Annotated in this window: 103 protein-coding genes (1 of these 103 running past the window's edge); 40 read left to right on the top strand and 63 right to left on the bottom strand. The window is 64.3% G+C overall.

Annotated elements, in window-relative coordinates:
* The 3 genes from AC1RRT_RS12045 to AC1RRT_RS12035 form a co-directional block, all read left to right on the top strand.
* Positions 1-4,956 (top strand): HAMP domain-containing protein (locus AC1RRT_RS12045; RefSeq protein ID WP_493014042.1); only part of this gene is annotated, 4,956 nt, incomplete at its 5' end.
* A gap of 8 nt (positions 4,957-4,964) precedes the next feature.
* Complete coding sequence (locus tag AC1RRT_RS12040; protein WP_493014041.1) at positions 4,965-7,067, top strand: response regulator; 2,103 nt, start codon at positions 4,965-4,967, stop codon at positions 7,065-7,067.
* 129 nt (positions 7,068-7,196) lie between these two features.
* On the top strand, positions 7,197-7,967 hold the full coding sequence (locus AC1RRT_RS12035) for a phosphatase PAP2 family protein (protein WP_493014040.1): 771 nt from the start codon (positions 7,197-7,199) through the stop codon (positions 7,965-7,967).
* Here the strand turns inward: AC1RRT_RS12035 and ggt are convergent, their stop codons facing one another.
* Positions 7,968-9,758: a gamma-glutamyltransferase gene (ggt, locus tag AC1RRT_RS12030; protein ID WP_493014039.1), complete on the bottom strand. Its 1,791-nt coding sequence runs from the start codon at positions 9,756-9,758 to the stop codon at positions 7,968-7,970.
* Between the two features lie 129 nt (positions 9,759-9,887).
* Entirely contained in the window at positions 9,888-10,364 is a 477-nt protein-coding gene (locus AC1RRT_RS12025; protein WP_493014038.1) for a hemerythrin domain-containing protein, read from the bottom strand.
* 235 nt (positions 10,365-10,599) lie between these two features.
* Here AC1RRT_RS12025 and ku point away from each other — a divergent pair, with 235 nt between their 5' ends.
* Complete coding sequence (ku, locus tag AC1RRT_RS12020; protein ID WP_493014037.1) at positions 10,600-11,475, top strand: non-homologous end joining protein Ku; 876 nt, start codon at positions 10,600-10,602, stop codon at positions 11,473-11,475.
* Here the strand turns inward: ku and ligD are convergent.
* From ligD to AC1RRT_RS12005, 3 genes are read right to left on the bottom strand one after another with little or no spacing between them, the layout of a single operon-like run.
* Complete coding sequence (gene ligD, locus AC1RRT_RS12015) at positions 11,450-13,978, bottom strand: DNA ligase D (RefSeq protein ID WP_493014036.1); 2,529 nt, start codon at positions 13,976-13,978, stop codon at positions 11,450-11,452. The genes ku and ligD overlap by 26 nt on opposite strands.
* Before the next feature lie 48 nt (positions 13,979-14,026).
* Positions 14,027-15,247, bottom strand: a complete 1,221-nt coding sequence (locus AC1RRT_RS12010; protein ID WP_493014035.1) for a CaiB/BaiF CoA transferase family protein — start codon at positions 15,245-15,247, stop codon at positions 14,027-14,029.
* Between the two features lie 23 nt (positions 15,248-15,270).
* Positions 15,271-16,461 carry an acyl-CoA dehydrogenase gene (locus tag AC1RRT_RS12005; protein WP_493014034.1) on the bottom strand — a complete coding sequence of 397 codons (1,191 nt, stop codon included), beginning with the start codon at positions 16,459-16,461 and terminating at the stop codon, positions 15,271-15,273.
* Positions 16,462-16,590: 129 nt separating this feature from the next.
* Between AC1RRT_RS12005 and gcvA (AC1RRT_RS12000) the strand changes: the two genes are divergently transcribed.
* Positions 16,591-17,508 carry a transcriptional regulator GcvA gene (gcvA, locus tag AC1RRT_RS12000; RefSeq protein ID WP_493014033.1) on the top strand — a complete coding sequence of 306 codons (918 nt, stop codon included), beginning with the start codon at positions 16,591-16,593 and terminating at the stop codon, positions 17,506-17,508.
* Here gcvA (AC1RRT_RS12000) and AC1RRT_RS11995 read toward each other — a convergent pair.
* On the bottom strand, positions 17,495-18,508 hold the full coding sequence (locus AC1RRT_RS11995; protein ID WP_493014032.1) for an adenosine deaminase: 1,014 nt from the start codon (positions 18,506-18,508) through the stop codon (positions 17,495-17,497). The two genes, gcvA (AC1RRT_RS12000) and AC1RRT_RS11995, sit on opposite strands and share 14 nt — an antisense overlap.
* Positions 18,509-18,596: 88 nt before the next feature.
* Here AC1RRT_RS11995 and AC1RRT_RS11990 point away from each other — a divergent pair, with 88 nt between their 5' ends.
* The gene (locus AC1RRT_RS11990) at positions 18,597-19,166 is read left to right on the top strand and encodes an HdeD family acid-resistance protein (RefSeq protein WP_493014031.1); all 570 of its coding nucleotides are present in this window, start codon (positions 18,597-18,599) and stop codon (positions 19,164-19,166) included.
* Here the strand turns inward: AC1RRT_RS11990 and AC1RRT_RS11985 are convergent, their stop codons facing one another.
* The 3 genes from AC1RRT_RS11985 to AC1RRT_RS11975 are packed head-to-tail and all read right to left on the bottom strand — an operon-like array spanning position 19,167 to position 21,805.
* Positions 19,167-20,672: a sensor histidine kinase gene (locus AC1RRT_RS11985; RefSeq protein WP_493014030.1), complete on the bottom strand. Its 1,506-nt coding sequence runs from the start codon at positions 20,670-20,672 to the stop codon at positions 19,167-19,169. It abuts the gene before it with no gap.
* Positions 20,665-21,396, bottom strand: a complete 732-nt coding sequence (locus AC1RRT_RS11980) for a response regulator transcription factor (protein WP_493014029.1) — start codon at positions 21,394-21,396, stop codon at positions 20,665-20,667. Before AC1RRT_RS11980 ends, AC1RRT_RS11985 begins: the two co-directional genes overlap by 8 nt.
* Positions 21,380-21,805, bottom strand: coding sequence for a hypothetical protein (locus tag AC1RRT_RS11975; protein ID WP_493014028.1), 426 nt, complete (start codon positions 21,803-21,805; stop codon positions 21,380-21,382). The genes AC1RRT_RS11980 and AC1RRT_RS11975 overlap by 17 nt, the downstream gene beginning before the upstream one ends.
* 395 nt (positions 21,806-22,200) lie before the next feature.
* Here AC1RRT_RS11975 and AC1RRT_RS11970 point away from each other — a divergent pair, with 395 nt between their 5' ends.
* The 3 genes from AC1RRT_RS11970 (at position 22,201) to AC1RRT_RS11960 (ending at position 23,371) form a co-directional block, all read left to right on the top strand.
* Positions 22,201-22,437, top strand: a complete 237-nt coding sequence (locus AC1RRT_RS11970; RefSeq protein WP_493014027.1) for a YMGG-like glycine zipper-containing protein — start codon at positions 22,201-22,203, stop codon at positions 22,435-22,437.
* Positions 22,438-22,480: 43 nt separating this feature from the next.
* Positions 22,481-23,080 (top strand): RT0821/Lpp0805 family surface protein, encoded by a 600-nt coding sequence (locus AC1RRT_RS11965; protein WP_493014026.1) that lies wholly within the window; start codon positions 22,481-22,483, stop codon positions 23,078-23,080.
* Positions 23,081-23,185: 105 nt separating this feature from the next.
* Complete coding sequence (locus AC1RRT_RS11960; protein WP_493014025.1) at positions 23,186-23,371, top strand: hypothetical protein; 186 nt, start codon at positions 23,186-23,188, stop codon at positions 23,369-23,371.
* Positions 23,372-23,420: 49 nt separating this feature from the next.
* On the opposite strand, the gene AC1RRT_RS11955 is transcribed toward AC1RRT_RS11960, so the two are convergent.
* Positions 23,421-24,050, bottom strand: coding sequence for a LysE family translocator (locus AC1RRT_RS11955; RefSeq protein WP_493014024.1), 630 nt, complete (start codon positions 24,048-24,050; stop codon positions 23,421-23,423).
* 18 nt (positions 24,051-24,068) lie between these two features.
* Positions 24,069-24,611, bottom strand: a complete 543-nt coding sequence (phnN, locus tag AC1RRT_RS11950; protein WP_493014023.1) for a phosphonate metabolism protein/1,5-bisphosphokinase (PRPP-forming) PhnN — start codon at positions 24,609-24,611, stop codon at positions 24,069-24,071.
* A gap of 174 nt (positions 24,612-24,785) precedes the next feature.
* Here phnN and AC1RRT_RS11945 point away from each other — a divergent pair, with 174 nt between their 5' ends.
* Together AC1RRT_RS11945 and AC1RRT_RS11940 are read left to right on the top strand one after the other, a co-directional pair.
* Positions 24,786-25,394, top strand: a complete 609-nt coding sequence (locus AC1RRT_RS11945; protein WP_493014022.1) for a PAS domain-containing protein — start codon at positions 24,786-24,788, stop codon at positions 25,392-25,394.
* A 104-nt stretch (positions 25,395-25,498) separates the two neighbouring features.
* Complete coding sequence (locus AC1RRT_RS11940) at positions 25,499-26,686, top strand: urate hydroxylase PuuD (protein ID WP_493014021.1); 1,188 nt, start codon at positions 25,499-25,501, stop codon at positions 26,684-26,686.
* 89 nt (positions 26,687-26,775) lie between these two features.
* Here the strand turns inward: AC1RRT_RS11940 and AC1RRT_RS11935 are convergent, their stop codons facing one another.
* From AC1RRT_RS11935 to AC1RRT_RS11915, 5 genes are read right to left on the bottom strand one after another with little or no spacing between them, the layout of a single operon-like run.
* Positions 26,776-27,582 carry an alpha/beta hydrolase gene (locus tag AC1RRT_RS11935; protein ID WP_493014020.1) on the bottom strand — a complete coding sequence of 269 codons (807 nt, stop codon included), beginning with the start codon at positions 27,580-27,582 and terminating at the stop codon, positions 26,776-26,778.
* A gap of 14 nt (positions 27,583-27,596) precedes the next feature.
* Positions 27,597-28,070 carry a nucleoside deaminase gene (locus AC1RRT_RS11930; protein WP_493014019.1) on the bottom strand — a complete coding sequence of 158 codons (474 nt, stop codon included), beginning with the start codon at positions 28,068-28,070 and terminating at the stop codon, positions 27,597-27,599.
* A 17-nt stretch (positions 28,071-28,087) separates the two neighbouring features.
* Entirely contained in the window at positions 28,088-28,441 is a 354-nt protein-coding gene (gene uraH, locus AC1RRT_RS11925) for a hydroxyisourate hydrolase (RefSeq protein ID WP_493014018.1), read from the bottom strand.
* 13 nt (positions 28,442-28,454) lie between these two features.
* Positions 28,455-28,973, bottom strand: coding sequence for a 2-oxo-4-hydroxy-4-carboxy-5-ureidoimidazoline decarboxylase (uraD, locus tag AC1RRT_RS11920; protein WP_493014017.1), 519 nt, complete (start codon positions 28,971-28,973; stop codon positions 28,455-28,457).
* Positions 28,974-28,980: 7 nt separating this feature from the next.
* Entirely contained in the window at positions 28,981-30,246 is a 1,266-nt protein-coding gene (locus AC1RRT_RS11915; RefSeq protein WP_493015170.1) for a glycerate kinase type-2 family protein, read from the bottom strand.
* 159 nt (positions 30,247-30,405) lie between these two features.
* Here AC1RRT_RS11915 and AC1RRT_RS11910 point away from each other — a divergent pair, with 159 nt between their 5' ends.
* Both AC1RRT_RS11910 and puuE read left to right on the top strand, forming a co-directional pair.
* Complete coding sequence (locus AC1RRT_RS11910; RefSeq protein WP_493014016.1) at positions 30,406-31,638, top strand: allantoate amidohydrolase; 1,233 nt, start codon at positions 30,406-30,408, stop codon at positions 31,636-31,638.
* A 19-nt stretch (positions 31,639-31,657) separates the two neighbouring features.
* A complete protein-coding gene (gene puuE, locus AC1RRT_RS11905; RefSeq protein ID WP_493014015.1) occupies positions 31,658-32,635 on the top strand; it encodes an allantoinase PuuE in 978 nt (325 codons plus the stop codon).
* On the opposite strand, the gene AC1RRT_RS11900 is transcribed toward puuE, so the two are convergent.
* Positions 32,632-33,309 (bottom strand): TetR/AcrR family transcriptional regulator, encoded by a 678-nt coding sequence (locus AC1RRT_RS11900; protein ID WP_493014014.1) that lies wholly within the window; start codon positions 33,307-33,309, stop codon positions 32,632-32,634. The genes puuE and AC1RRT_RS11900 overlap by 4 nt on opposite strands.
* Positions 33,310-33,439: 130 nt before the next feature.
* On the opposite strand from AC1RRT_RS11900, the gene AC1RRT_RS11895 reads away from it, so the two are divergent.
* On the top strand, positions 33,440-34,174 hold the full coding sequence (locus AC1RRT_RS11895) for an SDR family oxidoreductase (RefSeq protein WP_493014013.1): 735 nt from the start codon (positions 33,440-33,442) through the stop codon (positions 34,172-34,174).
* Between the two features lie 12 nt (positions 34,175-34,186).
* On the opposite strand, the gene AC1RRT_RS11890 is transcribed toward AC1RRT_RS11895, so the two are convergent.
* Entirely contained in the window at positions 34,187-35,014 is an 828-nt protein-coding gene (locus AC1RRT_RS11890; RefSeq protein ID WP_493014012.1) for a GntR family transcriptional regulator, read from the bottom strand.
* A gap of 143 nt (positions 35,015-35,157) precedes the next feature.
* On the opposite strand from AC1RRT_RS11890, the gene AC1RRT_RS11885 reads away from it, so the two are divergent.
* A complete protein-coding gene (locus AC1RRT_RS11885) occupies positions 35,158-36,162 on the top strand; it encodes an NAD-dependent epimerase/dehydratase family protein (protein ID WP_493014011.1) in 1,005 nt (334 codons plus the stop codon).
* Between the two features lie 155 nt (positions 36,163-36,317).
* Complete coding sequence (locus AC1RRT_RS11880) at positions 36,318-37,298, top strand: NAD-dependent epimerase/dehydratase family protein (RefSeq protein WP_493014010.1); 981 nt, start codon at positions 36,318-36,320, stop codon at positions 37,296-37,298.
* A 3-nt stretch (positions 37,299-37,301) separates the two neighbouring features.
* Here the strand turns inward: AC1RRT_RS11880 and AC1RRT_RS11875 are convergent, their stop codons facing one another.
* From AC1RRT_RS11875 to AC1RRT_RS11860, 4 genes are all read right to left on the bottom strand, one after another.
* Positions 37,302-37,619, bottom strand: coding sequence for a hypothetical protein (locus AC1RRT_RS11875; protein WP_493014009.1), 318 nt, complete (start codon positions 37,617-37,619; stop codon positions 37,302-37,304).
* Positions 37,620-37,664: 45 nt separating this feature from the next.
* Positions 37,665-38,864, bottom strand: a complete 1,200-nt coding sequence (locus tag AC1RRT_RS11870; RefSeq protein WP_493014008.1) for a benzoate/H(+) symporter BenE family transporter — start codon at positions 38,862-38,864, stop codon at positions 37,665-37,667.
* A gap of 312 nt (positions 38,865-39,176) precedes the next feature.
* Positions 39,177-39,833: a LysE family translocator gene (locus tag AC1RRT_RS11865; protein WP_493014007.1), complete on the bottom strand. Its 657-nt coding sequence runs from the start codon at positions 39,831-39,833 to the stop codon at positions 39,177-39,179.
* Between the two features lie 263 nt (positions 39,834-40,096).
* On the bottom strand, positions 40,097-40,486 hold the full coding sequence (locus AC1RRT_RS11860; protein ID WP_493014006.1) for a hypothetical protein: 390 nt from the start codon (positions 40,484-40,486) through the stop codon (positions 40,097-40,099).
* Between the two features lie 373 nt (positions 40,487-40,859).
* On the opposite strand from AC1RRT_RS11860, the gene AC1RRT_RS11855 reads away from it, so the two are divergent.
* Complete coding sequence (locus tag AC1RRT_RS11855) at positions 40,860-41,135, top strand: hypothetical protein (RefSeq protein ID WP_493014005.1); 276 nt, start codon at positions 40,860-40,862, stop codon at positions 41,133-41,135.
* A 502-nt stretch (positions 41,136-41,637) separates the two neighbouring features.
* On the opposite strand, the gene AC1RRT_RS11850 is transcribed toward AC1RRT_RS11855, so the two are convergent.
* The 5 genes from AC1RRT_RS11850 to AC1RRT_RS11830 all read right to left on the bottom strand — a co-directional run bounded on the left by AC1RRT_RS11850 (position 41,638) and on the right by AC1RRT_RS11830 (position 45,442).
* Positions 41,638-42,348 (bottom strand): hypothetical protein, encoded by a 711-nt coding sequence (locus AC1RRT_RS11850; protein ID WP_493014004.1) that lies wholly within the window; start codon positions 42,346-42,348, stop codon positions 41,638-41,640.
* 248 nt (positions 42,349-42,596) lie between these two features.
* Positions 42,597-42,965 carry a hypothetical protein gene (locus tag AC1RRT_RS11845; RefSeq protein ID WP_493014003.1) on the bottom strand — a complete coding sequence of 123 codons (369 nt, stop codon included), beginning with the start codon at positions 42,963-42,965 and terminating at the stop codon, positions 42,597-42,599.
* A 196-nt stretch (positions 42,966-43,161) separates the two neighbouring features.
* Positions 43,162-43,881, bottom strand: coding sequence for a transposase (locus AC1RRT_RS11840; RefSeq protein WP_493014002.1), 720 nt, complete (start codon positions 43,879-43,881; stop codon positions 43,162-43,164).
* A 160-nt stretch (positions 43,882-44,041) separates the two neighbouring features.
* Positions 44,042-44,527 carry a GNAT family N-acetyltransferase gene (locus AC1RRT_RS11835; protein WP_493014001.1) on the bottom strand — a complete coding sequence of 162 codons (486 nt, stop codon included), beginning with the start codon at positions 44,525-44,527 and terminating at the stop codon, positions 44,042-44,044.
* Positions 44,528-44,611: 84 nt separating this feature from the next.
* The gene (locus AC1RRT_RS11830) at positions 44,612-45,442 is read right to left on the bottom strand and encodes an alpha/beta fold hydrolase (protein WP_493014000.1); all 831 of its coding nucleotides are present in this window, start codon (positions 45,440-45,442) and stop codon (positions 44,612-44,614) included.
* 552 nt (positions 45,443-45,994) lie between these two features.
* On the opposite strand from AC1RRT_RS11830, the gene purB reads away from it, so the two are divergent.
* On the top strand, positions 45,995-47,362 hold the full coding sequence (purB, locus tag AC1RRT_RS11825; protein WP_493013999.1) for an adenylosuccinate lyase: 1,368 nt from the start codon (positions 45,995-45,997) through the stop codon (positions 47,360-47,362).
* A 62-nt stretch (positions 47,363-47,424) separates the two neighbouring features.
* On the top strand, positions 47,425-48,306 hold the full coding sequence (locus tag AC1RRT_RS11820; protein ID WP_493013998.1) for a haloalkane dehalogenase: 882 nt from the start codon (positions 47,425-47,427) through the stop codon (positions 48,304-48,306).
* Positions 48,307-48,309: 3 nt separating this feature from the next.
* Here AC1RRT_RS11820 and AC1RRT_RS11815 read toward each other — a convergent pair whose 3' ends face one another.
* Entirely contained in the window at positions 48,310-48,762 is a 453-nt protein-coding gene (locus tag AC1RRT_RS11815) for a VOC family protein (protein WP_493013997.1), read from the bottom strand.
* An 87-nt stretch (positions 48,763-48,849) separates the two neighbouring features.
* Between AC1RRT_RS11815 and gcvA (AC1RRT_RS11810) the strand changes: the two genes are divergently transcribed.
* Positions 48,850-49,761, top strand: a complete 912-nt coding sequence (gene gcvA / locus AC1RRT_RS11810; RefSeq protein WP_493013996.1) for a transcriptional regulator GcvA — start codon at positions 48,850-48,852, stop codon at positions 49,759-49,761.
* Positions 49,762-49,814: 53 nt separating this feature from the next.
* On the opposite strand, the gene argB is transcribed toward gcvA (AC1RRT_RS11810), so the two are convergent.
* Genes argB through rpmH form a run of 6 tightly spaced genes read right to left on the bottom strand, consistent with a single transcriptional unit; the run spans position 49,815 to position 54,035 of the window.
* On the bottom strand, positions 49,815-50,732 hold the full coding sequence (gene argB / locus AC1RRT_RS11805) for an acetylglutamate kinase (protein ID WP_493013995.1): 918 nt from the start codon (positions 50,730-50,732) through the stop codon (positions 49,815-49,817).
* Positions 50,733-50,775: 43 nt separating this feature from the next.
* Positions 50,776-51,429: a ribosome biogenesis GTP-binding protein YihA/YsxC gene (gene yihA / locus AC1RRT_RS11800; protein ID WP_493013994.1), complete on the bottom strand. Its 654-nt coding sequence runs from the start codon at positions 51,427-51,429 to the stop codon at positions 50,776-50,778.
* A 5-nt stretch (positions 51,430-51,434) separates the two neighbouring features.
* The gene (yidC, locus tag AC1RRT_RS11795; protein ID WP_493013993.1) at positions 51,435-53,240 is read right to left on the bottom strand and encodes a membrane protein insertase YidC; all 1,806 of its coding nucleotides are present in this window, start codon (positions 53,238-53,240) and stop codon (positions 51,435-51,437) included.
* Positions 53,240-53,506 carry a membrane protein insertion efficiency factor YidD gene (yidD, locus tag AC1RRT_RS11790; RefSeq protein WP_493013992.1) on the bottom strand — a complete coding sequence of 89 codons (267 nt, stop codon included), beginning with the start codon at positions 53,504-53,506 and terminating at the stop codon, positions 53,240-53,242. The genes yidC and yidD overlap by 1 nt, the downstream gene beginning before the upstream one ends.
* Positions 53,503-53,889 carry a ribonuclease P protein component gene (rnpA, locus tag AC1RRT_RS11785; RefSeq protein ID WP_493013991.1) on the bottom strand — a complete coding sequence of 129 codons (387 nt, stop codon included), beginning with the start codon at positions 53,887-53,889 and terminating at the stop codon, positions 53,503-53,505. Before rnpA ends, yidD begins: the two co-directional genes overlap by 4 nt.
* An 11-nt stretch (positions 53,890-53,900) precedes the next feature.
* Positions 53,901-54,035: a 50S ribosomal protein L34 gene (gene rpmH / locus AC1RRT_RS11780; protein ID WP_492972160.1), complete on the bottom strand. Its 135-nt coding sequence runs from the start codon at positions 54,033-54,035 to the stop codon at positions 53,901-53,903.
* Between the two features lie 306 nt (positions 54,036-54,341).
* On the opposite strand from rpmH, the gene rpmB reads away from it, so the two are divergent.
* Positions 54,342-54,635 (top strand): 50S ribosomal protein L28, encoded by a 294-nt coding sequence (gene rpmB, locus AC1RRT_RS11775; protein ID WP_493013990.1) that lies wholly within the window; start codon positions 54,342-54,344, stop codon positions 54,633-54,635.
* 67 nt (positions 54,636-54,702) lie between these two features.
* Here rpmB and AC1RRT_RS11770 read toward each other — a convergent pair whose 3' ends face one another.
* The gene (locus tag AC1RRT_RS11770; RefSeq protein ID WP_493013989.1) at positions 54,703-55,644 is read right to left on the bottom strand and encodes an esterase-like activity of phytase family protein; all 942 of its coding nucleotides are present in this window, start codon (positions 55,642-55,644) and stop codon (positions 54,703-54,705) included.
* A 115-nt stretch (positions 55,645-55,759) separates the two neighbouring features.
* On the opposite strand from AC1RRT_RS11770, the gene AC1RRT_RS11765 reads away from it, so the two are divergent.
* A complete protein-coding gene (locus tag AC1RRT_RS11765; RefSeq protein ID WP_493013988.1) occupies positions 55,760-60,685 on the top strand; it encodes a PAS-domain containing protein in 4,926 nt (1,641 codons plus the stop codon).
* A gap of 30 nt (positions 60,686-60,715) precedes the next feature.
* Here AC1RRT_RS11765 and cobT read toward each other — a convergent pair whose 3' ends face one another.
* From cobT to AC1RRT_RS11750, 3 genes are all read right to left on the bottom strand, one after another.
* Complete coding sequence (cobT, locus tag AC1RRT_RS11760; RefSeq protein ID WP_493013987.1) at positions 60,716-62,599, bottom strand: cobaltochelatase subunit CobT; 1,884 nt, start codon at positions 62,597-62,599, stop codon at positions 60,716-60,718.
* A 54-nt stretch (positions 62,600-62,653) separates the two neighbouring features.
* Positions 62,654-63,655, bottom strand: coding sequence for a cobaltochelatase subunit CobS (gene cobS / locus AC1RRT_RS11755; protein WP_493013986.1), 1,002 nt, complete (start codon positions 63,653-63,655; stop codon positions 62,654-62,656).
* A gap of 86 nt (positions 63,656-63,741) precedes the next feature.
* Positions 63,742-64,356, bottom strand: coding sequence for a J domain-containing protein (locus AC1RRT_RS11750; RefSeq protein WP_493013985.1), 615 nt, complete (start codon positions 64,354-64,356; stop codon positions 63,742-63,744).
* Positions 64,357-64,462: 106 nt separating this feature from the next.
* Between AC1RRT_RS11750 and AC1RRT_RS11745 the strand changes: the two genes are divergently transcribed.
* Together AC1RRT_RS11745 and AC1RRT_RS11740 are read left to right on the top strand one after the other, a co-directional pair.
* Entirely contained in the window at positions 64,463-64,744 is a 282-nt protein-coding gene (locus tag AC1RRT_RS11745) for a BolA family protein (protein WP_493013984.1), read from the top strand.
* A 164-nt stretch (positions 64,745-64,908) separates the two neighbouring features.
* Complete coding sequence (locus tag AC1RRT_RS11740) at positions 64,909-65,220, top strand: ribbon-helix-helix domain-containing protein (RefSeq protein ID WP_493013983.1); 312 nt, start codon at positions 64,909-64,911, stop codon at positions 65,218-65,220.
* On the opposite strand, the gene AC1RRT_RS11735 is transcribed toward AC1RRT_RS11740, so the two are convergent.
* From AC1RRT_RS11735 to AC1RRT_RS11725, 3 genes are read right to left on the bottom strand one after another with little or no spacing between them, the layout of a single operon-like run.
* Entirely contained in the window at positions 65,174-66,064 is an 891-nt protein-coding gene (locus AC1RRT_RS11735; RefSeq protein WP_493013982.1) for an AEC family transporter, read from the bottom strand. The genes AC1RRT_RS11740 and AC1RRT_RS11735 overlap by 47 nt on opposite strands.
* Positions 66,065-66,068: 4 nt before the next feature.
* Positions 66,069-67,202 carry a 3-dehydroquinate synthase gene (gene aroB, locus AC1RRT_RS11730; RefSeq protein WP_493013981.1) on the bottom strand — a complete coding sequence of 378 codons (1,134 nt, stop codon included), beginning with the start codon at positions 67,200-67,202 and terminating at the stop codon, positions 66,069-66,071.
* 9 nt (positions 67,203-67,211) lie between these two features.
* Entirely contained in the window at positions 67,212-67,850 is a 639-nt protein-coding gene (locus AC1RRT_RS11725) for a shikimate kinase (RefSeq protein ID WP_493013980.1), read from the bottom strand.
* 167 nt (positions 67,851-68,017) lie between these two features.
* Here AC1RRT_RS11725 and AC1RRT_RS11720 point away from each other — a divergent pair, with 167 nt between their 5' ends.
* From AC1RRT_RS11720 to AC1RRT_RS11705, 4 genes are all read left to right on the top strand, one after another.
* Positions 68,018-68,149 (top strand): hypothetical protein, encoded by a 132-nt coding sequence (locus AC1RRT_RS11720; protein ID WP_493013979.1) that lies wholly within the window; start codon positions 68,018-68,020, stop codon positions 68,147-68,149.
* Positions 68,150-68,154: 5 nt separating this feature from the next.
* On the top strand, positions 68,155-70,074 hold the full coding sequence (locus tag AC1RRT_RS11715) for a hypothetical protein (RefSeq protein ID WP_493013978.1): 1,920 nt from the start codon (positions 68,155-68,157) through the stop codon (positions 70,072-70,074).
* Between the two features lie 6 nt (positions 70,075-70,080).
* The gene (locus AC1RRT_RS11710; RefSeq protein ID WP_493013977.1) at positions 70,081-70,992 is read left to right on the top strand and encodes a site-specific tyrosine recombinase XerD; all 912 of its coding nucleotides are present in this window, start codon (positions 70,081-70,083) and stop codon (positions 70,990-70,992) included.
* Between the two features lie 381 nt (positions 70,993-71,373).
* Positions 71,374-72,351, top strand: coding sequence for an HpcH/HpaI aldolase/citrate lyase family protein (locus AC1RRT_RS11705; protein ID WP_493013976.1), 978 nt, complete (start codon positions 71,374-71,376; stop codon positions 72,349-72,351).
* 150 nt (positions 72,352-72,501) lie between these two features.
* On the opposite strand, the gene AC1RRT_RS11700 is transcribed toward AC1RRT_RS11705, so the two are convergent.
* From AC1RRT_RS11700 to AC1RRT_RS11690, 3 genes are read right to left on the bottom strand one after another with little or no spacing between them, the layout of a single operon-like run.
* A complete protein-coding gene (locus AC1RRT_RS11700; protein ID WP_493013975.1) occupies positions 72,502-74,469 on the bottom strand; it encodes a polysaccharide biosynthesis protein in 1,968 nt (655 codons plus the stop codon).
* Between the two features lie 4 nt (positions 74,470-74,473).
* The gene (locus AC1RRT_RS11695) at positions 74,474-75,490 is read right to left on the bottom strand and encodes an MraY family glycosyltransferase (RefSeq protein WP_493013974.1); all 1,017 of its coding nucleotides are present in this window, start codon (positions 75,488-75,490) and stop codon (positions 74,474-74,476) included.
* Positions 75,487-76,680 (bottom strand): glycosyltransferase family 4 protein, encoded by a 1,194-nt coding sequence (locus tag AC1RRT_RS11690; protein WP_493013973.1) that lies wholly within the window; start codon positions 76,678-76,680, stop codon positions 75,487-75,489. Before AC1RRT_RS11690 ends, AC1RRT_RS11695 begins: the two co-directional genes overlap by 4 nt.
* 140 nt (positions 76,681-76,820) lie before the next feature.
* Here AC1RRT_RS11690 and AC1RRT_RS11685 point away from each other — a divergent pair, with 140 nt between their 5' ends.
* The 4 genes from AC1RRT_RS11685 to AC1RRT_RS11670 all read left to right on the top strand — a co-directional run bounded on the left by AC1RRT_RS11685 (position 76,821) and on the right by AC1RRT_RS11670 (position 80,573).
* A complete protein-coding gene (locus AC1RRT_RS11685) occupies positions 76,821-78,113 on the top strand; it encodes a nucleotide sugar dehydrogenase (RefSeq protein ID WP_493013972.1) in 1,293 nt (430 codons plus the stop codon).
* 77 nt (positions 78,114-78,190) lie between these two features.
* On the top strand, positions 78,191-79,354 hold the full coding sequence (locus AC1RRT_RS11680; protein WP_493013971.1) for a CobW family GTP-binding protein: 1,164 nt from the start codon (positions 78,191-78,193) through the stop codon (positions 79,352-79,354).
* The gene (locus tag AC1RRT_RS11675; RefSeq protein WP_493013970.1) at positions 79,351-79,755 is read left to right on the top strand and encodes a hypothetical protein; all 405 of its coding nucleotides are present in this window, start codon (positions 79,351-79,353) and stop codon (positions 79,753-79,755) included. The genes AC1RRT_RS11680 and AC1RRT_RS11675 overlap by 4 nt, the downstream gene beginning before the upstream one ends.
* The gene (locus AC1RRT_RS11670; RefSeq protein WP_493013969.1) at positions 79,752-80,573 is read left to right on the top strand and encodes a BUD32 family EKC/KEOPS complex subunit; all 822 of its coding nucleotides are present in this window, start codon (positions 79,752-79,754) and stop codon (positions 80,571-80,573) included. The genes AC1RRT_RS11675 and AC1RRT_RS11670 overlap by 4 nt, the downstream gene beginning before the upstream one ends.
* Positions 80,574-80,579: 6 nt before the next feature.
* On the opposite strand, the gene AC1RRT_RS11665 is transcribed toward AC1RRT_RS11670, so the two are convergent.
* Positions 80,580-81,617 (bottom strand): asparaginase, encoded by a 1,038-nt coding sequence (locus tag AC1RRT_RS11665; RefSeq protein WP_493013968.1) that lies wholly within the window; start codon positions 81,615-81,617, stop codon positions 80,580-80,582.
* 57 nt (positions 81,618-81,674) lie between these two features.
* On the opposite strand from AC1RRT_RS11665, the gene AC1RRT_RS11660 reads away from it, so the two are divergent.
* Positions 81,675-82,190: an RNA methyltransferase gene (locus AC1RRT_RS11660; protein WP_493013967.1), complete on the top strand. Its 516-nt coding sequence runs from the start codon at positions 81,675-81,677 to the stop codon at positions 82,188-82,190.
* A 292-nt stretch (positions 82,191-82,482) separates the two neighbouring features.
* Positions 82,483-83,916 carry a hypothetical protein gene (locus AC1RRT_RS11655; protein WP_493013966.1) on the top strand — a complete coding sequence of 478 codons (1,434 nt, stop codon included), beginning with the start codon at positions 82,483-82,485 and terminating at the stop codon, positions 83,914-83,916.
* 408 nt (positions 83,917-84,324) lie between these two features.
* Here the strand turns inward: AC1RRT_RS11655 and AC1RRT_RS11650 are convergent, their stop codons facing one another.
* From AC1RRT_RS11650 to AC1RRT_RS11620, 7 genes are all read right to left on the bottom strand, one after another.
* Positions 84,325-85,254 (bottom strand): hypothetical protein, encoded by a 930-nt coding sequence (locus AC1RRT_RS11650; RefSeq protein WP_493013965.1) that lies wholly within the window; start codon positions 85,252-85,254, stop codon positions 84,325-84,327.
* A 124-nt stretch (positions 85,255-85,378) separates the two neighbouring features.
* Positions 85,379-87,106, bottom strand: coding sequence for a 30S ribosomal protein S1 (rpsA, locus tag AC1RRT_RS11645; protein ID WP_493013964.1), 1,728 nt, complete (start codon positions 87,104-87,106; stop codon positions 85,379-85,381).
* A gap of 124 nt (positions 87,107-87,230) precedes the next feature.
* Positions 87,231-87,884, bottom strand: a complete 654-nt coding sequence (gene cmk, locus AC1RRT_RS11640; protein ID WP_493013963.1) for a (d)CMP kinase — start codon at positions 87,882-87,884, stop codon at positions 87,231-87,233.
* 91 nt (positions 87,885-87,975) lie between these two features.
* Positions 87,976-88,617 (bottom strand): alternative oxidase, encoded by a 642-nt coding sequence (locus AC1RRT_RS11635; protein WP_493013962.1) that lies wholly within the window; start codon positions 88,615-88,617, stop codon positions 87,976-87,978.
* 78 nt (positions 88,618-88,695) lie between these two features.
* Positions 88,696-89,667, bottom strand: a complete 972-nt coding sequence (locus AC1RRT_RS11630; protein ID WP_493013961.1) for a tripartite tricarboxylate transporter substrate binding protein — start codon at positions 89,665-89,667, stop codon at positions 88,696-88,698.
* A 41-nt stretch (positions 89,668-89,708) separates the two neighbouring features.
* A complete protein-coding gene (locus AC1RRT_RS11625) occupies positions 89,709-90,857 on the bottom strand; it encodes a CaiB/BaiF CoA transferase family protein (RefSeq protein ID WP_493013960.1) in 1,149 nt (382 codons plus the stop codon).
* Positions 90,854-91,786: a hydroxymethylglutaryl-CoA lyase gene (locus tag AC1RRT_RS11620; protein ID WP_493013959.1), complete on the bottom strand. Its 933-nt coding sequence runs from the start codon at positions 91,784-91,786 to the stop codon at positions 90,854-90,856. Before AC1RRT_RS11620 ends, AC1RRT_RS11625 begins: the two co-directional genes overlap by 4 nt.
* A gap of 140 nt (positions 91,787-91,926) precedes the next feature.
* Here AC1RRT_RS11620 and AC1RRT_RS11615 point away from each other — a divergent pair, with 140 nt between their 5' ends.
* Complete coding sequence (locus AC1RRT_RS11615) at positions 91,927-92,832, top strand: LysR family transcriptional regulator (RefSeq protein WP_493013958.1); 906 nt, start codon at positions 91,927-91,929, stop codon at positions 92,830-92,832.
* A 69-nt stretch (positions 92,833-92,901) separates the two neighbouring features.
* Positions 92,902-93,819, top strand: a complete 918-nt coding sequence (locus AC1RRT_RS11610) for an EamA family transporter (protein WP_493013957.1) — start codon at positions 92,902-92,904, stop codon at positions 93,817-93,819.
* 127 nt (positions 93,820-93,946) lie between these two features.
* Here AC1RRT_RS11610 and AC1RRT_RS11605 read toward each other — a convergent pair whose 3' ends face one another.
* The 4 genes from AC1RRT_RS11605 to AC1RRT_RS11590 all read right to left on the bottom strand — a co-directional run bounded on the left by AC1RRT_RS11605 (position 93,947) and on the right by AC1RRT_RS11590 (position 96,950).
* Positions 93,947-94,348 (bottom strand): SRPBCC family protein, encoded by a 402-nt coding sequence (locus tag AC1RRT_RS11605; protein ID WP_493013956.1) that lies wholly within the window; start codon positions 94,346-94,348, stop codon positions 93,947-93,949.
* A 14-nt stretch (positions 94,349-94,362) separates the two neighbouring features.
* A complete protein-coding gene (locus tag AC1RRT_RS11600) occupies positions 94,363-94,713 on the bottom strand; it encodes a VOC family protein (protein WP_493013955.1) in 351 nt (116 codons plus the stop codon).
* Positions 94,714-94,741: 28 nt separating this feature from the next.
* Positions 94,742-95,590: a helix-turn-helix domain-containing protein gene (locus tag AC1RRT_RS11595; protein ID WP_493013954.1), complete on the bottom strand. Its 849-nt coding sequence runs from the start codon at positions 95,588-95,590 to the stop codon at positions 94,742-94,744.
* A 70-nt stretch (positions 95,591-95,660) separates the two neighbouring features.
* The gene (locus AC1RRT_RS11590) at positions 95,661-96,950 is read right to left on the bottom strand and encodes an NCS2 family permease (protein WP_493013953.1); all 1,290 of its coding nucleotides are present in this window, start codon (positions 96,948-96,950) and stop codon (positions 95,661-95,663) included.
* 336 nt (positions 96,951-97,286) lie between these two features.
* Here AC1RRT_RS11590 and AC1RRT_RS11585 point away from each other — a divergent pair, with 336 nt between their 5' ends.
* Positions 97,287-99,380, top strand: a complete 2,094-nt coding sequence (locus AC1RRT_RS11585) for an elongation factor G (protein WP_493013952.1) — start codon at positions 97,287-97,289, stop codon at positions 99,378-99,380.
* Positions 99,381-99,384: 4 nt separating this feature from the next.
* Here the strand turns inward: AC1RRT_RS11585 and AC1RRT_RS11580 are convergent, their stop codons facing one another.
* Together AC1RRT_RS11580 and AC1RRT_RS11575 are read right to left on the bottom strand one after the other, a co-directional pair.
* Positions 99,385-99,918: a PAS domain-containing protein gene (locus AC1RRT_RS11580; RefSeq protein WP_493013951.1), complete on the bottom strand. Its 534-nt coding sequence runs from the start codon at positions 99,916-99,918 to the stop codon at positions 99,385-99,387.
* A 2-nt stretch (positions 99,919-99,920) separates the two neighbouring features.
* Positions 99,921-100,529, bottom strand: a complete 609-nt coding sequence (locus tag AC1RRT_RS11575) for a glutathione S-transferase (RefSeq protein ID WP_493013950.1) — start codon at positions 100,527-100,529, stop codon at positions 99,921-99,923.
* 581 nt (positions 100,530-101,110) lie between these two features.
* Here AC1RRT_RS11575 and AC1RRT_RS11570 point away from each other — a divergent pair.
* From AC1RRT_RS11570 to hpxZ, 3 genes are read left to right on the top strand one after another with little or no spacing between them, the layout of a single operon-like run.
* Positions 101,111-101,299, top strand: coding sequence for a DUF4089 domain-containing protein (locus AC1RRT_RS11570; RefSeq protein WP_493013949.1), 189 nt, complete (start codon positions 101,111-101,113; stop codon positions 101,297-101,299).
* Between the two features lie 4 nt (positions 101,300-101,303).
* A complete protein-coding gene (locus AC1RRT_RS11565) occupies positions 101,304-102,695 on the top strand; it encodes an AtzE family amidohydrolase (protein WP_493013948.1) in 1,392 nt (463 codons plus the stop codon).
* An 8-nt stretch (positions 102,696-102,703) separates the two neighbouring features.
* Positions 102,704-103,087, top strand: a complete 384-nt coding sequence (gene hpxZ / locus AC1RRT_RS11560) for an oxalurate catabolism protein HpxZ (protein ID WP_493013947.1) — start codon at positions 102,704-102,706, stop codon at positions 103,085-103,087.
* Here hpxZ and AC1RRT_RS11555 read toward each other — a convergent pair.
* From AC1RRT_RS11555 to AC1RRT_RS11535, 5 genes are all read right to left on the bottom strand, one after another.
* The gene (locus tag AC1RRT_RS11555; protein WP_493013946.1) at positions 103,084-103,968 is read right to left on the bottom strand and encodes a transglutaminase family protein; all 885 of its coding nucleotides are present in this window, start codon (positions 103,966-103,968) and stop codon (positions 103,084-103,086) included. The two genes, hpxZ and AC1RRT_RS11555, sit on opposite strands and share 4 nt — an antisense overlap.
* Positions 103,968-106,553, bottom strand: coding sequence for a circularly permuted type 2 ATP-grasp protein (locus AC1RRT_RS11550; protein ID WP_493013945.1), 2,586 nt, complete (start codon positions 106,551-106,553; stop codon positions 103,968-103,970). Before AC1RRT_RS11550 ends, AC1RRT_RS11555 begins: the two co-directional genes overlap by 1 nt.
* 42 nt (positions 106,554-106,595) lie before the next feature.
* A complete protein-coding gene (locus AC1RRT_RS11545; protein ID WP_493013944.1) occupies positions 106,596-109,982 on the bottom strand; it encodes a transglutaminase family protein in 3,387 nt (1,128 codons plus the stop codon).
* Between the two features lie 161 nt (positions 109,983-110,143).
* Positions 110,144-111,733, bottom strand: a complete 1,590-nt coding sequence (locus AC1RRT_RS11540; RefSeq protein WP_493013943.1) for a gamma-glutamyltransferase family protein — start codon at positions 111,731-111,733, stop codon at positions 110,144-110,146.
* A gap of 55 nt (positions 111,734-111,788) precedes the next feature.
* Positions 111,789-112,184, bottom strand: partial view of an amidohydrolase family protein gene (locus tag AC1RRT_RS11535; protein WP_493013942.1) — the end only. The gene runs 831 nt beyond the window's last position; only the last 396 of its 1,227 coding nucleotides appear in the window; its start codon lies beyond the right edge, outside the window — the gene reads right to left on this strand; the stop codon is at positions 111,789-111,791.

The raw sequence follows: 112,184 nt of genomic DNA, 5'->3' as shown, positions 1-112,184 counted from the left end.
CTCACCGACAACGTCAACGCCATGGCCACCAACCTGACCGGCCAGGTGCGTAACATCGCCGAAGTGACCACCGCCGTGGCGAAGGGCGACCTGTCCAAGAAAATCACCGTGGACGTGAAGGGCGAAATCCTGCAGCTCAAGAACACCATCAACACCATGGTGGATCAGCTCGGCTCGTTCGCATCCGAAGTGACCCGCGTGGCCCGCGAAGTCGGCACCGAGGGCAAGCTCGGTGGTCAGGCTCGCGTGGAAGGCGTTGCCGGCACCTGGAAGGACCTCACCGACAACGTCAACGCCATGGCCACCAACCTGACAGGCCAGGTGCGTAACATCGCCGAAGTGACCACAGCGGTCGCCACCGGCAATCTCTCCAAGAAGATCACCGTGGACGTGAAGGGCGAGATTCTGGAGCTCAAGAACACCATCAACACCATGGTGGACCAGCTCAACTCCTTCGCATCCGAAGTGACCCGCGTGGCGCGCGAAGTCGGCACCGAGGGCAAGCTCGGCGGTCAGGCCCGCGTGGAAGGTGTGGGCGGCACCTGGAAGGACCTCACCGACAACGTCAACGCCATGGCCACCAACCTGACCGGCCAGGTGCGTAACATCGCCGAAGTGACCACCGCCGTGGCGCAGGGCAATCTGTCGAAAAAGATCACCGTGGACGTGAAAGGCGAGATTCTGCAGCTGAAAGATACCATCAACACCATGGTGGACCAGCTCAACTCCTTCGCATCCGAAGTGACCCGTGTGGCGCGCGAAGTCGGCACCGAGGGCAAGCTCGGCGGCCAGGCCAAGGTGGAAGGCGTCGCCGGCACCTGGAAGGATCTCACCGACAACGTCAACGCCATGGCCACCAACCTGACAGGCCAGGTGCGTAACATCGCCGAAGTGACCACCGCCGTGGCGAAGGGCGACCTGTCGAAAAAGATCACCGTGGACGTGAAGGGCGAAATCCTGCAGCTGAAAGACACCATCAACACCATGGTGGATCAGCTCAACTCCTTCGCCTCCGAAGTGACCCGCGTGGCCCGCGAAGTCGGCACCGAGGGCAAGCTGGGCGGCCAGGCCAAGGTGAAGGGCGTCGGCGGCACCTGGAAGGACCTCACCGACAACGTCAACTTGATGGCCGCCAATCTGACCGGCCAGGTGCGCAACATCGCGGATGTGACCACCGCCGTGGCGAACGGCGATCTATCCAAGAAAATCACCGTGGACGTGAAGGGCGAGATTCTGGAACTGAAGAACACCATCAACACCATGGTGGACCAGCTCAACTCCTTCGCCTCCGAAGTGACCCGCGTGGCCCGCGAAGTCGGCACCGAAGGCAATCTTGGCGGCCAGGCGCGCGTGGAAGGCGTCGCCGGCACCTGGAAGGACCTCACCGACAACGTCAACTTGATGGCTGCGAACTTGACTGGTCAGGTTCGCAACATCGCCGAGGTGACCACCGCGGTCGCCACCGGCGACTTGTCCAAGAAGATCACCGTGGACGTGAAGGGTGAGATTCTGCAACTGAAGAACACCATCAACACCATGGTGGATCAGCTCAACTCCTTCGCCTCGGAAGTGACCCGTGTGGCCCGCGAAGTCGGCACCGAGGGCAAGCTCGGCGGCCAGGCGCGCGTGGAAGGCGTCGACGGCACCTGGAAGGACCTCACCGACAACGTCAACATGATGGCCGCCAACCTGACCGGTCAGGTGCGCGGTATCGCCGAGGTCGTGACGGCGGTGGCGCAGGGCAACCTGACCCGCAAGCTGGAGGTGGAAACCAAGGGCGAAATTGCCGCGCTGGCCAATACCATCAACTTCATGATCGAAACGCTGGCCACCTTCGCCGATCAGGTGACCAACGTGGCCCGCGAAGTGGGCATCGACGGCAAACTCGGCGGCCAGGCCAAGGTGCCCGGCGCCGCCGGCCTGTGGCGCGACTTGACCGACAACGTCAATCAGCTCGCCGCCAACCTGACCACCCAGGTGCGCGCCATCGCCGAAGTCGCCACCGCCGTGACCAAGGGTGACCTGACGCGGTCGATCACCGTGGAAGCGCTCGGCGAAGTCGCGGTCCTGAAGGACAACATCAACGAGATGATTCGTAACCTTAAGGATACGACGCTCAAGAATACCGAGCAGGACTGGCTGAAGACCAATCTCGCCCGCTTCTCGCGCATGCTGCAGGGCGAGCGCGATCTGAACACTGTCACCAACCTGATCCTGTCGGAACTAGCGCCACTGGTGAATGCGCAATACGCCGTCTTCTACGTCACCAACCGCCAGGAGGACACTGTTGTTCTCGACCTGGTGGCGTCCTACGCTGCCGAAAAGGAAGGCGTGCTGGAATCACGCGTCCGCCTGCGCGAAGGCCTGATCGGCCAGTGCGCCGCCGACAAGCGTCGCGTGCTGCTGACCAACACACCCGACCAGTATCTGCGCATCGGTTCGGCTTTAGGGGAGGCCCAGCCGGCCAATATCCTGGTCCTGCCGGTTCTATTCGAAGGCGACGTCAATGCCGTCATCGAACTGGCCAGCTTCAGCGGCTTCAGCGACACCCACCAGCTCTTCCTCGACCAGCTGATGGAAAGTATCGGTATCGTGCTGAACACGATCGCCGCCACCATGCGCACCGAAGGCCTGCTGCAGCAGTCGCAGCTGCTGACCCGCGAACTGCAGAGCCAGCAGGAAGAGTTGAAGACCACCAACGACCGCCTGGAACTGCAGGCCAAGTCGCTGCGCGAGTCGGAGGAGCTGCTGAAAAGCCAGCAGGACGAACTGCGGCGCACCAACGAGGAACTGCAGGAAAAGGCCATCCTTCTGTCCAATGAAAAGAAGCAGGTCGAAGCCAAGAATATCGAAATCGAAATGGCCCGCAGCGCGGTGGAAGAAAAGGCCGAGCAGCTGGCCCTGACGTCGAAATACAAGTCGGAATTCCTGGCCAACATGTCGCACGAACTGCGCACTCCGCTGAACAGTCTGTTGATCCTCAGCAAGCTGCTTTCCGACAATCCGGACGGCAACCTGACGGACAAGCAGACGGAATTCTGCCGCACCATCCATGCCGCCGGATCCGACCTGCTGTCGCTGATCAACGACATTCTCGATCTCTCGAAGATCGAGTCCGGCACCGTCACACTCGATGTCGGCGATATTCCGCTGGAAAACCTGCGCATGCACATGGAGCGTACCTTCACCCAGGTTGCCAACGACCGGAAGCTGAAGTTCGACATCAAGTTCGACAACCTGCCCAACACCGTCCGTACCGACGAAAAGCGCCTGCAGCAGATCGTGATGAACCTGCTGTCCAACGCCTTCAAGTTCACCCATGACGGTGGCGTCACCCTGGAAGCGCAGGTCGCGCAGCATAGCTGGGGCCAGTATCACAAGCTTGGTGGCGTCAGCACCAATGCGCTGGCGATCTCGGTCATCGATACCGGCATCGGCATTCCCGAAGAGAAGCAGCGCCTGATCTTCGAGGCATTCCAGCAGGCCGACGGTACCACCAGCCGCAAATACGGTGGCACCGGCCTAGGCCTGTCGATCAGCCGCGAAATCGCCCGGCTGCTGAACGGCGAAATCCAGGTCTCAAGCATTCCGGGCAAAGGCAGCACCTTCACGCTGTTCCTGCCGCTGGAGATCGAGCCTGCCGTCGAGCAGCCAGTGATCAGCCGCTCGCCCGCTCGCTATATCAACAGCGGCGCCGAAGCCGGCATCGCCCTGCTCTCGCCCATCGAGATCAGCGACGACCGCGACCAGATCCAGCCCGGCGATCCCGTCGTGCTGGTGGTCGAGGACGATCTCGGCTTCGCCTCCATCCTGCTCGACCTGGTGCGCGAAAAAGGTGCCAAAGGCATCGTCGCCACGACCGGCAAGGGCGTACTGGCGATGGCCAAGCGCTATCAGCCCAGCGCCATCACGCTGGATGTCGGCCTGCCCGATATCGATGGCCTCGCCCTGCTCGACCTGCTCAAGCGCGAACCGTCGACCCGGCATATCCCGGTGCATGTCATCTCCGGTGACGAACTGCAGGACAGCGGCTTCTCTCTCGGCGCCTATGGCTTCACCGGCAAGCCCGCCAACCGCGACGCACTCATGGATGCGCTCGATAAGATCAGTCAGTATTCGCGCAAGAGTTCGCGCACGCTGCTGCTGTTCGATCAGGACGCGGCCCGTGCCGAAGCCACCGCCAAGATGGTGCGCACCGGCGATGTAGACGTGACGCTCGCCACCTCCAGGGCGGCCTTCGCCGCCTACCTGGAAAACCTGAACGCCGACTGCATCGTCATCGATGTCGGCTCCTATGACGACGAAACCATCGCGTTGCTGCAGCAGGAGCGCGAACGTTCGGCCAAACCGCGCATGCCGATCATCCTCTACTCCGACCAGCCGATCGATGCGGTCACGCGCCGTATCCCGGCCGCGCCGGGCCTGTCGCTGCTGGAAGCCAAGAGCAAGGCGGAACTGATTGAGGACACATCGCTGTTCCTGCATCAGGCGTTGAGCGGCATGAATACCGACCAGAAGCAGTTGCTCAGCCAGGTGCGACAGAAAGACCCGTCGCTGCGCGGCAAGAAGGTTCTGATCGTCGACGACGACATCCGCAACATCTTCTCGCTCACCAGTGTGCTCGAGCAGCATGACATCCGCGTCGTCTACGCCGAAAGTGGCCGCGACGGCGTACAAAAACTGCTGGAAGACCCCGATATCGATGTGGCGCTGATCGACATCATGATGCCCGACATGGACGGCTACAAGACCATGGAGGTCATCCGGCAGCATGATCAGCTGCGCAACCTGCCCCTGATCGCTGTAACGGCCAAGGCCATGAAGGGCGACCGGCAGAAGTGCATCCAGGCCGGTGCGTCCGATTACATTTCCAAGCCTGTCGATGTCGACCATCTGGTGTCGCTGGTCCGCGTCTGGTTGCGCCGCAGCCAGATCCACGCCCTGGCCGGCGAATGAGCCAGACCATGAGCGACCCGCTGGAATTTCACATCGAACCGGAAGCGGTGCCGCCGCCTCCGGCTGCGCCGCCGCTGCCATATCCCGTGACAGAGGCCGCGCTGGCCGAGGCGACCGACAAATCCCGGATTCTCATTGTCGATGACGATGAGCGCAACCTGCTGTCGCTGCAGATGATCCTGGAAGACCTGAACGAGGAGCTGATCGTTGCCCGGTCCGGCGAGGAGGCCCTGCGCTACCTGCTGCATAACGACTGCGCGCTAATCCTGATGGATGTGCTGATGCCAGGTATGGACGGCTATGAGACGGCCGGCCTGATCCGCAGCCGCGAACGGTCACGCCACATCCCAGTCATCTTCCTGACCGCCGCCAGCAAGGATGAGGTTCACGAATTCAAGGGCTATACCGCTGGCGCGGTGGACTATGTGTTCAAGCCGATCGAACCCTTTATCCTGCGCTCCAAGGTCTCGGTTTTCGTCGATCTCGACAAGAAGACCCGGGAAATCAAACGCAGCGCCGAGCAGGAACGTCGCCTGCTGCAAGAGAACCTGCGCGCCAATGCCGAGCGCATGATCGCGGAAAAGGCGCTGCAGAAAGCCGAGGAACGCCAGGCGCTGATCCTGCGCTCGCTGCCCATTGCCCTGTATTCGATGGACGCCAACCAGCCGCTGCGGTCACCCCTGCGGATCGGCGAATCAGTCAGCGACATCACCGGATTCCCGGCCGCGCGTTTCCTGGATCCAGGCTTCTGGCATAGCCGTATTCACCCTGACGATTTGGCGCAGGTGCAGGCCGAATTTGACCGCTTGCCGGATATCGACGCCGGCGTCATCGAATACCGCTGGCTCTGCGCCGACGGATCGCATCGCTACATTCTGAGCTATGCCGCCTATGTGCCGGAAAGCCAGGATGCGCCAGCCGAGATCGTCGGCAGCTGGCTGGACGTCACCGAGCGCCGGATCATGGAGCAGCAGTTGATCCATGGTCAGAAGATGGACTCGCTCGGCCGCCTTACTGGCGGCATCGCACATGACTTCAACAATATGCTGACGGTGGTGATCTCCAGCCTCGATCGACTCAAACGCTCGGTCGCCCCGGATGCACCCGGCCTCAGGAACATCAATCTTGCCCTCAACGGCGCATTGCGCTGCGCCGACCTGACCAAGCGACTACTGTCCTTTGCCCGCCACCAGATCCTGAACCCACGCTCGATCAGCCTGAACGAGATGATCAGCAATGCCGAGGCGATCCTGCGCCGGTTGATCGGCGAATCGATCTTCCTCGAGGTCATCACCGAGCGGTCGCTGTGGCATGTAAATGCCGATTCCACCCAGATGGAATCGGCGCTGATCAACCTGGTCGTCAACTCCCGAGACGCCATGCGCGACGGCGGGCGACTGACCATCGAGACCCGTAATGTCAGGCTCAGCCAGAATGCCGGCGTCAACATCCCGGACGGCGACTATGTCTCGCTCAGTGTCACCGATACCGGCGTCGGCATCCCGCCTGCCCATATCGACAAAGTGTTCGAGCCCTTCTTCACCGCGAAGGAGGATGGCAAGGGCACCGGCCTGGGCCTCAGCATCATCTACAGCTTCGTACGGCAGTCCGGCGGCTATATCCGGCTGAGCAGCGAAGTGGGCGAAGGAACCCGTATTGAAATCCTGCTGCCCCGCCTGGCGCAGCCCGCCGTGTCGCTCAATCCGGAGGAAACCGAACAGGATCTGCCCAAGGCCCGTCCGGGCGAGACCATCCTGGTGGTCGAGGATGACAGCGAGGTGCGCGCTATCGTTGTCGCCTTCCTGCAGGAGCTTGGCTACGACATCCTGGAAGCCGCCAATGGTGAAGAGGCGATCAGGGTGCTGGGCAAGGCCCGCGATATCACCCTCGCCTTCTCCGATATTGCGATGCCCGGCAGCCTGAACGGCTATCAGCTCGCCGCCAGAATCGCCGACCTGCGTCCGGCACTGCCCGTGCTGCTCACGTCGGCGAATTCCAATGGCGTCAGTGCCGGCACCGAACGCGCCGGCGAATGGAAATTCCTGCAGAAGCCCTACCGGAATGCGGAACTGGCCAGCGCCATCCGCACAGCCATCAGCGGCGAGCGCTGACCTAAGGCTAAGTCTCGCTTCACAGTCACAGTCACCGTCTGGTCACCGGCCGGACCACCTTGGTCACAGTCCCGTCCCGATGAAGGTTTTATGACACATGCGTGTCCAACAAGGGTGGAAACGCATCCCATGAACACTCTCGCCACAGCGCTGGTTCCCGCCCTGAATCCTGTCATCCAGCTCGATCATGACATCGCCATCTGGATCAACCAGTTTGCCGGGGTGGACGGTAGCCTCGACCGTTTCGTCTACAATGTCGCCGATTCCGCCATCTTCAAGGGCGGCCTGTTCATGGCCTTCTTCTGGTGGCAGTGGTTCCGCCGCGACGGCGACGCGGTCGAACGGCGCCAGACCATCATCACCGCGCTGGCCGGCGGCATCATCGCCATTGCCATTGCCCGCGCATTGCAGTTGATCCTGCCTTTCCGTCACCGCCCCATCCACAATGCCGAACTTGAACTGGTCCTGCCGATTGGCATGGATGCCAAGACTCTCGATGGCTGGAGTTCCTTCCCCAGCGATCATGCGGTGCTGTTCTTCGCCCTGGCTTTCGCCATCTGGCGGCTGCAACGCAGCGCCGGCCTCATGGCCCTGCTATGGACCGCCAGTGTGATCTGCCTGCCGCGCATGTATCTGGGTTATCACTACGCGACCGACATCCTGGTCGGTGCGATGGTCGGCATCGCGGTCATGCTGGCGACATTCCAGATCCTGCGGCCACGCATCCTCGGTGCACCGCTGCTGCGCTGGGAATCGGCCCATGCCACATCATTCTACTGCGTGGCTTTCCTCGCCAGCCTGGAACTGGCGGTGCTGTTCCAGGATCTGCGCCAGCTGGTCAGCGACAGCCTGCATATGATGCAGTATCTGACGGCCAGCGGCGGAGGGCCTTCGACCTAGTCAGCGCCCGACCGCCACGCCCTCGCGGCGCGGATCGGCCCCACCGATCAGGCGGCCGGCGCGGATTTCGATGCCGTGCAGGCCGCTATTGAGATCGCGCACTGATACCTGATGGCCGCGCTGACGCATGCCGTCGGCCAGGGCAGCGGCGGCCGTACCCTTTTCCAGTTCCAGCCCGGCATTGCGATCGAGATAATGCGGCAGGCTGATCGCCTGCTGGATGTCCAGGTTCCAGTCCAGCACCCCGACCAGCGTCTGTGCCACATAGCCCAGGATGCGGCTGCCGCCGGGGGACCCCACCACCAGGCGCAGCCCGCCATCCGCATCGAAGACCACTGTGGGCGCCATCGAGCTGCGCGGGCGTTTTCCAGGCTCGATGCGGTTGGCCACCGGTCGGCCGCTTTCCTCGGCTTCACTGGAAAAGTCGGTCAGTTCGTTGTTGAGTATGAAACCATGCGCCATCTGGCGCGAGCCGAACTCGTTTTCGATGGTGATGGTCATGGCCACCGCGTTGCGCTGCGCATCCACCACCGAGACATGCGAGGTTGATGGCAGCTCAATGGCGCTGTCGCGACCAAACAGTGCGCCCGGCGCCATACCATGCCGGCTCGGCGGCTCACCCGGCTTCACCGGCTGGTCGCTGCCCTTCGCCGGATCGACCAGCCTGGCGCGGCCGGCCAGATAATTCTTATCGATCATGCCCGACAGCGGCATCTGCACGAAGGCCGGATCGCCGACATAATAATCACGGTCGGCATAGCCCAGGCGCTCGGCCTGTGCGACCAGATGCACAGCCTCGGGTGACAGCGGCGCATGCCGGGACAGGTCGAAATGCGCCAGGACGCCCAGCGACTGCAGCATGTTCACGGCCGATGACGGCGGCGGCACGGTGCAGACCTTATAGACGCGGTAGGTCATGCAGACCGGATCGCGCTCGATGGCTTTGTATCCGGCCAGATCTTCGAGCGTTATCGCACCAGGATTGGTCGGCGCATTGCGGATCGCCGTCACAATGCCGGCCGCGATTTCGCCGCTATAGAAAGCGTGCGCACCCTCCGTGGCGATCCGGCGCAGCACGGCCGCGAAGGCCGGATTGGCGATCAGCGTGCCGACGGGTTTAGGCGCACCGCCCGGCGTGTAATACAGCGCCTGCGCCTGCGGCGTGTCACGGAAGGCCTTGTCGGCATCCAGCAATGCGTAAAGCCGCGACGACATCGGGAAGCCGGCATCCGCCAGATCGATCGCCGGCTGGAACAGATCAGCCCAGGGCAGTTTGCCGTATTCGGCATGCGCCAGTTCGAACATGCGCAGCAGGCCTGGCACGCCCACGGAAGCGCCGCCAATCACCGCACTCATGAACGACTTCTTCCTGCCGTCTGCCTCCTGGAACAGCCGGCGGTCGACGCCAGCCGGCGCGGTCTCGCGGCCATCAAAGACCCGCAGACCCTTCCGGGCATTGTCCCAGACCAGCATGAAGCCGCCACCGCCGATGCCCGATGATTGCGGCTCGACGAGATTCAGCACCAGCGCCGTGGCGATGGCGGCATCCACGGCCGAGCCACCGGCCGCCATGATCGTCGCGCCGGTTTCTGCCGCGAAGGGGTTAGCCGCGGCCGCCATATACTGGCTGGCCAGGACGGCAACCTTGTCGCTGTGGCCGGTGGCCGCTTCCGGGGCTATGGCATCGAAGGGCCGCTGCTGTGCGAGTGCCGGCGACGACCCCGCCAGCAGGGCCAGGACCGGCAGCATTGCCGCAAGAATCCGGATAGATCGCGTGTCGCGCATTCGCATGCCTCGCCCCCCCGGCGCCTGCTGATCGATACAGGCTACCTGTGGCGGCCAGCTTCCGAAAGCCAGCCCACGATTGTCAAAACCGATTTGGTGCGGCTCCCATGCCGCGAGGGAATGGCCGGGGATGGTTCAGGCGCGGCGCTTGGCTGGTACGGCGGTTCCGCCCAACTCTACCTTGGCGGCACGGTAAGCCTCGGCCATCTCGCGCCGCCGCCCCTCGTCGAAATGCTGCGTCAGCATGGCGAACAGCCGGGCATTCTCGTCCCCGATGTGGCTCTGAAGCTGTTCCTTCAGGATCACGGCATGGGCGGTCCAGGACGGGCTGGTGGTCGCGCTGGAGCGGGTCAGCTTTTCAAAGATATAGTCCAGCAGGTTATGCTCGACATAGCCTTCCAGGGCAAAGCGCTCGGTCACCGGGTCGCGCAGGGCCTTAAGCGCCTCGTAGACGGCGGCCTCCTCGGCGCGCGCATGCAGCTGCACCGTCTCTTTCAGCGCGTGGAAAATCTCGCGCCGCTTCTGGCCGTTCTCCTCCTGCCGGCACAGCGCATCGGCCAGCCCCAGGGCTTCCTGATGTTCGGCGCGGAGAAGAGCGATGATATCGGTCATGACAGTCCTTGCTGAACCTGCGAAAGGCCGCAGGGAAAGGCCGGATTCGGCGCAGGCCGGCTGCTTCGGCATCCCCTGCATATGTCGCCCCTGCAATTCTGCGGCTACCGATTCAAACCCAGACGAACCGTATCCGTTCCCTGGAAGACGAAATAATCCGCCAGGAACCCTCGAACAGGCCCCCCGTTCGACTCCGTCGTCACATGTGATCCGCATTTTTGCTTGGAGAACCGTCATGCAGCGCCCCAGCTGGGAAGGTCACCTGAAACTATCCCTGGTTTCCTGCCCGATTGCCCTGTTCAGCGCCACCACGCGCGGCAATGATATCTCCTTCCACCTGATCCATAAGAAGACCCACCGCCGCATCCGCATGGTGCCGCATGACCCCAAGCTGGGCGCGGTCAAGCGGACCGACCTGGTCAAGGGCTACGAGGTGGGCAAGAACCGCCATGTGATCCTGAGCGATGCTGATATCGAGGCGGCACGTATTGAATCGACCAAGAATATCGAGATCGAGAGTTTCGTCGGCATGGACGAGATCGATCGCGTGTACTGGGACCAACCCTATTATGTCGCCCCCAACGGCAAGAATGCCATGGAAGCCTACACCATCATCCGCGCGGCCATGGAGAGCACTCAGCGCATCGCCATCGGTCGGATCGTGATGCACACTCGCGAACGCGTAGTGGCGGTGGAGCCGCGCGGCAAGGGCCTGCTGCTGACCACCCTGCGCAGCCATGATGAAATCCGCGAGGAGGAGTCCTTCTTCCGCGGCATCCCGGCACGCAAGCCCGACAGGAAGATGCTGGCCATTGCCGAGCAGATCATCGGCCAGCAGGCCGAGGATTTCGATCCGTCCGAGTTCACCGACCGCTATGAGGATGCGCTGCGCAAGATCATCAAGCGCAAGCAGAAAGGCCAGAAGATCACGGCGCCGCCGCCGGAAGAGGCCAAGGAAGAAGACAGCGACCTGCTGGGCGCCCTGCGGCGTAGCCTGAAGGGTGGCGGTGGCGGGAAGGCGCCAGCCAAATCCGCAGCCCGGCGCAAGACCGCCGCGCGCAAAACCACTGCCCGGAAAAAGCCGGCTATGCGCCGGCGTGCCGCAGCATAGCTGGCGTCAGCACGGTGCGACTGGCCTCGAAGTCGTCCCAGTCGCCGATATGCTTCAGCGCCGCCGACAGTTTTTTCATGCTGTAGACCGGCAGGCGCTTCTGCCGGGCCAGGAAATCCCAGGTGACGGGCACGGCTAGCGGCGCACTTGGCCTTGCGCGGGGCGACCAGCATGACACCGCTGTGGCGGTGCGGTCATTGCGCAGGTAGTCGACGAAAATCTTGCCCTTGCGCTTGGCCTTGCGCGCCTCGGCGATGAAATGCTCCGGATCGGCCTGCTCGAAAGCCAGGGCCACGGCGTGGGTGAAGGCCTTGACCTCCTTCCAGCCCGCCTTGGGTTTCAGCGGCACCACCACATGTACACCCTTGCCACCGGTCAGCTTGGGGAAGCTGGCCAGGCCGAGCTGCGCCAGATGATCGCGCATGGCCAGCGCCGCCTTCTTCACGAAGCCGAACGGCACGGCGGCATCCGGGTCAAGGTCGAAGATCATCTGGTCGGGACGCTCGATATCCTTCACCGTCGATCCCCAGGGATGCAGCTCCAGCACGCCGAACTGCGCCATCGCGCGTAAGCCCTCGACATCCTCCACGGTGAGATAGGGCTGCTTTTCACCCTTTATTTTTACCTTGCCGATCAGCGCGGACGTGCCACGGTTATGATGCCGCTGGAAGAACTGCTCACCCCCGATACCGTCAGGCGCCCGGATGATCGACAGCGGTCGGCGCCCGGCAAAGCGCAGCAGCGGCTCGGCCATGCGCACGTAATACGCCGCGAGATCGGACTTGCTGATCTTTTCCTTGGGCCAAAGCAGCTTGTGAGGATTGCTCAACATCACCTTGCTGCCGGCTTGCGGAATCTTCGCTTTTGCCACGGCCCTGCCCTCGCCTTTCACGGATTTCGCCAGCTTATCCTCGCGCAGCCCTTTGTACGACGCATGCCGCAGCAGCCCGTCACCTGTCCAGCCGCCATACTCCACCTCCGCGACCAGCCTGGATTGCACCCAGTGCACGTCAGAGATCTTCTCCGGCTGCGTGCCGATAAAAGGCGTCGCTTTAGCCGATAATGGCCTCAATGCCGCGTTCAGAGCCTTTGACAGCCTGGCATTGAAGCCGGTGCCGACCCGGCCGCGGTATTTCAGATCCTTGCCATCGTAGATGCCGACCAACAGCGCACCCATGCTCTTACCAGCCGTACCAAGGCTGTAGCCCCCGATGACAAATTCCTGCCGGCCCTTGCACTTGGTCTTCACCCACAGATCGCTGCGACCCGAACGGTAAGGCGCATCAAGCTGCTTGGAGATGATCCCTTCCAGCGCCATGCGGCAGGCTGACTGGCGCAACGCCTCGCCCGATGAGATGAAATGCGGCACATAGCGGATCAGGGCCTGTTTTTGCTCGGATGGCAGATAATCCCGCAACACCCGCTTGCGCTCTTCATAGCGCTCCGTCCGCAGGTCACGACCTTCGCCCCAGAGCAGGTCGAAGGTGAAATAGACCAGTCCCTTGGTATCGCCCTCCTGCAGGGCGGCCTGCAGTCGCGGAAAATCCGGGCGATCCTCCTCGTCTAACGCGCAGACCTCACCATCGAGGATGCCATTTGGCAGATCGGCGGCAGCGGCGACGATCTCGGGGAATTTCTCAGTCCAGTCCAGGCCGCTGCGCGACCAAGCCGTTACCGCACCGCCCTGGATACGCAACTGGATGCGATACCCGTCGAACTTGATCTCATGAGCCCAACCCTCATCGTCGGGGGGATTGTCCCAGAGCTTGGTCAGTTGCGGCTCGATGAAACCCGGCGGCTCGTCCTCCTGGGATTTTCTGCGGGCGGACGCCTTCTTCCTTGCAGCTTTTTTCTTTGCGGTTTTCTTCTTCGCGGCGGCCTTCACTTTGGGTTTTACCGCCTTGCCACCACACCATTCGGCCGAGCGGCCTGCGGCGATTTCGACCAGCGACCGCCCGGTGCTGACCGATTCATCGAGCGCTGCGATATTGGCGGCGCGGCCGGTTTTGACGAAGCGGTCCTTTTCCTTGATCAGCAGCCAGTTCTTGCCATCGCCGCCGCGGGGTCCGCGCATCTGCACCAGCGCCCAGCGACCGCGCAGACGCTCGCCTTCCAGTTCGAAGGCGATCTTGCCCTTGCGAAAAGCTTCGGCCGCATCATCGGTCTCGACGGGATGCCAGTGGCCGCGATCCCACAACTGCACTGTGCCGCCACCATATTCGCCCTCGGGAATCGTACCCTCGAAGCCGCCGTATTCGATCGGATGATCTTCCACCTGCACGGCCAGCCGTTTATCGGCCGGATCGAGGCTCGGGCCTTTCGGTACGGCCCAGGATTTCAGCACGCCCTCATGTTCGAGACGGAAATCGAAATGCAGCCGGCTGGCATCATGTTTCTGGATCACGAAGCGGTGCTGGTCGCGCTTATGTGCCTTGCCGCGTGGCTCTGCGGTCTTGGTGAAATCGCGCTTGCGGTTGTAGGTGGACAGGGTGCGTTTCGGCATGCCGGGTAAACCGCCGGCCGGCACCGAAGTTCCGGGCCGCGAACCGGCCTAGATCACACCCTTCTTGCGCAGATCGGCCAACTTTGCCGCATCCAGACCAAGCTGCTCGGCCAACACTTCATCGGTATGCTCGCCCAGCAGCGGCGGGCCGCGGTCGTACGACACCGGAGACTCCGACAGCCGCAGCGGGCTCGCCACGCTGGGCAGCGTGCCCTGCTGGGCATGCGGGACCGTCTTCTGCAGGCCGCGCGCCTGCACATGCGGATCGGCAAAGACACGGTCGACGGTATTGATCGGGCCGCAGGGCACCTGACGTTTTTCCAGCGCGGCGATCAGATCGTCCATCGTGCGCTTGCGGGTTTCCGCCTCGATGGCGGCGACGATCTCGGCGCGGTATTTCAGCCGGTCGATATTCTTGGCGAAGCGCGGATCGGCCTTCCATTCCGGATGGCCAAGCTCGTCGGCCAGCTTGGCGAACTGACCGTCATTGCCGACCGCGATGATCACGAAGCCATCGGAGGCCGGGAAGCTCTGGTAGGGCACGATGGCGGCATGGCCATTGCCCATGCGGATCGGCGCTTCGCCGCCGACCAGGTAATAGGTCGCCTGATTGGCCAGCGCCGCCACCTGCACATCCAGCAGCGCCATGTCGATATACTGGCCTTTGCCGCTGCGATGACGCTGGTTCAGCGCACCAAGGATGGCGATGGTGGAGTACAGCCCGGTCATCACATCGGCCAGCGCCACGCCGGCCTTCTGCGGACCGCCGCCGGGCAGATCGTCCTTCTCGCCGGTCACGCTCATCAACCCGCCCATGCCCTGGATGATGAAGTCATACCCGGCACGCGGGGCGTAAGGCCCGGTCTGGCCGAAGCCGGTGATCGAGCAGTAGACCAGACGCGGATTGATCTTCGACAGGCTGTCGTAATCCAGGCCGTATTTCTTCAGGCCGCCAAGCTTGTAATTCTCGACCACCACATCCGCTTTCGCAGCAAGATCACGCAGGATCTGCTGGCCTTCCGGCGTGGCCATGTCGACGGTGATCGAGCGCTTGCCGCGGTTGGCCGCCAGGTAATAGGCGGAGTCAGCGCGCGCGCCGGTCTCCGGGTCCTTCAGATAGATCGGCCCCCAGCTCCGCGTGTCGTCGCCCTCACCCGGCTTTTCCACCTTGATCACGGTGGCGCCGAGGTCGGCCAGGTTCTGGGTGCACCAGGGCCCGGCCAGAACCCGGCTGAGGTCGAGCACGACGATGTCGTCGAGCGCGCGCATGACGCTACTCCGTGATCTGCAGCTTAGTAGAAGGCCTGAATGCCGGTCATGGCGCGGCCAAGGATCAGCGCATGGACGTCATGCGTGCCCTCATAGGTATTCACCGTCTCCAGATTCACCAGATGGCGCATCACATGATAGTCCTCATGGATGCCGTTGCCGCCGTGCATGTCGCGGGCCATGCGGGCGATGTCCAGCGCCTTGCCGCAGTTGTTGCGCTTGATCAGCGAGATCATCTCCGGCGTTTCCTTGCCGGCATCGCGCAGACGGCCGACGCGGAGCGCAGCGTTGAGGCCCAACGCGATCTCGGTCTGCATGTTCGCCAGCTTGAGCTGGATGATCTGGTTGGCGGCGAGCGGGCGGTTGAACTGCTTGCGGTCCAGCACATACTGGCGCGCCTGGTGCCAGCAGGCTTCCGCCGCACCCATGGCGCCCCAGGCGATGCCGTAGCGCGCGCTGTTCAGGCAGCCGAACGGACCTTTGAGGCCTTCGACGTTGGGCAGCAGGTTCTCGTCGGGGACAAAGACGTTGTCCATGACGATCTCGCCGGTGATCGAGGCGCGGAGCGACAGCTTGCCGTTGATCTTGGGCGCCGACAGACCCTTCATGCCCTTTTCAAGGATGAAGCCGCGGATGATACCATCCTCGGTCTTGGCCCAGACGACAAAGACGGTGGCCAGCGGCGAGTTGGAAATCCACATCTTGGCGCCGGTGACTTCATAGCCACCCGGCACCTTCTTGGCACGGGTCTTCATGCCGCCCGGATCGGAGCCGTGGTCAGGCTCGGTCAGGCCGAAACAGCCAATCCATTCGCCGCTCGCCAGCTTGGGCAGGTATTTCTGACGCTGCGCTTCCGAGCCATAGGCATAGATCGGATACATCACCAGGCTCGACTGCACGCTCATCATCGAGCGGTAGCCGGAATCGACAGCCTCCACTTCGCGGGCGACCAGGCCATAGGCGACATAGGAGGCGCCGGCGCAGTCGTAGCCTTCGATCATCGAACCGAGCAGGCCGAGCTCGCCCATCTCACGGAAAATCGCCGGATCGGTCTTTTCCTCGCGGAAGGCTTCCTTCACGCGCGGCAGCAGCTTGTTCTGGCAGTAGTCCCGCGCACTGTCACGGATCAGGCGCTCGTCCTCGGTCAGCTCGGCGTCCAGGTTGAAGGGGTCTTCCCACTTGAAGGCGGTCTTGGCGGCTTTCTGGACATTCATGGCTGTTTCCTCGGACGATCTGATTGGGGGCAAGATATACCCCTCGGCTGGGGCCGCAAACTGCCCGAGCCGCTCTTGGCACGCAAACGACTTCTCGCTATTACTTGATAACCGGAGGTTATCAAGTTTATGGCTCTGCCCCGCCGCTATCTGCCGCCGCTTTCGGCCCTCACCGCCTTCGAGGCGGCCGCCCGGCATGAAAGCTTCACCGCCGCCGCCAACGAGCTGAACGTCAGCCAGGCCGCCATCAGCCGCCGCGTGCAGCTGCTGGAGGAGATCCTCGGCCTGACGCTGTTCGAGCGCATCCGGCAACGGGTGATGCTGACGCCCGCCGGGGCCGCCTATGCCCGCGAGCTGCAGGACGCGCTGGGCCGCATCGGCACGGCGACAGTCAACACCATGGGCGCGCGCAGCGGCCATGCCGCGCTCACCATCGCCACGCTACCCACCTTCGGCACGCGCTGGCTGATCCCGCGCCTGCCGGACTTTGCCGAGAAACATCCGCAGATCACGGTGAACCTGCCCACAAGGATCGAGAATTTCGATTTCAACGCCGAACCGCTGGATGCCGCGATTTCGTTTGGCGATCCGGTCTCGCCCGGCGCCGCCGTCGACCGCCTGATCGAGGAGGAGCTGGTGCCGGTGGCATCCAAGAAGCTGCTGGCGAAGCATCGGGTGAAGAAGCCCGAGGATCTGTTCCGCCTGCCGCTGCTGCAGCAGTCGACACGCCTCAGCGCCTGGCCGGACTGGTTCGCGGCATTAGGCATCAGTTGCCCACCGGTGCCGCTGGGGCCGCGCTACGGCCAGTTCGCCATGGTGCTGCAGGCGGCCGTCATCGGCATGGGCGCCGCCATCGTGCCACGCTTCCTGGTCGAACCGGAATTGAAAGACGGCAGTCTGGTGATGCCGTTCCCGCAGTCGCTGGGCAGCAAGCAGGCTTACTGCCTGTTCTATCCGGAAGCGCGCCGCAACGACCCCGTTCTGCGCGCTTTCCGCGACTGGCTGCTGGACACCATAGAAAAAGAGCGGGCTGTCAAGAAGCGCTGACGTAATCGTCCAGCGCCTTCAGGTGCCGTGCCTTCGCAGCATCATCGATGAAAGCGGCGCGGAAGCCATTGCCCGCCAGGGTGGCGATCTCGATGCGGCTTAAGCCCAGCGCCTGCTGCACGGCCAGGTAATTCTCGGTGACATAGCCGCCGAAATAGGCCGGGTCGTCGGAATTCACCGTCGCCACCAACCCGGCCTGCAGCATGCGGCGCAGCGGATGCTCCTTCATGTCGTTGACCACGCAGAGCCGCAGGTTTGACAGCGGGCAGACGGTCAGCGGCATCTTCTCGGCCGCCAGCCGCGCCACCAGCGCCGCATCCTCCAACGCGCGATTGCCATGGTCGATGCGATGCACCCGCAGCAGATCGAGCGCTTCCCATACATAGGCGGGCGGGCCTTCCTCGCCGGCATGGGCCACGGCCTTCAGGCCCTGCTTACGCGCCTGGGCGAAAACGCGCTGGAATTTCGAGGGCGGATGGCCTTTCTCAGATGAATCGAGGCCGACGCCGATGAAGCGGTCGCGCCAGGGCTGTGCCTCCGCCAGCGTCTTCAGCGCACTCTCTTCATCCAGATGCCGTAGGAAGCACAGGATCATGCTGATGGTCATGCCGAATTGTTTCTCGGCATCGGCCTTGGCCCGCCACAGCCCGTCGATCACGGTCTGGAACGGCACGCCGCGATCAGTATGGCCCTGTGGGTCGAAGAAGATTTCCGCGTGCCGCACGGCCTGCGCCGCCGCCTTGCGGAAATAGGCCAGGGCGAGGTCGTAGAAATCCTGCTCGGTCAGCAACACCCCCATACCCTGGTAATAGAGATCGAGGAAATCCTGCAGGTTGCCGAACCTGTATGCCTCGCGCAGCGCCTCGACGGATTGATAGCGGAAAACGATGCCGTTGCGCTGCGCCAGCGCATACATCAGCTCGGGCTCGAAGGTGCCTTCGATATGCACATGCAGCTCGGCCTTGGGCAGACCGGCGATGAAGGGGCTGGGATCGGTCATGGGATCAAGAGTAGCGCGGCGCCACTGCCGCGACAATTGCGGTATTCGGCGCTATACTGGCGCCATGCAACAAGGGGATGACAAGATTATGGTCGAACGCATGCCGCCGGGCGCTGCCGCCCCGATGCCGCGCCGCCTGTGGTGGATGATCGTGCTGCGCGGCCTGGCAGCCGTCGCCTTCGGCCTGGTCGCGATCTTCTGGCCCGGCGTCAGCCTGGCCCTGCTGGTCACGCTGTTCGGCGCCTATGCGCTGATCGATGGAACCCTGACGCTGGCGCTCGCCCTGCGACTGCCGCGCCATGTGCCGCGTCGCGGCCTGCTGGTCTTCACCGGCGCCACCGGGCTGATTGTCGGCCTGATCAGCGTGCTGTGGCCGCAAATGACCGTGGCGCTGCTGATCTATGTCTTTGCCGCCTGGCTGGTTCTGTTCGGCCTGATCGCCATCGCCCATAGCCTGAGCATGAAAGGGCAATACAGCGACTGGCCGGTGAGCAAGGGCGGTATCGCGCTGTTGACGATCGGCCTGCTGCTGGCGCTGTTCCCCGGCGTGGTGGCCGTAGCCGCCACCTGGGTGATCGGCATCCTCGCACTGCTGCTGGGTGCGGGCCTGCTGGCCCTCGCCTGGCGCCGCCAGCGGCGCGACAGCATGGTGCTGTAGTCAGACGAGGGGAAGCCCCAGCGTCACGATGAAGCCGCCACCGCGCCGGTTGGCGGCCTCGATACTGCCGCCCACGGCTTCCATGTTGCGTTTGGCGACCCACAGGCCCAGGCCGAAATTCGCCGGCGCACCGGGGCCACGGTCACTGCGGCTGCCATCGCGGAACGAGACATGGCGGTCGAAGATCTTGGTTATCAGCGCCGGGTCGACGCCCGGCCCGCTGTCGGCCACCACAATCAGCACACGACGCGTGCCACGATGCAGCGTGATCGTCACCGCGCTGCCGGCTGGCGCATAGCTCAGCGCATTCTCCATCACCTGCGCCAGCGCCGCCGCAATCAGGCGGCCGCCCAACGGCGCGGTCGCTTCGGCTTCCACCGACGTCTTGATCACGACGTTCCTGGTCGCCGCATCGGCGGCATGGGCATCGGCCACATCCTCCACCAGCGCGCCGAGATCGACACGCTCGCGCGGCGGATCAAGACGGTCAGCCACCACGTCATCAAGATGCCGGGCAGCACGCACCAGCGTATCAAGCCGGTCGAGCGCGCCGTCGATGGCCATCAGTGCGGTATGGGAGCGTTTGTCGTCGCCAGCCACCCGACTGCGCAGCGGCACCAGGGCCTGCCGGATCGTGCCCAGCGGTGTCTTGAAGGCATGCGCGCTTTCCTCCGCCGCCGCGCGCAATTCACCGGCGGTGGCGCGCAAGGAATCCTCCATGCGGTCGAAAGCGGTGGCGACCGGCTCCAACTCCGGAATCTGGTTGCGGGCGGCAAAACGCCCCTCGACACGTCGCTCGGCCACCGCGCGCGCCGTGGCGGCGAAACGGCGCAGGCCGTGACCGATATCGAAAGCGATGATCAGGACGATGGCAGCAAAGATCAGATAGATGGCGGCGGCGATCTGCACCTCCGGTGCCTGCCAGTATGGCTTGCCCAGGCGTCGTTCGGCCGTGTCGGTAAGATCGCTGGAAACCACCAGCACCCAGCAGCCGCGTACCGTGCGCACCGGTGTGATCGAGGTGATCAGTTCGGCCGCGCCGCTGGCATGATCGATCCGCAGCGCCACCGGCAGATCGCCGGCGCAGGATTCACCCAGCTGGTCCAATACGCCGGCATCGGCGAGCCGCGCCTTTTCGGCTTCCAGATCGGCCGGCTGCACGGGCGGTGCGGAAGCCACATAGAGGAAACCTGAATCGGCGGCACGCTCCTGCGGCCGGAATAGCAGGCGCAGGCTGACGCCTTCGGTCTGGAAGCGCGACAGCTCTTCGCCCAGCTTGAACAACGGAATCATGTCGGCGCGCTGCAGCCGCTCCTCCAGCACGCGACCGACGGTCAGTCCTTTCACGCGGATGCTTTCCAGCAGCAGGCGCTGGCGATCGATATCAGCCTGGCGAAAGGTGAGATACAGCACGATCGGCAGCGCGATGAACAGCGCGAGAACCACCAACGCCCGTACCGTCAGCGAACGCCAGAGTCGATGCAGGGTCCAGGCTGTATCAGCCATGACGCCAGCGATATCCAAAACCCGGATAGGTTTCGATCGCCTCGAATTCCGGATCGAGGTCGCGGAATTTCTGGCGGATGCGCTTCACCATGGCGCGGACATTGGCGCGATAGCCCTCCGGCCCCTGGCCGGCCTCGAAACCGATGCCGCGCACGGCATCGTATATTTCGCGATAGCCGACATCGCGCCCGACGCGCTGGGCCAGCAGCTGCACCACCTTGAATTCGCCATGGGTGAGATCGACCTGTGCGCCGTTCCACACTGCGCGCGCACTGGCGACATCCAGAACCAGGCCGCCGCCATCGCTCACTTCATTGGCGGACTCGCCAGTGGCCGGCGCCTTGGAAGTCAATGCAATGCGCAGGCGCTGCAGGATGATGGCGAAGCTCTTGCTCTTGTCGACGAAATCGACGGCGCCCAGCTTCAGCCCCTTCTCTTCGAAAATCGGCTGATTGAGACCCGTCAGAAAAATGACCGGCATGGTGTGGCCGGCGGCACGCAACTGCTCCAGTGTGGTCGGGCCATCCTGATGCGGCATCTGCCAGTCCAGCAGCAGCGCGGCAGGACGATTGCCCTGTCCAAACCACTCAACGACCTTCATGCCATTCTCGAAGGTGATGGCGCGATATCCGGCCTCACGCAGATTGGCCGAGATGGTGTCTCGGAACAGGCCGTCGTCGTCGACGACAGCAATCAGGGAGGCGGGATCAGCGGCGGTTGGCATCTCTGGAAATCCTGGTGAGGCAGCGATCGGCGACTGCATTGGGTGCAGGCATGCCGTTCACTTCATATTGCAAGGTATAAAAATCATTTCGGGCGGTATCGAAGTACAGATATGCAGATAAACGACAATCCCCTATGCCGAATTCCATGATCCGGGCCGGCGGCGCTTCGCGCTCGGCCACCGGCAGGCCGTACGTCTGCAGCAGACCCATGCGATTGAGGCCGATCACGCGCGGCACAGGCAGCTCCGGCTCGGGCGCCGGCGGCGGTGCCGGCGTGGCAACGGCAGGGACCGCGGGCTTGCGCACAGGCACAGGCGCAGTGACTCGCGCCGGCACCGGTTCCGGTGCAGGCGTCGGCACTGCGACTGGCGTGGGCTGCGGAGACGGAGAAGAGAGCTTCTGCAGCATCTCGCAGGCGCCCAGCGCCATCATAGCCGGCAGCAGGATCAGAATAGGCAGGCGATGAGTGAGTCGAGACATGTTCGGAACGATACGCAGGACCTGCGACAGGGAAAAGCAGGATTCGTCGGTATTTCGATGTTTATAGTTGATCGATCAAAGAACTACAAAGTCGTTCTAAGTAAATACTCTAGTAATTCATGTGACAAAGGTGTGATGCAAAGAGGATATACTTGTGATCCCCGCAATAAAACAGAGACGTCGCCAAATACTCATTGCTGAATACATGCGAATCCCCAATTCTCGTCGGCGACACGCAGGGACTAACGGCTTTCCAGGCTCCCCTTAACCGCCAATCCGGCGGCGACTGGATCACCGGCCCTGCAGCGAGAGGAGGATCCACGATGAACAAGTCGCAGATCATCGCCCTTGCCTTGACTGGTTTGGTTGCCGTTGGCTGCAGCAACATGAACAACACGCAGCAGCGCGCGGTATCCGGCGGCGCCATGGGCGCGGCAGCCGGTGGTGCTATCGGCCTGCTCACCGGCCACACCGTAGCGGGCGCCCTGATCGGTGCCGCTGCCGGTACCGCCGGCGGCCTGATCGTTGACTCGAATGAAAAGAGCAGCGGTCGCCAGTAAGTCAGTGCGTTTTGAGTTTTAGGGTTTAGCGGAGCGGCGCGTCATGCCTGCCTCAACCCCGTGGTGGAGTACCCCCTCCACTGCCGCGCCGCGGCCTGGTCGCCGACCCACCCTCGGCCTGGCCGCTGCCATCGTCGTCTCGATGTTATTCGGGACGGCGATGGCAGATCCGCCCCCCAAACTCTCCCGCGCCAATGCGGGTGGCTATGCCACTTATGTGGCGCCCTACGGAATCAATCGCGGTACATGCGACCGCGGACAGTTACAGCGCGATATGGCCCACGACCGGATAAGTGCCCCGGTGAATGCCAAAGGCCACGCCAAGAACAAAAGCAGCGATCCCGATCGAAGCCTGCTGGTCACCGCCTCCATGGGCACCGCCATGGACGGCACCGACCAGGCCTGCGTCGGACGGATCCTGGAATACGCACCCGACCGCATGGTGATTCGCTGGTACGGGGCGCCCCGACCGAACTATGGCGGACCGGCCTATGCCGTCACGCCGCTCAGGACTTTCGAACGCGATGGCCAGTACTGCCGGGAGTATCAGGCTGTAGGGACCATCGATGGACAGACCGAACAGAGTTACGGGATGGCCTGCCGGACACCGGATGGCCTCTGGCACACGACAACGGCTCCTTAACCTTCGCGGTTTAAGAAGCCCGCAGGATTTGGCGCCGCCGTCCGTATAGGACTGTATCGCCGTGATTGAAGACCACTGATTTTCTAAACGCCCATGGAGGCGAATATGCTGACCAATACATTGCTGCTGTACATGACCCAGGAAGCGCTCACCAAGGCGCGCCGCCGTCTGCAGGCACGCAAGGATGACCCGTCGGATCATCGCGGCGAAACCGCCGAGATGGACGCGCCGCCGCACTGGCAGAGCATGAGCCGCCCGGCAAACAAGCGGCGCGCCATGCTGCGCCACTGACGTTTTCACGCTGCGTGAAACGAAAAGCCCGCCATCCGGCGGGCTTTTTTTATTGCGCGGTCTCGTAGATCAGCCGCAGGCCCAGCAGGCCCATGACGCCGCCGGCCAGACGGTCGACCCAGTGCTTGGCCTGCAGATAGGTGGCGCGCGGCCGCTCGGCCGAGAAGGCGATCGCCACGATGGCATACCAGCCGAACTCGATCAGGAAGATGCCGACCGGCAAGACCAGCGCCAGCCAGAACGGCGGCGCGGCCGGCATCAGAGCCGCGAAAATGCCGGCATAGACGACGGCGGTTTTCGGATTGCTGAGCTGGGTCATCAGGCCGAACAGGAAGGCGCGCCGCAGGCCCGCCGCAGACGGCGTCGCCGTCACCGATACGCTCAGCGGCTGGCGGGCACCGCGCCACAGCATCACGGCGAGATAGAGCAGATACAGCCCGCCCAGAATCTTCAGGCCGGCATAGAGCCAAGCCACCTGGGCCAGCAGCGCGATCAGGCCCAGCAGCGCCAGCGCCGCGAAGATCGATCCCGCCAGCCCCATGCCGAGCGCCGCCGCCAGGCCGGTGCCGCGCGTGCCGGCAATGGCAGTGCGCGCCACCATGATGAAGCTCGGGCCAGGACTCATGGCGCCGATGGCAATGGTGGCAAGGATGCCCAGCAGTGGCAGAACGGTATCCATGATGCTCCTCTTTCGTCTTTAGCCGCGCAGCAGCGCGAGGAATCGCGTCACGCTATCGACCAGCGCACCATCATTATGCAACATCGCCACGTCGGCACCATGCAGATCGAAGGCCGCGGCGCGTTGCAGCCGCTCCTCGATTTCAGCCGGCGTCTCGCGCCCGCGCCCTTCCAGCCGCCGGCGCAGCACATCGGCCGATGCCGTCACGCCGATCACCAGCAGGCCGGGGTATTTGCGGCGTGCCTCGTCGATGATGCCGCGCGACACATTGATCACCACCTGACGCCCTGCCGCCATCTCCTGCTCAATCTCGACAGGAATGCCGTACTGCAGGCCATGGGCCGCCCAGTGCAGGGCGAAGGCACCGCGTGCCTGCATGGCGTCGAACTCTGCCGGGCTGACGGCAATATAGTCTTCACCGCCCAGGCCCGGCGCCCGCGTCACCACGCGGCGGGGGAATACGACATCGCTTTCACTCCGCAGGGCATGGCGCGCGCCATCCAGCACGCTGTCCTTGCCCACGCCGCTGGGGCCCACCACCAGAACAAGACGATTTTTCATGGAGCGGTTTTAGCGCAACCAGCCTGCCGCGCACCAGATGGGCCGCGCAGAGGTGGAGCAAAAACAGGCATCCGCCACCGGTCGCGGCCGCCGCATGGCCGGGGTGACAACCGTCACAATCCTTGTCTTGCGGCTGCGACGGGAAAACGGCAGTCTGGGTGCGGGGTTACGGGCATGCCGAACAGAATCGACACGACAGAAATAGACGCGATGCGCGACGAACTGGTGGTCGGCGGCACTGCGCGCCTGTCCGCGCCTTTCATCGCGCATGGCCTGCGCGCGCCGCTGGTGCGCTGGGCCCCCGATCCCGCCGATCTGCCGACGGCGCAGCTGCCCTTCGTGCTGCGGCATTGGCAAAGCCTGCGCGACGACAAGGGCCATGTGTCGCATGACAAGATCGAGCCTTTCGCGCTCAAGCCGGCGCTTGGCTACATCCTGATCCTGGACGTGCTGGATGATGGCACCGATTACCGCTACCGGCTGTATGGCAGCGAGATCGCCCGCGTCGCCGGCTTCGACATGACCGGCAAGCGCACCTCCGAAATGGTGACCGGGCCGCTGGCCAGCACTTTCTACATGGCGGTCTATCGTGCCCTGCTGCTGCGGCCCGAGCCGATGCACACATGGCACGAGATGCCGATGCAGATCACCATCAACAACTGGGACCGCATCGTGCTGCCGCTGACCGATGCCGATGGCCGCGTCAGCCGCATCATGACCTGCAACATGCCGGGCCCGCCGATCATCCTGAGCAAGGATGACGAACGGCGGCAGCGCGTCTGAGTCATCGCTGCAAAATTGTACACAACCCGGTTGACGATTCCGCCGTCGCCCGCTAGGGCTGTCATGCTGTCGCCGCAGGACCGGCGACCGGGGGATGACGACTGATGTTCGATCTGGCAATGGAATGGCTCAATCTGGTGCTGCGCTGGATGCACCTGATTTTCGGCATCGCCTGGATCGGCTCGTCTTTCTTCTTTGTCTGGCTCGACAACTCGCTGCGCAAGTCGCCCGACCAGGCACCGGGCGTGCTGGGGCAAGCCTGGCTGATCCATGGTGGCGGCTTCTATTTCACCGAGAAGTATTCCGTCGCGCCGCCGCAGCTGCCGGCCGAACTGCACTGGTTCAAGTATGAAGCCTATTTCACCTGGATCAGCGGCTTCTTCCTCATGGGCGCGCTCTATTACGTCAGCGCCGACCTCTATCTGATCGACGAGCGCGTGCTGCCGCTGAGCAAATCGGCCGCCATCGGCTTCAGCCTGGTGTCGCTGCTGCTCGGCTGGATCGTCTACGATCTGCTCTGCCGCTCGCCGCTGGGCAAGAACGACGCCCTGCTCGCCATCGTCGGCTTCGCCCTGCTGGTGCTGGCCGCCTATGGCTACACCATGCTGTTCTCGGCCCGCGCCGCCTATCTGCATGTCGGTGCGCTGATCGGCACCATCATGGCCGCCAACGTGGCCATGAACATCATTCCCAACCAGCGGATCGCGGTGGCGCAGATGATCGCCGGGCAGGCCCCCGACCCGTCTTTCGGCAAGATGGCCAAACAGCGCTCGCTGCATAACAACTACCTGACCCTGCCGGTGCTGTTCGCCATGATCAGCAACCATTATCCGGTCACCTACGGCCATCCTTACGGCTGGATCATCCTGGCCTTCGTGATGATCATCGGCGGCCTGGTGCGGCACTTCTTCAACCTGAAGAACCAGGGCCGCGGCACGCGCTACGAATTCCTGGTCGTCGCCTTCCTGCTCACCGTCGGGCTGGTCTTTTTCACCCACTGGGATCCGCGCCGCGCCGAACTGGCGGAAGGCGTGACGGCGGAGGATGTACAGAAGGTGGTGGCCGCCCGCTGCACGGTCTGCCATGCGGCCAAGCCGACCTTCAACGGCATCACCGAGGCGCCCAAGGGCGTGATGCTGGAAACACCGGCGCATATCCGCCGCTTTGCGGCGCTGATCAGCCAGCAGGCGGTGCGCACCGAGGCGATGCCGCCGGGCAACGCCACCGAGATCACACCGGAAGAGCGCCAGATCCTCGGCGCCTGGATCGCCGCCGGTGCGCCGCTGAATTAGCGGCGCACCTCTTCAGCATGAAAGCTCGGGCGCCGCTGAATTAGCGGCGCACCTCTTCAGCATGAAAGCTCGGGCGGCGCCGAATTGAGCTAATTCAGCCCCTTCAGCCAAGCCGTGACGGCCGCGACCACGTCTTTGTCGAGGCCATAGAAGCCGTGATAACCGCCGGCCTCGCATTCCTCGCCCTTCTTGTCGGCCCGGCCGCCGCTGAACATCCGGATATCGACGCGCGGCGCGGCTGTCAGCAGCGCCTTGAAGGCCGGCACGCTGCGCGCCGGCGTATAACCGCAGGCATCGGATTCATGCGCCACCAGCAGCACCGGCATGGTGATATCGCCAAGCGGCCGCACGTTGCGCTGCACCGAGGGCTGGCTGCCGTCCTGCTGCATGATCATGCCGCTGCTGATCACGATGGCGTCGGGTCTTTGCTCCCCCTTCAGGCGCACGGCGGCATTGGCGGTGCTGAGCGCGCCGCGGCTGGTGCCGTGGATATAGACCTTCGGCGCCTGCCGGCGCAGATACTCGACCAGCGCGCCGAGATCGGCGGCCTGCTCGGGACCCCAGCGATAGGCATTTTTCACGCCGGCGCTGTCGGTGGTTTTCAGGTCTTCGGCCACATCGGGCGTGGCCACCAGGAAGCCGGCCTTGGCATAGTCGCCGCGCGTGCGCACCACATGATTGCCGCCCATGCTGCCGATCCGGCCCGACGCCTCGATATCCAGCCGCCCGGCACCGCCGGCGATCAGGATCACGGCAGCGCTCGGCGGCGTGTCGGGCGCGGTCAGCAGCACATGCATCACGCTGCCGCGCGCCGGGATGTCGATCACGGATTCAGCGGCGACGACCGGCCCGCCCAGCAGGACCGTGGCCAGCAATACCCCGAGGACGCGCCGCATCGCTGCTCTCCTGATCAGTATGGAATCTTGTCGGGCTTCATATCCCAGGCGCGGAAGACCTCCAACGCCTCGTCGCGCAGGATCTGTTCACAAACCAGTGTGCGGCGCTCCCGCGGCAGGCCGAGCTGGCGATACAGGAAGGCATCGTCGAAATTGATCGCCGCCGCATCGGCCTGTTCGTTGGCGTAAAAGACCTTCTCGATCCGCGCCCAATAGGTGGCCGAGAGGCACATCGGGCAGGGTTCGCAACTGGTGTAGAGCACACCGCCCTTGAGATCGAAGCGGCCGAGCGTCTTGCAGGCGGCACGGATCGCCTGCATCTCGGCATGGGCGGTGGGATCGTTGGTGGAGGTGACACAGTTCCAGCCCTCGCCGACGACCCGGCCGTCCAACACCACCACCGCGCCGAAAGGTCCGCCATCATTGGCCTCCATATGCTGGCGGCTCAGCGCGATGGCGCGACGCATGAAGGCAGGATGATCGGTCATGGCGGACCTCTTCTCGATTACGAGCCCCGATAGGTCGAATAGCTCCAGGGCGAAACCAGCAGCGGCACATGGTAATGACCATCGGCCTCGGCCAGGCCGAAGCGGATCGGCACGGTGTCGAGGAAGGCCGGATCAGGCAGCCTGGCACCAGTCTTGCTGAAATAATCGCCGACATGAAAAACCAGCTCGTACTGACCCGGCTTGAATTCGTCGCCAGCCAGCAGCGGCGCATCGGTGCGGCCATCGGCATTGGTGGCGGTGCGCTTCATCAGGAAGCGCTGCGCCCCCGACAGCGCATAGAGCTCGATGGCGACGCCGGCGGCCGGGCGGCCGTTCATGGTATCCAGCACATGGGTGCTCAGGCGGCCCATTGTTTGCGTCTCCTCAAAGGCCCAGCGCTTCGAGCCGGATGCGCGCGATCTTGCCCACCTCGCTCAACGCCGTGTTGAATTCCATCATCTGCGGATTCTTCACCCGCTGCTCGAAAGCGGCAAAGATCTGCGCCTTGGTGCGCAGCTTCACCGCAATGATAAAGGGAAAGCCGTGGGCTGCGCGATAGGCGGCGTTCAGCGCCACGATACGGGCTTTTTCCTCGGCGCTCAGCCGCGTCAGGCCGACGCTGTCCTGTTCCGAGGTCGAATGGCTGGTCAGCGTGCCGGCATCGGCCTCCTTGCCGGCCAGTTCCGGGTGGGCGCGCAGCAGCGCCAACTTCTCCTCCGCGCTGGCCGCCCACATCGCCGCCACCATGGCGCCATGCAGGCTGTCGAGGCTGGCGAAGGGCCGCGGGTCAAAGCTGCGCTCCGGCACCCAGGGCGAATGCTCGAAGATGCCGCTTAAACTGGCGACGAATTCGGCCGCATTCATGCGGTTCAGGTCGGACAGGCTCAGCGCTGCAGCGGTCATGCGACACTCACACTATCATAATGGCGCGGAAGTCGTTGACGTTGGTGAGCGTCGGGCCGGTGACGATCAGTCCGCCGGCGGCCTGGAAAAAGCTGTAGCCGTCATTATCGGCCATGCAGGCCTTGGCCTCGATGCCCTTCATGGCGGCGCGCAGGATGCTGTCGGGCTTGAGCAGCGCGCCGGCATTGTCCTCGCTGCCGTCGATGCCATCGGTATCGGCGGCCAGGCCGTAGATGCCGTCTGCGCCATCCAATGCCACGGCAAGCGCCAGCAGGAATTCCGCATTCCGGCCGCCACGGCCCTTGCCGCGTACGGTGACAGTCGTCTCACCGCCCGACAGCAGTACGCAGGGCGTTTTCGCCGGCTGGCCATGACGGCGCACCTGACGCGCCATGCCGGCCATCACCATCGCCACCTCGCGCGCCTCGCCCTCGATGGCGTCGCCCAGGATCAGCGGCGTGATGCCGGCCTTGCGCGCAACCTCGGCAGCGGCCTCCAGCGCCATCTGCGGCGTGGCGATCATCACGGTCTTCGTATTGGCAAAGGCGGTGTCGCCCGGCTTGGGCGATTCATTCAGCCCCGCCTCCAGATGCTTTTTCACATTGGGCGGCGGCTGGATGCCGTATTTCTCCAGCACGGCGATCGCATCGGCAACGGTCGTCGGATCGGGCACGGTCGGGCCGGAGGCGATCACGGCGGGATCGTCGCCCGGCACATCGGAGATCAGCAGCGACACCAGCGGCGCCGGCGCGGCAGCCGCAGCCAGGCGGCCGCCCTTGATGGCGGAGAGATGTTTGCGCAGGCAGTTCATCTCGGCGATGTTGGCGCCGGATGTCAGCAACGCGCGGTTCACCGCCTGCTTGTCTTCCAGGGTGATGCCCTCGGCGGGCAGCGACAGCAGCGCCGAACCGCCGCCGGAAATCAGGCAGAGCACCAGATCGTCGGGCCCCAGCCCCTGCACTTTCTGCAGGATCAGCGCCGCCGCCTTCTCGCCGGCCGAGTCCGGCACCGGATGCGCAGCCTCGACCACGGTGATGCGGTCGCAGGGCACCTCATGGCCGTATCGCGTCACCACCAGGCCTTCGAGCGGCGCATCGACAGGCCAGTGTTTTTCCACCGCACGCGCCATGCTGGCGGCGGCCTTGCCGGCACCCACCACCATGGTGCGGCCCTTCGGTACGGGGGGCAGATGCAACGGCACGCAGGCGTCCGGGTCGGCGGCACGCCGCGCCGCATCGAACATCGCCTGCAGGATTGCTTCCGGATCGTGCATCAAGGAATTCCCCCTGCCCGCTCTTTCATCAGGCCAGTCTTCATCAAACCAGTCTCCACCGCCACCGACCGCCGCCGCAAGGGGGCTATGCGGTTGTTCTGGCATGGAAACTGTATACACTTATCAACCAGCCTTTTGTTCAGATCAAGGACCCGCCCCATGCCCGCGTACCGCTTCGCCGACCGCATGCTCGCCCAGCTGGACGAACTCGGTCGCATCAGCGAAAGCTCCGAGTTCCTGCAGCGCACTTTCCTGGTGCCGGAACAGAAAAAGGCGCATGAGCGCGCCGCGGAGTGGATGCGCGAAGCCGGCATGGAGGTCGAGCACGACTGCGCCGGCAATGTGGTCGGCCGCTATGCCGGCGCCACGCCGAACGCACCGGTCCTGATGACCGGCTCGCATCTCGATACCGTGCGTAACGCCGGCAAGTATGACGGCATGCTGGGCGTGATCGCGCCGATCGCCTGCGTCGCCGACCTCAACAAGCGCGGCAAGCGCCTGCCTCATGCCATCGAGGTGGTCGGTTTCGCCAACGAGGAAGGCACCCGCTTCGGCTCGGCCATGACCGGCAGCCGCGCCATCGCCGGCACCTTCGATCCCGCCATCCTGGAAGCCCGGGACAAGCAGGGCGTCTCGATGGGCGAGGCCTACAAGGCCTATGGCCTCGATCCCATGAAAGTCGGCTTCTGCGCCCGCAAGCCGGGCAGCATCGCCGCCTTCATGGAACTGCATATCGAACAGGGCCCCGTGCTGGAACAGGAAGGCCTGGCGCTCGGCGTCGTCACCGCCATCTCCGGCGCGCGCCGCTTCCGCGTCGAACTGACCGGCCTTGCCGGCCATGCCGGCACCGTGCCGATGGGCCAGCGCCAGGATGCGCTCGTGGCGGCGGCCGAGATCGTCCAGTATATCGAGAAGCGCTGCACCGGCACCCCGACCTTGGTCGGCACGGTCGGCATGCTGGAAGCCCTGCCCGGCGCGATGAATGTCATTCCCGGCAAGGCGGTGTTTTCGATCGACGTGCGCGCCGGCGAGGACGATCTGCGCGACCTGGCCGCCGACGACATCCTGAAGCAGATCGGTGTGATCTGCGCCGGGCGCAAACTAGAGAAGAAGATCACCGAGCTTTACAACAGCACGGCGACGCCCTGCCATCCGGCGTTGATGGATGCGGCCGAGGCCGCGATCAAGGCCCAGGGCGTGAAGACCATGCGGCTGCCGTCCGGCGCCGGCCATGATGCCGCGACGCTGGCGCCGCTCTGTCCGATCTCGATGATCTTCATGCGCTGCACGCGCGGCATCAGCCACAATCCGCTCGAGGCCGTGCTGCCCGAGGATGTGGAGGTCGCCACCAGCGCGCTGCTGCACTTCATCGAGAATTTCCGCGCTCCCTGACCTGACAGGCACGATCACCATGGCCAAGAAGACCGCCAAGAAAGCCGCAAAAACCGACATCGTCGCCAAAGCCCTGGGGACCAAGCCCTATCCGCGCGATCTCTACGGCTATGGCCCGATCACGCCCGATCCGAAATGGCCCGGCGGCGCCAGGGTCGCGGTCAGCTTCGTGCTGAATTACGAAGAGGGCGGCGAGCGCAGCGTGCTGCATGGCGACAAGGTGTCGGAAACCTATCTCACCGAGATTCCGGGCGGCACGCCGCGCGTGAAGATGCGCGACCATGCCACCGAGTCCGTCTACGACTACGGCGCGCGCGCCGGCGTCTGGCGCATCCTGCGCCTGTTCAAGGAACGTGGCATCCATTTCACCTCATGGGCTGTCGGCATGGCGGTGGCGCGCAACCCCGAAGCGGCGGCGGCGATGCACGAGCAGGGCCATGAAGTGGCCAGCCATGGCTGGCGCTGGTTCGACTATGCGACCATGCCGCTGGCGCAGGAACGCGCCGACATGAAGCTGGCGATCGAGGCGATCCGTCAGGCGACTGGCCAGCGGCCGCTGGGCTGGTATACCGGCCGCTTCTCGGAGAACACGCTGAAGCTGGTCGCCGAGGATGGCGGCTTCGTCTATTCCTCGGATACCTACGACGATGATCTGCCCTACTGGACCACGGCGGCCGGCAAGACACCGCAGTTGATCCTGCCTTATACCTTTGACAACAACGACATGAAGTTCGGCCAGCTGCATGGCTTTGCCACCGGCGTCGACTTCTACAATCACGTCAAGGATGCCTTCGACACCCTCTACAAGGAGGGCAGCGAGGGCGCACCGAAGATGATGACGATTGCGCTGCATTGCCGGCTGATCGGCCGCCCGGGCCGCGCCGCCGCGCTCGCCCGCCTGATGGATTACATCCAGGGCCATGACAAGGTCTGGATCGCCAGGCGCATCGAGATCGCCCAGCACTGGAAGAAAGTGCACCCCTACAAAAAGGGCTAGGCCTTCTTCTTCCCCACCATGCCGTCCCAGGCCGCCAGCGCCATCTCGACCGAGGCGAGCAGCTGTTTCTTCGTCGCGCCATCGCGCGCCTGGATCGACATGCCCTGCACCAGGGTCGTGTAGAAAGCTGCTATCGCAGAGGCATCGGCGGTCGCCGGCACATCGCCCTCGGCCTGGCCACGCCGGATGCGGTCCGCCAATGCGTCCATCGCCGCGCGACGGTTTCTGGTCATCAGTGCCCGCACCCTCTTGTTCTCCGGCGCGCCGATGATCGCTGACAGCACCGCCATGCAACCCGGCGGGTGGGCCGGATTGACGTAATTGCCGGCATGGAAACGCAGCATGGCGGCGAAGCCTTCTTTCGCCGTCCTGCCGTCGCGCAACAGCCGCTTCGGGGTTGCCCCCTCGGCTGTCTCGTAGACATCCAGCGCCTCCCCGAACAGCGCCTCCTTGCAGCCAAACGCCGCGTAGAGGCTGGGCGCGTTGATGCCCATCGCCCGGGTCAGGTCGCTGAGCGAGGTGGCCTCATAGCCGCGCAGCCAGAATACCTGCACGGCCGCCTTCAGCGCCGCCTCGCGGTCGAAGCCACGCGGCCGCCCCCGCGTGGCTTTGGCCCGGGCGACCTTGTCGACGGCCTTTGCCGATCTGGGCTTTGTGACGGTGCGCACGGCCATATCCGTTTCCTGCGATTCCAATCCAGTTCTGTAGCAATCGATAAATAAAGCGCTTGACCCCGGCCGGCAAGGCCCTACCCTCGCCTTCACTTTCTGTATCGATCACTACACATTATGAAGGAAACCATCCATGAGCACGTTCACCACCACCGCCCTCAAAGGCAAGGCCGCGCTGGTCACCGGTGCCAGCAGAGGGATCGGCGCCGCCATCGCGAAAGCGCTCGCCGCCGCCGGCGCCGATGTGGCGATCACCTACAGCGCCTCGCCGGCCAAGGCCGAACAGGTCGTAAAGGACATTGGCGGCAAGGCCTTCGCCATCCAGGCCGACAGCGCCGATGCCAAGGCCGTGCAGTCTGCCGTCTCCGAGACGGCGAAGCGCTTCGGCCGTCTCGACATCCTGGTCAACAATGCCGGCGTCGCCTATGGCGATGACTCGCTGGAGAACATCGAGCGCATGCTGGCGATCAATACCCGCGCGCCGTATGTGGCCGCGCTCGCCGCCGCGCCGCTGATGACCGAAGGCGGCCGCATCATCACCATCAGTTCCTGCCTGGGCGAGAAAGTGGGGTTCCCGGGCGTCACGCTCTATTCCATGAGCAAGGCGGCGATGACCGGCATGACGCGCGGCCTGGCCCGCGATCTCGGCCCGCGCGGCATTACCGTGAATGCCGTGCAGCCCGGCCCGATCGATACCGACATGAATCCGGCCGATGGCGAGAATGCCCCCGCCATGACGGCATTGACCGCACTTGGCCGCTACGGCCGGCCGCAGGAGATCGCTGATACGGTGGTATTCCTCGCCGGGCCGGGCGCCAGTTACATCACCGGCGCCCAGATCACGGTGGATGGCGGCGTCAACGCGTAACGCCCAGACGGCCTAGCGCCGGCCGGTGGCCATGCGGGTGAACACATCCTGCAGATCCACCGGCCGGCGTTTGGCGGCGGCAAGATCGAGGCCGTCTTCCAGCCGCTGCAGGTGTTCTTCCATGTAGCGCATCGCGCCATTGGCATCGCGGGCCTGCAGGCGATCCAGCAGCACGCCATGCTCCTCGTGGCTGCACATCGGATTGCCCGGCGTTTCGTAGATCGCCACGATCAGTGAGGTGCGTGAGATCAGGGCGCGCAGAAAGCCGATCAGCGAGGCATTATCCAGCAGCTTGGCCAGCTCCATGTGGAATTCGCCGGCCAGCTTGATCGCGGCGCGGCGGTCGCGCGTCTTCTCGGCCTCATGCTCATGCACCACGAAGCGGCGCATCTGCGCCAGTTGCTCGGGCGTGATGCGGCGCGCCAGTTCGGCGGCAATGCCGGTCTCGACCACGCGGCGGGCGGCGAAGACATCGCGCGCCTCCTGCACGCTCGGCCGCGTCACCGAGGCGCCGCGGTTATGCTGCAGGGTCACCAGGCTTTCATGGGCCAGCGCCAGCAGCACCTTGCGGATGCGGGTGCGGCTGACCCCGAAGGCCTTGGCCAGCACATCCTCGGGCAGCTTGGTGCCCGGCATGATCACATGGTCGACGATGGCGGCGTAGACGCTGTCATAGATGGTGGCGTCGTCGATGCTGGCCTTGCGGCCGCCCGGTTTGCCGCCTATCGCGGCCTTACGCCCGGGCTTCACGCGCGGCACCGTCATCGCCTCGGCGGCAGTGATCTTGCGGGCCGGGGCCCTGCCCCGCCGGCGATCCGTTTTGACTGCCGCCTGTGCCATGCCGTCTTCCACCGACTCGTACGGACAATATTCGTTCCGGATCGTATACGATTATTCAATTCCGGGTCTACCGGCCCCGGAACTCCCGCCGCCATGCGCCGTTCTGCCTCACCTGTCATGACCGTCCTTCAGCAGAGCAGCGCATGGCTCATTTTCTCGTCACCGGCGGATGCGGCTTCATCGGCTCCCATCTGGTCGACCGTCTGCTCAGCCTGGGCCATCGGGTCCGCGTGCTCGACGACCTGTCCAGCGGCCGTACCCATAATCTCGCGCCCCAGGCCGAACTGGTGCTGGGCGATGTCGCCGACCCCGAGATCACGGCATCCGCGCTGCGCGGCGTCACCGGTTGTTTCCATCTCGCCGCCGTCACCAACCGCCATGCACCGGCCGAGGACTGGCTCGGCGTGCATCGCGTCAACCAGACCGGCACCATCGCCGTCTTCGACGCCGCCCGCAGCCGCGCCGTGCCGGTGGCCTACGCCTCCTCCGCCGCCGTCTATGGCGACTGCAGCGACGCCCATCATGCCGAACGCTCGATCGCCCGGCCGCTGACCGTCGAAGGCGCCGACAAGCTCGCCTGCGAATGGCAGGGCCGTGTCGCCGCGCTCAGCCATGGCGTGCCCAATACCGGCCTGCGCCTGTTCAACGTCTACGGTCCGCGCCAGGACATCGCGCTGCCCTATGCCGGCGTGGTCACCCTGTTTGCCAGCCGGCTCGCCTTCGGCAAGGCGCTGATGCTGCAGGGCGACGGCCAGCAGGTGCGCGATTTCATCTACGTGGCTGATGCCGTCACGCATTTCACCGCGGCGATGGACCAGATGCTGGAGCGCCAGCGCGACCGCCATCCGGCCGAGGCCCATGTCTTCAATGTCTGCACCGGACGTGCCACCCGCATCCGCGATCTGGCGCTGACCATGGCCAGACTCAGCAATCGCCAGCCGGCGCTGCAGCATGGCCCGGCGCGGCCCGGCGAGGTGCGCCTGTCGCTCGGCGACCCGACCGCCGCCATCCGCGACCTGCATGTCGCCGCCACCACGCCGCTGGAGGATGGCCTGCGGATGACCCTGAGCCGCAGCGACTTTGCGCCGCCCCCGGTGCGCGCCATGCCTCGCCATCATCCAGCAGTTGAAGCATCATTGCGGCATTGAATGTCGCCCGTGCGCCCATTCCGCGCGCACCGATGCACAAAACCGATGCATATGCCGGGCACACTGCCAATTCACGCCCGGCTCGCAGACTCCGCTTGCCAGCCGCCGCATTCCGTTCCAGTTTACGGCCGGTTTCCTCGCGGGTTCCTGTCTGTATGACGCGCTATCTCATCACTGGCGGTTGCGGCTTCATCGGCTCGCATCTGGTCGACGCCCTGCTGGCGCTGGGCCATGACGTGCGCGTGCTGGACAATCTCAGCGCCGGCCGCACCCAGAATCTCAATCCGAAGGCCGAGCTGATCTTCGGCGATGTCGCCGACCCGCTCACCGTGCGCGCCGCCATGCGCAACAGCGACGGCTGCTTCCATCTCGCCGCCCTGCCGGTCACCGACGAGGCCGACTGGCTCGACACCCATCGCACCAACCTCGGCGGCACGGTCACCGTGCTGGATGCCGCGCGCCGCGACAAGCTGCCGGTGGTCTATGCCTCATCCTCGGCCATCTATGGCGAGACTCTGGAGCCGCGCCTGTCCGAAGGCATGCCGGCGCGGCCGCGCGAACGCCACGGCGCCGATGCCCTGAGTTGCGAGCTGCAGGGGCGGATCGCGGCCGGCTATGGCGTGCCCAATACCGCGCTGCGCTTTTTCCATGTCTATGGTCCGCGCCAGGATGCCGAGCTGGATGGCGCCGGCGTGGTGGCGCGTTTCGCCGCAAGGCTCGAGGCGGGATTGTCGCTGACCCTGCAGGGCGACGGCGAGCAGACGCGTGATTTCGTCTATGTCGGCGATGCGGTGGCGTTTCTGGTGACGGCGATGCAGCGGCTGGAAATCCGCGGCGTGGCGGTGGCCGATGCCTTCAATGTCTGCAGCGGCCGCGCCACCCGCATCCGCGAGCTGGCGAAGATGATGACGCAGATTGTCGGCGGCCCGCTCGACCTGCGGCTGGCCGCGCCGCGCGGCAACGACCTGCGCCATCTGGTCGGCGATCCCGATTTCGCCGCCACCAGCCTGCGCATCCGCACGCAGGTGTCGCTGGAAGCCGGCCTGCGCCAGACGCTCGCGCCACAGCTGGTGCGAAGCGCCGGCATAAAGGCGACGGCGGAGGCCAGCCCCGCCGCCTATCTGGCATCGCTCTAGGCGTCAGCCCTTGCCGTGGTCGCCGGTGCGGCCATAGCGTTTCTCTTTGGGCTGCTGCGTCGGCCGCGTGGGTGCACTCTGGTGTTCGTCCAGCCCTTCGGGCTTCGCGCCGGTGCCGTCATGGACGACATCGTCGTGATGCTCGGCGGCGAACTGGTCGTTGCCATAGGTGCCCGGGCCATAGCTGCCCTGGCGCGGCGAGTTCTTCACCAGCGGTTCCTTGTGCAGCGGGCCATCGCCACGGCCATGATCGCCGGGTTCCAGCGTGAACTGCCGCGGGGCTTTGGGAGACTGAATGGGGGTGGGCTTGTCGGTGGGCATGGCGAGGCACTCCTTCTCATAAGGAAGAAACCCGCCACGCGGCCTTCAGGTTCCGGCCTTTCTGGCTTTCCAGCGCGTCAGCGCCAGAATGGCGCCGCCGGCCACCAGGCCCCAGAAGGCACCGCCGATGCCGAAAATCGTCAGGCCTGAGGCGGCGACCAGGAAGGTGATGGCCGCCGCCTCGCGGCTCTCGGCATCGCTCAGCGCCGCCATCAGCGAGGACGCGAAGGCGCCCAGCAGCGCCAGACCGGCAACAGCCTGGATCAGGATCGGCGGCGCCGCCGCGATGAAGGCGGTCGCCGCGCCGGCACCCAGCCCGAGCAGCACATAGCAGATGCCGGCCACCGTGGCCGCCACCCAGCGCTTGGTGCGATCGGGATGCGCATCGGGCCCGGCGCAGATCGCCGCCGTGATCGCGGCAAGGTTGACGGCATGGCTGCCGAACGGCGCAGCCAGCAGCGAGAAAATCCCGGTGTCGCGGAACAGCGGCGACGGATCGGGGTGATAGCCGTTGGCGTTCAGCACCGCGATGCCGGGGATGTTCTGCGAGGCCATGGTGACGATGAACAGCGGCAGTGCAATGCCCACCAGAGACTGGACGGTGAATACCGGCATGACGAACACCGCCTGCGGCGCCAGCGACGCCGGCACGATGGCGGACAGATCGGTGGTGAGCGCGATGATGATCACGGTGACAATCACCGCCGTGGGCACGGCATAAAGCCGCTTCCACTTCGCCATCAGCGCCCAGGTGGCCACGATGATCAGGCCATAGAGCGGCATCGCCGCAACGGCTTTCACGGGCGCAAGACAGAGCGGCAGCAGCACGCCGGCCAGCATGGCATTGGCCAGCGGCGCCGGAATGGCGGCGACCCAGCGGCCGAGCGGCTTCCAGATGCCGGCGAGCGTCAGCAATACGCCGCAGAGGATGAAGGCGCCGACGGCAGCCGGGAAACCGCCATCGCCGAGCGCGGCCATGCCGGAGGTGGCAAGCAGCGCCGCACCCGGCGTCGACCAGGCGATGCTGATCGGCAGGCGCGTGCGCAGGGAGATCACAACGGCGCAGAGCCCCATGCTGATGCTGAGCGCCATCAGTCCCGAGGCCGCTTCGGCCTGGCTCGCGCCCATGGCGGTGAAGCCCTGCAGGATGACGGTGAAGGAGGAGGCAAAGCCGACGAAGGCGGCGAGCAGCCCGGCGGCAAAGGCGGGGGTGAGCGAAACCTGTGTCTGTGTATGCTGGGTCATTGTTCCATGCCGATGACGTGAAGCTCCATATGGATGGAGCGACTAGGGGCGGTCTTCTTCAGGTCATCAGCGCGCAAGGCTGGCAAAAAGACTGGGCTGGCAAAAAGATTGGGCTGGCACGGGGGAAGGACCGCGACAGCCGCCGGATGGAAAAAATCTATCGCGGGGCGGCGGACAGTTCCAGACCGTCGCGCCCTGATTTTATGCGATGGCTGCGATCTGGCGGAGTGATGGGGACTTTCAATCCCTCTGATCATCATGGCTGGGACAAGCCCGGCCATGACACTCTTTTCGACTGATGCCGCGTTTGACTTACCGCCGCGACTCCAGCGCCATATGCACGGCGAGGCCGGCCAGCACGGTGCCCATCAGCCAGCGCTGGACCAGCAGCCAGAGCGGACGGCCGGCGAGGAAACCGGCAATCGTGCCGGCGGTATAGGCGATCATCGCATTGACGGTCAGGCTGGTGGCGATCTGGATCGACCCCAGGATCAGCGACTGGCTCAGCACGCTGCCCGCCGTCATCGTGCCGGCGGCGGTTTCGGCCGGCGTGATGAATTGCGGCAACAGCGCCAGATACAGCATGGCGATCTTGGGATTGAGCAGACTGGTGACAAAGCCCATGGTGAACAGGCGGCGCGGGCTGTCCTGTGGCAGGTCCTTCACCTGGAACGGCGAGCGGCCGCCGGGTTTCAGCGCCTGCCAGGCCAGCCAGAACAGGTAGAGCGCGCCGCCAAAGCGCAGCGCATCATAGGCATAGGGCACGGCGAACAGCAGCGCGGTGATGCCGAAAGCGGCGCAGAGCATGTAGACCACGAAACCCAGCGCCACGCCGCCGAGCGAGACCAGCCCGGCCAGACGGCCCTGACAGATCGAGCGCGAGATCAGATAGATCATGTTCGGCCCGGGCGTCAGCACCATGCCGAGGCAGATGGCGGCGAAAGCCAGCAGGTTCGTGGTGGTCGGCATGGGGATACCTTCTGGGGAAGACTCGGCTGTTATGGCTTTTATGCCGCCATCCTAGCGGCGCGCCGTCGCCGCGGGGAGCGGCAAAAATGTCAGCCGACAATTTTCTCCAGGATCGCGCGCCGCGCCGGATCACAGGCAGCGGCAGATCGGGGCAGCGTGAAGCGGGCGTGGCGCGGGATATCGGGCGGAGGCGGTTGCGGCGACTGCGACACTCTCAGCAGACAGGCTGCATGGCGGCAACAACAATCGTGGTCTGTCCCCGATTACTCTCGCTTTACATTGATAGCAATTCCCTCATGCTGCGCCACTTCATAAGCAATCAGCGTATTAGATGGGATGTTTATCATCAAGATACCGTCTCTGCCCCATGATATTTTTAAAGCGACTTCATCGCCTCCAATATCGGCAGCAAGTATTTTACTTTTACGCGCTGATTTCGAAGTATTTTCCTGCAGAGAAACAACAATCACACGAGTCGTTGTAAAAAGTTCATCACTGCAAATTTCTTCGTCAACAATCGCCCTCCATCCAATAAAGGGGGCATCCAAAAACTCCAGCTGTTTCACATCACAATCTGCGTTGGATTGAGAATAATACACACCGCCCAATCCAGCCACGGCGCATAATAAAAGTACGAGCAGCTGCGGCTTCATCGCTCATCCATCTTCCAACCAATCACCGAGGCACCTTCCCGGAATTATACAAATCATATCCAAGACGCGTATTGTAAACATTTCGCTCGGCTAGATTCTTGTATGTTTGGTCTCTCGTCGCACTGCCAAAATTCGACTTAACCTCAGCGTAATCGGGGACAGACCACAGGAATCGGGGACAGACCACGATTCCCCTGCACGATCAAAGCAACAGTGAAATCGGGAAAGGAATGGGGGACAGACCACGATTCCTCCGCGCGATCATAGCAGCCGCTCCTGCCCTTCGTCGCGGGTCGGCCCGGCTGGTCGTCCGGCTTCGCCGCGCGTCACGCGCTGCCCCAGCGCTGCCGCGATCTGCGCGTCCGGCCGCCACATGCAGCACATCGAGATAGCGGCGATAGTCCTCATCGGCGAAGAAGATCTCCTGCCGGTTGTTGCCGCGCTGGATCACATGCAGCGGTACATCAGGCAGCGTGAAACGGGCGTGGCGCGGCATGGGTCGGACAGTTCGGGATCGGGTGTCGATCCGCAAAGCTCAGCAGGTCACCTGCATAACAGCAACAACAATCGTGGTCTGTCCCCGATTACCCTCGATTACCCAGTGGATCTAAAAAACGCGGGCGGTGTAGTTATAAAGTCAACGCCTTAAGATTTTTGAGTTTATACAAGCCAGATACCGCCCTATAAAAACCAAGCTAATAATCACTGTAATCAAGCCAACGATAAAAACCACATCCCTTACACCTTGAGACAAATCAAGTGGTGCAATCACAGAAAAAAACAAAATCGAACCGGCGAGAACTCCCCCTCCGATTTTTGCACCCCGCCTACAGTGCAAGCATTCCGGATGCGGTGAGGTAAAATCCCGCACCCTACCGCGCCATAACAAAGTTCCCCCTCCAACAAGAAGGATTAACGACAACAATTCCGTTCCAGCCCACAGCCCTTTAAGGAAGAGACTTATCAGGACCCCGACTGTGACGAGTGCAAACCCGAGATATTGCATGTTTTATTACTTCGCAAACTCTCTCATTTTTCGTCTACGTATGTGGGAATGGGGGACAGACCACGATTCCCCTGCACGATAAAAGCAACAGTGAAATCGTGGTCTGTCCCCGATTACTATTTTGATTAATTGCAGAATTCAAAAACTATTGCGAAGTCACAACTCTATAAATAATCACATCGCCCTCAATTAAATCCAAGAGAATTTGGAATTTCGCAATGCCGGCGTCAACATGGATTAGATTCTGTGGAACAGCCTGAGAGGCGAATCCAATGCTATATCCAACTTGGGTTAATCTTGCCTTCCCACTTAAAATTGCTTTTTTCAAGGCTTCAAACTCAGGCGTAGAAGCTGCTGTGGGTTTGGCTTTTAGATAACTATTTAAATCAGCATCAATTCGCGGCATTCGCTGCCAATACGACACAATAGTTTTGAACACCCCTTCTGATACCTGCCAAGTCGAGAGATATTCCGCTGCCATCGGAGGGGGGCATACATCAGCTAACAGCATAAAATGCCGTTGCGTTGCCATATACTCCTTTCCGTTCGGAGGTTGATAACTCCACGCCCTTGAAGTCGCATTCCTAAAAATACTTCTCTCCATATAGAAGCAGACCCCTGCCTCGCCTTTGAGCGGGATGGATGTCGAAAAATAAACCTCTTCTTCTTTACCATCGAGTCTACGGCTGCATTTTTTAATGAACTGGCCAGAAAATGCAGCAAGGGCACTTTTTATTTCTTCACTCGAACTATCAATTCCGGGCTTAAAAAGCTCACAATTATTTGCTCCCGTATTCGCATTTGCTGCAAAGGCCCATCCCAAAACAAAAGAGGCGGCGATATAGGATTTTATCATCCCAAACTCCCGAGAACATTCATCTATAGGCATTCATTATTAGCCGCCCCAAGGAATGGGGGACACAATTCCCCTGCACGATCAAAGCAACAGTGAAATCGTGGTCTGTCCCCGATTACCATTACTCATGAAGCGGACGCGGCGCGAAGGCGGGCGTGGCGGTCACGGGTGCAGCAAACCTCACAGGCGAACGCGACAGCGGCAACAGAAATCGTGGTCTGCCCCCGATTACCTGTTGGCGTGCACAATTAAATTGTGTTTGGCGGCGAGCATTTCTGCAGTAACTCGCGAGCTCTCTTTTCCGTAAGGGTCTCGGTAAGATCAGGATTTGCAAGCTCGAATATCAAGCTTTCCACCAAACCGTTACTCCCGCCATGAAATTCAACATCCTCACGCCCCTCAAGAAGATTCGCCCAAAGCTCAACATCTTCAACAGTAAATCTACCAGCTAAATATACATTAAGGACTCTCTCGATATCCGAAACATCTAACGTTACCAAGTCATCAGCATCGTAGTCCCACGGGAACTTCTTCAAAGCAATCGCAATCTCGTCCAAAGGAGCGGAGAGGCGGACGAGAGTGCGGACCAGTTCGAGGCGAGAATCTAATAGTGCCATAGCTTATTTGTATTTAACGTCCTTAATATTTCCAAGCGGATCATATGTGGTTTTAGAGTAACTTATTGTTCTCCCGGCAGAGTCGATTTGCTTTTCATAAACGGCAGACCAGCCTGGCACCCTACCAGGAGAAGTAGCTTGGATCGCAACACCATTGCGGAAGTAATCGGGGACAGACCACGATTCCTCTGCGCGATCATAGCAGCCGCTCCTGCCCTTCGTCGTGGGTCGGCCCGGCTGGTCGTCCGGCTTCGCCGCGCGTCACGCGCTGGCCCAGCGCTGCCGCGATCTGCGCGGCAAAGCCACTGCTGCCCAGCGCATAGCCACCGTTGGTCGCCGTGCGGATCGCTTCGATCAGCGCCGGATCGAGTGCCTGCGCCACCAGCGCACGCCACGCCGTCTGCCGCGCGGCGGCATCAGCCCCAAGCGCCAGATAAAGCGGATGCGGCTGCAGCGGCAGATCGCCGCCTTGCCCTTCGGCATGCCGGCGATAGCTCGACCAGCGATAGTCGCCGGCACCGGCCACCATGCTGGCGCGCACCGGGTTGAGCTCGATATAGCGCTGACAGGCCAGCAGATAATCTTCCGCCTGCACCGGCGCCGAGCGGAAGCGGCCCTCCCACAGCGTGCCGCTGCGGCGGTAGGTGCGGTTGATGTATTGCGCATGCTGCTGCCCCACCTGCTTCATCAGCGCCGCGCAGCCCTCCTCCGACGCCGGGGTGAGCAGCAGATGCACATGGTTGGTCATCAGGCAGAAGGCGTGGATCGCGCAAGCCGCGCGTCCGGCCGCCACATGCAGCACATCGAGATAGCGGCGATAATCCTCATCGGCGAAGAAGACTGCCTGGCGGTTGTTGCCACGCTGGATCACATGCAGCGGTACATCAGGCAGCGTGAAGCGGGCGTGGCGCGGCATGGGGGCGGACGGTTCGGGATCGGATGTCGATCCGCAAAGCTCAGCAGGTCACCTGCATAACAGCAACAACAATCGTGGTCTGTCCCCGATTACTATCTACACGCAGATCGGCGGCTGGAGCGTGCCGGCGTAAGTGATGAAGCTGCTACGTGAATGACGATCAGGAGCTGATTACGCGCTCCAGGATCGCGAGCCGCGCCGGACCGATATCGCGGTCGATCACCTGCCAGCCGCGCTTTTCATAAAACCCCTGCACGGCCGGCCGCGCCGAGAGATACAGCCGCGGGATCCCCAGCGCCGCACAGCGCTGCTCGATGGCCTGCACCAGCGCTACGCCGACGCCGTTCTTGCGCGCTGTCGGTTCGACCCAGAGCGCGGCCAGCCAGGGCGCAAGGTCGTGTCGGCCGGTATCCCGCACATAGTCCGGCTCGTCGCAGGCGATCAGCGACACCGTGCCGGCGAAAACGCCATCGCATTCGGCAGCCAACGTCAGCGGCAGGTTGCCCGGCTGCAGGTGACGGGCAAAGCCGGCGCGCAGATCGTCGAGACTGCTGCCCTTGTGCTGCCAGAAGGCAGCCCAGACGGACTCGGCCACGGCATCGAGCAGTTCAGGCCGGTCCCGCAGATCGTGAATGATCCGGTTCATGCCGCCAGCCTATCAGGATTGGCGGAGCATGGAAAACGGGCGGCCGGCATACCCGGACCGCCCGCCCTGTCATCGCACCACGGCTCAGCCCTTGATCCAGGCGAGCAGGTCGGCGTTGATCACATCGGCATTGATGGTCGCCATCCCATGCCCGAAGCCCGGATAGACCTTGAGCGTGCCATTCTTCACCAGCTTGATGGCGAGATGGGCGGAATCGGCGATCGGCACGATCTGGTCGTCCTCGCCGTGCATGATCAGCACCGGCTGCTCGATCTTCTTCAGATCGTCCGTAAAGTCGGTCTCCGAGAACGCCTTGATGCAATCATAATGCGCCTTGGCGCCGCCCATCATGCCCTGGCGCCACCAATTGTCGATCACGCCCTGCAGCGGCTTGGCGCCCGGACGGTTGAAGCCATAGAACGGCCCCGAGGGAACATCGAGGAAGAACTGGGCGCGATTGGCGACCAGTGCGGCGCGAAAACCGTCGAACACTTCAAGCGGCAAGCCGCCGGGATTCTTGTCGGTCTTGAGCATGATGGGCGGCACCGCGCCGATCAGCACGGCCTTGGCCACGCGCCCGGTCTCGGCGCGGGCGACATAATGCGCCACTTCGCCGCCGCCGGTGGAATGGCCGACATGGACGGCATTCTTCAGGTCCAATGCCGCCGCCAAGGCGGCGACATCTGCGGCATAGGTGTCCATCTCGTTGCCGGTATCGGTCTGGGTCGAACGACCATGGCCGCGACGGTCATGGGCAATCACGCGATAGCCCTTCGCCAGGAAGAACATCATCTGCGCATCCCAGTCGTCGGCGCTCAGCGGCCAGCCATGATGGAAGACAATCGCCTGGGCGCCCTTCGGGCCCCAATCCTTATAGAAGATCTCGGTACCGTCCTTGGTCGTGACGTAGCTCATGGCTGTGTCCTTGGTTGGGCCCCGGACGCGCCAAAGACGGACGCGCCGGGGACGGGGGAGATACGCTTCGCGCGACCGCGCAGCGCCGCCTGAAAACCATACGCCGCGGCGCGGCTGTTGTGGCCTGCCCAATCGTCGAATACACGCCCTTGATGACGGCCGCGCGACGAGCCCGGCGGCCGGCCGAATCCAGAAATATGGGGGCTTGAAGTCAGCCAGTAGTTCACTATATGTTCCTGTTAATGCATCTCTTGCCGTGGGCGCGAGACGATTACGGCTGACTTTTCCCCGTAAACTGCCAAAAAAATACCGGCAGCGCCCTATCGAAACGAACGCCCGCGAAGCCAAACGAACCAAAACGAAGCCAAACGAACGCAAACGAACGCAAACGAACTGGAACGAACCAAAACGAACGGGAAGGACGCAAAACGAAGGGCCGCGAACCCGCCGGTTCACCTTGATCGCCCCCGCCCGAGGGGCTAAACCAGCCGCGCCGATCCGGCAGGCCGAGTCCGGCCCTCCCCCGCTCCCGATTCCCTCAGAGGATTTGCGATGATCCCGCGCTACACCCGTCCTGAAATGGCCGCCATCTGGGAGCCGGAACAGCGCTTCCGCATCTGGTTCGAGATCGAGGCCCATGCCTGCGACGCCCAGGCCCAGCTCGGGGTGATCCCGAAGGCGGCCGCCAAGGAAGTGTGGAAGAAGGGCAAGTGGAAAGTCGATCGCATCGACGCGATCGAGCGCGAGACCAAGCATGATGTCATCGCCTTCCTGACCAACCTGGCCGAATATGTCGGCCCGTCGGCGCGCTTCGTGCACCAGGGCATGACCTCGTCCGACGTGCTCGACACCTGCTTCAACGTGCAGCTGGTGCGCGCAGCCGACCTGCTGCTGGCCGGCGTTGATCGCGTGCTGGCCGCGCTGAAAGATCGCGCCTTTGAATTCAAGCTGCTGCCCACCATCGGCCGCAGCCACGGCATCCATGCCGAGCCGACCACCTTCGGGCTCAAGCTGGCCGGCTTCCATGCCGAGTTCCAGCGCGCCCGCAAGCGCCTGGAAGCGGCGCGCGAGGAAGTCGCCACCTGCGCCATTTCCGGCGCTGTCGGCACCTATGCGCATATCGATCCCTTCGTCGAAGCCTGGGTGGCCAAGAAGCTCGGCCTGGTGCCGGAGACCGTGTCGACGCAGGTGATCCCGCGCGACCGCCATGCCGCCTATTTCGCGCATCTTGCCGTGGTCGCCGCCTCGATCGAGCGCCTGGCCACCGAGATCCGCCATCTGCAGCGCTCGGAAGTGATGGAAGCGGAAGAATTCTTCTCGCCCGGCCAGAAGGGCTCGTCGGCCATGCCGCACAAGCGCAACCCGGTGCTGACCGAGAACCTGACCGGCCTCGCGCGCCTCGTGCGCTCGGCTGTCGTGCCGGCGCTGGAGAACGTGGCGCTGTGGCATGAGCGCGATATCAGCCATTCTTCGGTGGAGCGCGGCATCGGCCCGGATGCCACCATCCATCTCGACTTCGCGCTGCATCGTCTGGCCGGCGTGATCGAGAAGCTGGTCGTGTACCCTGACAACATGATGAAGAATCTCGACCGCTTCGGCGGCCTGGTGCATTCGCAGCGCATCCTGCTGGCGCTGACCCAGGCCGGCGTCAGCCGCGAAGACAGCTACAAGATCGTGCAGAAGCATGCGCATCAGATCTGGCAGCATGGCGGCGACTTCATGAAGGCGCTGCTGGGCGAACCCGCCGTGACCAGCAAGCTGAAGCCGGCGCAGGTCAAGGCGCTATTCGACCTCGGCTACCATCTCAAGCATGTCGACACCATCTTCACCCGCGTCTTCGGCAAGGCCGGCAAGACCCCGGGCGCGAAGAAGGCCGGCAAAAAGGCCGCCCCGAAGAAGAAGCCGGCCAAAAAGCGGTAAAAGATTGCCCGTCATGGGCTAATCGTGACAGCCTCTCCCTATAACAAAGGGAGAGGAATGCCATGATCGAGGCCCTGCGCACGCCCGACGAGCGCTTTGAGAATCTTCCCGGCTACGCTTTCCGGCCGCATTACCTGACCCATGACAACGGCCTGCGCATGCATTACCTCGACGAGGGCAAGCATGGGGCCAAGACCTTCCTCTGCCTGCACGGCCAGCCGACCTGGAGCTACCTCTACCGCCGGATGATCCCGATCTTCACGGCGGCCGGCCATCGCGTGGTGGCGCCGGATTTGTTTGGCTTCGGCAAGTCCGACAAGCCGCGCGACGAGAGCGTCTACAGCTTCGATTTCCACCGCGACAGCCTGATCGCGCTGATCCGCGGGCTGAACCTGCAGAATATCGTGCTGGTCTGCCAGGACTGGGGCGGCCTGCTCGGCCTCACCATCCCCAAGAAGATGCCCGAGCGCTTCACCGGCCTGCTGGTGATGAACACCACGCTGGCGACCGGCGATCAGCCGCTCACCCAGGGCTTCCTCGACTGGCGCGCCTGGAACAACAAGAATCCCGACATGGCCATCGCCAAGCTGATGAAGCGCAGCTGCCCGCACCTGAGCGACGCCGAAGCCGCCGCCTATGAAGCGCCCTATCCCGATGCCGCCTACAAGGCCGGCGTGCGGCGCTTCCCCAACCTGGTGCCGGATGCACCCGATGCGCCGGGCGCCGCGCTCTCGCAGCGGGCGCGCGAGTTCTGGATGAAGGACTGGGCCGGCACCAGCATGATGGCGATCGGCATGACCGATCCGGTGCTCGGGCCGCCGGTGATGCATGCGCTCGCCAAGCAGATAAAGAATTGCCCGGCGCCGCTGGAGTTAGCTGAGGCCGGGCATTTCGTGCAGGAATGGGGTGAGCGCGTCGCGACCGACGCGCTCGGCCGTTTCTAGGCGTTACTTCGCGAAGATCATGTCGTCGTTGGCGAAGGCCTTGAACTCGAGCGCGTTGCCCGAGGGGTCGAGGAAGAACATCGTGTGCTGCTCGCCGGCTTCACCTTCGAAGCGCACATAGGGCTCGATGATGAAGTTGATGCCGGCCTTGGTCAGCTTGTCAGCCAGCTTCTGCCAGTCCGGGATGCTGAGGATGACGCCGAAATGCTTGGCCGGCACCTGATGGTCGTCGACCGAGCTGAAGGCCTTCACGCCGCATTCTTCCGGTGCCAAATGGGCGACCAGCTGGTGGCCGTAGAAATCGAAGTCGACCCAATGTTCAGCCGAACGGCCTTCCGAGCAGCCGAGCAGTTCACCGTAGAACTTGCGGGTTTCCGGGATGTCCTTGACCGGGAAGGCCAGGTGGAACGGGCGGATGGTGGTGTGCTTGGATTTGACCGGAGTCAGGGCATTCATTGGGAAACCTCATATGGGGAGGGCTGGTTATCGCCGGGATATTAGCGGCTGGCGCGGGCCCCTCAACCGATTTAAACTTGGCCCCTCATGAGTTTTTCTCATCATGAAAGCCGCCTGCCCTCTCTGAACGCGCTCCGCGCCTTCAGTGTCGCCGGCCGGCATCTGAGTTTTACGCGTGCCGCCGAGGAGCTGCATGTCACCCAGGGCGCGGTCAGTCGACTGGTGCAGCAGCTGGAGGCCGACCTGGGGGTCACGCTGTTCCGCCGCGGCCCGCGCGGGCTGGAGCTGACCGAGGCCGGCGCCGCCTATCTGCCGCCGCTGTCCGAGGCCTTCGAGCGCATGATGGCGGCGACAAAGCTGGTGACACGCAGCAGCCGGCCCGCCAATCGTCTGGCCATCACCATGCTGCCGACCCTGGCCATGCGCTGGTTCATGCCGCGTCTGGCCGACTTCCACAGCCGCCACCCCGAGATCGCGGTGGATGTCACCAGCGCCGACCGACCGGTGGATTTCACCACCGAGCCGGTGGATGTCGGCATCCAGTATGGCAGCGGTGCATGGCCGGCAGGACTGACCGCCGAGCTGCTGTTCCCCGAGACCGTGATCCTGGTCGCCAGTCCGGCGCTGCTGAAAAGCAAGCCGATCAAGAAACCCGAAGACGTGAAGCGTCACACACTGCTGACCCACTCGACCCGGCCCGAAGCCTGGACCGAATGGTTTGCGACGGCAGGCCTGAAGGAAAGCGCGGCGCGCGGACCAACGTTTGAGCATTTCTTCATGTCGATCGAAGCGGCTGTGAACGGCCTCGGCCTGGCGCTGGTGCCGGATTTCTTCGTCCGCCAGGAGTTGCGCGATGGCCGCCTGGTGGAACCGCTGCCGCGCTGTCGTGTGGCGCGCCGTGGCGGCTATTACCTGCTGCACCTGCCCGGTCGCGAACGCGAACCTGCCATCCGCGCCTTCCGCGGCTGGGTCCAGACCATCACACCAGTAGCGGCATGAAAAAGCCGCCGGATTTTACACCGGCGGCTTTTTCAATTCAGTCCGACAGATGCTTACGGCGTGCGTTCGATCATCGTGCCGACGCCATGCGCCGTGAACAGCTCCAGCAGCAGTACATGCGGGATGCGGCCATCCAGGATATGCGCGGCCGAGACGCCGCCACGCACGGCATCCAGGCAGGTCTCCACCTTGGGAATCATGCCGCCCGAGATGGTGCCGTCGCCCATCAGCACCAGCGATTCCTTCGCCGTCAGGCTGGGAATCAGCTTCTTGTCCTTGTTCAGCACGCCGGCCACGTCGGTCAGCATCAACAGCTTGGTCGCACCGACCGCCGAGGCGATCGCGCCGGCCGAGGTGTCGGCGTTGATGTTATAGGTCTCGCCGTTTTCGCCGATGCCGATGGGGGCCACCACCGGAATGACGTTGGAGCTGAGCAGCGTCTGCAGGATGCCCGGATTGATGCGCACCGGTTCGCCGACAAAGCCCAGGTCGAGCAGCTTCTCGATATTGGAACCCGGATCGCGGACCGAGCGGCGCAGCTTGCGCGCCTCGATCAGGCGGCCATCCTTGCCGCTCAGGCCGATGCCGGTGCCGCCGGCGGCGCTGATCGCAGTGACGATCGCCTTGTTGATCGACCCGGCCAGCACCATCTCGACGATCTCGACGGTCGCCTGGTCGGTGACGCGCAGACCATCGACGAATTCGCTCTTGATCTTGAGCCTCTCCAACATGGCGCCGATCTGCGGGCCGCCGCCATGCACCACGATGGGATTGATGCCGACCTGCTTGATCAGCACCACGTCACGGGCAAACTGCTCGGCCAGGGCCTCGTCGCCCATGGCATGGCCGCCGTATTTGATGACCATGGTCTGGCCGGCGAAACGGCGCATATAGGGCAGAGCCTCAGACAGGACCTTGGCGGTCTGCTGCAGATGCGCTTCCAGCGGTTGCGGGCCGGTCGTCGTCTTCATGGTGCTTCTCGGCGTGTTGTCGTTCAAACGTTTATACGGGGCGTCAGGCCAGGGCCGCAAGCTCGGCCCGCAGCTCGGCGATGCCGATCTCATCATGGCTGGATGTCACCCGGATGATGGGATGCGCCGCCACATGCTTTTTCAGGACCGCGGCCACGGCGTCCTTGACTGCAGCCAGCGCAGCCGGCGCGGTCTTGTCAGCCTTGGTCAGGATCACCTGATAGATCACCGCCGATTTATCCAGCAGCTTCATGATGTCTTCGTCGCCGGCCTTCAGGCCATGACGGCCATCGACCAGCAGGCAGACGCGCTTGAGCTCAGGACGGCCCCGCAAATAGGCCTGCGTGGTCTCTGTCCAGGCGGCGGCCTTTGCCTTGCCGACCGAGGAATAGCCATAGCCCGGCAGGTCGACCAGGCTGAAAGTGCCGTTGCCCAGATCGAAGAAGTTGAGCTGCTGGGTACGGCCCGGTGTGTTGGAGGTGCGCGCCAGCGCCTTGCGGCCGCAGAGCGCGTTGACCAGCGAGGACTTGCCGACATTGGAACGGCCGGCAAAGGCGATCTCGGGTCCGCGCGCCGGCGGGAGTTGCGGCACGGTCATGGCGCCGGCGAAGAAATCGCAGGGACCGGCGAAGAGCAGCCGGCCGCGTTCCAGCGCGGCCGGGCTGAAGCTTTCGTCCGGCGCCGGCAGATCGGCCATGCGCCTTACTTCTTCGACTTGGACGTCGGCTCAGGCGTCTCGGCGCCACCGCCGATCTTCACGCCCATGCGTTTCATGATCACATACTGCTGCAGGATCGACAGTGTGTTGTTCCAGCTCCAGTAGATCACCAGGCCGGCGGCAAAGCTGCCCAGCATGAAGGTGAAGACGATCGGCATCAGCGCGAAGATCTTCTGCTGCACCGGATCCGGCGGCTGCGGATTCATCTTCATCTGCAGGAACATTGAAACGCCCATGATGATCGGCCAGACGCCGATCGAGAGAATCTGCAGCGGGCCCAGATGCGGCACATCCCAGGGCAGGAAGCCAAAGGCATTCAGCCAGGTGGTCGGATCGGGCGCAGAAAGATCGCGGATCCAGCCATAGAAGGGCGCATGACGCATCTCGATGGCGATGTAGAGCACCTTGTAGAGCGCAAAGAAGACCGGGATCTGCAGAAGGATCGGCAGACAGCCGGCGGCCGGATTGACCTTTTCCTTCTTGTAGAGCGCCATCAGCTCCTGCTGCATCTTGGCGCGATCCTCACCGTATTTCTCGCGCATCTTCTGCATCTCGGGCTGCAGCTTCTTCATCGCGCTCATCGAGACGTAGGACTTGTAGGCGAGCGGGAAGAACAGCAGCTTGACGATCACGGTAACCGCCAGCATGGCCAGGCCGATATTGCCCAGCAGGCCCTTCAGATACTCGATGCTGTAGAACATCGGCTTGGTCAGGAAGTGGAACCAGCCCCAGTCGATCGACAGCTCGAAGCGCGCGATCTTCTGCTGCTCTTCATAACGGTCCAGCAGACGCACTTCCTTGGCGCCGGCGAACAGCATTGCATTGCTGCTGATGGTCTTGCCCGGCTCGAGCTGTTGGCCCGCGCCGAGATAGTCGGCCTGGTAGCGCTCAAGGCCGGTGGCCGGCTTGGCATGGCTGAAGCGTGCCTTCACGGTCTGGTCCGGACCGGGCACCAGCGCGGTCTGCCAATACTTGTCGGTGAAGCCGATCCAGCCGCCGATGCTGTCGAATTCGCGGCCCTTGTCGTCAGCGAGATCCTTGTAGCTGAATTCCTTCAGCGTGCCCTTGTCGTCGGCCTTTTCGCGCGTCACGCCCACCGGGCCTTCATGCAGGATGTAGAGGCCATCGGTATGCGGTGTGCCATGACGCGAGACCAGGCCATAGGGGAACAGCGTGATCGCCTGGCCACCCTTGTTCTCGACCGTCTGCACCACAGTGAAGAGATAGTTGTCGTCCAGCGTGATCTTGCGACCGAAGACCAGGCCCTGGCCGTTGTCCCAGGTGAGCGTGACAGTCTCGCCCGAACGCAGCACGTCCTTGTCGGCCGTCCAGCGCGTCTGCGCATTGGGCAGCGCGGCGCTGTTGCCGGCGACAGTCCAGCCGAACTCGGCGTAATAGGGCGACGGGCCACCGGCCGGCGACAGCAGATGGATCGCCGGGCTGTCGGGCTGGATGGTTTCCTTGTATTCGGGCAGCACCACATCGTCGATGCGGCCGCCGGTCAGGTTCAGCGAACCGGTCAGGCGCTTGCCGTCAATCTTCACGCGCGGGCTGTCGGCCAGCGCCTTGTCGCGGGTGGCCGCCGGATCGAGCTGCTGCGCCAGGCTGGGCAACTGCGGCAGGCCGCCACTGGCAGTCGGCGCACCGGGCGCCTGCGGGGCAGTGGTCTGAGTCGCGGCCTGCTGCTGGCGCAGCTTTTCCTGCTTCGGCGCTTCCACGAAGAACTGGAAGCCGAGCATGATCGCAACCGACACTACGATCGCGATGATGAGATTCTTCTGGTCGGACATCAGACTGAGCCTTGCTGAACGGATGACGAGGTAGGCGTAACAGACTTTTGTGGCACTGGATCGTAGCCGCTGCCGCCCAACGGATGGCAACGCGCCAGCCGCCGCACGGCGAGATAGCCGCCACGGCTCGCACCATGCTTTTCCAGTGCCTCGAGGGCATAGCAGGAGCAGGTCGGCTGGAAGCGGCAGTTATGCCCGATCCAGGGCGAGAGTACGAGGCGGTAGGCCTGCACGGGCAGAGCCAGCAGACGAGCCAGCGGCGTCATGCCGCACCTCCAGTCTGCCGGCCTGATTCCTGGGCTACATCCTGCCAGAGCTTCAGTTTCTTGAGGGCCGATTCCAGATCACGGCGCAGGGCCGCGAAATCACGCGCCGGAGTCGCCTGGCGAGCGACCAGCACATAGTCATGGCCGGAAACGGCATGAATGGGGAGGATATCCTGCACCAGCGCCTTCAGGCGGCGGCGGGCGCGATTGCGGGCAACGGCGTTGCCCACCTTGCGGGATGCGGTGAAGCCGACACGACGGCAGTCCTTCTCCCCGGGCGCGGCCTGCAGCAGCAGTCCCGGCAGCGCCACGCGCCGCTCGGCCGCCTGCACCCGGAGATAATCCGCGCGGCGGCGGAGTCGTTCGACACCGCCCGTCGCCATCGCGGACTGACTTAGGCCGAAAGCTTCTTGCGGCCCTGGGCGCGGCGGGCAGCGATGACTGCACGGCCGCCGACAGTGGCCATGCGGGCGCGGAAACCATGGCGGCGCTTGCGCACCAGCTTGGAGGGTTGATAGGTCCGTTTCACAGCGGCTCTCCGTCTGACAGCCGGCTTTTCCGCGGAAAACCGCAAAAAAGCCTCAACACAACATACAAATGCGGGGGCCTGCGGAGGCCCCTGCAAAATCGGTCCCGCTGTATAGGGGGTCGCCGGGGAGGAGTCAACGCGAGATTCCGGGCATTTAAAGCCGTATTTTCCGGCCTTTAGGGGGCGCCGGCGGCCGCCGGCACGGATTCCCCGCCGGGATGGGTTTTGCCGGTTGACGGGGTGGGACCCAGTCCCTATAACCGGCCACCAAATTTGCGACAAACACTGGAAAGTTAGAGGTTCACCATGGCTCGTCGTTGCGAAGTCACCGGCAAGGGCGTTCAGAGCGGCAACAATGTCAGCCACGCCAACAACAAGACCCGGCGTCGCTTCCTGCCGAATCTGCATGTCGTTTCGCTGATCAGCGAAGCACTGGGTCGTGATGTCACGCTGCGCGTGTCGAGCCATGGCCTGCGCTCGGTCGAGCATAACGGCGGCATCGACAACTGGCTGCTGAAGACCAAGGACGAGCTGCTGTCGAGCCCGGCCCGCGTCATCAAGCGCAAGATCAAGAAGGCCCTGGCCGCCAAGGCCGCCTAAGCCCTTCGGCTTTACGAATTCCAGACGCCCGCCGGCAGCGATGCCGGCGGGCGTTTTCGTTTTCACACTATTCGGTCAGCCGGAAGACCATCAGCAGCGTCCGCTGCAGCAGGTTCTGGTTGTCGTCCGACATCACATAGAGCCAGATGCTGCCATCGGCGGCGCGGCGCATGTCCAGCGCCTCCATGTTGTCGACCGAAACCGGCCGCGCCCATTCGGCCAGCAGCGTGCTTTTCAGCACCGCACCGGGTTGGATATCGGCAGCAGCAATGCGACTCAGGCGCGCTTTCGGGCCCACCAGCGGCGTGAAATAGCGCTCCAGCACGATCACATCGCCATTCGGCAGGGTCACCGCATCGGTCGGCTTGAAGTCGTTTCGCGCCGGCCAGGCTAGGTCATGCCAGCGCCCGTCACGCAGCAGCCAGGCCGCGCTGTCCTCCTTGTTGCCGCCAACGAGTGCCTGCATATCCTCGCTGAACATCAGCAGATCGCCGTTGGCAAAGGCCGCGATCGCTTCGATGCCGCCATTGTCGGGCTGCACCGTCACCGCCGGCGGCACCTGCAGCGCCCCGGTGGCCGCACCGCCCGGCGCATCGTAGAACCACAGACGATGCGCGCGCTCGAACGACACCAGCCAGCGGCCATCGGGCACGCGCCGCAGCCCTTCGGCATCGCTCAGGACCTTACGCGTGATCGGTGCGTCGTTGGCGTCGCGCAGCGGCTGAATGTCGCCGGCCGCGATCTCCACGGGCAATCCAGCCTCGTTGCGCCGGAAGTCCAGCCGCAGCCAGTGACCGGTATCGGCAATGGCCCAGAGGCCGCCGCCATCGCCATCCACCACGATGCCCGAATAGCCGCCGAACACCCCGCCATCGGCGGCCAGGATCAGGCCGCCCAAATACTGCAGGCTGCCCACCCGGTCCTGCGCCGGTTCGTCGGGATTGAGCTGCAGGATAGCACTGCGGATCGCGACCGGTTCGGCCCGGGCCGGGCCGCCCCCGACAGTCATTCCCAGCCATAAAAGGAAGGCGAATAACGTCGCAGTCCCCAACCTTCTCAAATGTTTACCTTGGCTGAGAGCCGGCATTGGGTATGCTTCCGCAAGTGGAGGAGTATCCGTATTCATGGTCGACAAGGTTGCAGACAAATCCCAGACCGCCCAGCAGGCCAGCGGCCTGATGCGGGTGCCGGCGCTGTTCGTCGGCGCCATGATCCTGCTCTTCACCGTCATGCTCGGGCTGCAACTCTACCGGCAATATAATGACGAGATTGCGGCGGGGCGGGCAACCGCCCGCTCGATGGCCAACCTGCTGGAGGAACATGCCGGCCGCAGTATTGGCGCCATCGACATCTTCCTCATCAATTTCGCCGAAACCATGAGCGGCATGGCCGGAACCGGCCAGGCCAGCAGCCAGACGGCGCTGCGCCAGCGCATGAACGCGCGCCTGGCCGACCTGCCGCAGGTGCGCGCCTTCATCGTGCTGGATGAGAACGGCGACTCCATCATGGACAGCGGCGCGATGCTGCCGCGCAGCTTCAATGGCGCCGACCGGCCCTATTTCCAGTTCCACCGCGACCAGGCGCATGGCGGGCTCTTCATCGACGAACCGCGCCAGAGTCGCATAAACAACATGTGGGGTATCAGCGCCAGTCGCCGCATCAACAAACCTGATGGCAGTTTTGGCGGCGTGATAGCCCTCTCGATCGAGCCGGAATATTTCCTCAGCTTCTACCGTGATTCCGTTATCGACACCGGGAATTCACTGGTGCTGTACCACGCGTCCGGCATCCGCATCGCCCGCGTGCCGGAGAACGGCCCCGGCATCGGCACCTCGGGCCGGAACCTGTCGATCTTCAAGCCGCCATATGCAGGCCGGCCGCGCATCGACATTATCACCGAAGGCGGCGTCGATGGCGTCGTGCGCTATCTGGCCGTCAATCATGTTTCGGGCTACCCGCTGATCATCAGCGTGGGCGTGGCGCGCGATAACGTGCTGTCGAACTGGAAGGAGAACCTGGCTTTCTCGGTTGTGGCAATCATGGTTGCCGCCATTGCCGGTCTTGGCTTCCTGATCATCCTGCAGCGGCAGATGCTGCAGCGTCATTCCGCCGAGCAACGCCTGAGCGATGCGATCAGCAGCCTCTCGGACGGCTTCCTGCTCTACGACCAGAATGATCGCCTGATCCGTTCCAATCACCGTACCGTCGAACTGCTGCCGACACTGGAACCGGTGGTAAGCCAGTCGCCTCACTACATCGATGCGCTCACAGCGCTGGAAGCCGATTTCGGCGACGCCACCAAAGAACAGCGCGCCCGCCGGATGGAATACCGGCGCCACATGCTGCGGGAAAAGCGCCAAGGCTACCAGTTCGAGCGCCGCACCAAGGACGGACGCTGGCTGCGCTTCACCGTCAACCCGACGCAGGACGGCGGCGCCGTCGACATCATCACCGACATAACTGCGCTGAAGGAAGCCGAACAGCGTCTGCGCGACGCCATCGACAGCCTGGCGGAAGGCTTCGCGCTGTTCGGGCCCGATGGACGCCTGATCACGGTCAACAAGCGCTATTACGAACTGACCGGCCATGATGAAAACGTCATCAAGCCGGGTATCCACAATGAGGAGATCATGGCCAGTATAATGGCCAAAGTAAAAGTCGTAGGCGGCGAGATGGAAGCGGCCGCTCACGTGGCCAAACTGCGTGCCGATTTTGCGCGCCCCAGCGGCAAGCCCTTCGACATCACGCCACGCCCAGGTTACTGGCTCCGTACCGTGCGTCATTCCACCAGCGACGGCGGCGTCATCAGCATGGTCGCCGACATCTCCGATCTGAAACAGGCCGAGGGACGCCTGCGCGCCGCCATTGAATCGCTGGCCGATGGCTTTGTCCTCTATGACGCCGACAGCCGCATCGTTCTGGCCAATCGGCGCTTCTACGAACTGAGCGAGCATGACCCCGACATCGTCGGGGCCGGCATGACCTATGAGGAATTGCTCGACATCATCATTGCACGCCGCGTGGCGGCCTGGCCGGGCCAAGACCAGACCGAGTATCGCGCACGTCTGCTGGAAGAGCATCGCAACCCGACCGGCCGTCCGTTTGACCGCGAGGCGCGACCGGGCGTCTGGGTTCGCAGCCTGCGCCACCGCACCGAAGACGGCGGCACCATCGTGGTGATGAGCGACATCACCGATCTCAAGCTGGCCGAAAGCCGTCTGCGCGACGCCATCGAAGCGCTGGCCGAGGGCTTCATCCTGTTCGGCCCCGACGGCCGCATGGTGATGGCCAACCACCGCTATTACGAACTGTTCGACGTCTCTCCCGAGGAGCTGCATCCAGGCGTCACCATCGACGAGGTCGTGGATGCGGCAGCCGAACGACGCAAGCGTTCGTGGCCCAATGCCGATCATCAGGGTTACATCACGGCCGCCCGCGCCGATTACCACAATCCTTCGGGTAGGCCGGTCGACGGCGAATTCCTGCCTGGCCGCTGGCTGCGCAACGTGCGCCACCGCACCATCGACGGCGGCACCATCCTGGTCGCTACCGAGATCACCGACCTCAAGCTGGCCGAGAACCGCCTGCGCGACGCCATCGAAACGCTGACCGAGGGCTTCGTGCTCTACGATCGTGATGGGTACATGATGATGGCGAACCACCGCTATTACGAGATGACCCGGCACGACACCAGCATCGTCAAGCCTGGCATCCATTTCAGTGAGCTGATGCGCATCACCGTCCAGCGCCAGGCCGATTTCGACCACGACTTCGATGTCGACGGTTATGTTACATCCCTGACCAGGGAATTCCAAAATCCAACCGGCAAGCCGATCGATGCCGAGCCCTTCCCCGGTGTCTGGCTGCGCATGCAGCGCCGGCGCACCGGCGACGGCGGCATCATCACTGTCTTCAACGACATCTCGGATCTGAAGCTGGCCGAGCAGAATCTGCGCGACGCCATCGATGCCATCAGCGACGGCTTTGCCCTTTATGACGCCGATGACCGCCTGGTTCTGTTCAACGAACGATTCGTCGATCACAGCCGTCGGATGGCCGATGTCATCAAGCCCGGGGTGCCGTTCGAAGAGCTGATCCGCACCGCTGTCGAACGCGGGCTGATGAAAGTGCCACCGGGCCAGTCGACCGAGGACTGGATTGCCGAACGGGTCACGAACCACCGCAATCCGCAGGGCAAGGCCTTCGAGCGGCACCTGGAAGACGGCCGCTGGCTGCTGGTGCACGAGCAGCGCACGGTCACCGGCGGCACTGTGGGCATCGGCACTGACATCACCGCAATCAAACAGGCCGAGCGCCAGCTTTATGACGCCATCGAAAGCATTTCCGACGGCTTCGTCCTCTATGACAAGGACGAGCGCCTGGTGCTGAGTAACAGCAAGTACCGCGAGCTGTACAAGGAAATCACCGACCACCTGAAGCCCGGCGCCACCTTCTCGGACATCCTGAAGGCCAGCATCCAGCGCGACACCATCGATCTCGACCAGCAATTCCTCGACGACTGGCTGCAGGAGCGCATCGAGCAGTTCCGCAAGGGCAGCGGCAGCACTGAGACCCGCCTGGCCAACGGCCGTTGGGTGCGCAATACCGAACGCCGCACCTCGGATGGCGGCGTGGTCGGCATCCGCACCGACATCACCACGCTGAAGGAACAGCAGGAGGCGCTGCGCCGCAACATCGCCGACCTGGAGGCCGCCAAGCGCCAGGTGGAACAGCAGTCCTTCCGCATGCGCGAGTTGGCCGACCGCTTCGCCCAGGAAAAAGAACGCGCCGAGGAAGGCAGCCGCGCCAAATCGGAATTCCTGGCAATGATGAGCCACGAAATCCGCACGCCGATGAACGGCGTGCTGGGCACTATCGGCCTGCTGCAGAACACCGATCTCACCAAGCATCAGCACAAGCTGATCAGCACGGCGCGCGAATCTGCCGAACACCTGCTGACCCTGATCAACGACATCCTGGATTTCTCCAAGCTGGAGGCCGGGCGCATTGATCTGGAGAACATCGACTTCGACCTGCCGCATCTGATCGAGAGTGCGATCTCGATGATGAACCCGCGCGCCGTGATGAAGGGCCTGCATATGTCGAGCGAAGTGCCGCTCGACACGCCGCGCTTCCTGAAGGGTGATCCGGGCCGTCTGCGCCAGATTCTGTTCAACCTGGCCGGCAATGCCATCAAGTTCACCGACAAAGGCGGCATCAGGCTGATCGTCACCACAGAGAAGCTCGATCACGGCCGCTACAGCCTGACGGTCAAAGTCACCGACAGCGGCATTGGCATTCCCGCCGACAAGATCGACCGCCTGTTCGGCAAGTTCAGCCAGGCCGACAGCTCGATTGCCCGGCGCTTCGGCGGCACCGGCCTTGGCCTCGCGATCTCCAAGCAACTCGTCGAACTGATGGGCGGCGAGATCGGCGTGACCAGCGAAGAGGGCAAGGGCAGCACCTTCTGGTTCACCCTGCCGCTGGAAGAAGGCCAGGCGGTGGTCACCGAAGTGCAGGACATGAGCACCGATGGCCCGGCCACGCAGAAGGCCCTGCGCATCCTGGTCGCCGAGGACAATCAGGTGAACCAGATGGTCATCAGCCTGATGCTGCGCCAGCTCGGCCACCAAGTCGATGTCGTCATCAACGGCATCGAGGCCTGCGAGCAGGTGCAGAAGGTGCCCTATGACCTGGTGCTGATGGATATGCAAATGCCCGAAATGGATGGCATGACCGCCACCCAGACTATCCGTCGCCTGCCCCAGGCCTGCGCCACCATCCCGATCATCGCGCTGACCGCCAACGCGATGGAAGGCGACCGTGAACGCTACATCGCGTCCGGCATGGACGACTATGTAGCCAAGCCGATTTCGCTGCCGCAGCTGATCGCGGCGATGAATCGTGCGCTGGGAGGCAGCAGCGGCCAGGTCAATCCGGTTGCCGCGCCGCCGCCGGAACCGCCGGTCCCCGCACCCGATCCAGCCCTCAATGAAAAGGCCAAGGCGGGCCTGGGGAATCTGCTGGCGTCGCTGAAAAAGCTGAAGTGACGCTGCCGGCCTGAGCAGGCGAGGCAAGCATCAGGCCGCGCGGCTGCGCCCCTTGCCGGCACCGGTGCGTCCGCGGCCCGGCTGCTCGCCGGTCTCGTCAAACAGTTCGGCGAGCTTTTCCATCATCACGCCGCCCAGCTGTTCGGCATCCACGATGGTGACCGCGCGCTTGTAATAGCGCGTGACGTCATGGCCGATGCCGATGGCGGTGAGCTCGACCGGTGAACGGCGCTCGATCCAGTCGATCACTTCGCGCAGGTGGCGGTCGAGATAATTGCCCGGATTGACCGACAGCGTGGAATCGTCGACCGGCGCGCCGTCGGAAATCACCATCAGGATGCGACGCTGCTCCTGCCGGGCGATCAAACGGTCATGCGCCCACATCAGCGCCTCACCGTCGATATTCTCCTTCAGCAGACCTTCACGCAGCATCAAGCCGAGATTGCGGCGCGCCCGGCGCCAGGGCGCATCGGCACCCTTGTAGACGATATGGCGCAGGTCGTTCAGGCGGCCCGGCTGGGCCGGCTTGTTGTCGGAGAGCCACTTCTCGCGGCTCTGGCCGCCCTTCCAGGCGCGCGTGGTGAAGCCAAGGATTTCGACCTTCACGGCGCAGCGCTCCAGCGTGCGGGCCAGGATATCGGCGCACATCGCCGCCACCGTGATCGGGCGGCCGCGCATGGAGCCGGAATTGTCGATCAGCAGCGTCACGACCGTGTCGCGGAAATCCGTGTCGCTTTCCTGCTTGAAGCTGAGCGGTACGGTCGGGTTGGCCACCACGCGGGCCAGACGCGCGGCATCCAGGATGCCTTCCTCAAGATCGAAATGCCAGGAGCGCGACTGCTTGGCCATCAGGCGGCGCTGCAGCCGGTTGGCCAGCTTGCCGACCACCGATTGCAGGTTGCTGAGCTGCTGATCAAGGTGATGGCGCAGCCGCGCAAGTTCCTCGGCGTCGCAGAGATCGTCGGCGCCCACCACTTCATCGAACTGCTTGGTATACGCCTTGTAAGCCGCCTCGCGGTTGTGGCCCATCATGTCAGACGTTGGCGGACGGCGGCCTTTGCCGGCCTCCTCGCCAGAACCAGCGACCTGCTCCTCCATGCCGGCTTCGGCATCCATCTCGACGGACTCGCCGCCCGAGGCATCGGAGGAATCGGCCTGCTCCATGCCGCTGCTGGCGGCCTCGCCCTGTTCGGAATCGGAACCGTCGGACTCGCTCTGCGGCTGCTGGCCCTGGCTGTCCTGATCCTCGCCCTCATCCTCGTCGTCGAGGTCGCCGCTCTCGTCATCGACGAGCTCGAGATCCTTAATCAGCTTGCGCGACATTTTCGCAAAGGCGCGCTGGTCGTTCATGTTGGCGAGCATGGCGTCGAGATCGGCGCCGCCCTTCTCCTCGACCCAGTCGCGCCACAGCGCCACCATCTTCTGCGCCTGCTTGGGCACCGGCTCGCCGGTCAGGCGCTCGCGCGCCAGCAGTCCCAGCACATCGGACAAGGGGGCCTCGGAGCGGTCCTTGACCTTGGCATAGCCCCTGGAACGACAGCGGTCTTCCAGCGCGGCATTCAGGTTCTTGGCCACACCGGCCATCCGCGTCGCGCCGATGGCCTCGACACGGGCCTGCTCCATGGCGTCGAACACCGCGCGCGCGGTGCCGCCCTGGGGCAGCAGCTTGGAATGGAGAGCATCGTCGTGATGGCGCAGCTTCAGCGCCATGGCGTCGGCCAGGCCGCGGATCTGTGCCACCTCGGCGGCCGGCAGGTCGCGGCCGGGCACCGGCAGGCGCGCGCGCTTGCCGCGCAGGCCCGGGGTTTCAGGCCCGAAGCTGACCTGCACATCCTGGTCGCGCGAGATCGCTCGCGTGGCGGCAGTCAGCGCACGCTTGAATGGCTCGATCGGATTTTCCGGCTTGCTGGCCATCGCCTGCGCACTCCAGACCGGGGCGGCCCCGGTTTAGTTCAGGTCGGCCCGACCTTAGTTCAGATCAGCCTTGGCGGCGGTTTCCGGCAGTTCCTCGCCGAAGCAGCGCTGGTAGTACTCGGCCACCAGCGGGCGCTCCAGTTCGTCGCACTTGTTGAGGAAGGTGAGACGGAAGGCGAAACCGACATTGCCAAAGATGCGCGCATTCTCGGCCCAGGTGATCACTGTGCGCGGGCTCATGACGGTCGAGATATCGCCGTTGATGAAGCCAGCGCGGGTCAGTTCGGCCACCGCGACCATGTTCTGGATCGCCTTCTTACCCTTGTCGCCGGTGTAGCTCGGCGACTTGGCCAGCACGATGGCGCTTTCGTCCTCGGCCGGCAGGTAGTTCAGCGTGCAGACGATGCTCCAGCGGTCCATCTGACCCTGGTTGATCTGCTGCGTGCCGTGATAGAGGCCCGTCGTGTCGCCGAGGCCGACCGTGTTGGCGGTCGAGAACAGGCGGAAGCCCTTGTGCGGGCGAATGACGCGGTTCTGATCGAGCAGCGTCAGCTTGCCTTCCACTTCCAGCACGCGCTGGATCACGAACATCACGTCGGGACGGCCGGCGTCGTATTCGTCGAAGACCAGCGCCACCGGCGACTGCAGCGCCCAGGGCAGGATGCCTTCACGGAACTCGGTGACCTGCTTGCCGTCGCGCAGCACGATGGCATCCTTGCCGACCAGATCGATGCGGCTGATATGGCTGTCGAGATTGATGCGCACGCAGGGCCAGTTCAGGCGGGCGGCGACCTGCTCGATATGCGTCGACTTGCCGGTGCCGTGATAGCCCTGGACCATGACGCGACGGTTGTAGGCAAAGCCGGCCAGGATGGCGAGCGTGGTCTCGCGGTCGAAGCGGTAGTTCGGATCGAGGTCCGGCACATGCTCGCTTGGCTGGCTGAATGCCGGCACCTTCATGTCGCTGTCGATCCCGAAGACATCGCGCACGGAAATAGTGATATCCGGCAGATCGGCTGCCGGCTGGGAAACAGGCTTGGTCTGAAGGGCCGTCATCGTCACTCTCAAACGTTTTTGGGCTTCAAGTTCGGTGTCAGGCGTCTTGTCCGGACTTGTTTACGCGCCGTGGGGGAGATCAGGGGTCAAGTATAGCCGCGTGATTGCAGGAAGGCATAGGCTTGGGTGATGCTTTTCAGCCGGTCTTCGGCCGCTTTATCGCCGCCATTGGCATCCGGGTGATAGCGTTTCACCATTCGTTTGTACTGCGCCTTGATATCGGCCTTCCGCAAGGGGAGGGTCAATTGGGACAAGTCGAAGCCAAGCGTCACCAGAGCATCGCGCTCCTTGGGATCGAGCTGCAGTTCGGCACGCGTCTTGCGGCGTTCGGCGCCCAGCTTGATGCCGACCTCGGCGAGAATCCCCAGGTCATCCTTGACCCAGACCTGCGGTTCGTCGGCCTGCGGCTTGGTGCCCAGCTTCCAGGTCGGCCGGTGGCCCAGTGGATCCAGGCGCTGATAGCGCTGGATATCGGCATCCGACATGCCACGGAAAAAGTCCCAGCCGGCGTTGTACTGGCGCACATGGTCGAGGCAGAAATGCCACTGGCCATCGTGGCGCTCGCGGCTTTTGGGGGCCGGAAACCGCGCCTCTTCCTGACAGCCGGGATGGTCGCAGCGCTTCAGCCGGCGACGCCCGAAAGCGGCTTCCGCCTCGGCGTCGAGAAACAGTTTTTGCTGGGCAGTCCGGGCACGCGGCATGACTGGTAAAGTATGGGTCGAAGGGGGGATACTGGCAAGGCAATAGCCGGTGCCCTGCACTATCATAAAACCTGCATTTTTCTTGAGTGTTACGGGATTTTTTATCATGTCGATCGCCGCCCGCATCCGCGACAAACTGACCGAAGCCCTCAATCCCAGCCATTTCGAGCTGGTCGATGAATCCGCCATGCATGCCGGCCATGCCGCCATGAAGGGCCTGGCGGCCGGGGAGACCCATTTCCGGCTGCGCGTGGTGGCCGAGCGCTTCCGCGGGTTGAGCCGGGTGCAGCGCCAGCGCCTGATCTACCAGATTCTGGCCCAGGAACTGGAAGACGGGCTGCATGCCCTGGCAATCACGGCGCAAAGCCCAGACGAGCAAAAGAGCTAATTCCGCCAATGGGTTGATTCGCCTATACAACCTGATTCACGCAGGATTTCCAGATAATACAACCTTTTCCTTTGAATTCTTAACGGACATCCATTATAGGTTGCGGTATGCCAATGACACGCCAGCCGCAGCATCCCACCCCCGCCTTCGGCGGATCCAGCCTCGTGACCCGCAATCTGCGGCTGGGGCGCGGGCGAACGAGCATCCGGCTCGAGCGGCTGGAATGGGCGGCGCTGGACGCGATCTGCACGGCGGAGAATATCGACCGCCACATGTTCGCCGCCCAGGTCGACCGTGACCCGGCCCGTCGTGAAAAGACCCTGACCTCGCGCGTGCGCAGCGCCATCCTGTCCTATTTCGTGGCGCGCTCGGGCATCGCTATCGCGGCGCCGACCGGTGTCGCCCGCGAAGCGCTGCTCAACCTGGGGATCAGCCCAGCACCAGGGCCAGCAGGGCAGGAAGAGTCGCGAAACTAAGCAGGGTGGAAATCACCACCAGGCTGGCGACCGTCTGCGGGTCCCGGTTGTAACGCAGCGCGAAAATGTAATTCACCACCGCAACCGGCATCGCGCACTGGATGATGAAGACGCCGCGCGCGGCGCCCTCCAGGCCCAGCAGCCAGCTCAGACCGAAACCCACCCCGATCCCCGTCAGCAGCCGCAGCGCCGAGAGCAGCAGGCCGCGCCGCAGATCGTTCACCTTCAGCGTCGCCAGCGACACGCCCAGCGTGAGCAGCATCAGCGGAATGGCGATGCCGCCGGTCACCTGCAGGCTGCGCATCACCCAGCCTGGCGGGTGCACTTCCAACAGATTGCCGATCACGCCGATCAGCACGGCGTAGATCATAGGCGAGCGGAAAACTTCCTTCAGATTGCCGCGACCCGCCATGATCGACTGGCCCAGCGTGAAATTGCCCAGCGAGCCGACGGCAAAGAACAGGATCGCCAGCGCCAGGCCCGGCTGGCCATAGGCGAACAGGCTGAGCGACAGCCCCGCATTACCCGAATTGGGAAACGTCAGCGACGAGACATAGCTGCGGATCGGCAATTTAAGCAGATAGAGCGCGCCGGCATTGATCGCCATGAAGGTGGCCAGCGCCACGAAGGCGGCAAAGGCCATGGTGCCCATCATGCCGCGGTCGACGTCCGCCATCAGCAGCGTGTGGATCACCAGGCAGGGCGTGCCGATATTGGTGACCAGCAGGCTGATGCTGTCGACCTGGAATGGCCGGCCGCGCCTAGCCCAGAGCCAGCCGATGCCGGTCATCACCAGCAGCGGCGCAATGACCGAAAAAACCTCGACGACAAGAGACAACGGCATGAGGTCAGGCCGCGCGGCCCGAAACGCCGCCCAGTTGCTCGGCCAGCAACGTCAGCACGGCCTGCGGCGCGACATCGCGCTTCTCCACCGCGCGGCCGATGGCTTCGGCCAGGATGAAAACCAGGTTGCCGTCCCGCACCTTCTTGTCCTGCTTCATGTGATCGAGCAGCACGGCAGGCTTGAACGCGCCCGCGCCATCCACATCTGTCAGCTTCGCCGGCAGGCCGCTCTCGGCCAGATGGCGTTCCACGCGCGGCGCGAGATCGTTTGCGCAAAGTCCGAGCTGCGCCGAGAGCCGGAAAGCCAGTGCCATGCCGACCGCCACCCCCTCGCCATGCAGCAGGCGTTGCGAATAGCCGGTTTCCGCCTCCAGCGCATGGCCGAAGGTATGCCCCAGATTGAGCAGCGCGCGTTCGCCTTCCTCGCGTTCGTCGGCCGCGACAATCCGCGCCTTGTGGGCACAGCAGCGCGCGACGGCTTCCGTGCGCAGCGCCATGTCGCCGGCCAGCAGCCTCGCGCCGTTCTGTTCCAGCCAGGCATAGAAATCGGCGTCGCCCAGCAGGCCGTATTTCACCACCTCGGCATAGCCGGCGCGCAGCTCGCGCGGCGACAGCGTATCCAGCAGCGCCACATCGGCCAGCACGAGCTTGGGTTGGTGGAAGGCGCCGATCAGGTTCTTGCCCTGACGGCTGTTGATCGCGGTCTTGCCGCCGACTGAGCTGTCGACTTGCGCCAGCATGCTGGTCGGCACCTGGATGAAATCCATGCCGCGTCGGAGCACGGAAGCCGCGAAACCGACAAGATCGCCGATCACGCCGCCACCCAGAGCAATCAGGTGATCGCGGCGCTCAACCTTCAGCGCCAGCAGGGATTCGCACAGATGCTCGAGGCCGGCATAGGATTTCTGCTTCTCGCCGGGCGGCAGGATCACCGTCTCGCAACCGATATTCTTCAACGCCAGGGCACGGCGCAGGGTATCGAGATGATGCTTGGCCACATTTTCGTCGGTGACGATGACGACGAAGGGCCGGCGCAGCAGCGGCGCGATATGCTCGCCGGCGCGTTCCAGCAGGCCGCCGCCGACCTGGATGTCATAGGCGCGCTCATCAAGGGCGACGCGGACAGTCTGTTCTTTCATGATCTCACTTCACTCATCGGGGCCGATACGGCCATGGCCCGGCGGATGCTTTTGCGCCAGCTCGCGGTATTCCTCCGGCAGAGCACGCAGGATGTCCTCGATCACGGCATCATGCGGGCCATCGACGCTCATCACCGTGATGTCGGCCTCGGCATAGACAGGATAGCGTTCGGCCATCAGGCGCGACAGCGTGCCGCGCAGGTCGCCGCCAGCCAGCAGCGGGCGGTTGCCGGGCCGGCGCGAGCAGCGCTTGGCCAGCACATCGAGTTCGGCTTTCAACCAGATCGAGACGCTGCGTTCGCGGATGCGGGCGCGCGTCTCCCCGTTCATGAAGGCGCCACCGCCGGTGGCCAGCACGATCTGCGGCTGGTCGAGCAGGCGGGCAATCACCTTGCGCTCGCCGTCGCGGAAGGCGGCCTCGCCATGCTCGGCGAAGATTTCCGGAATCGCCGCGCCCGCCGCCTTCTCGATCTCGACATCGGCATCCAGGAAAGCGAAGCCGAGCCGATGGGCCAGGCGGCGGCCGACCGAACTCTTGCCCGCGCCCATCAGGCCGACCAGGACGATGCTGCGCAGCCGGCCTTCGCCGGTCGCGGAAGGGGACTCGGAGGGGGCGGCAGCGGCGGAGACGGTATCGATGGTGCTCACGCCCATTCTCGTATGCTTTGCGACTCGTATCTTGGACCCGCCAAGAAGCGATGGGGGTCCGAATTCGGGTGTACCAGCAGCCCGCCGATTGCCTGGAAAGGGCCGCACCGATAGAATAAAGCAATCGTTTCACAATTCCAGTTCGGAGCGGACGCCGCATGGCCCGTATGTCGCTTATCCTGGTCGCTTTCCTGATCCTGCTGGTCGGCGGCGGCACCGCCTTCCTCGCCAGCTGGGACATTCCGGCACCGCGCGGCAAGGTCGAGAAGGTGATACCTGCCGACCGCCTCGGCAAATAACCACCATGCGCGCCCTGGTCCCGGCCCTTGCGCTGGCTGTCCTCACGGCCGGCCCGGCCGCCACGCAGCCGGTGCGCCTGATCCCGCCGGATCAGACGCAACAGGACCAGCAGCCTCAGCAGAACACCATGCCGCTGGGCATGCAGGCGCCGGCAGCACCCGCGCCTGCCGCCCCGCCCACCATGATCGCGCCCATTCCCGGCGGCGGCCTGCAGGTCGAAACCCAGCAGCTGCAGCCTCTGCCGGCACCAACGCCCGCTCCGGCGCCTGCTCCGGCACCCGCTACCGCCGATGCCCCCGCTGACGGCAAGGCACCCGATTTCGTCATCCAGCCGCTGAAGGCACCCGATCCCTCCTCTGCCGGCCTGCTCGACGATGGCAATGGCGGTCTCGGCTCAGGGATGTGGCAGCGGAGCAGCCGTCCCCAGGCCCTGCAGGCGCTGGGTGTGCTGCCCGCGCCGGTCGCAGCGCCGGCCTTGCGCGACCTGCAGCGCCGCCTGCTGCTCACCATCGCCGAAGTGCCGCCTGGCAACGACACCACGCCTTCGATCCTCGGCCTGCGCGTGGCGCAGCTGATGAAGCTTGGCCGCATCAGCGAGGCCGAGCGCCTGGCGCCATCCGGTCCGAGTGCGCCGAAAGATTCCGTCTTCAAGGAACTGCCGTTCAATCTGGCGCTGCTGAAGAACGACGTGCCGCGCGCCTGCGAGATCGCCGATGCCGGCCTGCGCGACGAGCCGTCCGCCACCTGGCAGAAGGCCGCGGTCTTCTGCCGCTACCTCGCCAAGAACATTCCCGGCGGCGACCTGGCGCTGAGCCTGTGGCGCGACGGCCCCAAGGATGCGAACGAACCCGCCGATCCGGCCTTCAACGCGCTGGCATCCGTGCTGCGCGGCGATGCGCGGGCCAAGATCGACACGTTTGGCGGCCCGGTCACCCCGCTGCATTTCGCCATGCTGCGCGCCAGCGGGCGGCCGCTGCCCAAGGACACGCTCGAGCAGGCCTCACCTGCCGTGCTGGTCATGGTCGCAGGTTACGACAAGGCCGATGCCGAGACCCGGCTGATGGCCACCGAACGCGCCGTCAGCTTCGGCGCGCTGCCGCCCGAGCTGCTGGGCGAAGCCTATGCCGCCGTCGAGATCTCGGATGCGCAGCGGGCCACGCTGATCGCCGGCATCGGCAGCGGCAAAGAGAAGAGCGTGCGCGCCGCCGCGCTGATCTATCAGCAGGCCCGCGCCACCACCGAGCCGAAGACCCGCGCCGAGCTGATCCGCCGCGCCCATGACCTGAGCGTGGCCCGCAATCTGCTGCTCACCACCGCCGCCGTCTACAAGCCGCTGCTGGTCAACCTGACGCCCAACGAGAACAGCATCCACGCGGCCCCGGCCGTGATCCGCATGGCGCTGGCGTCGGGCGACCTGGGCCTGGCGCGGCTGTGGCGCACCACGCTGATGGCGCTGCCGCCCGAGCGCGACAATGCCGGCGATATCGTCGCCACCGCCTGGCCGCTGCTGCTGATCGCCGGCGAAGACGGCGAATGGCGCGACAGCCGCTACGAAGCCTGGTGGGCCGCGCAGGACGAGCTCTCACCGCCCGACCGCATCGCCCGCGCCGCGCAGCTGCTGACGCTGGCCGAAGCGTCCGGCATCGCGGTGCCGCCCGAGCGCTGGGACGCGCTGCTCAATGCCGCGGCGGCGGCCACCGCGCGCGTGCCGCCGGCCGGCCTGTGGCGCAACCTGCAGCGCGCCGCGATGAGCAAGGCCAAGGCCGAAACCATCGCACTGTCGCTGGCCATGCTCGGCGGCAACGGCAGCCTGGATGCCGATGGCCAGAGCCTGGCCACCGCGCTGGAAGCGCTGCGCGCCGTCGGCCTAGTCGGCGAAGCGCGCCAGATCGCCCTCGAAGCCGCCCTGCTGCGCGGCTTCTGACGCTGCATGGCGCGCGCCAGCCGCCATATCGACAGCTTCCTCGAGATGCTCAGCGCCGAGCGCGGCCTGGCCAAGAATTCCCTGCTCGCCTACCAGACCGATCTCGCCGAGTTCAGCGGCTTCATCGCGGCGCGCGGCGAAAAGCCCGAGACCATCGGCATCGATAGTTTACGCGCCTATGTGCAGGGCCTGCATGATGCAGGCCTGAAACCCGCCACCGCCGCGCGGCGTCTGTCGGCGCTGCGACAATTCTTCAAGTTCATGGTGCAGGAAAACATCCGCACCGACGATCCGGCCGCCCTGCTCGATGCGCCCAAACGTGCGCGGCCATTGCCCAAGCTGCTCAGCGAGGGCGAGGTCGATCTGCTGCTGCAGGAAGCCCGCAGCCTGCGCGACGATCCCGCCGAAAGCCTGCGCCTGACCGCGCTGCTTGAAATCCTCTATGCCACCGGCCTGCGCGTCAGCGAGTTGGTCTCGATGCGCTGGCCGCCGTTTGGCGATGACGACCGGTTTCTGGTCATCCGCGGCAAGGGCAACAAGGAACGGCTGGTGCCGCTCTCCGAACCGGCGCGTCAGGCCATCGCGGATTACGCCGGCTGCCGCGCCGTGTTCATGGAAACCAAGACTTCGCCCTGGCTGTTCCCCTCGCGCGGCGAAAGCGGCCATCTGACACGCCAACGCTTCGGCCAACTGCTCAAGGAACTGGCCATCGCCGCCGGGCTGATGCCGTCAAAAGTCTCGCCCCACGTTTTGCGTCATGCCTTCGCCAGCCACTTGCTGGCCCATGGGGCCGACCTGCGCGCCGTGCAGAAGATGCTGGGCCATGCCGATATCAGCACCACGCAGATCTATACCCACGTCCTGGAAGCGCGGAAACAGGCGCTGGTGCGCCAGCATCACCCGTTGGCCAAGGGCTAAACCGGCTGTCGGCGTCGAAACTGGTGCTGTAGGCGTCGAAATTGATGCTGTAGCCGTCAAATCCGGTGCTGTAGACATCAAAACTGATGCTGTAGACGTCAAATTCCGTCTTATTCGTCCTTATTCGACCCTTACCCGGCGTTATTCCGGTCTTATCGGGCGCTTATTCCTCCTTATTGGCCCCTTATTCGCGCTTATCGGCGTTTATCCGTGTTCGCACGGCATACAAATGTATGCCGAGACTATAAGAACATATAGGATACAATATATAGGATAAAAGTCAAATTCCGACCCTAACTCCCTCCCCTTACGTCATGCTTGCCAAGCCGGGCCCGGCTAGTTAGCAGTTGCAGCATAGAAAAAAGAGGGAGCGTTGCCGCCATGAGCTTCAAGACCATCACCCCTGCGCCGGCCCGGCTGAACCGCTGCGAGCTGGCGGTGCCCGGCAGCAATGTGAAGCTATTCGAGAAGGCGGCGAAATCCGCCGCCGATGTGATCTTCCTCGATCTTGAAGACGCCGTGGCGCCCGACGACAAGCCGCAGGCGCGCAAGAATATCGTGGCCGCCCTGCATGATGTGGACTGGGGCCGCAAGGTGATGTCGGTGCGCATCAATGGCCTCGACACCCATTACATGTATCGCGATGTGGTCGAGGTGGTGGAAGCCGCCGGCGACAAGCTCGACCTGATCATGGTGCCCAAGGTCGGCACGGCGGCTGACATCTATGCCGTCGACATGCTGCTGACCCAGATCGAGACCGCCAAGGGCTTTAGTAAGCGCATCGGCATCGAGGCGATCATCGAGACCGCCCTGGGCATGCAGAATATCCACGAGATCGCGGCGGCCTCGCCCCGCATGGAAAGCCTGCATTTCGGTGTCGCCGATTACGCCGCCAGCACGCGCGCCCGCACCACCTCGATCGGCGGGCCGAATGCGCTGTATGGCGTGCTGACCGACAAGGATGGCGACAAGCCGCGCGACTACTTCTGGGGCGACATGTGGCATTACGCCATTTCGCGCATGGTGGTGGCGGCGCGCGCCAATGGCCTGCGCCCCATCGACGGGCCGTTCGGTGACTTCTCGGACAACGAAGGCTACAAGGCGCAGGCCAACAGGGCTGCCATCCTCGGCTGCGAAGGGAAGTGGGCGATCCATCCCAACCAGATTCCGCTGGCCAACGAGGTCTATACGCCGCCGGAAGCCGAAGTGACCAAGGCCAAGCGCATTCTGGAAGCCATGAAGGACGCGCAGGCCAAGGGCCAGGGCGCGGTGGCGCTGGATGGTAAGCTGATCGACATCGCCTCCATTCGTCAGGCAGAGGGCATCGTCAAGCAGGCCGAGCTGATCGCGAAGGGGTGAGGTTTCCTACCCTCGTCATTAGTTTGCACGTTTCGCCAGCAAAAAATGACGTCACCCTCGGGCTTGTCCCGAGGGTCCATCTGCGCGTTCCAATGCTCTGATGGCTGGAGTGGATCCTCGGAATAAATCCGAGGATGACGGCTTTGCTGTCTACTTCGCCGCCGTATCGGCCACGCGGGGCACTTCGCCATTCGGCGCGTGATGGAATTCCGGCACCAGTTGCGCCAGCAGGCGCAGCAGCGAAGCCGTGTCGCGGCTGCGCGCCGCCTCGGTCAGCGCGGCGATGGCGCGATCCAGTTCGGCGCGGTCGATCACGCGCGGTGCCGCCAGCAGCACGCCATCCTGCGGCGTCGGCATGGTGGTCTCGTCGCTGTGCAGCACTTCCTCATAGAGCTTCTCGCCAGGACGAAGCCCGGTGAAGACGATCTTGATGTCGCGGTCAGGATGCAGACCGGCCAGGCGGATCATCTGCTGCGCCAGATCGCGGATGCGCACCGGCTCACCCATGTCGAGCACGAAAATCTTGCCTTCGGCGCGCAGCTGGGCGCCCGGCATGGCGGCGGCCTGCAGGATCAGCTCGACCGCTTCGCGCGTCGTCATGAAAAAACGCGTGACTTCGGGATGCGTCACCGTCAGCGGCCCGCCATTGCTGAGCTGGCGCTGGAACAGCGGGACGACGGAACCCGACGAGCCCAGCACATTGCCGAAGCGCACGGTGACATAATGCGTGCCAGCGCCGGCCTCGAGATCGAGGCCCGATTCTAAATCCAGACTCTGGCAGACCATTTCAGCCACGCGCTTGCTGGCACCCATCACATTGGTGGGGTTGACCGCCTTGTCGGTGGAGATCATCACCATGACGGCAACGCCGTGGCGCTTGCAGGCCTGCGCCACGATCTGCGTGCCCAGCACATTGGTCAGCACGCCCTCGCCGGTATTGGCTTCCACCAGCGGCACATGCTTGTAGGCCGCGGCATGCAGCACGATCTCGGGCCGATGCGCGGCGAAGGCGGTCTCGACCGCATCGGCGTTGCGCACATCGCCCAGCACGGCCAGCCGCGTCACGCCGGGGAAGCGCTCGGCCAGTTCCATGTCGATCTGGTACAGCGCATGCTCGCTCTGCTCGAACAACACGATCGCGGCAGGCTCCAGCGCCGCAACCTGACGCACCAGCTCCGAGCCGATGGTGCCGCCGGCGCCGGTGATCAGCACGCGCCGGCCCGCGATGAGCCGGGTGACCGGCCCGCGATCCAGCACTCGCTGCGGCCGGCCGAGCAGGTCTTCCACATCGACGGGGCGCACCTGCTGGGCCTCGCCCTCCTTGCGGAATTCGGTGAGGCGCGGCAGGCGGGCGACGCTGATGCCGAACTGGGCGGCATCGTCGACCAGGGTGCGGATGGCGCGACCGTCATAGCGATCGTCGGCGATGATGATGCGGCGCGGATGATCGACATCTTTCATGTCGGCCAGGATGGCGGGCAGGTCGCCGCGCTGGCCGAGCACGCGGATGCCACGCATGTCGCGGCCGCGCCGGCCTTCGGAGTCATCCAGGATGCCGACGACGCGATACTGGCCGCCGCGCTGCATCTCGCGAATGAAGGCATCGGCGGCGACGCCAGAACCCAGCAGCAGCACCGGCACGCGCTTGTCGTCGCCGCGCTTCAGCGCCGCGATCAGGCTGCCGTCCTTCCAGCTGCGATACAGCATGCGCGGCCCGGCCAGCAAAGCCACCAAAATGAAAAACTGTAAAATCGAGGCGCTGCGCGGATAATCTTCCAGGCGGGTGATCAGGAACAGCAGCACGACAAAAATCAGGATCGACAGACCGGCGGCGCGCAGGATGGCGGTGACATCGCGGATCGAGGCGAAATGCCAGATGCCGCGATACAGGCCCGAAAGCCAGAACATCACGGCGGAGACGGCGACAAAGCCGGCGGTCTCCTGCATCCAGTCGGCGGGATCCCAATGCTGATCGGCGATGCCGTAGCGCGCCCACAGCGCGAGCTGGAACGACAGGGCAGCCATGACAAGATCATGCAGCGCCACCAGCATGACGCGGTGGTTCAGGCGCAGATGAGATGCGCGCTGGCGCTTGGGCGATGCGGGTGAGTCGGCCATGCCGTCACTCTACCCGCTGGGCCGCCCTGGCGAAATACCCACAGAGCGCGGCCGTCAGCAGGATCGCCGCCACCAGCGCGGCGATGGCGGCGGTCAGCGACTGCAGGCTGATGACCGCCAGCAGGATGAGCATCGCATTCAGCACCGCGATGCGCCCGGCGACGCCGGCGTGGCTGAGGCGCGCCGTGGCCTGCTGGTAGAAATGGCTGCGATGGGCCTGCCAGACCTTTTCGCCGCGCAGCAGGCGGCGCAGCAGCGTGACTGTGGCGTCAAACCAGTAATACATCGGCAGGATCAGCGCCGCCGCCCAGGCGCCCGAGAAGGCCAGCAGCAGCAGCAGGACGCCGAGCAGATAGCCGGCCGGCACGCTGCCGACATCGCCGAGGAAGACTTTCGCCCTGCCCCAGTTCCACGGCAGGAAGCCGATGGCCGCCGCCGCCACGATCAGCGCCGGGCCGTTGGCCAGACCGTCGAACAGCAGGGCCGTGACGATCACGCTGCCCAGACCGATGGTCGTCATTTCGACGCCGGTGATGCCGTTGATGCCGTCCATGAAGTTGAACAGGTTGGTGAACCAGATCCAGCCGAAGAACAGGATGATGCGTTCGAGCCAAACCGGCACCAGACCCTGCGTGACGCTGGCGAAATCGGGCAGCACCGCCAGCACGGTGCCGATGGCCGCCGCCTGCAGGCCCAGACGCAGGCCGACCGGCAGGCCGCCGCGCCGGTCGTCGAGCCAGGAGACCAGCGCCAGCGCCATCATGCCCAGCAGCACCAGCGCGAAATCCTCGCTCGGGTCGTAAACCAGCCAGGCGATGCAGCCGAGCAGGATACCGCCGGTGACGGCGATGCCGCCGCCGCGCGGCGTGACCACCACATGGCTGGAGCGTTCGTTCGGAATATCCATGATCGCACGGCGCTGCAGCCAACCGATCAGCGGTTTCAGCGACAGGCCGACGAACAGCGCCACGGCCGCGGCGATGCCCAGCGTGATCAGCCAGTCCAGCGCGATATCGCTCACAGCGTTTCCCCCTGCTGCACCAGCAGCCGTTCATAGACGGCGAGACTCTCTGCGATGAACTGCTCGACCGAGAATTCGGTCACCGCGATCTCGCGGCCGCGCGCCGCCAGGCGGCGGCGCAGGACGTCATCCTTGAGCAATCTTTCAATCGCGACCGCCGTGGCGGGGGCATCGGCGACCGGCACCAGCAGGCCGTTTTCCTCGTCCCGCACCACTTCGCGGCAGCCCGGTGCGTCGGTGGTGACGATGGCGCGCCCGATGGCCGCGGCCTCGATCAGGCCACGCGGCAGGCCTTCGCGATAGGACGGCATCACGATGATATGGGCGCGCGCCAGCATCGCCGGCATGTCCTCGGCGAAGCCCCAGTATTCGACGATGCCATCATCGATCCACTGCTGAAGCTGCGCCGGCCCCACATCGGTGGGATTGTCCGGGTCGTGCCGGCCGACCAGCACGAAACGCGCGCCGGTGTGCCGCAGCTTTGCGGCGGCGCCGACGAATTCGTGCACGCCCTTGTCGCCCAGGAGGCGCGCGGGGAACATCACCACGGGCGGCGCATCGGCGCGCACCGGGGGTTCGGGCTGCTCGCGGAATTTCTGCATGTCGACGCCGCAGCCCCGGATCATCACCTGGGGGCCGGACAGCAGGTGGCGCGCGCGGAAGGCGGCGAGATCGTCCGGATTCTGGAAGATGGCGATGCTGTTGCGATGGCGCAGCGCGAAGCGGTAGAGCGGCTCGAGCAGGCGACGCATGGCAGCGGCCTTCGCATCCTGACGGATGAACAGGAAACCCAAGCCGGTGATGGCATGCACGACCGCCCGGACAGGGCTGAGCCGGGCGGCGAGGCCGCCCCAGATCACCGGCTTGATCGAGACCAGATGCGCCAGGCGCGGCCGCAGCCGCCAGTACAGCGCCAGCAGCGCCAGCAGCAGGCGCAGCTCGGCCAGCGGATTCAGGCTGCCGCGCGCCAGCGGGATGGCATGGAAATGGTAACCCTCTGCGGTCAGGCGGGCGGCCAGGACCGGATCGGCCGGGGCCGCCACATGGACCTCCCAGCCGCGCGCCCGCATCGCCTGCCCGATGGGCTGGCGGTGGGTGGTGAAGAACAGCGCCTCCTGCACCACTAGGAGCAGACGGCGGCCGCCCCCAGTCTGACGGGGCTGAGTCCGCCTGGGCTGATCATGGGCCATGACCGGCCTCTACCGGCTGGCGCGGGGGCGGTCAAGCGGTCAATCTCCCTTATCGATCCAAGGCTTTCCGGCTGGCTTTATTGACAGAGCGGGACAGCCGGGCTACCCCCTGACACGGTTTCAGGAAAGGTCCCGCGGGCATGTCCGCCTCCCCGTCTCCCACCCCCAAGATTGCGGTTATCGGCCTCGGCTATGTCGGCCTGCCGCTGGCCGTGGCCCTGGCCAAGCATTTTCCGGTGGTCGGCTTCGATATCGACCGCGGCCGGGTGGAAGAGCTGCGGCAGGGCCATGACCGGACCCGCGAGATCGAGGCCCCGGCCCTGCGTGCCAGCACGCTCCGTTTGAGCTGCGAGGCCGCCGACCTGACAGGCCAGACCATCTATATCGTCACCGTGCCGACCCCGGTGGACGAGAACAACGTCCCCGACCTCAAGCCCGTGCGCTCGGCCTCGCGCACCGTGGGCATGGCGCTGAAGACCGCTCCGGCGCCCGGCGCCATCGTTGTCTATGAAAGCACCGTCTATCCCGGCGTGACCGAGGATATCTGCGGCCCGATCCTGGAAGAACTGTCGGGCCTGACCTGCGGCAAGGATTTCTTCCTCGGCTATTCTCCCGAGCGCATCAATCCCGGCGACAAGGTGCATACCGTCGACAAGATCACCAAGGTGGTGGCCGGCCAGACGCCCACCGTCGCCGCACAGCTCGCCGACATCTATGGCCGCATCACCAGCGGCGGCATCCATCTGGCGCCGACCATCAAGACGGCCGAGGCCGCCAAGGTGATCGAGAACGCGCAGCGCGACATCAACATCGCCTTCGTCAACGAGATCGCCATGATCTTCGGCAAGATGGGCATCTCAACCCATGACGTGCTGGAGGCCGCCGGCACCAAGTGGAACTTCCTCAAGTTCCAGCCCGGCCTGGTCGGCGGCCACTGCATCGGCGTCGATCCCTATTATCTCGCGCATCGCGCCGAGGAGCTGGGCCACCATGCCCGCATCATCCTGTCGGGCCGCGCCATCAACGACGGCATGAGCGCCTGGGTCGCCGAGCGCATCTCCGAGCAGCTCAAGCCCAAGGCCAAGGTTCTGGTGCTGGGCATCACCTTCAAGGAAGACGTGCCCGACCTGCGCAATTCCAAGGTGGTCGACCTGATCGCCGCGCTCGGCAAGCTCGGCCACAGCATCACCATCCACGACCCGCAGGCCGACGCCAACGAGGCGCAGCACGAATACGGCCTGATGCTGGCGCCCCGGCTGGACCAGCTGTCGGGCTTCGACGCCGTGCTGGCCGCCGTGCGGCACAAGGAATATGCCGAGCTCGACAACGCGGCGCTGGCCCGGCTGGTCAAGGCCGGCGGCCTGGTCGCCGACCTGAAAAGCCTGTGGCGCGGCCGCGCGTTGCCCGACGGCCTGCAATACTGGTCGCTGTAAGCCGCATCCTGTGCTTCGGGGGCTGGACAGCGCCGCCCTGCCGCCCAAAATACTCCGCTGATTAGGAGTTCCGCGTCATGTCAGACCAGATCGACCATCGCCTGCCGGTTTCGGTGATCACCGGCTTCCTCGGCGCCGGCAAGAGCACGCTGCTGAACCGCCTGCTGCGCCATCCCGACATGGGCGAGACCGCCGTGATCGTGAACGAGTTCGGCGAGATCGGGCTCGACCATGCGCTGATCGCCTCGAGCCAGGAAGACACCGTGCTGCTCAGCTCGGGCTGCCTGTGCTGCACCGTGCGCGGCGACCTGGTGAACACCTTCCGCGACCTGACCGCCAAGCGCGACAAGGGCGAGATCAAGCCGTTCAAGCGCGTGGTGATCGAGACGACCGGTCTGGCCGACCCTGCCCCCGTCCTGCACACTTTGATGAGCGACCCGGTGGTGGCCGAGCGCTATCGCCTGGAAAGCGTGGTGACCCTGGTCGATGCCGTGAACGGCGACAGCACGCTGGACCATCACATCGAAGCCGTGAAGCAGGCCGCCGTCGCCGACCGGCTGGTGCTGACCAAGACCGACCTGGCCGAGAGCAAGCTGGTGCAGACCCTGCGCCATCGCCTGCAGCATCTCAATCCGGGCGCCGCCGTCTTCACGGCAATCGGCGGCGATATCGCGCCGAAGCAGCTGTTCAACGCCGGGCTCTATGATCCGACGACCAAGAGCTTCGACGTGCAGAACTGGCTGCGCGCCGAATCCTACGAACAGGGCCACGATCACGACCATCATCATGATCATGACCATGGACATCATCACCATGATCACGGCCATGATCACGGGCACGATCATGGCCACCAGCATTTCCAGACCGCCGAGGGCAAGCTGGACGTGAACCGTCACGACGCCTCGATCCAGTCCTTCTGCCTGACCTTCGACGAGCCCTTCGAGTGGAACACCATGGCCACCTGGCTCGACCTGCTGGCCGCCTATCGCGGCGACAACCTGCTGCGCGTGAAGGGCCTGGTGAATGTCGCCGGCGTCGACCGCCCGGTGGTGATCCACGGCGTGCAGCACCTGTTCCATCCGCCGGCCACGCTGCCGGCCTGGCCCGATGCCGACCGTCGCTCGCGCATCGTCTTCATCACCCGCGACCTGGGCCGCGAGGTGATCGAGCAGACCCTGGTGGCGCTGCAGAAAGCCGGGCCCGAGGCGCATCTCAATCAGGCCGGAGCGCACGGATCATGAGCGGCCCGATCGACTTCCCGCCCGCCGTCACCGCCGCAGGCTTTGCCGGGCTGATCGCGCTGGCCGAGACCTTCACCCGCATCGTGCGCGCCGAAACCGAGGCACTGCAGCGTGGCGAACGCCAGGGCTTCGAGGCGCTGACCGCGCGCAAGGGAGAATATCACGCCGCCCTGCAGGACAGCATGGCGACGCTGGCGCCGCGCCGCGACCAGGCCACGCCGCAGGAGCGCGAGGCCTGGAAGAAGGCGGCGGCCGAGGCTGAGGCCGCGCTGCAGGACAACGCCAAGCTGATCGCGGGCGAACAGCTGCAGGCGGCGGCGATGCTCGACATGCTGCGCGATAGCCTGCGCCAGAACAGCATCGGCTATGGCCCCAATGCGAGGCTGAAGCCGCGTTCATGAGCGGGGCCGCGCCGGTCGACGACCTTGCCGCCAACCCGGACCTGCAGGACCTGATCCGCAGTCTGCGCGAAACTGCACTGACCCGCGTCTTCTCGCTCACCTATGGCGGCCGCAAGCTCTGGATCAAGACCACGGGCAAGCCGCGCCTGCGCTCCTCGGTGCTGCTGCAGCGCGTCATCGCCGGCCTCTTCGCGCTGCCGATCCTGCAGCCGGCGCGCGACCAGAGCGGCGCGCTCGGCCTTGCCGCCGAGGCCGAAGCCATCCGCAAGCTGGCCGCGGCCGGCTTTCCGGTGCCGCCGGTGCTGGCCTGCACCGGGCAATGGCTGGTGCTGGGCGATTCCGGCATGGCGCTGGAAGACCGGCTGAATGCCGAGAGCGATACCGACCGGCGCTGGCAGATGATTTCCAATGCCGGCGATCTGCTGATGCGCCTGCATCATGCCGGCCTGTGGCATGGCGGCGCGCAGATCCGCAATTTCAGCTGGGCCGACGATACTCCCGGCCTGCTCGATCTCGAGGATCACGCGCTGCCCGGCATGAGCCTGGCGGAAAAGCAGGCGCGCGACCTGCTGCTGTTCCTCTATTCACTGATGCGCTACGACCGTGGCTTGATACCGCCGCGCCTGCCCGCACTCGCCACCGTGATGGTATCGCAGGCGACACCCGACGTGCGCGACAGTCTCGCGAAACTGCGCCGCCGCATGGCCTGGCTGCTCAATCTCGCGCGCCTGGTCGCGCCCTATGCCGGCCGCGACGTGGGCCAGGCGGTGGCCGCCGATGACGCGCTCGCCATCGCGCTGGCCCAGCCGATCAACTAATCATCTTCAGAAAGCCGGCGGCTCCAGCCCGATGCTGCCGACATTGATGCCGCGCCAGTTGTTCAGCGACTGCTCGACCAGCGGACGCACATGCTCGCGGCCGGTATCGTCCAGCAGCTTGAGATGCTCGAGCAGGCCGCCAAGTGCTGTTTGAGCCGCACGCGCCGTGCCATCCAGCACCTTCAGCGCAATCCCCAGGCCCAGTTCGGCCGAGGCGGCGGTATAGACGCCCTCGGCGCCGGTCTTGGCGATGAAACGCCCCTTGCCGGCCTCCATCACCGCCGTGCAGAAGCGGCCGCTGCCAGCCACGTAGAAAGGCTCGGCCGCAACGGCAGCGGCAATGCGCTGCGCGGCTTTGGCGCGCGCGGGCGACAGGCCCTGACCGGTGACGAAGCGGGCAAAGCCCCAGGCCAGGTTGCGCAGCGGAATCGCCATGGTCGGCATCGAGCAGCCATCGACCGCGATGGTGGCCGGATCAATCCTGACGCCACAAACATCTTCAATCGCAGCCGTGACGCGGCGCTGCACCGGATGGTCGGGCTTCACATAGCCGCGGATATCCTCGCCCAGATGGGTCGCCACCGAGACCATGCCGGCATGCTTGCCCGAGCAGTTGTTGTGCAGGTTGGTCGGCGCTTCCTGGCGGCGCGCGATCTGCCGCGCGGTTTCCTCGTGATAGGGCCAGTGCGCGCCGCATTCTAGATCGTCTGGCGTGCGGCCAATGCGCTGGAGCCAGGCCGCCACCGTCTCGGTATGGGCCGCTTCGCCGCCATGGCTGGCGCCCGACATGGCCAGCTCCTTCAGGCTGAGGCCGAAGGCATCGGCCGCGCCGCTTTCGACCAGCGGCAGGGCCTGGATCGCCTTGTTGGACGAGCGCGGGAAGATCATGGCTTCGGGTTCGCCCCAGGCGGCCACCGTTTTGCCGGCGGCATCCGTGATCACCGCCAGCACGGGATGGCGGCTTTCCACTTGCGCGCCGCGCCGGACCTCGACAATAAAGGGCCGCGCACCGGGCGCAGGCAGGGGGGCGAAGGGTTGGCCCATGGCTTTACTCCTGTCTTGAAACCGGTGGCTTTATACACGGACAGGACGGGGCTGGCGATGCGCGGCTTTTTCGGAATCGGCGTCGAGGGCATGAGCAAGCCCATGAATGCCGGCAATCTCTTCCGCACGGCGCATGCCTTCGGCGGCAGTTTCGTCTTCACCATCGCCGCCACCTATTCGGTGAACGCGGCGCGCTCGGACACCAGCAAGACCCCCCATAACCTGCCCTGGTACACCTACGACTCGGCGGCCGAGTTGAGCCTGCCGACCGGCTGCAAGCTGGTGGGCATCGAGCTGCTGGACGAGGCCATCGAATTGCCGAGCTTCCGTCACCCCCTGCGGGCGGCCTATGTGCTGGGTCCGGAAATGGGGTCGCTGAGCCCCGAGCTGGTCAGCCGCTGCGATCATGTGATCAAGATCCCCACCAGCTTCTGCGTGAATGTGGGTGTCGCTGGCGCCATCGTGATGTACGACCGGCTGATCACCCTGGGGAAATTCGCCGAGCGTCCGATCTCCCCGCTGGCCAAGGCGCTGCCGGTAACCAATCCGGGTGGACGTCACCCCAAACGATAACCCAAGTTGATTAGGCGACCGACCCGATCGCCTATTCCGCAGGCACTGGACCAGGCGGTTGCAGGCCGGACAATTTGCGGTTTGCATAGGGCCCAGGTCGACCCGATTTCTAATAGAATCAACAGCCTTACCCTTCCCTTCGCGGAAGGCCCTGTCATAATGGGTGCATAAGGGCAGGCGTTGCATAGAAGGCTGGAATACAGTGAACGCGCCATCGGGGGTTACTGAGGTTGGCAGCGGGGTTGTTCTGTGTCAGGACGCCCATTCGCTCTCTGAACGGCGTGCGCGCATCATGATCGGCCGCATCTGCCGCGACTATTTCGACGAGAACATCCTGTCGCCCTTCGAGCTGCTGCATCACAGCGGCCATGCAAAGCTGCTGAACGGCGCCGAGAATCTCTGCGCCGCCCTGGTGCAGAAGGCCGCTGTGGCGCAGGCCCAGGCGACCAATTCGCCGGTGCGCGACAAGGTGAAGAAACTCTACGCCATCACCACGGCAGCGATCACCCAGGTGGAGGCCTTCGAGAAGCGCCTGCCCACCACGGCACTGACCCATCGCCTGCTGGCGCAGCTCACCACCTCCGATCCACTCTACGGCACCCGCATTGCCTACTGCGCGCTCGCGCATCACGTGGAGATGTGCAAGACCTGGACCGAGAAGGCCGAGCGCTGCCTCGCGCTGTTTGACGATGGCATCGACGCCTCCGCGGCCACCATCCTGGACGAGGCCTTGGCCGAAATCCTGCAGGGCAAGAGCGCAGTGCCGGAGTTGCTGGGCAAGTTCCGCGATGCGCGGATCCGCATCATCCAGTTCATGTCGCTGCTCGACCAGCGTTATGCCGTCGATGATCACGCCTTTGAAACCGAGATCGCGCGCCGCCTGAACGCAGTGGCGGCCAAGCACAAGATGCCGGCGCTGCGCGATGCGGTGATCCAGCTGATCCGCCGCCTGCTGATCTCGTCGGTGCCGCTGCTGTCGGAAGAGCCGGTCGAGGAATTCGATGCCACCCGCCAGGTTTATGCACTGCTGACCAAGGAGCGCGATTTCGCGCTGGAACTGGGCGCGGCCGACCTGTTCGAAAAGCGCATGGTGCGGCTGGTGACTTCGGAAAAGCTGGCGCGTCTGATCCCGGGGCATTTCTCGGCACCCAAGCTCATGCAGGGTCTGAAGCTGTTCGAGGAAAGCATCGGCGACGGGCCGAAGGAAATCCTGCTCAAGTACATTTCATACCTGTTCGAGCATCGCGATCTGGAAAAGGAATTCGTCGATCCCGCCTATACCATCGAGGAAAAGGTGGAGATCGCGCAGGAACTGCGCAAGAAGCTGATCAGCGTCGGCCTGTCGGACCATCGCCGCGAAGCCTTCCTGGGCATCCTCGATCCGCTGATCCCGCGCCTGGCCAGCGGCGACCAACGCAAGGCCACCCGTAACCAGTGCGGCCCGGAAGACCATGTGGTGCTGGAAGGCAACCGCATCCCGCTGAAGAACTGGAGCGTGCGCGGCCTGCTGTTCGGGCCGATCACCGGCACCTTCTTCGAGGGCGAGGAGCTTAAACTGACGGTGAAGATCAAGAACCCGAAGCTGCAGATCACCTTCGACGCCGTGGGCGACGTGGTGCGCTATACCGACGACGGCATGGTGGCGATGAAATACACCTGCGCGGACAAGCAGATGGCCAAGAAGATCGCGCTGTATTTCGATCCGCTGGCCGGCGCGCGAGTTTAAAACTACAACAGTCTAGATACGCAACCGTACATCAAATTTATCAAGGTGATAACGTCCTGCGCTCCGGCAGGATAGCTTCCTGCTTTGTGCATCAATTGGTTGCGTCTATTCACCAAACGATTCTGATAATAAGTGCGATGCTGGTGGGTGAATGGCACCCCTGCTGCATTGGCAAACTCTATTAGGTGTCTGCCCATAGTTGGGAACGGTGGAGCGCATCCATAATGATGCGCGAGGGCCGACAAAGAGCTGTCAAAAGCCCTCATTGCATGTATCAGCTGCAGCAGTTCTCGACGCCTATTCGGGGCCATTTTCTTGATCTGACCCACCTCGGTCAGCTCTGCAATTATTGTCCCTCTATCCCCTGGGGGAATTTTTGCCGATCCGTTTATTAAAACAGCCAACGTTTCAGCTTTGCGATGAGGCATGTTCGCCACCCCGCAACCAACGAGAAACATCGGAAAACCTCAACCCCCGTCCTTTCGCAATTCTCTCCAAGATCATGAACTCTTCAATCGCCTCGGCTGGCCCTATGACCAAACCAGCCAATGATGCAGCCATCAAATAGTCCACATCATCATCCGCTCCTCTGTCAGCAGAAAAAAAGATTGGCATCTCATGGTCACCAAAATATGGGACGCCATTATCAAGAATATATTCATTCAGAATAGCTGTGCGAATGGATGCCTCTATTGCCTTTCTACCTGGTGAAATCTGCTCTATTAGCAGTCGATCATCCTGATGATAGACATTTATTTTTCGCCACTGACTCCAAGTTCCAGCGCTTTTTGTTCCAATCCTATGAGGCAAGCCGCGCTTCGCATATGAAGAGAAGAAGTTTTCGAAAGCGCCCTTAGAATGTGCAGGGGAAGTTCGTCCCCGATCTCGTCGAAGAGCGATCTGAGAAAGTTGTAAAGCCAGCGATGAACGCTTTGCGTTAAACAATCTTTGCTTAATTAGATTTTCAGAATCTTTAACGACAACATCCCGAGTAGAAGCCAAGTAAGAAATTTCGCGCTCCGAAAGCGGCAGAACCTCATCAAAGCTGTAGTGCGGCCAACCATTTAAAGAAGACTGCTCTCCGCCATACACCAGAATACATCTAGTATTAACTGGAAGCGCCAAACGCGCCCCAATAAGTCGAGCCTTCAGTCGTGGAGAGGACGGAGATTCCCGCGAATTTGGAATGAATAGTGCTGTTAGAATTCCATTACCACCGATGAGAATATCCGGCGTCTCTATGAGATAGGGGTGCTGAGGATGAGATACCGCTCGAAACTCTTTCCCCAGCCGACCGCTTACAGATTTCACTAACGATATTTTTTCCGCTGCATGCATAGATATTCACCCCTATTGCATCGCCCCTCGTAAAACTGCCACTCAAACAATAGGCACGCAAAGAAAAACCCCGGCGGATCGCTCCGCCGGGGTTCTGTCTTTTCAGAGCTTGGAGGCTGCCAGATTACTGGCCGGCCTCGTCGTCCTTCTTCTTGCGCATGGCGGCGCCCAGGATGTCGCCGAGCGACGCACCGGAGTCCGTGGAACCGAACTGTTCCATCGCCTTGCGATCCTCTTCCATCTCGCGCGCCTTGACCGACAGGGTCAGCTTGCGGGCCTTGCCGTCGATGGTGACGATCTTGGCGTCCAGCTTGTCGCCGACCGAGAAGCGGTCGGGGCGCTGTTCGTCGCGATCGCGGCTCAGCTCGGTGCGGCGGATGTAGCCCTGCACGCCGTCGCCGACGCTGACCGACAGACCCTTCGGATCGACCGCGGCCACCGTGCAGGTGACGACGCTGCCCTTCTTGAGATCACCCAGCGACTGGAACGGGTCGTTCGCGAGCTGCTTGATGCCGAGCGAGATGCGCTCCTTCTCGACGTCGATGTCGAGAACCTGCGCCTTCACGATCTGGCCCTTGCTGTACTCGGTGATGGCCTGTTCGCCAGCCTTGTTCCAGTCGAGGTCGGACAGATGCACCATGCCGTCGACACCGCCGTCGAGACCGATGAACAGACCGAATTCGGTGATGTTCTTGATCTCGCCTTCGATGCCCGAACCGATCGGATGCTTCTCGGCGAAGCCGTCCCACGGGTTGGACATGCACTGCTTCAGGCCCAGGCTGATGCGGCGCTTGGCCGGATCGACCTCGAGCACCATCACTTCGACTTCCTGCGAGGTCGAAACGATCTTGCCCGGATGGACGTTCTTCTTGGTCCAGCTCATCTCGGACACGTGCACGAGACCTTCCACGCCCGGCTCCAGCTCCACGAAGGCGCCGTAGTCGGTGATGTTGGTGACGCGGCCCATGAAGCGGGCGGTGACCGGATACTTGACCTTCACGCCTTCCCACGGATCGGCTTCCAGCTGCTTCATGCCGAGCGAGATGCGCTGGGTTTCCGGATTGACGCGGATCACCTGCACCTTGACGGTCTGGCCGATGGACAGCACTTCGGAAGGATGGTTCACGCGACGCCAGGCGATGTCGGTGACATGCAGCAGGCCGTCGACGCCGCCGAGATCAACGAACGCACCGTAATCGGTGATGTTCTTGACCACGCCGTCGAGGATCTGGCCTTCCTTGAGGTTGGACACCAGTTCGCTGCGGGCTTCGGCGCGGCTCTCTTCGAGCACGGCGCGACGCGAGACAACGATGTTGCCGCGGCGACGATCCATCTTCAGGATCTGGAACGGGGTCGGCTGACCCATCAGCGGGCCGATGTCGCGCACCGGGCGGACGTCAACCTGGCTGCCGGGCAGGAAGGCGACGGCGCCGGACAGGTCGACAGTGAAGCCGCCCTTGACCTTGCCGAAGATCACGCCTTCGACGCGCTGGTTGGCGTTGAAGCTCTGCTCCAGCTTTTCCCAGGCTTCTTCACGGCGGGCCTTGTCGCGGCTGATGACCGCTTCGCCCATGGCATTTTCGATACGGTCGAGGAAGACCTCGACGACGTCGCCAGCCTTGATCTCGGCGGCACGGCCCGGACCCGCGAATTCCTTCAGCGGCACGCGGCCTTCACACTTCAGGCCCACATCGATGATCGCAAAGTCGTTCTCAATGCTGACGACGATGCCCTTCACCACCGAGCCTTCCATGGCGGAAGACGAGGTGAACGACTCTTCGAGCAGGGCGGCAAAATTCTCGTTGTCCGCGGAATACTCTTCCGCAGCCTTAACGGCAGGACGCTTGGCCATATTGTCTCCTAGGAGCCCCTGGGGTTGGTGGCCTGCCGGACGATTAAAACGTCCTCGGGGCGAGCAGGCATCCGGCGCGACGCAAACGGTCCGGAGGGTTGGTTGATGAACCTGAAGACGGGCGTCAGCGCTTCAGGGTCGAGGCAACGATTTCCACCGCCGCCGCAACGGCCGCTTCTATAGCCAAATCCGAGGTATCCAGCAAGTGGGCATCGTCCGCCGGCTTGAGCGGGGCGGCGCTTCTGGCGCGATCCTGCTCGTCGCGGCGGCGCAGATCGGCCAGAACCCGCTCAAATGTGGCGGTTTCACCCTTGTCGACCAGCTCGCGATGGCGGCGTTCCGCGCGAACCTCGTCGCGGGCGGTCACGAACAGCTTCACGGCTGCGTCCGGGCAGACCACCGTGCCGATATCGCGGCCATCCAGCACGGCACCGGCCTTGCCAGAGGGCGGCGTGGTGGCAAACCGACGCTGGTAGTCCAGCAGGGCGGCGCGGACGGCGGGGATGGCGGCGACCTTCGAGGCGGCGAGACCGACCGCCTCGGACCGCAGGTCGGCGGCGGCAAGATCGGATTCATCCAGCGATTCCGCAGCCTTGGCGGCAGCGTCGGGGTCGGCCGGGTCGGCCATGTGGCGCAGCACCTTGGAGCCCACGGCGCGGTAGAGCGAGCCGGTGTCGAGATAGGCGTAGCCGTAGCGGTCGGCCAGCCGGCGGGCCAGCGTGCCCTTGCCGGCCGCGACAGGGCCGTCGACGGCGATGATCACAGAAGCGGACGTCATGGCGCCTTGGTAGACGCCGCCCTTGGGCGCCGCAAGGGTTTCCGACGGCTTTTCCCGGGGGTTTCCAATATTTTCAATAGGTTAGAACGGATCACGCCTCGGCGGGTTTCGCGCCTGGCCGCTCGCCGGCCAGGATGTCGGCGAAGCGGTGATTGACGTCGCGGTGCTTGCCCTCGTCGGCCCGGGTGGCCAGCACCACATCGCGCAGGCGGGCATCCGGCGCGAGTTTCCAATAGGTGATCGCCACTTCCGGCGCGGGGATATTCTCCTGCCGGCCGGCATCGATTTCGGCCAGATACTGCGTGTAGCTGACCACCGCCTCCTCCTCCAGGTAACCGACGATGCGATGCGCGGTCTTGGGCGCGAGCAGGTAGAGCAGGAAGAAGGCGTTGAAGAAGCCGCCCTGCACCAGCAGCACCAGCAGGCGCTCCAGCGCATTGGGTTTGGCGATGGTGACAAAGACCATCAGATGCATGCGCTCGTTCTCGGCCTCTTCGAGCAGGGTGTGAATCCAGCCGCGATCGTCACTCATGCGGCGCAGGCATTTCAGATGCACCAGCATGCCGCCGACCATGCCGGGCACGGCGGCGACCGTTTCTAGCACCACGGCGCGATGGCCGTAGCGCTTGGCGAAAAAGGCATCGGCGAAAAAGCGCATGAACTTCACGAGCGCGAACGCAAAGCGGTCGGAGAAATCCTGCGGGACGTGATGGGAGGGCTGGTCGGCGGGCATGACGGCTCCTGGGGCGGCTGTCTATGCCATCCACCCTAAAAGCTGCTCCCCAGCCTGGAAAGGAAATTTATCCGGGGGTCATTCCGGCTTCAGGCCCGCCTGCTCCACCAGCCTGGTCATGCGGGTCATCTCCGAAGCGAAATAGGCCTTGGCGTCCTCGGGCGTGCCGCCCTGCAAGATATAGCCCTGCGCCACCAGCGCATCGCGCACCTGCGGATCGGTCAGCGCCGCCTTGAAGGCCTTGTGAATGCGCGCGACGTCGTCCTTGGCCAGACCGGCCGGACCGATCACGGCGAACCAGCCCTCCAGCGCATAGTTCTTCAGGCCCTGTTCGGCGATGGTGGGCACCTCGGGCATCATCGGCGAGCGCGTCGGCGTCGAGACGCCAAGCGCCTTGAGCGTGCCGGCCTTCACATGCTGGCTTGCGACATTGACGGCAACGAAACCGAGCTGCACCTGGCCGCCGAGCAGGTCGGTGACCATCTGGCCGGTGGCACGATAAGGCACATGCGTGATGCTGACGCCGCCCTCGCTGACCAGCATCTGACCGGCGAGATGGATGATGGTGCCGTTGCCCGAGGAGGCGTAGTTCAGCATGCCCGGCTTGGCCTTGGCCAGCGCCAGCAGCTCGGGGATGGTCTTCGCCTCCACCGACGGATGCGCCACCAACACGAAGGGCGTGGCGCCCAGCACCATGATCGGCGTGATGTCGTTCAGCGTATCGTAGGGGATCGCCTTGTAGACGCTGGGATTGACGACATGATTGTTGGAGACGATGCCGATGGTGCTGCCATCCTTCGGCCCCTTCACGATCTGCGCCGTGCCGGTGACGCCGCCGGCGCCCGGCAGGTTCTCGATCACGATGCCCTGGCCGAGCGATTTCGACAGCGCATCGGTCATGACGCGCGCGGCGCCATCGACGCCCGAGCCGGCGCCGACCGGCAGGATGATGCGGGTCACCTTGCCCGCCGGCTGCGCCATGGCGAACGAGGGCACCAGCAGTGCGGCGGCAAGCACCGCAAGGCCGCGGCGGTTGATAAGGCAGGTCATGATCGCAGGTCTCCTCGTCATTTTTTTATCGTTCAGGTCGGTCAGTATCGCTCGTACCGGTTTGGTGACGCCAGCTCCGCCAGCACCTCTTCTGTATGTTCGCCCACCGCCGGCAGCGGCTGGCGCACGCCCAGCCGGCGGCCACCCATGCGCAAGGGCAGCAGCACCACATCGGTCTCGCCATCCTCGGTCTGCATCCGGGCAATACTGCCGCTCGCCTTCAGATGCGGATCGCTGACCAACTGGTCGGGTCGGGCGATTGGTGCATAGGGCAGGCCGGCGGCTTCCAGCTTCGCCGACAGCTCATCGATCTTGTAAAGTCGCAGCGTTTCGCCCAGGCGCTGGATCAAGCCGGGCCGTGCCGCCACGCGCTGCTCGTTGGTGCGCAGGCTGGGATCGGCCGCGAGGTCGGGGCGGTCGATGATCTCGCAGAGCTGCAACCATTGCTTGTCGCTGACGGCCGCGATGAAAAGCTGCTGGTCGTTGGCCAGCGTGAAGACATCGTAGACGCTCCAGGCCGAGACGCGCGACGGCATCGGCGGCGGCGGTTCGCCGGTCATCGAATACTGCTGCATATGCTGGGCATTAAGGAAAACGCAGTTCTCGAACAGCGCGCTCTGGATTTCCTGACCCTTGCCGGTGTCGCGGCGCTCGACGATCGCCGCGAGCACGCCGATGGCGCCGAACATGCCACCCATGATGTCGTTCACCGAGGTGCCGGCGCGCAGGGGCCGGCCAATCGGACCGGTCATATAGGCGAGCCCGCCCATCATCTGCACGACCTCGTCCAACGCCGTGCGATGCTCATACGGCCCCGGCAGGAAGCCCTTGTGCGAGACATAGATCAGACCGGGATTGCGCGCTGACAGCGTGATGTAATCCAGGCCGAGCGAGGCCATGCGGCCGGGACGGAAATTCTCGATCACCACATCGGCCGTATCGAGCAGCTTCAGCGCCTTGCACAGGCCGTCCTTGGTGTCGACATCGAGCACGACGCTTTTCTTGTTGCGATTGAAGCTGCGGAAAAAGCCGATGCCCAGTCCCGGCAGCTTGCGCGTGCGGTCGCCGTTCGGCGGCTCGACCTTGATCACCTCGGCGCCGAGATCGGCGAGGATCATGCCGCAGGTCGGCCCCATCACCATATGGGTGAACTCGACGACACGGAGGCCCTGCAACGGAAGCTTGCTCATACGGATGCACTCATTGCTTTTGGCATGGTTTTGGGAAGGCCGGCGCGCCACAATGTTCCGTGCAGGCTTTCGCCCTGCAGCCATTGCGCTACATCGGCGCGCAGGCGCAGCAATTGTTCCAGATCGATGCCGGTCTGGCAGCCCATGCTGGCCAGCATATAAGCGAGATCCTCGGTGGTGACGTTGCCGCTGGCGCCCGGCGCATGCGGGCAGCCGCCGATGCCGGCGAGCGAGGCATCGAAGCGCGCGATACCGGTTTCCATCGCCGCATAGACATTCGCCAGCGCAAGGCCACGCGTGTCGTGGAGATGACCGCACCAGAATTTGTCGCCGGCCAATGCGACGGCGCGGGTGAACAACGCCTTGACGCCGGCCGGGTCGGCATAGCCCACGGTATCGGCCAGGCTGACGCGATCCGCGCCAGCGTTCAGCGCGGCTTCAAGCAGGCGCAACACCTCGTCCGGATCGACCGCGCCCTGCAACGTGCAGCCGAAAGCCGTGCCGACGCCGCCCTCTACCAGGGTCTTCGCGCCCATCGCATCGCGCATCGCGCGGATCTGCGCCAGCACAGCGATCATCTCGTCTGGCTCCTTGCGCACATTGGCGCGGCTATGCGCCAAGCTGGCCGAGATCGGCAGCAGCAGCAGGTCGGCGCCGGATGCGAAAGCGGCTTCGGCGCCTTTGAGATTCGGCACCAGCACGGAGACGAACAGCCCGGGCAGGGTTTTGGCAAAGGCCACCAGCTCCGCCGTATCGGCGAGTTGCGGCAGCAGATGCTTCGGCACGAAGGAGCCGACCTCGATCTCGCGCTGGCCGGCCTCGTAAGCCCGGCGGATCCATTCGCGCTTGCGCTCGGTCGGCAGAATGGTGGCGATGCTCTGCAGCCCGTCGCGCAGGCCGACTTCGCGGATGATGATCGGACGATTCATGGAGTGCCCAAGCCCTCGGGGGTTAACCATGCCCGGCTGGCGCGGGACAGTAGCCATTCCGGTTTGGCGTACAATTGCCATTTCGGAACGTTAGGCTTTCCCATCTGGAATGTCTAAAGCAGCTATGGCAGGATACTGCCATGCGTGATCTGGACCTGACGTCGCTGCGCCTGTGGGTTGCCGTTTGCGACCATCAGAATATCGCCCGTGCCGGCGAGGCCGAGAATATTGCCGCCTCGGCCATCAGTAAGCGCATCGCCCAGATGGAAGCCCAGCTCGGCACGCCGCTGCTGATGCGCGGCCGCCGCGGCGTGCGCCCGACCCCGGCCGGCCAGGCCCTGCTCGAGCATGCGCGCAGCATGCTGTTCACCCTGGAGCGCATCGAGGCCGACATCTCCGCCTATGGCGGGGGCTTAAGCGGCCATGTGCGCATGCTGGCCTCGCCGTCCGCCATCGCCGAGACGCTGCTGGACGATGTCGCCGCCTTCATGCGCGCGTCCGACAACCGCGCCATCAAGGTGGATATCGAGGAGCGCCTGACGCGCGACGTGATCCGGTCTTTGCGCGAGGGCGTCGCCTCGGTCGGCATCTGCTGGGACAATACCGACCTGACCGGCGTGGAACATCGCCCCTATCGCACCGATCACCTGGCGGTGGCGGTGCATCCCGATCACCCGCTGGCACATCACAAGAGCCTGCGGTACGAGCAGACCTTCGGCTATGAGCAGGTCAGCCTGCCGCCAGCCTCGTCGGTGCATGTGATGCTGCAGCGCGCAGCCGCGCGCGCCGGCCAGACCATCTCCAACCGCATCATCGTATCGAATTTCGATTCCGCCTTCCGTGTCGTCGCCGCCAACCTGGCGCTCGGCATCATGCCCAGCGAAGTCGGCAGGAACTACACGGGGCTGGGCAATGTGGTGATGGTGCCGCTGACCGATAGCTGGGCGTTGCGGCGCTTCGTGATCTGCTTCCGCGACTACGACACCCTGCTGCCCGCCGCCCAGCGCATGGTCGATCACCTGAATGCCATGGCCGAAGCGGGCTGAACGGCGAATTCCCCTCAAGGGGGACCTGCACGCTTTTCATTTGCGCCGCCGACAGCCCCAAGCTACGCCATGACCATGGAATGGGCATGGATACCGATCACCATCTGGGCCGCCGCCTGCCAGACCGTGCGCACCGGCCTGCAGAAGCAGCTGAAAGGCCGGCTGAGCACCAATGGCGCGAGCTTCGTGCGCTTCGCCTACGGCTTGCCGCTGGCGATCGCCTATCTCGCCGCCTGCCTCTATTTCACCGGCCGCGCGCTGCCCGCCACGCATCTGGAATTCTATGCCTGGACGGCTTTGGGCGGCGTGGCGCAGATTCTGGCGACCAACCTGCTCATCCTCGCGCTGTCGATGCGCAACTTCGTGGTCGCGACGGCTTACTCGAAGACGGAAGCCTTGCAGGCCGCCGCCTTCGGCATGCTGATCCTGGCCGAGCCGGTGAGCATGGGCGGCGTCGCCGCCATCGTGATCGGCACCATCGGCGTGCTGCTGATCTCGCTGAAGGGCAGCGACAATGCGCTGAAGTCCTTCCTATTCGGCTGGATGGAAAAGTCGGCCCTGATCGGTATCGGCTCGGGCGCGCTGTTTGCCGTCTCGGCCATCGGCTTTCGCGCTGCTTCGCTGTCGCTGAACGAGGAATTCCTGCCGCTGGCCGCCGCCACCACGCTGGTGCATGCCATCGCGCTGCAGATCACGCTGATGCTGATTTATCTGGTGCTGCGTGAGCCGGGTGAGCTGCGCCGTGTGATCGCCGCCTGGCGGCCTGGGCTGATCGTCGGCATGGCGTCGGCCGCCGGATCAGCCGGCTGGTTCACCGCTATGGCGCTGCAGGTCGCCGCCTATGTCCGCATGCTGGGCATGAGCGAGATGATCTTCACCTTCCTCATGTCCTATCTGGTGTTCCGCGAAAAACCCTCGCGCACCGAGATCATCGGCGTGGTCGTACTGATGGGCGGCATCCTGCTCGGGCTGGCGGTCCGCAAGTAAGGCGCGAACCGCACTTCGTCGTCACCCGGACAGGATACCGGATCCCGGTTGGGCTCGGGACTCCCACCGAGGAAGGCTAATCCCCCGGCGGAAATGACGACGAAGGGCGCGGTTACGCCTTCTCCGGTTACGCTTTCTCCAGGGCTTTCTGCGCCGCCGCCATGCCCTGTTCCATCATGCCTTCGACTATCGGCGCCATCGCATCGGGCAGCAGATCGGCAGTCCAGACCAGACGGCAGCCGCCGCCGTCGGGGATGACCTGGAAAGATGCGCTGTGATGGCTGAGCCGTTCGTTGGGCTCGACCGAATAGGCCAGCCGCATCCGCGCCTCATCCAGGTGCAGGATGCGTTCACGCGCCACCAGACCATTGCCGAAGGTGACCATGCGCGAGGCGCCGCCGGACTCCAGCTTGGTATCGGTGACAAAGCCCGGGCAGAAGCGTGTATGGAGCGCGCCGGTGTCGCGCACGACATCCCAGACGCGCGCGGGCGCGTTCTCCAGTGCGATTTCCTTGTGGATGCTGGCCATACCGCTCGCCCTTCTCAGTCCATGCAGACGGCTTCGACGTTATTCCCGTCGGGGTCGAGCAGGAAGCCGGCGTAGTAGGTCGGGCTGTAATCCTCACGCAGGCCGGGCGCGCCATTGTCCGTCGCCCCGGCCTTCAGACCAGCGGCATGGAAAGCAGCGACGGCCTTGCGGTCCGGCGCCCTGAAGGCGACATGGGTACCGCCGTGAGCGTCCTTGGACTCATATAGCCAGAGCGCGGGCGCATCGGGTGGGCCGAAGCCGGTGCCGGAACTGTCGGGCACGAAACCGAGCGGCTTGAGCAAAGCGGTGTAGAAGGCGCGGCTGGCGGCGAGGCTCTTCACCTTCAGGCCGATATGGTCGTACATCGAATCCTCCGTAACTGGAGGATCAGGATTACGCCGTCAGGGCGAGCCGTTCTTGGAGAATCTTGCGGTTCTTGCCCCGGGCGGCCTGGCGGAAGCCACGCGGGGTGACACCGGCGGCGCGGCGGAAGCTGCGCATGAAATTCGACAAATCGGCAAAGCCCGCGTCATAGGCGATGCCGGTGACCGGCGCGTCGCTGTCGACGAGCAGGCGCGCGGCACGGCGCAAACGGGCACGCACCAGGTACTGATGCGGCGTGACGCCCAGCACGCGGGTGAAGACACGCAGGAAATGGAACGGGCTCAGGCCCGCTTCCGAGGCCGCCGCCGCCAGGTCGATCTCCTGATCGGCATGGGCATCGAGCCACAGTGCGGTTTCCACGGCGCGGCGGCGGTCGCGCGCGGTGCCCTCGGGCGACGGGGCCTCGCTGCCGGTGACGGTCCCGACCACACGGGCAGCGAAGGCATGGCCGATCTCGTCCAGCCCCAGATCGCTGTTGCCATCGGCTGCGGCCTGCGCCAGCTCGCCCAGCACCATCAGGCCGGGCAGCGGCGGCAGCGCGCCGATGCGCCACAATTCCTTGCGGTCATGCAGGCTGTCGGTCAGCGCCGGCGACAGGTTGAAGGACAGGCATTCGTCGCCGCAGAGGTGATGGTCATGGGTGCAGGTGAAGTCGTCGCCGGCATGGCCGGTCAGCACCGCGCCGGCCACCAGCTCATGCGCCTTGCCGCGATAGCGGTAGCCGAAACTGCCTCGCCGCACGAAGGAGATGGAGGTGCCGGTATGCTGTTCCGCGAACGGCTTCGCATCCGGCCCCGCTTCGCAGCGATAGTCGATGACGCGAATCTGTTCGGTTTGCAGAAGCGTGCGGACCTGCATGGGCAGATCCTACCATGAAAAACGCGGGCGACCCAAGACGTCGCCCGCGTCGTCCAGGTCAGTGAAATGCTTACGAAACCGCCAGCTTGATCACGAAGAGCACCGCCAGCACGGCCATGATCGGGTGCACATCCTTGACCCGGCCCGACAGTGCCTTGCCCACCACATAGGCGATGAAGCCGAGCGCGATGCCGGTGGCGATCGAGAAGGTCAGCGGCATGGCGACGGCCGTGACCACGGCCGGCGCGTATTCGGTGACATCCTCCCAGTCGACCTTGACCAGGCTGGAGCACATCACGCAGGCGACGAAGAACAGCGCCGGCGCGGTGGCGAAAGCCGGCACGCTGGTGGCCAGCGGCGCCAGGAAGATCGAGGCCAGGAACAGCACGGCGACGACCACGGCGGTGAGCCCGCTGCGGCCGCCGGCGCGGATGCCGGCCGCCGACTCGATATAGCTGGTCACCGTGGAGGTGCCGAGCGCCGCACCGACCATGGTGGCGAGCGAGTCGGTGATGAAGGCCGGCCCGATGCGCTTGAGCTTGCCCTCGCTGTCCATCATGCCGGCGCGCGGCGCGATCGAGATCAGGGTGCCGGTATTGTCAAACAGGTCGACCATGAAGAAGGCGAAGACGATGGAGACCAGACCCACCGACAGCGCGCCCATGATGTCCATCTGCAGGAAGGTCGGCGCCAGGCTGGGCGGGGCCGAGAAGATGCCGTTGAACTTCGACAGGCCGAACACGATCCCCAGCACCGTGATCACCAGGATGGCGATCATGATGGCACCAGGAATCTTGCGGTAGTCCAGCGCGATGATCAGCACGAAGCCGAGGCAGGCCAGCAGCGCTGTCGGCGCGCCGATCTTGCCGAGCGTGACGATGGTGGCCGGATGGGCGACGACGATACCGGCATTCTCCAGCGCGATGATGGCGAGGAACAGGCCAATGCCCGCGCCGATCGCCATCTTCTGCGACATCGGAATGGCATTCACGATCCTCTCGCGGATCGGCAGCACCGAAATGATCAGGAAGATCACGCCCGAGAGGAAGACAGCGCCCAGACCCACCTGCCAGGTGTGGCCCATGCCGAGCACCACGCCATAGGTGAAATAGGCGTTGAGCCCCATGCCCGGCGCCAACGCGACCGGATACTTGGCCCAGAGGCCCATCAAGGCGCTGGCCAGCGCCGCGCCGAGGCAGGTGGCGACGAAGGCCGCGCCCTGATCGATGCCGGCCTTCGACATGATCAGCGGATTGACGAAGATGATGTAGGCCATGGTGAGGAAGGTGGTGAGGCCGGCCAGCAGCTCGATCTTCACCGAGGTGCCCTTCTCCGCCAGCTTGAAATAATTCTCCAGCATGGAATCCCCCTGGGTTGTTTGCGGCCGCGCCCTGCCCTGCGGACAGGCCACGGCCGAGTCGCGTCTGTGCCAAGTATGGCCAAGCGATGGCGGGGATGCACGGATTTTTCAGGCCGGCAAAGGACATGCGAACGGATGCATGCACACGAACATCCACGGCTGTCCCCTGAAGATTTTTGAAAAATCTTCTATCCGCGACGCGCGCCCTGTGGAATCCTGAACCCAGGGTTAAACGCTGTTCCGTTCTCTTAAGACCGGCAGCAGAACCGGTCTTATCCGCCGCCAGGCTTGCCCGCCGCTGCATCACGCAGGGGCTGCAACAGAGGGAGACCGATCATGCCCAACATTTCTCAAACCTCGCCCAGTGTAGGCTCGCCTAGTGTAGGCGCACCCAGTGTAAGCACAGCGGGTGCTAGCGCGCCCAGGGTCGCCGCCATTGTCGGGCCCTACACATCGGGCAAGACCACGCTGATGGAATCGATGCTGTTCATCGCCGGTGCGATCCCGCGCAAGGGCAGCGTCGCCAACGGTACCAGCATCGGCGATGCCAGCGCGGAAGCACGCAGCCGCCAGATGACCGTGGAGCCCAACCTGGCCCATGGCCGCTTCCTCGACGATCCCTGGATTTTCATCGACTGCCCCGGTTCGGTTGAGCTGGCGCAGGAATCCTTAAGCGCGCTGATGGTGGCCGATATCGCCATCGTGGTGGCCGAGCCCGATCCGGCGCGCGCCGTGACCCTGGCGCCGCTGCTGCGCTTCCTCGACGAACGCCGCATCCCGCATGTGCTGTTCATCAACAAGCTGGACAAGACCAGCATCCGCATGGCCGACCTGCTCTCGGCCCTGCAGCAGGTCTCGACCCGACCGCTGGTGCTGCGCGAGGTGCCGATCCGCGAGCGCGACACCATCACCGGCTATGTCGATCTGGTGTCGGAACGCGCCTACCGCTATCGCGACAACGCCTCCTCCGACCTGATCGAGATGCCGGACAGCGTGCGGCCGCGCGAAAACGAAGCGCGCCAGATGCTGCTGGAGACCATCGCCGATTTCGATGACGCGCTGCTGGAGCAGCTGCTGGAGGACCGCACGCCGGCGCCGCAGGACATCTATGCGCAACTCGCCAAGGACATTGCCGGCGACCTGATCGTGCCGGTCTTCTTCGGCTCGGCCGAACGCGGCAACGGCGTGCTGCGTCTGTGGAAAGCGCTGCGGCATGAAGCCCCGCATCACCAGGAGGCCGCCGCACGGCTGGGCCTTACGCCTGAAGACGAGGCTTTCTGTGCCACCGTGTTCAAGACGCAGCACCAGTCGCATACCGGCAAGCTGAGCTTTGGCCGCATCTGGTCGGGCCAGATCGCCGAGAATGGCGCGCTGGGCGGCAAGCGTCTGGGCGGGCTCTATCGCATGATGGGGGCCAAGGCCGACAAGCTGCCGCAGGCCGGGGCCGGCGATGTGGTGGCGCTGGGCAAGCTGGACGACATCAATACCGGCCAGCATCTGAACGGCGAAGGTGAAGGCCGCACCGCGGCCGACTGGCCGGCCCCAGCGGAGCCCGTGCATGCCCGCGCGCTGCATCCCGCCGACCGCAAGGATGACGTGAAGCTGACCGCCGCCCTGACCAAGCTGCATGAAGAGGACCCCAGCCTGACCATCGAGCAGAGTGCGGGTCTGCTGCTGCTGAAGGGCCAGGGCGAAATCCATCTCAAGCTCGGCATCGACAAGCTGCAGCACCGCTTCAATGTCGCAGTGCGCAGCAGTGCACCTCCCACCAACTACAAGGAGACGATCCGCCATGGCGCGCAGCAGCATGCGCGCTTCAAGCGGCAATCGGGCGGCCATGGCCAGTTCGCCGACATCAAGGTGGAGATCATGCCGCAACCGCGCGGTGGGGGGTATCACTTCACCAACCGGGTGGTCGGCGGCGCCATCCCGAAGAACTACATCCCCGCCGTGGACGAGGGCATCCAGGATTCGCTGCAGCGCGGACCATTGGGCTTCCCCGTCGTCGATGTCGCCGTGACGCTGGTGGACGGCCAGTATCACACGGTCGATTCCTCCGATCAGGCCTTCCGCACCTGTGGCGGGCTGGCGATGAGCGAAGGCCTGGCGAAATGCGCGCCGGTGCTGCTGGAGCCGATCCAGGCCGTCACCTTCACGGTGCCGACCGAATATACGGCCAAGGTGCATGCCATCGTGTCGTCGCGGCGCGGCCAGATCCTGGGCATCCGCGCGCGCGAGGACTGGCCCGGCTGGGACGCCATCGACTGCTACCTGCCGGAAGCCGAGATGCATGACCTGGCCATCGAGCTGCGCTCGATGACGCTGGGCGTCGGCGGTTTCGCCGCGCATTTCGATCATCTGCAGGAATTGGCCGGCAAGCTGGCCGACCGGGTGGTGGAGGACCGGCGCCGGATTCTGGCGGCGGCCTGAATCTTTAATCCGGCACGACGAGGGTGACGCCCGGCTCGAAGCTGGCGGCATAGGTATAGGTGGGCGCATCGCCACTGCCCTCGTCGGCCGCGAATGTCTGCGTGGCGATGAACATGTCGACGGTGACGCCGTCCTCCGCCAGCGGACAGAGCAGCCGCCGCGTCAGGCCGGATCGGCCCGTCGGGGCGCGATAGGCGGTTTCGGAATAGACCGGCTGCCGCTCGGCCATCGCCAGCCGATACAGGCCAGCCAGATAATCAGCGTAGTCGTGGTTGGGATTGAGTTCGTCGATGTAATGCCCGACCAGATCATGGCCGGACTGTTCGATGATGCGGCTGCCGACCAGACGGAAGCGGAAGCGCCGGCCGCCGTCGACAGCCTCGACCAGGCCGACATGCGGCAGAAGGTCGGCGCCCAGGCGCAGCGGATCGATGCTGAGGCGCGATGGCAGGCGGCCGGGCGCGGGCCGCAGGCTGCGCCATAGGGTCAGCAGATGCGCGAGGCGGCGGTCCTTCAGCCAGGGCGCCGCCTCGCTCATCGCTATGCCGGTATGGTGGCCTTGAACGACGGCCGCGCGAACATGCGGTCGGCGAAGGCGGCGGATTTGGGATACTGCTTGCGCCATTCGATATGGCCATAGCGGAAATCCATATAGCCCAGCGCGCAGGCGATGGTGACGGTGCCGATATCGATACGATCACCGAAGCCGGCAGCCAGCTTCTCGACCTCGGTCAGCGCGCCATGCACCTTCTTCATCTGGTTTTCCGACCAGTCGGACCAGCGCTTGTCTTCCGGGCGCAGGAAGCCCTCGTAACGCACCAGCAGGGCAGCATCGAGCAGGCCGTCACCCAGGGCCTGCTCGCGCAGGGCAACCCAGCGCGCCTTGCCGCTGGCGGGGAAGAACTTCGGCTTGTCATGCAGGCCGTCGAGATATTCACAGATCACGCGGCTGTCGAAGAGATGTAGGCCGTCATCCGTGACCAGCGTCGGCACCTTGGCGACCGGATTGGCCTGCACGACATCGGCATGCTGGTTGACCGGCGTGGTGCTGAGCGCGTGGCGCTCGATCTTCGCGTCCAGCCCGGTTTCCAGCGCAAGCACGGTGACCTTGCGGACATAGGGCGAGGTTGGCGAATAGTAGAGTTTCATTGTGTTTCTTCCCTTCATGGCGAGGCGGTCAGCCTAGCCCCGCCCCAGGACAGACGCCATGCGGACAATACCGACAAAATGGCCGGCTCCGGAGGGGAACAATGCGTAATCCATGTGGGCAGGACGGGGAGCCGGCATGTGGCAGGCAAAAAAACGCCGGCTTGCGAAGACCGCAGCCGGCGTTAAGTGTCCGTCTCGCCACCCGGTCCGATCACAGATCAGGAGCCGGGGTTACTCTCGCAGCCCGATGCGCCTCGGCACCGGATGCTGATCCCTACAAAGCAGATTCCATGCCAGCGTCATTGCAGGGTTTCGGGGCGGTTTGGGGTCGGTCCGGCAGGGTTAATGCCCAAGAGGCGGGCGGCATGGGACAGCCATTGCCCAGCGGCAAGGCAACTTCCGAATGGGCCGTAGCCGGAGAATGACGATTCAAGCCGGGCTGCTGCCAGGCCGTAGTGGTCCGGGAATTGCTGTGTCGGCAGCAGCCAGACGCGGCGTGGCCACCCCTGTGATTCAGGCCCCTGCGGTTGCCTGTCATTGTCCGGCGGCCAATACTGCGCCGCCCAGATCGAGGATGCTGCATGAGTGACGACACATTCGATGCCGACGCCTATATGGCCGCCGCCGCCAAGGCAATGGGCATCACGCTGGACGAGGCCTGGAAGCCCGGGGTGATCGACAACCTCAAGCGGTCGCGGCAGATCGCGCAGGCCTTCCTCGGTCAGCCGCTGCCCGACGAGACCGAGCCCGCTCCCGTCTTCAAGGCGTAAATCCATGACCATCGATTGGCAGAGCAAGGCCCATGAGATCGCCGCGGCCGTACAGGGTGGTAAAATATCGGCTACCGAAAGCCTGCGTGTGTCGCTGGCCCGCATCGAGGCGACCAATCCGGAACTGAACGCCTTCACCGCCGTGACCTCGGAGCGCGCCCGCGCCCGGGCCGCCGCCATCGACCAGGCGCGCGACAACGGAGAACCGCTGGGGCCGCTGGCCGGCGTGCCCTTTGCCGTGAAGAACCTGTTCGATGTGGCCGGGCTTTCGACATTGGCCGGATCGAAGATCAACCGCGACCACGCGCCAGCAAAAGCCGATGCCCTGCTGGTTCGGCGCATGGAAGCCGCCGGCGCCATTCTGGTCGGCGCACTGAACATGGGCGAATACGCTTATGACTTCACCGGCGAGAATGTGCATTACGGCGCCTCGCGCAATCCGCATGATCCGACCTGCATGGCCGGCGGTTCCTCGGGCGGTTCGGGTACGGCGGTGGCCGCCGGCATGGTGCCGCTGGCGCTCGGTTCGGACACCAACGGGTCGATCCGCGTGCCGTCTTCACTCTGCGGCCTGTTCGGCCTGAAGCCAACCTTCGGACGGCTGAGCCGCCATGGCAGCTTCCCCTTCGTGGCCGATCTCGACCACCTGGGACCGATGGGCCGCGCGGTCGCCGATCTGTCGCTCAGCTACGACGCCATGCAGGGGCCGGATGCGCAGGATGCCTGGTGCGCGCAGAAGCCGGTTGAAGCCACCGCCGCAAGACTGGATAGCGGCATCGACGGGCTGCGCATTGCCGTGGCTGACGGCTATTTCGCCGACCAAGGCGAGGCGGATGCCCATGACGCAGTGGCGGCGTTCGCCAAGGAACTGAAGGCCGACCAGCGCGTCACCATCCCCGAAGCCGCGCGCGGCCGCGCGGCGGCCTATGTGATCACCGCCACCGAAGGCGCCAATCTGCATCGCGAACGGCTGAAGACACGCGCCGCGGATTTCGACCCCGCCGTGCGCGACCGCTTCTTCGCTGGCCTGATGCTGCCCAGCGATTGGCTGGTGCAGGCACATCGTTTCCGCCGCTATTACCAGACCCGCGTACTAGAGGTATTCAAGGATGTCGACATCATCCTGGCGCCGGCGACGCCGCGCGTGGCGCCCAAGCTGGGTCAGGTGATGATGACGCTGAACGGCGTGGAGATGCCGGTACGCGCCAATCTTGGATTGTTCACGCAGCCAATCTCGGCCATCGGCCTGCCGGTGGTGGCGGCGCCTTTTGCTGACCGCAAGGGTAAACTGCCGATCGGCGTGCAGATCATCGCCCCGCCATGGAAGGAAGAGTTGGCGCTGCGCGTGGCGCGCCGGCTGGAACAGAGCGGCGTCGCCGCATCGGTTGCTGTGTAGAGGATATCATGGACATCAATCTTCCCGACGTGGTGGCCGAAGTGACGGCCGCCTTCATGCGCTACGAAAAGGCGCTGACCGGCAATGACGTGGATGTGCTGGACGAGCTGTTCCTGAACAGCCCGCTGACCCTGCGCTACGGCGTGACCGAGAACCTGCACAGCTACGACGAGATCAAGGCCTTCCGCGCCGGCCGACCGTCGGCCGGCCTGCTGCGCGACATCTTCAACACCCGCATCACCACCTATGGCCGCGACTTCGCCACCGCGAATACCGAGTTCAAACGCGCGAACTCCACCAAGACCGGGCGACAGAGCCAGACCTGGATCCGCACGCCCGAGGGCTGGCGCGTGGTCAGCGCCCATGTGAGCTTATTGCAGGAACCGGCCTAGGCGAGCGGCACAAGCTCGACGGCCACACCGATGCGATGCGGGCCGCCGCCGAGCACCACACCCCGCACCGGACTGATATCGCCATAGTCGCGGCCGATGGCCGCCGTCACATGCTCGTCGGAGCAGATCAGGTTGTTGGTCGGATCGAGATCGATCCAACCATGCTCCGGCCCACACCAGACGCTGATCCAGGCATGGCTGGCATCGGCGCCGCGTAGACCCGAGCCTGGCGCATCTCCGGCCTTCAGCGTCCGGATATAGCCCGAGACATAACGCACGGCCAAACCCAGGCCGCGCAGCATGGCGATCTGCAGATGGGCGAAATCCTGGCAGACGCCGGCGCGCTTCTGCATCACCACGGCCACCGCCGTGAAGACATCCGTGGCGGCGGGATCGTAGCGGAAATCCTTGAAGATGCGTGCGGTGAGATCGGCGGCGGCGGCCAGGATCGGCCGGCCCGCCGTGAAGCTGGCCATAGCATAGATGATGGCGGCATCGCTGGGCTGGGCCAGCGGCGAGTCATGCACGAATTCGCTTTCCGGCACCGGATCGGGAAAACCATCGCCAGCCAGCGCGTCGCGCACGCTTTCCCAGGCCGGCGTCGCCTGCGGATCTGGCGCGCGCACCGGATCGACCTCGACCTCAGCCCGCAATTCGACATCGAAGCGGGTATGGGATTCAGCAATGGTGAGATGGGCGACGCGATTACCGAAATGATCAAGCTGCTCACGCAGCTGGTCGGCGTTCGGCGTGGTGGTGACATTGCAGCTTTTCACGCGCTGGCGCGGCAGATCGGGCAGCGCCAGATGCAGCATGTGATGCGAGATATCGACAGCCCAGGAATAGCTGTAGGAGGTGGTATGACGCAGGCGGTATTTCATCAGGAGCCGAACCCGAAGCTGCGCGCCACCTGCACATGGCTGAAATAGGTACGCGAGAGCTGATCCGATACATCCATCAGCGCATCGCAGGCCGCATCCAGGCTCCCGCGCAGGCGGGCAGCGAGCTGCATCATATCCTCGCGCGGAATCTCGTCACGGTCGAACAGCACCACCAGATCGGCGAACGGACGCGCCAGCGCCATGCAGTCGGCGCCGCGCGGCGGCGCATCGGGGTTGGGCAGCGCATCCAGATGCTGCGTCATGGCATGCAGCTGGAAGGCCAGCGCATGTGGATTGCTGACATCGAGCAGCAGCAGATCGAAGACGGCGGCGGCCTGCAGGGCGGCGCGGTAACGGCGACGGTAGGTCAGCGTGGAATCGCTGACCTCCAGCGCGATGCGGAAGGCGCTGTCGCTGCTCTGGCCCAGCACTGTCGTGGCGGCCGAGACGCTGCGGGTGATAAAGATGGCGCGTTCCAGCCGGCGGCCAAAATCGAGGAAGCGCCAACCGGAGCCGCGCGTCATGTGTTCCGACAGCATGCCGGCGATGGCGGCGGTGGCGCGGATCATCTGGTCGCAGAACTGCAGCATCGCATCGGCATCGCCGGTGGCTGTCGAACGGCTTTGCCGCAACTCGCCCAGCAGATGGTTGAACATGCGCCACATGTCGGCCGAGAAGCGATGGCGCGACACGGCGGCCAAGCGCTCGATGCCATCGAGGGTCTGGCCCATGAGCTGGCCGGATGTGCAGGCGCGCGTGATCGCACCCATGAACAACGCGCTGTCGGGCGGGGCCGCGGCGGCGCGCTGGTCGATCAGGCCGCAACGCGCGAGCGCGCGGGCCAGCACCGTCATTTCCACCAGGTCGCGGGCCGAGGCGAATTCACCGACCAGCCGCGACAGGACGGCACGCAGCAGGCGCGCGCCGTCATCTAGGCGCTCGACGCTGCGCCCAAGCCAGAAGAGATCGTCGGCGACGCGGCTCTGCAGCGTCCCTGACGAGCGCCGCAGGGTGAGCCGCTGCCGCGTGGCGCTGCCGCGGATGATGGTGGGCGACTGATCCTGTGCCACCACCCAGACATCCTTGTTGACGCCGCCGCGCTGTAGCGTGGCGCCAAAAGGATCGTTCTTTTCCGGCACGCGCGCCAAACCGCCTGGCATCACGACATAGCTGTCGCCATCGGCGACCACCTGCACGCGCAGCAGGATCGGCTGCGGCTCGAGCCCGCTTTCGCCCAGGCCCGGCGAGACCGACGGCACGATGCGTTCCTGCGCGACATAGTCAGCCGGGCGCGCGCGTACCTGCGCCAGCAGGCTCGTCTTCTCGGCATCGGTCAGCGCACTGACGGCGATCGGCTGATCCTGCAGACCATAGGCGCTGCGGATCACCAGGTTGTCGAAACGCGCCTCGACTTCCTTCAGCGCATAGGACTGCCCACACCACCAGGTGGCCACCGAAGGCAGCGCCAGCGAGGATTTCTGCAGGTGATCGGCGAGACTGGGCAGAAAGGCCTGCAGCGCCGGCGAGCCGCCAAGGCCGCTGCCGATAGCATTGCTCACCGAAATCTGGCCATCGCGCGAGGACTGCAGCAGGCCGACGACGCCCAGCGTGGAATCGGCGCGCAGTTCCAGCGGATCGCACCATTCGCCATCGAGCCGGCGCAGGATCACATCGACCTGCTCGAGGCCGGCCAGCGTCTTCATGTAGATGCGGCCGTCGCGCATGGTGAGGTCGGCGCCTTCGACCAGCGTCGCGCCCAGTTCGCGCGCGATATAGATATGCTCGAAATAGGCCTCGTTATACGGACCCGGCGTCAGCAGCACGACGCGCGGATTGTCGGCCTGCGAGGGCGAGCGCGCCGCCAGATCGGCCTGCCAATATTCGAAATAGGTGTTGAGGGCACGGACGCGGCACTGGCGCAGCGCGCCGCCGAGCAGGCGCGACATCACGCGACGATTCTGTAAGGCGTAGCCCGCGCCTGCAGGCGCTTGCGTGCGGTCGGCGATCACACGCCAGATGCCGTCAGGCCCGCGCACCAGTTCGGCGGCGTAATGCTGCAGCATGCGCCCCTGCGGTTCGCCATCGGTGCGGCGGGCGGCGCGCAGGAAATCGCGATGGCCATAGACCAGCGCCGGCGGAATGCGATGCTCGCGCAGCAGGGTCATCGGCCCGTAAAGATCGCGCAGCAGGTTATCCAGCAGATGGGCGCGCTGGATCAGGCCGGCCTCGATGCCGGACCATTCCTCGGCCGAGAGCAACACCGGCACCGGATCGAGACGCCAAGGCCGCTGCTCGGGCAGCGGCGGCGCAATCGCACCACCTGTGCTGTCGGGCAGTTCATAGAGATTGTAGGTGACGCCCTCGTCTTCCAGATACTGGCGCCCGCGCTCGGCGCGTTCGGCCAGGCCGGCCGGACCGAGTTCGCTCAAGGTGGCGAGCAGCGGCTGCCAGTGCGGGCGGATGATGCCCTGGCCGGTGACCATCTCGTCATAGGCATTGGTCAGACCGCCGGGCAGCGGCGCGGGCGCAGGTTCCTTGTCCGGCGCAGCCGGATCACGTAACGGGGCCTGCAGAGGCGAATTCATCAGCGTGTCGGCATTCGATGCGGTCGAATCGGGCGCCGAATATTACCCCGTTCGCAGGTCGAGGGTAAGCGGCTGTTCGCGCGAGGGCTGTGCCTGCGGGGCGGGCATCTGGCCCGGCGTATGGCCCATGCTGAAAAACCGGGCACGGCGACGCGCCTCGGCCTCGTTGGCGTTAACCGGGAAGGTGTCGTAACTGCGCCCGCCGGGATGCGCGACATGGTAGGTGCACCCGCCCAGCGAGCGGCCGTTCCAGCTGTCGAACAGGTCGAAGACCAGCGGGGTATGGACGCCAATGGAAGGATGCATGGCGCTGGGCGGCGCCCAGGCCTTGTAGCGGATGCCGGCAACATATTCGCCCGGCACGCCGGTGGCGCGCAGCGGCACGGCGCGGCCGTTGCAGGCGACCACATGGCGGCCGTCGACCAGGCCTTTCACCTTGATCTGCAGGCGTTCGAGCGAACTGTCGACATAGCGCGCCGTGCCACCCGCCGTCGCCTCCTCGCCCAGCACATGCCAGGGCTCGAGCGCATGGCGCAACTCTACTTCCAGACCGCGCGCCGCAATCTCGCCGATCTGCGGGAAGCGGAATTCGGCATGGGCGGCGAACCAGGCGGGATCGAAGTCGAGGCCGGCAGCTTTCAGGTCATCCAGTACATCGCCGAAATCCTGCAGGCAGAAATGAGGCAGCAGGAATTCGTCATGCAGACGCGTACCCCAGCGCACCGGCTTGCGCAGATACGGCCGCTCCCAGAAGGCGGCGAGCAGCCCGCGCAGCAACAGTTGCTGCGCCAGGCTCATGCGGACATCGGGCGGCATCTCAAAGGCGCGCAGCTCGACCAGGCCGAGGCGGCCAGTGGGACCATCAGGCGAATAGAGCTTGTCGATGCAGAGTTCGGTGCGATGCGTGTTGCCGGTGATATCGACCAGCACGTTGCGGAAGATGCGATCCACCAGCCAGGGTGGCGGCACATTGCCATGCTGCGCGACCTGATCAAAGGCGATCTGCAGGTTGACCAGCGCATCGTCGCGGCCTTCGTCGACGCGCGGATGCTGTGAGGTCGGACCTATAAATTGGCCGGAGAAGAGATAGGACAGCGAGGGATGGTTCTGCCAGTAGCCCACCATGCTGCGCAGCAGGTCGGGCCGGCGCAGGAAGGCGCTGTCATAGGGCTGGGCCGCGCCCATCACCACGTGGTTGCCGCCGCCGGTGCCGATATGGCGGCCATCCAGCATGAACTTCTCGGTGCCAAGCCGGGTCTGCCGCGCCTCTTCGTAAAGCACGGTCGTTTTCTCGGCCAGCTCGCGCCAGTTGCTGGAGGGATGAATATTGACCTCGATGACGCCGGGATCAGGCGTGACGCTGAAATGCATCAGCCTGGGATCGCGCGGCGGCGGATAGCCTTCGATCACCACCTTGCGTTTCAACTGCGCCGCCGTGTCCTCCACCGCCGTCAGCAGATCGAGATAGTCCTCGGCCAGATCGAAGGGCGGCATGAAGATATGCAGCAGGCCGCCGCGCGGCTCGATGCACATGGCCGTGCGCACCACACTGGGATCGGATTTCTGGTTCGGCGGCCGCACCGGCGGCGCATTCGGCGGAATGTCGGAGGTGATCGCCGGGCCGGCATCGCTGCCTGCAGCGCCGCGACCGACGAACCACGAGCGCCAACGCTGCAGAACGGTCGGCGCCGCTTCGGCCGTTGCGGGTGCTGCCGGATAGACCGGCTGGCGCGTCGGCAGCGGCGGGCGCTCGATCATGGTGTCGGGCAGGTGGTGGCCAGCGGCATCCTTCGCGGCGACCCAGGGCAGACTCTCCAGCGGCAGGCGCAGGCCCATCGGTGAATCGCCGGGCAGCAGATACATGGTCTGCGGGCGCAGGAACCACGGACCCGAGCGCCAGCGCCGGCCGGCGCCACTCCACTCGCGCGTCAGCGGCAGCGCATAGCCGACCACCTTGTCCAGCCCCTGTTCGAAGATGCGGCTGAGGCGAGCGCGCTCCTGCTCGTCCTTCAGATGCGATTTGAAGGGATCGACATTCACCGGCAGGCGGCGTTCGCGCCACAAGTAATACCAGACATCCTCGAAGCCGGCGATGCGATAGCCGGGATCAATCATCAGCTTGTCGGCCAGCGTGGCGGCGAAGATATCGGCGTCATGATTGGTCGCGCCATCACCTGCGTCTTCATCCGCCGCCAGCAGCGACTTGTCGCGCCAGACCGGCTCGCCATCCTTGCGCCAGTGACAGCTCAGCGCCCAGCGCGGCAGCTGCTCGCCCGGATACCATTTGCCCTGGCCGTAATGCAGCAGCGGCGACGCAGCAAAGCGGTCGGCCAGACGGCGCAGCAGCTTGCCGGCATATTCGCGCTTGGTCGGGCCAAGCGCCGCGATATTCCACTCCGCGCCTTCCATATCGTCGATGGCGACGAAAGTCGGCTCGCCGCCCATGGTCAGACGCACATTGCCGGCATCGAGCCGCGCATCGACGGCATCGCCCAGGGCCAGCATCCGCTCCCAGGCATCGTCGGAAATCGGCTTGGTGACGCGCGGCGTCTCGTGGAAGCGCATCACCTTCATGTCGTAGCCGAACTCGACCTCGGCCTTCTCGATCGCGCCGCTGATGGCGGCGGCTGATTGCGGCTCAGGCGTGGCGGCCAGCGGGATATGCCCCTCGCCCGCCATGAGGCCCGAGGTCGGATCGAAGCCGATCCAGCCCGCGCCGGGCAGATAGACCTCGACCCAGGCATGCAGATCGGTGAAATCGGCCGTCGGCCCTTCCGGGCCGTCGAGCGCCTTCACATCGGCGACGAGCTGGATGAGGTAGCCCGAGACGAAGCGCGCGGCGAAACCCAGATGCCGCAGGGCCTGCACCAGCAGCCAGGAGGTATCGCGGCAGGACCCGCTTTTCAGCTCCAGCGTCTGCTCAGCGGTCTGCACGCCGGGCTCGAGCCGGATGAGATACTTGATCTCGTTGGAAAGCCGCTGGTTGAGGCCGACGAGGAAATCGATGGTGCGCTTTTTTTCGCGCGGCACTTCGGCGAGCCAGGCGCTCAGGTGACGGCCGGGCGGATCGACGCGCTGGAACGGCGCCAGGTCTTCCTTCAGGTCCGGATCGTAGTCGAAGGGATAATGCTCGGCCTGCGGCTCAAGGAAGAAATCGAAAGGATTGATCACCGCCATGTCGGCAACCAGATCGACCGTCACCTCGAAATGATCGGTGCGCTCGGGGAAGACCAGCCGGGCGAGATAGTTGCCCTGCGGGTCCTGCTGCCAGTTGATGAAATGGTCCTTGGGCGAGACCTTGAGCGAATAGGACAGGATCGGCGTACGGCAATGCGGCGCCGGGCGCAGGCGGATCACCTGTGGCCCGAGACTGATCGGTTTGTCGTAACGATAGGTTGTGCGGTGGTGAAGCGCGACCTGGATACTCATACCGCAGCACTCATGACTGGCTTTCCCCGGGCGGTTTTATGCCAGACGATGCAATCGGTATGCCGCTCGCCTGTCCAGTGTAAAACGCTGGAACAGGCCCGGAGTTGCGCTTCCCGCCCCATACGCGGCGGATTTTTAGGCAGTGGCCCTAAAAACCGCCGTCAGAAACCGGCAGCCGCGCCATCGCTGCGTGGATCGGTGGCGCCTTCCAGCACACCATCCGCATGCCGAACGATGGCGCCGGCATGACCCATGGTGCCGGTGAAGTCTTCCAGCAGTTCCACATTATGACCGGCGGATTTCAGTGCCGCGACCAGCGCCGGATCGAAGCGGCTTTCCAGTTTCAGCGTCACGCTGTTCTCGCCCCAGGTCTTGCCCAGCAGCCAGCGCGGCGCGGTGATCGCCTGCTGAAGCCCCTGCCCGTACATCGCGTAGCGGCTGTAGATGGCGGCCTGGGTCTGCGGCTGGCCCTCACCGCCCATCGTGCCATAGACCATGGTGCGGCCATCGCTGAAGCGCGCCATGGCGGGATTGAGCGTGTGGAAGGGCATGCGGCCCGGCGCCAGCGCACGCGGGCCGGCATCGTTCAGCAGGAAACTGGAACCGCGGTTCTGCCAGTTGATGCCGGTTTCATCGAGCACACATCCGGACCCGAACTCAAAATAAATCGACTGAATGAAGCTGACCGACAGGCCATTGCCGTCGATCGCGCCCATCCAGGTGGTGTCGCCACTCGAGGCCGGCTGCGGCCAGGGCAGCGCGGTCTTGGGATCGATCTTCGCCGCCAATGTATCAAGCTGAGCGGCTTCGAGATATTTCTCCGGCTGTTCCGGCATGCTGTCGGGATCGCCCAGGATGCGGTCGCGAATGATGAAGGCCTGCTTGGTCGCTTCCACCAGCCCGTGCAGGTAAGCGAAGCCTTCAGCCTCGGTCACGCCCAGACGCTCGAACAGGGCGAGGATCATCAGCGATGAAAACCCTTGCGTCGGCGGCGGGAAGTTGAAGAGTTTGGCCGCCTTCAGGTCGACGCTGAGCGGTGCAAGGCGGCGAGCCTGATGCCTTGCCAGATCGTCGCCAGAGACCGGGCTGCCGATCTTCGCCAGATCGGCGGCGATCTGTTGCGCCAGCGCACCGCGATAGAAATCCTCCACACCCTGCGTGCCGATCTTTTTAATCGTGGCGCCGAGTGCCGGCAGCTTCATCACGCTGCGCTCGGCCGGCGGCTTGCCGTTGGGCAGGAAGCGCGCTGCAAAGCCCGGCTGGTCCTGCAACTCGGGCTGCTTGATACGGGTCAGGTCTTCCTGGCTCTGCGTCACCGCGAAGCCGTTCTCGGCATGCCAGACCGCATCGGCGACCAGACGCGACAGCGGCAGCTTACCGCCGTATTCGCTGCTGAGCTTGAGCGCCTCGCCCCAGCCGCTGACGGTGGCGGCGACCGTGTTGGCCGCCAGCGGCCCGCGCCAGGGAATGCTGCTCAGGCCCTTGCTCTTGTAAAGATCAGGCGTTGCCTTCGCCGCCGCGCGCCCGCAGGCCTCGATCGCCACCGGATCCTTGCCCGGCGCAGCCACCAGCCAGAAGCCGTCGCCGCCGATGCCGGTCATATGCGGATAGACCACCGTCAGGCAGGCAGCCATCGCCACCGTCGCCTCGATGGCATTGCCGCCTTCGCGCAAAACGGACAACCCGGCTTCGGCGGCCAGGTGATGCGGCGCGGTGACCATGCCCCGGCGGGCACGCGGTGTATTCAGCATCGAAAGAACCTTCGTGAAAGCGGTCTGCGATCCATGCAGCGCGCGTGCCTTGCCGTCAAGGCCGATGCAGCATGGCCTGCGGTCTTGTGAACACCCGGCGCCCGCGCTTCAGCCCAAACAGCGGCTGCGCCAACTCGGCCACCACGCGCGCCGGGCTGCCCGCATCCAGCACCACGACATCCGCGGGGTTGCCGACGGCGATGCCATAGTCCTTCAGGTTGAGCAGCTTTGCTGACTGTTCAGTGACCATGTCGAGACAGGCCGCCATTTCGGCGGGCCGGCCAAGCTGGGCGACATTGGCGTAGAGATTGGCGATGCGCACCAGCGAGCAGTCGCCGAACGGCGTGAAGGGATTGAGCACGTTGTTGGTCGAGAGCGAACAGGTGACACCCCAGCCACTGAGGCGATGCGCATGGGTGACGCCGCGCGGGATATTGTGGTCGTGGCTACG

The sequence above is a fragment of the Ferrovibrio sp. GW821-FHT12B10 genome (assembly GCF_058807515.1).
This window is presented reverse-complemented; position numbering and strand designations above follow the sequence as displayed.

What these genes read in the sequence shown, in the direction of transcription:
- hpxZ (WP_493013947.1), top strand. Translation starts at nt 102,704, where the DNA reads ATGGACATCAATCTTCCCGACGTGGTGGCCGAAGTGACGGCCGCCTTC.
- AC1RRT_RS11870 (WP_493014008.1), bottom strand. Translation starts at nt 38,864, where the DNA reads ATGACCCAGCATACACAGACACAGGTTTCGCTCACCCCCGCCTTTGCC.
- AC1RRT_RS11990 (WP_493014031.1), top strand. Translation starts at nt 18,597, where the DNA reads ATGGTCGAACGCATGCCGCCGGGCGCTGCCGCCCCGATGCCGCGCCGC.
- AC1RRT_RS11750 (WP_493013985.1), bottom strand. Translation starts at nt 64,356, where the DNA reads ATGCCGCGTGCCCGGACTGCCCAGCAAAAACTGTTTCTCGACGCCGAG.
- yihA (WP_493013994.1), bottom strand. Translation starts at nt 51,429, where the DNA reads ATGGCCGATCTGCCGGCGCCGGACGAAAGCTTCAGCCCGGCCGCGCTG.
- AC1RRT_RS11985 (WP_493014030.1), bottom strand. Translation starts at nt 20,672, where the DNA reads ATGGCTGATACAGCCTGGACCCTGCATCGACTCTGGCGTTCGCTGACG.
- AC1RRT_RS11595 (WP_493013954.1), bottom strand. Translation starts at nt 95,590, where the DNA reads ATGCAGGTCCGCACGCTTCTGCAAACCGAACAGATTCGCGTCATCGAC.
- AC1RRT_RS11960 (WP_493014025.1), top strand. Translation starts at nt 23,186, where the DNA reads ATGCTGACCAATACATTGCTGCTGTACATGACCCAGGAAGCGCTCACC.
- AC1RRT_RS11935 (WP_493014020.1), bottom strand. Translation starts at nt 27,582, where the DNA reads ATGCGGCGCGTCCTCGGGGTATTGCTGGCCACGGTCCTGCTGGGCGGG.
- AC1RRT_RS11665 (WP_493013968.1), bottom strand. Translation starts at nt 81,617, where the DNA reads ATGGGCCAACCCTTCGCCCCCCTGCCTGCGCCCGGTGCGCGGCCCTTT.
- uraD (WP_493014017.1), bottom strand. Translation starts at nt 28,973, where the DNA reads ATGACCGCTGCAGCGCTGAGCCTGTCCGACCTGAACCGCATGAATGCG.
- ku (WP_493014037.1), top strand. Translation starts at nt 10,600, where the DNA reads ATGCAGCGCCCCAGCTGGGAAGGTCACCTGAAACTATCCCTGGTTTCC.
- AC1RRT_RS11585 (WP_493013952.1), top strand. Translation starts at nt 97,287, where the DNA reads ATGCCCAACATTTCTCAAACCTCGCCCAGTGTAGGCTCGCCTAGTGTA.
- AC1RRT_RS11605 (WP_493013956.1), bottom strand. Translation starts at nt 94,348, where the DNA reads ATGGCCAGCATCCACAAGGAAATCGCACTGGAGAACGCGCCCGCGCGC.
- yidC (WP_493013993.1), bottom strand. Translation starts at nt 53,240, where the DNA reads ATGTCCGACCAGAAGAATCTCATCATCGCGATCGTAGTGTCGGTTGCG.
- AC1RRT_RS11580 (WP_493013951.1), bottom strand. Translation starts at nt 99,918, where the DNA reads ATGAGCGAGGCGGCGCCCTGGCTGAAGGACCGCCGCCTCGCGCATCTG.
- ggt (WP_493014039.1), bottom strand. Translation starts at nt 9,758, where the DNA reads ATGCGAATGCGCGACACGCGATCTATCCGGATTCTTGCGGCAATGCTG.
- AC1RRT_RS11720 (WP_493013979.1), top strand. Translation starts at nt 68,018, where the DNA reads ATGTCGCTTATCCTGGTCGCTTTCCTGATCCTGCTGGTCGGCGGCGGC.
- AC1RRT_RS11945 (WP_493014022.1), top strand. Translation starts at nt 24,786, where the DNA reads ATGCCGAACAGAATCGACACGACAGAAATAGACGCGATGCGCGACGAA.
- AC1RRT_RS11765 (WP_493013988.1), top strand. Translation starts at nt 55,760, where the DNA reads ATGGTCGACAAGGTTGCAGACAAATCCCAGACCGCCCAGCAGGCCAGC.
- AC1RRT_RS11610 (WP_493013957.1), top strand. Translation starts at nt 92,902, where the DNA reads ATGACCATGGAATGGGCATGGATACCGATCACCATCTGGGCCGCCGCC.
- gcvA (WP_493014033.1), top strand. Translation starts at nt 16,591, where the DNA reads ATGGCTCTGCCCCGCCGCTATCTGCCGCCGCTTTCGGCCCTCACCGCC.
- gcvA (WP_493013996.1), top strand. Translation starts at nt 48,850, where the DNA reads ATGAGTTTTTCTCATCATGAAAGCCGCCTGCCCTCTCTGAACGCGCTC.
- AC1RRT_RS11845 (WP_493014003.1), bottom strand. Translation starts at nt 42,965, where the DNA reads ATGGCACTATTAGATTCTCGCCTCGAACTGGTCCGCACTCTCGTCCGC.
- puuE (WP_493014015.1), top strand. Translation starts at nt 31,658, where the DNA reads ATGGCCAAGAAGACCGCCAAGAAAGCCGCAAAAACCGACATCGTCGCC.
- AC1RRT_RS11745 (WP_493013984.1), top strand. Translation starts at nt 64,463, where the DNA reads ATGTCGATCGCCGCCCGCATCCGCGACAAACTGACCGAAGCCCTCAAT.
- AC1RRT_RS11590 (WP_493013953.1), bottom strand. Translation starts at nt 96,950, where the DNA reads ATGCTGGAGAATTATTTCAAGCTGGCGGAGAAGGGCACCTCGGTGAAG.
- AC1RRT_RS11895 (WP_493014013.1), top strand. Translation starts at nt 33,440, where the DNA reads ATGAGCACGTTCACCACCACCGCCCTCAAAGGCAAGGCCGCGCTGGTC.
- AC1RRT_RS11770 (WP_493013989.1), bottom strand. Translation starts at nt 55,644, where the DNA reads ATGACTGTCGGGGGCGGCCCGGCCCGGGCCGAACCGGTCGCGATCCGC.
- AC1RRT_RS11910 (WP_493014016.1), top strand. Translation starts at nt 30,406, where the DNA reads ATGCCCGCGTACCGCTTCGCCGACCGCATGCTCGCCCAGCTGGACGAA.
- rpmB (WP_493013990.1), top strand. Translation starts at nt 54,342, where the DNA reads ATGGCTCGTCGTTGCGAAGTCACCGGCAAGGGCGTTCAGAGCGGCAAC.
- AC1RRT_RS11820 (WP_493013998.1), top strand. Translation starts at nt 47,425, where the DNA reads ATGATCGAGGCCCTGCGCACGCCCGACGAGCGCTTTGAGAATCTTCCC.
- AC1RRT_RS11615 (WP_493013958.1), top strand. Translation starts at nt 91,927, where the DNA reads ATGCGTGATCTGGACCTGACGTCGCTGCGCCTGTGGGTTGCCGTTTGC.
- AC1RRT_RS11705 (WP_493013976.1), top strand. Translation starts at nt 71,374, where the DNA reads ATGAGCTTCAAGACCATCACCCCTGCGCCGGCCCGGCTGAACCGCTGC.
- AC1RRT_RS11880 (WP_493014010.1), top strand. Translation starts at nt 36,318, where the DNA reads ATGACGCGCTATCTCATCACTGGCGGTTGCGGCTTCATCGGCTCGCAT.
- AC1RRT_RS11575 (WP_493013950.1), bottom strand. Translation starts at nt 100,529, where the DNA reads ATGAAACTCTACTATTCGCCAACCTCGCCCTATGTCCGCAAGGTCACC.
- purB (WP_493013999.1), top strand. Translation starts at nt 45,995, where the DNA reads ATGATCCCGCGCTACACCCGTCCTGAAATGGCCGCCATCTGGGAGCCG.
- AC1RRT_RS11540 (WP_493013943.1), bottom strand. Translation starts at nt 111,733, where the DNA reads ATGCTGAATACACCGCGTGCCCGCCGGGGCATGGTCACCGCGCCGCAT.
- AC1RRT_RS11620 (WP_493013959.1), bottom strand. Translation starts at nt 91,786, where the DNA reads ATGAATCGTCCGATCATCATCCGCGAAGTCGGCCTGCGCGACGGGCTG.
- AC1RRT_RS11980 (WP_493014029.1), bottom strand. Translation starts at nt 21,396, where the DNA reads ATGCCAACCGCCGCTGATCCCGCCTCCCTGATTGCTGTCGTCGACGAC.
- AC1RRT_RS12010 (WP_493014035.1), bottom strand. Translation starts at nt 15,247, where the DNA reads ATGCGCGCGCTCGACGACATCGTCGTGCTCGACCTCAGCCGGGTTCTG.
- AC1RRT_RS11975 (WP_493014028.1), bottom strand. Translation starts at nt 21,805, where the DNA reads ATGCTGCAGAAGCTCTCTTCTCCGTCTCCGCAGCCCACGCCAGTCGCA.
- AC1RRT_RS11710 (WP_493013977.1), top strand. Translation starts at nt 70,081, where the DNA reads ATGGCGCGCGCCAGCCGCCATATCGACAGCTTCCTCGAGATGCTCAGC.
- AC1RRT_RS11855 (WP_493014005.1), top strand. Translation starts at nt 40,860, where the DNA reads ATGCAGCACATCGAGATAGCGGCGATAGTCCTCATCGGCGAAGAAGAT.
- AC1RRT_RS11865 (WP_493014007.1), bottom strand. Translation starts at nt 39,833, where the DNA reads ATGCCGACCACCACGAACCTGCTGGCTTTCGCCGCCATCTGCCTCGGC.
- AC1RRT_RS11875 (WP_493014009.1), bottom strand. Translation starts at nt 37,619, where the DNA reads ATGCCCACCGACAAGCCCACCCCCATTCAGTCTCCCAAAGCCCCGCGG.
- AC1RRT_RS11660 (WP_493013967.1), top strand. Translation starts at nt 81,675, where the DNA reads ATGCGCGGCTTTTTCGGAATCGGCGTCGAGGGCATGAGCAAGCCCATG.
- AC1RRT_RS11885 (WP_493014011.1), top strand. Translation starts at nt 35,158, where the DNA reads ATGGCTCATTTTCTCGTCACCGGCGGATGCGGCTTCATCGGCTCCCAT.
- AC1RRT_RS11970 (WP_493014027.1), top strand. Translation starts at nt 22,201, where the DNA reads ATGAACAAGTCGCAGATCATCGCCCTTGCCTTGACTGGTTTGGTTGCC.
- AC1RRT_RS12040 (WP_493014041.1), top strand. Translation starts at nt 4,965, where the DNA reads ATGAGCGACCCGCTGGAATTTCACATCGAACCGGAAGCGGTGCCGCCG.
- AC1RRT_RS11700 (WP_493013975.1), bottom strand. Translation starts at nt 74,469, where the DNA reads ATGGCCGACTCACCCGCATCGCCCAAGCGCCAGCGCGCATCTCATCTG.
- phnN (WP_493014023.1), bottom strand. Translation starts at nt 24,611, where the DNA reads ATGAAAAATCGTCTTGTTCTGGTGGTGGGCCCCAGCGGCGTGGGCAAG.
- AC1RRT_RS11940 (WP_493014021.1), top strand. Translation starts at nt 25,499, where the DNA reads ATGTTCGATCTGGCAATGGAATGGCTCAATCTGGTGCTGCGCTGGATG.
- AC1RRT_RS11965 (WP_493014026.1), top strand. Translation starts at nt 22,481, where the DNA reads ATGCCTGCCTCAACCCCGTGGTGGAGTACCCCCTCCACTGCCGCGCCG.
- AC1RRT_RS11690 (WP_493013973.1), bottom strand. Translation starts at nt 76,680, where the DNA reads ATGGCCCATGATCAGCCCAGGCGGACTCAGCCCCGTCAGACTGGGGGC.
- AC1RRT_RS11900 (WP_493014014.1), bottom strand. Translation starts at nt 33,309, where the DNA reads ATGGCCGTGCGCACCGTCACAAAGCCCAGATCGGCAAAGGCCGTCGAC.
- AC1RRT_RS11670 (WP_493013969.1), top strand. Translation starts at nt 79,752, where the DNA reads ATGAGCGGGGCCGCGCCGGTCGACGACCTTGCCGCCAACCCGGACCTG.
- cmk (WP_493013963.1), bottom strand. Translation starts at nt 87,884, where the DNA reads ATGACGTCCGCTTCTGTGATCATCGCCGTCGACGGCCCTGTCGCGGCC.
- AC1RRT_RS11680 (WP_493013971.1), top strand. Translation starts at nt 78,191, where the DNA reads ATGTCAGACCAGATCGACCATCGCCTGCCGGTTTCGGTGATCACCGGC.
- AC1RRT_RS11565 (WP_493013948.1), top strand. Translation starts at nt 101,304, where the DNA reads ATGACCATCGATTGGCAGAGCAAGGCCCATGAGATCGCCGCGGCCGTA.
- AC1RRT_RS11600 (WP_493013955.1), bottom strand. Translation starts at nt 94,713, where the DNA reads ATGTACGACCATATCGGCCTGAAGGTGAAGAGCCTCGCCGCCAGCCGC.
- AC1RRT_RS11630 (WP_493013961.1), bottom strand. Translation starts at nt 89,667, where the DNA reads ATGACCTGCCTTATCAACCGCCGCGGCCTTGCGGTGCTTGCCGCCGCA.
- AC1RRT_RS11735 (WP_493013982.1), bottom strand. Translation starts at nt 66,064, where the DNA reads ATGCCGTTGTCTCTTGTCGTCGAGGTTTTTTCGGTCATTGCGCCGCTG.
- AC1RRT_RS12035 (WP_493014040.1), top strand. Translation starts at nt 7,197, where the DNA reads ATGAACACTCTCGCCACAGCGCTGGTTCCCGCCCTGAATCCTGTCATC.
- AC1RRT_RS11840 (WP_493014002.1), bottom strand. Translation starts at nt 43,881, where the DNA reads ATGCCGCGCCACGCCCGCTTCACGCTGCCTGATGTACCGCTGCATGTG.
- argB (WP_493013995.1), bottom strand. Translation starts at nt 50,732, where the DNA reads ATGAAGACGACGACCGGCCCGCAACCGCTGGAAGCGCATCTGCAGCAG.
- AC1RRT_RS12005 (WP_493014034.1), bottom strand. Translation starts at nt 16,461, where the DNA reads ATGAATGTCCAGAAAGCCGCCAAGACCGCCTTCAAGTGGGAAGACCCC.
- AC1RRT_RS11650 (WP_493013965.1), bottom strand. Translation starts at nt 85,254, where the DNA reads ATGCATGCAGCGGAAAAAATATCGTTAGTGAAATCTGTAAGCGGTCGG.
- rpsA (WP_493013964.1), bottom strand. Translation starts at nt 87,106, where the DNA reads ATGGCCAAGCGTCCTGCCGTTAAGGCTGCGGAAGAGTATTCCGCGGAC.
- AC1RRT_RS11685 (WP_493013972.1), top strand. Translation starts at nt 76,821, where the DNA reads ATGTCCGCCTCCCCGTCTCCCACCCCCAAGATTGCGGTTATCGGCCTC.
- yidD (WP_493013992.1), bottom strand. Translation starts at nt 53,506, where the DNA reads ATGACGCCGCTGGCTCGTCTGCTGGCTCTGCCCGTGCAGGCCTACCGC.
- AC1RRT_RS11635 (WP_493013962.1), bottom strand. Translation starts at nt 88,617, where the DNA reads ATGCCCGCCGACCAGCCCTCCCATCACGTCCCGCAGGATTTCTCCGAC.
- AC1RRT_RS11715 (WP_493013978.1), top strand. Translation starts at nt 68,155, where the DNA reads ATGCGCGCCCTGGTCCCGGCCCTTGCGCTGGCTGTCCTCACGGCCGGC.
- AC1RRT_RS11850 (WP_493014004.1), bottom strand. Translation starts at nt 42,348, where the DNA reads ATGATAAAATCCTATATCGCCGCCTCTTTTGTTTTGGGATGGGCCTTT.
- AC1RRT_RS11835 (WP_493014001.1), bottom strand. Translation starts at nt 44,527, where the DNA reads ATGAACCGGATCATTCACGATCTGCGGGACCGGCCTGAACTGCTCGAT.
- ligD (WP_493014036.1), bottom strand. Translation starts at nt 13,978, where the DNA reads ATGCCGAAACGCACCCTGTCCACCTACAACCGCAAGCGCGATTTCACC.
- rnpA (WP_493013991.1), bottom strand. Translation starts at nt 53,889, where the DNA reads ATGGCGACGGGCGGTGTCGAACGACTCCGCCGCCGCGCGGATTATCTC.
- AC1RRT_RS12025 (WP_493014038.1), bottom strand. Translation starts at nt 10,364, where the DNA reads ATGACCGATATCATCGCTCTTCTCCGCGCCGAACATCAGGAAGCCCTG.
- AC1RRT_RS11930 (WP_493014019.1), bottom strand. Translation starts at nt 28,070, where the DNA reads ATGACCGATCATCCTGCCTTCATGCGTCGCGCCATCGCGCTGAGCCGC.
- cobS (WP_493013986.1), bottom strand. Translation starts at nt 63,655, where the DNA reads ATGACGGCCCTTCAGACCAAGCCTGTTTCCCAGCCGGCAGCCGATCTG.
- AC1RRT_RS11655 (WP_493013966.1), top strand. Translation starts at nt 82,483, where the DNA reads ATGATCGGCCGCATCTGCCGCGACTATTTCGACGAGAACATCCTGTCG.
- AC1RRT_RS11570 (WP_493013949.1), top strand. Translation starts at nt 101,111, where the DNA reads ATGAGTGACGACACATTCGATGCCGACGCCTATATGGCCGCCGCCGCC.
- cobT (WP_493013987.1), bottom strand. Translation starts at nt 62,599, where the DNA reads ATGGCCAGCAAGCCGGAAAATCCGATCGAGCCATTCAAGCGTGCGCTG.
- AC1RRT_RS11995 (WP_493014032.1), bottom strand. Translation starts at nt 18,508, where the DNA reads ATGACCGATCCCAGCCCCTTCATCGCCGGTCTGCCCAAGGCCGAGCTG.
- AC1RRT_RS11555 (WP_493013946.1), bottom strand. Translation starts at nt 103,968, where the DNA reads ATGAAATACCGCCTGCGTCATACCACCTCCTACAGCTATTCCTGGGCT.
- AC1RRT_RS11830 (WP_493014000.1), bottom strand. Translation starts at nt 45,442, where the DNA reads ATGAGCTACGTCACGACCAAGGACGGTACCGAGATCTTCTATAAGGAT.
- AC1RRT_RS11545 (WP_493013944.1), bottom strand. Translation starts at nt 109,982, where the DNA reads ATGAGTATCCAGGTCGCGCTTCACCACCGCACAACCTATCGTTACGAC.
- AC1RRT_RS11675 (WP_493013970.1), top strand. Translation starts at nt 79,351, where the DNA reads ATGAGCGGCCCGATCGACTTCCCGCCCGCCGTCACCGCCGCAGGCTTT.
- AC1RRT_RS11550 (WP_493013945.1), bottom strand. Translation starts at nt 106,553, where the DNA reads ATGAATTCGCCTCTGCAGGCCCCGTTACGTGATCCGGCTGCGCCGGAC.
- AC1RRT_RS11955 (WP_493014024.1), bottom strand. Translation starts at nt 24,050, where the DNA reads ATGGATACCGTTCTGCCACTGCTGGGCATCCTTGCCACCATTGCCATC.
- AC1RRT_RS11815 (WP_493013997.1), bottom strand. Translation starts at nt 48,762, where the DNA reads ATGAATGCCCTGACTCCGGTCAAATCCAAGCACACCACCATCCGCCCG.
- aroB (WP_493013981.1), bottom strand. Translation starts at nt 67,202, where the DNA reads ATGAAAGAACAGACTGTCCGCGTCGCCCTTGATGAGCGCGCCTATGAC.
- AC1RRT_RS11625 (WP_493013960.1), bottom strand. Translation starts at nt 90,857, where the DNA reads ATGAGCAAGCTTCCGTTGCAGGGCCTCCGTGTCGTCGAGTTCACCCAT.
- AC1RRT_RS11860 (WP_493014006.1), bottom strand. Translation starts at nt 40,486, where the DNA reads ATGAAGCCGCAGCTGCTCGTACTTTTATTATGCGCCGTGGCTGGATTG.
- AC1RRT_RS11890 (WP_493014012.1), bottom strand. Translation starts at nt 35,014, where the DNA reads ATGGCACAGGCGGCAGTCAAAACGGATCGCCGGCGGGGCAGGGCCCCG.
- AC1RRT_RS11915 (WP_493015170.1), bottom strand. Translation starts at nt 30,246, where the DNA reads ATGCACGATCCGGAAGCAATCCTGCAGGCGATGTTCGATGCGGCGCGG.
- uraH (WP_493014018.1), bottom strand. Translation starts at nt 28,441, where the DNA reads ATGGGCCGCCTGAGCACCCATGTGCTGGATACCATGAACGGCCGCCCG.